At 58.9% G+C, this 115,343-nt stretch carries 121 protein-coding genes and 2 pseudogenes (1 of these 123 cut by a window edge); 35 read left to right on the forward strand and 88 right to left on the reverse strand.

Annotation, left to right across the window (positions count from 1 at the left end):
- Positions 1-125: 125 nt before the first annotated feature.
- Together NT179_05915 and NT179_05920 are read left to right on the forward strand one after the other, a co-directional pair.
- Positions 126-485: a hypothetical protein gene (locus tag NT179_05915; GenBank protein MCX5721550.1), complete on the forward strand. Its 360-nt coding sequence runs from the start codon at positions 126-128 to the stop codon at positions 483-485.
- A gap of 38 nt (positions 486-523) precedes the next feature.
- A complete protein-coding gene (locus NT179_05920; GenBank protein ID MCX5721551.1) occupies positions 524-718 on the forward strand; it encodes a hypothetical protein in 195 nt (64 codons plus the stop codon).
- Positions 719-724: 6 nt separating this feature from the next.
- On the opposite strand, the gene NT179_05925 is transcribed toward NT179_05920, so the two are convergent.
- Positions 725-1,936, reverse strand: coding sequence for a hypothetical protein (locus tag NT179_05925; protein ID MCX5721552.1), 1,212 nt, complete (start codon positions 1,934-1,936; stop codon positions 725-727).
- Positions 1,937-1,968: 32 nt separating this feature from the next.
- Between NT179_05925 and NT179_05930 the strand changes: the two genes are divergently transcribed.
- Positions 1,969-2,217, forward strand: a complete 249-nt coding sequence (locus NT179_05930) for a hypothetical protein (protein MCX5721553.1) — start codon at positions 1,969-1,971, stop codon at positions 2,215-2,217.
- Positions 2,218-2,316: 99 nt separating this feature from the next.
- Here the strand turns inward: NT179_05930 and NT179_05935 are convergent, their stop codons facing one another.
- Genes NT179_05935 through NT179_05955 form a run of 5 tightly spaced genes read right to left on the reverse strand, consistent with a single transcriptional unit; the run spans position 2,317 to position 6,473 of the window.
- On the reverse strand, positions 2,317-3,654 hold the full coding sequence (locus tag NT179_05935; protein MCX5721554.1) for a ferredoxin oxidoreductase: 1,338 nt from the start codon (positions 3,652-3,654) through the stop codon (positions 2,317-2,319).
- 43 nt (positions 3,655-3,697) lie between these two features.
- Complete coding sequence (locus NT179_05940; protein MCX5721555.1) at positions 3,698-4,462, reverse strand: 2-oxoglutarate:ferredoxin oxidoreductase; 765 nt, start codon at positions 4,460-4,462, stop codon at positions 3,698-3,700.
- Between the two features lie 12 nt (positions 4,463-4,474).
- Positions 4,475-4,807, reverse strand: coding sequence for a hypothetical protein (locus NT179_05945; GenBank protein ID MCX5721556.1), 333 nt, complete (start codon positions 4,805-4,807; stop codon positions 4,475-4,477).
- A gap of 26 nt (positions 4,808-4,833) precedes the next feature.
- A complete protein-coding gene (locus NT179_05950) occupies positions 4,834-5,547 on the reverse strand; it encodes a 2-oxoacid:acceptor oxidoreductase family protein (GenBank protein MCX5721557.1) in 714 nt (237 codons plus the stop codon).
- Between the two features lie 23 nt (positions 5,548-5,570).
- Positions 5,571-6,473, reverse strand: a complete 903-nt coding sequence (locus NT179_05955; GenBank protein ID MCX5721558.1) for a thiamine pyrophosphate-dependent enzyme — start codon at positions 6,471-6,473, stop codon at positions 5,571-5,573.
- A 415-nt stretch (positions 6,474-6,888) separates the two neighbouring features.
- On the opposite strand from NT179_05955, the gene NT179_05960 reads away from it, so the two are divergent.
- The 5 genes from NT179_05960 to NT179_05980 all read left to right on the forward strand — a co-directional run bounded on the left by NT179_05960 (position 6,889) and on the right by NT179_05980 (position 14,052).
- The gene (locus NT179_05960; GenBank protein ID MCX5721559.1) at positions 6,889-7,137 is read left to right on the forward strand and encodes a methylenetetrahydrofolate reductase C-terminal domain-containing protein; all 249 of its coding nucleotides are present in this window, start codon (positions 6,889-6,891) and stop codon (positions 7,135-7,137) included.
- Between the two features lie 20 nt (positions 7,138-7,157).
- Complete coding sequence (gene queF / locus NT179_05965; protein ID MCX5721560.1) at positions 7,158-7,574, forward strand: preQ(1) synthase; 417 nt, start codon at positions 7,158-7,160, stop codon at positions 7,572-7,574.
- A 253-nt stretch (positions 7,575-7,827) separates the two neighbouring features.
- Positions 7,828-11,931 (forward strand): PAS domain S-box protein, encoded by a 4,104-nt coding sequence (locus tag NT179_05970; GenBank protein ID MCX5721561.1) that lies wholly within the window; start codon positions 7,828-7,830, stop codon positions 11,929-11,931.
- Positions 11,921-13,135, forward strand: coding sequence for an ATP-binding protein (locus NT179_05975; GenBank protein MCX5721562.1), 1,215 nt, complete (start codon positions 11,921-11,923; stop codon positions 13,133-13,135). Before NT179_05970 ends, NT179_05975 begins: the two co-directional genes overlap by 11 nt.
- A gap of 95 nt (positions 13,136-13,230) precedes the next feature.
- Positions 13,231-14,052 (forward strand): symmetrical bis(5'-nucleosyl)-tetraphosphatase, encoded by an 822-nt coding sequence (locus tag NT179_05980; protein ID MCX5721563.1) that lies wholly within the window; start codon positions 13,231-13,233, stop codon positions 14,050-14,052.
- 54 nt (positions 14,053-14,106) lie between these two features.
- On the opposite strand, the gene panB is transcribed toward NT179_05980, so the two are convergent.
- The 3 genes from panB to folD form a co-directional block, all read right to left on the reverse strand.
- Positions 14,107-14,895, reverse strand: coding sequence for a 3-methyl-2-oxobutanoate hydroxymethyltransferase (gene panB, locus NT179_05985; GenBank protein ID MCX5721564.1), 789 nt, complete (start codon positions 14,893-14,895; stop codon positions 14,107-14,109).
- A complete protein-coding gene (locus NT179_05990; GenBank protein ID MCX5721565.1) occupies positions 14,895-15,785 on the reverse strand; it encodes a methylenetetrahydrofolate reductase in 891 nt (296 codons plus the stop codon). The genes panB and NT179_05990 overlap by 1 nt, the downstream gene beginning before the upstream one ends.
- Before the next feature lie 114 nt (positions 15,786-15,899).
- The gene (gene folD, locus NT179_05995) at positions 15,900-16,760 is read right to left on the reverse strand and encodes a bifunctional methylenetetrahydrofolate dehydrogenase/methenyltetrahydrofolate cyclohydrolase FolD (protein ID MCX5721566.1); all 861 of its coding nucleotides are present in this window, start codon (positions 16,758-16,760) and stop codon (positions 15,900-15,902) included.
- Between the two features lie 189 nt (positions 16,761-16,949).
- On the opposite strand from folD, the gene NT179_06000 reads away from it, so the two are divergent.
- The 3 genes from NT179_06000 to NT179_06010 all read left to right on the forward strand — a co-directional run bounded on the left by NT179_06000 (position 16,950) and on the right by NT179_06010 (position 19,128).
- Positions 16,950-17,963 (forward strand): hypothetical protein, encoded by a 1,014-nt coding sequence (locus tag NT179_06000; GenBank protein MCX5721567.1) that lies wholly within the window; start codon positions 16,950-16,952, stop codon positions 17,961-17,963.
- Positions 17,960-18,658, forward strand: a complete 699-nt coding sequence (locus tag NT179_06005) for a hypothetical protein (GenBank protein ID MCX5721568.1) — start codon at positions 17,960-17,962, stop codon at positions 18,656-18,658. Before NT179_06000 ends, NT179_06005 begins: the two co-directional genes overlap by 4 nt.
- Before the next feature lie 146 nt (positions 18,659-18,804).
- Positions 18,805-19,128, forward strand: a complete 324-nt coding sequence (locus tag NT179_06010) for a PilZ domain-containing protein (protein MCX5721569.1) — start codon at positions 18,805-18,807, stop codon at positions 19,126-19,128.
- Between the two features lie 22 nt (positions 19,129-19,150).
- Here the strand turns inward: NT179_06010 and NT179_06015 are convergent, their stop codons facing one another.
- The 22 genes from NT179_06015 to NT179_06120 all read right to left on the reverse strand — a co-directional run bounded on the left by NT179_06015 (position 19,151) and on the right by NT179_06120 (position 37,434).
- Complete coding sequence (locus NT179_06015) at positions 19,151-19,669, reverse strand: peptidylprolyl isomerase (protein MCX5721570.1); 519 nt, start codon at positions 19,667-19,669, stop codon at positions 19,151-19,153.
- Positions 19,670-19,792: 123 nt separating this feature from the next.
- A complete protein-coding gene (locus NT179_06020) occupies positions 19,793-20,383 on the reverse strand; it encodes a peptidylprolyl isomerase (GenBank protein ID MCX5721571.1) in 591 nt (196 codons plus the stop codon).
- Between the two features lie 77 nt (positions 20,384-20,460).
- Positions 20,461-21,168, reverse strand: a complete 708-nt coding sequence (gene rnc / locus NT179_06025; protein MCX5721572.1) for a ribonuclease III — start codon at positions 21,166-21,168, stop codon at positions 20,461-20,463.
- A 30-nt stretch (positions 21,169-21,198) separates the two neighbouring features.
- The gene (fabF, locus tag NT179_06030) at positions 21,199-22,449 is read right to left on the reverse strand and encodes a beta-ketoacyl-ACP synthase II (protein MCX5721573.1); all 1,251 of its coding nucleotides are present in this window, start codon (positions 22,447-22,449) and stop codon (positions 21,199-21,201) included.
- A 15-nt stretch (positions 22,450-22,464) separates the two neighbouring features.
- Positions 22,465-22,698, reverse strand: a complete 234-nt coding sequence (gene acpP, locus NT179_06035; GenBank protein ID MCX5721574.1) for an acyl carrier protein — start codon at positions 22,696-22,698, stop codon at positions 22,465-22,467.
- 91 nt (positions 22,699-22,789) lie between these two features.
- Positions 22,790-23,533: a 3-oxoacyl-[acyl-carrier-protein] reductase gene (fabG, locus tag NT179_06040; GenBank protein ID MCX5721575.1), complete on the reverse strand. Its 744-nt coding sequence runs from the start codon at positions 23,531-23,533 to the stop codon at positions 22,790-22,792.
- 21 nt (positions 23,534-23,554) lie between these two features.
- Positions 23,555-24,514: an ACP S-malonyltransferase gene (gene fabD / locus NT179_06045; GenBank protein MCX5721576.1), complete on the reverse strand. Its 960-nt coding sequence runs from the start codon at positions 24,512-24,514 to the stop codon at positions 23,555-23,557.
- A gap of 176 nt (positions 24,515-24,690) precedes the next feature.
- Positions 24,691-25,665 (reverse strand): ketoacyl-ACP synthase III, encoded by a 975-nt coding sequence (locus NT179_06050; protein MCX5721577.1) that lies wholly within the window; start codon positions 25,663-25,665, stop codon positions 24,691-24,693.
- Complete coding sequence (plsX, locus tag NT179_06055) at positions 25,662-26,687, reverse strand: phosphate acyltransferase PlsX (protein ID MCX5721578.1); 1,026 nt, start codon at positions 26,685-26,687, stop codon at positions 25,662-25,664. Before plsX ends, NT179_06050 begins: the two co-directional genes overlap by 4 nt.
- 184 nt (positions 26,688-26,871) lie before the next feature.
- Entirely contained in the window at positions 26,872-27,057 is a 186-nt protein-coding gene (gene rpmF / locus NT179_06060; GenBank protein ID MCX5721579.1) for a 50S ribosomal protein L32, read from the reverse strand.
- 38 nt (positions 27,058-27,095) lie between these two features.
- Positions 27,096-27,686 (reverse strand): DUF177 domain-containing protein, encoded by a 591-nt coding sequence (locus NT179_06065; GenBank protein MCX5721580.1) that lies wholly within the window; start codon positions 27,684-27,686, stop codon positions 27,096-27,098.
- Between the two features lie 43 nt (positions 27,687-27,729).
- Positions 27,730-27,987, reverse strand: coding sequence for a 30S ribosomal protein S18 (gene rpsR / locus NT179_06070; GenBank protein MCX5721581.1), 258 nt, complete (start codon positions 27,985-27,987; stop codon positions 27,730-27,732).
- A gap of 17 nt (positions 27,988-28,004) precedes the next feature.
- On the reverse strand, positions 28,005-28,403 hold the full coding sequence (locus NT179_06075) for a single-stranded DNA-binding protein (protein ID MCX5721582.1): 399 nt from the start codon (positions 28,401-28,403) through the stop codon (positions 28,005-28,007).
- Positions 28,390-28,737 (reverse strand): 30S ribosomal protein S6, encoded by a 348-nt coding sequence (rpsF, locus tag NT179_06080; GenBank protein ID MCX5721583.1) that lies wholly within the window; start codon positions 28,735-28,737, stop codon positions 28,390-28,392. The genes NT179_06075 and rpsF overlap by 14 nt, the downstream gene beginning before the upstream one ends.
- A 143-nt stretch (positions 28,738-28,880) precedes the next feature.
- Complete coding sequence (gene pth / locus NT179_06085) at positions 28,881-29,477, reverse strand: aminoacyl-tRNA hydrolase (protein MCX5721584.1); 597 nt, start codon at positions 29,475-29,477, stop codon at positions 28,881-28,883.
- A gap of 2 nt (positions 29,478-29,479) precedes the next feature.
- Positions 29,480-30,250, reverse strand: coding sequence for a 50S ribosomal protein L25 (locus NT179_06090; protein ID MCX5721585.1), 771 nt, complete (start codon positions 30,248-30,250; stop codon positions 29,480-29,482).
- Positions 30,251-30,300: 50 nt separating this feature from the next.
- On the reverse strand, positions 30,301-31,242 hold the full coding sequence (locus NT179_06095) for a ribose-phosphate pyrophosphokinase (GenBank protein ID MCX5721586.1): 942 nt from the start codon (positions 31,240-31,242) through the stop codon (positions 30,301-30,303).
- 188 nt (positions 31,243-31,430) lie between these two features.
- Positions 31,431-32,354 (reverse strand): 4-(cytidine 5'-diphospho)-2-C-methyl-D-erythritol kinase, encoded by a 924-nt coding sequence (gene ispE, locus NT179_06100; GenBank protein MCX5721587.1) that lies wholly within the window; start codon positions 32,352-32,354, stop codon positions 31,431-31,433.
- A complete protein-coding gene (locus NT179_06105) occupies positions 32,347-33,732 on the reverse strand; it encodes a sigma-54 dependent transcriptional regulator (GenBank protein MCX5721588.1) in 1,386 nt (461 codons plus the stop codon). Before NT179_06105 ends, ispE begins: the two co-directional genes overlap by 8 nt.
- Positions 33,717-35,381, reverse strand: a complete 1,665-nt coding sequence (locus NT179_06110) for an ATP-binding protein (protein ID MCX5721589.1) — start codon at positions 35,379-35,381, stop codon at positions 33,717-33,719. Before NT179_06110 ends, NT179_06105 begins: the two co-directional genes overlap by 16 nt.
- 145 nt (positions 35,382-35,526) lie before the next feature.
- A complete protein-coding gene (locus NT179_06115) occupies positions 35,527-36,744 on the reverse strand; it encodes a type II secretion system F family protein (GenBank protein MCX5721590.1) in 1,218 nt (405 codons plus the stop codon).
- 153 nt (positions 36,745-36,897) lie between these two features.
- Complete coding sequence (locus NT179_06120) at positions 36,898-37,434, reverse strand: CDP-alcohol phosphatidyltransferase family protein (GenBank protein ID MCX5721591.1); 537 nt, start codon at positions 37,432-37,434, stop codon at positions 36,898-36,900.
- 141 nt (positions 37,435-37,575) lie between these two features.
- Between NT179_06120 and NT179_06125 the strand changes: the two genes are divergently transcribed.
- Positions 37,576-37,893 (forward strand): hypothetical protein, encoded by a 318-nt coding sequence (locus NT179_06125; protein MCX5721592.1) that lies wholly within the window; start codon positions 37,576-37,578, stop codon positions 37,891-37,893.
- Between the two features lie 196 nt (positions 37,894-38,089).
- On the opposite strand, the gene NT179_06130 is transcribed toward NT179_06125, so the two are convergent.
- The 21 genes from NT179_06130 to rsmH all read right to left on the reverse strand — a co-directional run bounded on the left by NT179_06130 (position 38,090) and on the right by rsmH (position 60,182).
- Positions 38,090-39,214: a serine hydrolase gene (locus NT179_06130; GenBank protein MCX5721593.1), complete on the reverse strand. Its 1,125-nt coding sequence runs from the start codon at positions 39,212-39,214 to the stop codon at positions 38,090-38,092.
- A gap of 106 nt (positions 39,215-39,320) precedes the next feature.
- Complete coding sequence (locus NT179_06135) at positions 39,321-39,833, reverse strand: DivIVA domain-containing protein (protein ID MCX5721594.1); 513 nt, start codon at positions 39,831-39,833, stop codon at positions 39,321-39,323.
- A 19-nt stretch (positions 39,834-39,852) separates the two neighbouring features.
- Positions 39,853-40,149, reverse strand: a complete 297-nt coding sequence (locus tag NT179_06140) for a YggT family protein (protein MCX5721595.1) — start codon at positions 40,147-40,149, stop codon at positions 39,853-39,855.
- Positions 40,149-40,967: a pyrroline-5-carboxylate reductase gene (gene proC, locus NT179_06145; protein MCX5721596.1), complete on the reverse strand. Its 819-nt coding sequence runs from the start codon at positions 40,965-40,967 to the stop codon at positions 40,149-40,151. The genes NT179_06140 and proC overlap by 1 nt, the downstream gene beginning before the upstream one ends.
- Complete coding sequence (locus NT179_06150) at positions 40,960-41,670, reverse strand: YggS family pyridoxal phosphate-dependent enzyme (protein ID MCX5721597.1); 711 nt, start codon at positions 41,668-41,670, stop codon at positions 40,960-40,962. Before NT179_06150 ends, proC begins: the two co-directional genes overlap by 8 nt.
- 99 nt (positions 41,671-41,769) lie before the next feature.
- Positions 41,770-42,504: a peptidoglycan editing factor PgeF gene (gene pgeF, locus NT179_06155; GenBank protein ID MCX5721598.1), complete on the reverse strand. Its 735-nt coding sequence runs from the start codon at positions 42,502-42,504 to the stop codon at positions 41,770-41,772.
- 45 nt (positions 42,505-42,549) lie between these two features.
- Positions 42,550-43,743 (reverse strand): cell division protein FtsZ, encoded by a 1,194-nt coding sequence (ftsZ, locus tag NT179_06160; protein ID MCX5721599.1) that lies wholly within the window; start codon positions 43,741-43,743, stop codon positions 42,550-42,552.
- 54 nt (positions 43,744-43,797) lie between these two features.
- Positions 43,798-45,042 (reverse strand): cell division protein FtsA, encoded by a 1,245-nt coding sequence (ftsA, locus tag NT179_06165; protein ID MCX5721600.1) that lies wholly within the window; start codon positions 45,040-45,042, stop codon positions 43,798-43,800.
- Complete coding sequence (locus NT179_06170) at positions 45,039-45,908, reverse strand: FtsQ-type POTRA domain-containing protein (GenBank protein ID MCX5721601.1); 870 nt, start codon at positions 45,906-45,908, stop codon at positions 45,039-45,041. Before NT179_06170 ends, ftsA begins: the two co-directional genes overlap by 4 nt.
- Positions 45,905-46,906, reverse strand: a complete 1,002-nt coding sequence (locus tag NT179_06175) for a D-alanine--D-alanine ligase (GenBank protein ID MCX5721602.1) — start codon at positions 46,904-46,906, stop codon at positions 45,905-45,907. The genes NT179_06170 and NT179_06175 overlap by 4 nt, the downstream gene beginning before the upstream one ends.
- A 4-nt stretch (positions 46,907-46,910) precedes the next feature.
- Entirely contained in the window at positions 46,911-47,861 is a 951-nt protein-coding gene (murB, locus tag NT179_06180) for a UDP-N-acetylmuramate dehydrogenase (GenBank protein ID MCX5721603.1), read from the reverse strand.
- Between the two features lie 4 nt (positions 47,862-47,865).
- Positions 47,866-49,257 (reverse strand): UDP-N-acetylmuramate--L-alanine ligase, encoded by a 1,392-nt coding sequence (gene murC / locus NT179_06185; GenBank protein ID MCX5721604.1) that lies wholly within the window; start codon positions 49,255-49,257, stop codon positions 47,866-47,868.
- Between the two features lie 67 nt (positions 49,258-49,324).
- Positions 49,325-50,443: an undecaprenyldiphospho-muramoylpentapeptide beta-N-acetylglucosaminyltransferase gene (gene murG / locus NT179_06190; GenBank protein MCX5721605.1), complete on the reverse strand. Its 1,119-nt coding sequence runs from the start codon at positions 50,441-50,443 to the stop codon at positions 49,325-49,327.
- Positions 50,440-51,636 carry a putative lipid II flippase FtsW gene (gene ftsW, locus NT179_06195; protein MCX5721606.1) on the reverse strand — a complete coding sequence of 399 codons (1,197 nt, stop codon included), beginning with the start codon at positions 51,634-51,636 and terminating at the stop codon, positions 50,440-50,442. The genes murG and ftsW overlap by 4 nt, the downstream gene beginning before the upstream one ends.
- Before the next feature lie 32 nt (positions 51,637-51,668).
- Positions 51,669-53,060: a UDP-N-acetylmuramoyl-L-alanine--D-glutamate ligase gene (murD, locus tag NT179_06200; protein MCX5721607.1), complete on the reverse strand. Its 1,392-nt coding sequence runs from the start codon at positions 53,058-53,060 to the stop codon at positions 51,669-51,671.
- A gap of 22 nt (positions 53,061-53,082) precedes the next feature.
- Positions 53,083-54,159 (reverse strand): phospho-N-acetylmuramoyl-pentapeptide-transferase, encoded by a 1,077-nt coding sequence (mraY, locus tag NT179_06205; protein ID MCX5721608.1) that lies wholly within the window; start codon positions 54,157-54,159, stop codon positions 53,083-53,085.
- A 39-nt stretch (positions 54,160-54,198) separates the two neighbouring features.
- Positions 54,199-55,698, reverse strand: coding sequence for a UDP-N-acetylmuramoyl-tripeptide--D-alanyl-D-alanine ligase (locus NT179_06210; protein MCX5721609.1), 1,500 nt, complete (start codon positions 55,696-55,698; stop codon positions 54,199-54,201).
- Positions 55,695-57,212, reverse strand: coding sequence for a UDP-N-acetylmuramoyl-L-alanyl-D-glutamate--2,6-diaminopimelate ligase (locus NT179_06215; GenBank protein ID MCX5721610.1), 1,518 nt, complete (start codon positions 57,210-57,212; stop codon positions 55,695-55,697). Before NT179_06215 ends, NT179_06210 begins: the two co-directional genes overlap by 4 nt.
- A 5-nt stretch (positions 57,213-57,217) precedes the next feature.
- Entirely contained in the window at positions 57,218-58,936 is a 1,719-nt protein-coding gene (locus tag NT179_06220) for a penicillin-binding protein 2 (protein MCX5721611.1), read from the reverse strand.
- On the reverse strand, positions 58,933-59,268 hold the full coding sequence (locus NT179_06225; GenBank protein MCX5721612.1) for a cell division protein FtsL: 336 nt from the start codon (positions 59,266-59,268) through the stop codon (positions 58,933-58,935). The genes NT179_06220 and NT179_06225 overlap by 4 nt, the downstream gene beginning before the upstream one ends.
- Positions 59,265-60,182: a 16S rRNA (cytosine(1402)-N(4))-methyltransferase RsmH gene (gene rsmH / locus NT179_06230; GenBank protein ID MCX5721613.1), complete on the reverse strand. Its 918-nt coding sequence runs from the start codon at positions 60,180-60,182 to the stop codon at positions 59,265-59,267. The genes NT179_06225 and rsmH overlap by 4 nt, the downstream gene beginning before the upstream one ends.
- Before the next feature lie 330 nt (positions 60,183-60,512).
- Between rsmH and NT179_06235 the strand changes: the two genes are divergently transcribed.
- Positions 60,513-61,460, forward strand: coding sequence for a hypothetical protein (locus NT179_06235; GenBank protein ID MCX5721614.1), 948 nt, complete (start codon positions 60,513-60,515; stop codon positions 61,458-61,460).
- Between the two features lie 14 nt (positions 61,461-61,474).
- Here NT179_06235 and NT179_06240 read toward each other — a convergent pair whose 3' ends face one another.
- The 3 genes from NT179_06240 to NT179_06250 all read right to left on the reverse strand — a co-directional run bounded on the left by NT179_06240 (position 61,475) and on the right by NT179_06250 (position 65,189).
- Positions 61,475-62,503, reverse strand: a complete 1,029-nt coding sequence (locus NT179_06240) for a hypothetical protein (protein ID MCX5721615.1) — start codon at positions 62,501-62,503, stop codon at positions 61,475-61,477.
- A gap of 143 nt (positions 62,504-62,646) precedes the next feature.
- Positions 62,647-63,144, reverse strand: a complete 498-nt coding sequence (locus tag NT179_06245; GenBank protein ID MCX5721616.1) for a YajQ family cyclic di-GMP-binding protein — start codon at positions 63,142-63,144, stop codon at positions 62,647-62,649.
- Positions 63,145-63,182: 38 nt separating this feature from the next.
- Positions 63,183-65,189: a carbon starvation protein A gene (locus tag NT179_06250; GenBank protein ID MCX5721617.1), complete on the reverse strand. Its 2,007-nt coding sequence runs from the start codon at positions 65,187-65,189 to the stop codon at positions 63,183-63,185.
- 66 nt (positions 65,190-65,255) lie between these two features.
- Here NT179_06250 and NT179_06255 point away from each other — a divergent pair, with 66 nt between their 5' ends.
- The 3 genes from NT179_06255 (at position 65,256) to NT179_06265 (ending at position 67,013) form a co-directional block, all read left to right on the forward strand.
- Positions 65,256-65,477 carry a DUF433 domain-containing protein gene (locus NT179_06255; protein MCX5721618.1) on the forward strand — a complete coding sequence of 74 codons (222 nt, stop codon included), beginning with the start codon at positions 65,256-65,258 and terminating at the stop codon, positions 65,475-65,477.
- A complete protein-coding gene (locus NT179_06260) occupies positions 65,474-65,794 on the forward strand; it encodes a DUF5615 family PIN-like protein (protein ID MCX5721619.1) in 321 nt (106 codons plus the stop codon). The genes NT179_06255 and NT179_06260 overlap by 4 nt, the downstream gene beginning before the upstream one ends.
- A gap of 514 nt (positions 65,795-66,308) precedes the next feature.
- Entirely contained in the window at positions 66,309-67,013 is a 705-nt protein-coding gene (locus NT179_06265) for a hypothetical protein (GenBank protein MCX5721620.1), read from the forward strand.
- A 490-nt stretch (positions 67,014-67,503) separates the two neighbouring features.
- Here the strand turns inward: NT179_06265 and NT179_06270 are convergent, their stop codons facing one another.
- The 9 genes from NT179_06270 to NT179_06310 all read right to left on the reverse strand — a co-directional run bounded on the left by NT179_06270 (position 67,504) and on the right by NT179_06310 (position 74,637).
- On the reverse strand, positions 67,504-67,989 hold the full coding sequence (locus NT179_06270) for a nuclear transport factor 2 family protein (protein MCX5721621.1): 486 nt from the start codon (positions 67,987-67,989) through the stop codon (positions 67,504-67,506).
- A 302-nt stretch (positions 67,990-68,291) separates the two neighbouring features.
- A complete protein-coding gene (locus NT179_06275; protein ID MCX5721622.1) occupies positions 68,292-68,681 on the reverse strand; it encodes a type II toxin-antitoxin system death-on-curing family toxin in 390 nt (129 codons plus the stop codon).
- A gap of 3 nt (positions 68,682-68,684) precedes the next feature.
- Positions 68,685-68,909 (reverse strand): AbrB/MazE/SpoVT family DNA-binding domain-containing protein, encoded by a 225-nt coding sequence (locus NT179_06280; protein ID MCX5721623.1) that lies wholly within the window; start codon positions 68,907-68,909, stop codon positions 68,685-68,687.
- A gap of 127 nt (positions 68,910-69,036) precedes the next feature.
- Positions 69,037-70,056 (reverse strand): lysylphosphatidylglycerol synthase transmembrane domain-containing protein, encoded by a 1,020-nt coding sequence (locus NT179_06285; protein MCX5721624.1) that lies wholly within the window; start codon positions 70,054-70,056, stop codon positions 69,037-69,039.
- On the reverse strand, positions 70,049-71,476 hold the full coding sequence (locus NT179_06290; protein ID MCX5721625.1) for a CDP-alcohol phosphatidyltransferase family protein: 1,428 nt from the start codon (positions 71,474-71,476) through the stop codon (positions 70,049-70,051). Before NT179_06290 ends, NT179_06285 begins: the two co-directional genes overlap by 8 nt.
- 177 nt (positions 71,477-71,653) lie before the next feature.
- A complete protein-coding gene (locus NT179_06295) occupies positions 71,654-72,373 on the reverse strand; it encodes a phosphocholine cytidylyltransferase family protein (protein ID MCX5721626.1) in 720 nt (239 codons plus the stop codon).
- Positions 72,370-73,452 (reverse strand): aminotransferase class V-fold PLP-dependent enzyme, encoded by a 1,083-nt coding sequence (locus NT179_06300; GenBank protein ID MCX5721627.1) that lies wholly within the window; start codon positions 73,450-73,452, stop codon positions 72,370-72,372. The genes NT179_06295 and NT179_06300 overlap by 4 nt, the downstream gene beginning before the upstream one ends.
- A gap of 112 nt (positions 73,453-73,564) precedes the next feature.
- Complete coding sequence (locus NT179_06305) at positions 73,565-74,143, reverse strand: thiamine pyrophosphate-dependent enzyme (GenBank protein ID MCX5721628.1); 579 nt, start codon at positions 74,141-74,143, stop codon at positions 73,565-73,567.
- Entirely contained in the window at positions 74,140-74,637 is a 498-nt protein-coding gene (locus tag NT179_06310) for a thiamine pyrophosphate-binding protein (protein ID MCX5721629.1), read from the reverse strand. The genes NT179_06305 and NT179_06310 overlap by 4 nt, the downstream gene beginning before the upstream one ends.
- A gap of 120 nt (positions 74,638-74,757) precedes the next feature.
- Between NT179_06310 and NT179_06315 the strand changes: the two genes are divergently transcribed.
- The 10 genes from NT179_06315 (at position 74,758) to NT179_06360 (ending at position 86,237) form a co-directional block, all read left to right on the forward strand.
- Entirely contained in the window at positions 74,758-75,291 is a 534-nt protein-coding gene (locus tag NT179_06315; protein ID MCX5721630.1) for a hypothetical protein, read from the forward strand.
- 220 nt (positions 75,292-75,511) lie between these two features.
- On the forward strand, positions 75,512-76,015 hold the full coding sequence (locus NT179_06320; GenBank protein MCX5721631.1) for a hypothetical protein: 504 nt from the start codon (positions 75,512-75,514) through the stop codon (positions 76,013-76,015).
- 219 nt (positions 76,016-76,234) lie between these two features.
- Entirely contained in the window at positions 76,235-77,335 is a 1,101-nt protein-coding gene (locus tag NT179_06325; GenBank protein MCX5721632.1) for a tetratricopeptide repeat protein, read from the forward strand.
- Between the two features lie 75 nt (positions 77,336-77,410).
- Positions 77,411-78,724 (forward strand): tetratricopeptide repeat protein, encoded by a 1,314-nt coding sequence (locus tag NT179_06330; GenBank protein MCX5721633.1) that lies wholly within the window; start codon positions 77,411-77,413, stop codon positions 78,722-78,724.
- A 309-nt stretch (positions 78,725-79,033) separates the two neighbouring features.
- Positions 79,034-79,789, forward strand: coding sequence for a hypothetical protein (locus tag NT179_06335; protein MCX5721634.1), 756 nt, complete (start codon positions 79,034-79,036; stop codon positions 79,787-79,789).
- 11 nt (positions 79,790-79,800) lie between these two features.
- Positions 79,801-80,358 (forward strand): hypothetical protein, encoded by a 558-nt coding sequence (locus NT179_06340; GenBank protein ID MCX5721635.1) that lies wholly within the window; start codon positions 79,801-79,803, stop codon positions 80,356-80,358.
- An 83-nt stretch (positions 80,359-80,441) separates the two neighbouring features.
- Positions 80,442-80,933, forward strand: coding sequence for a M48 family metalloprotease (locus tag NT179_06345; protein ID MCX5721636.1), 492 nt, complete (start codon positions 80,442-80,444; stop codon positions 80,931-80,933).
- Between the two features lie 184 nt (positions 80,934-81,117).
- Entirely contained in the window at positions 81,118-81,765 is a 648-nt protein-coding gene (locus tag NT179_06350) for a TetR/AcrR family transcriptional regulator (GenBank protein MCX5721637.1), read from the forward strand.
- Positions 81,762-82,937, forward strand: coding sequence for an efflux RND transporter periplasmic adaptor subunit (locus NT179_06355; protein MCX5721638.1), 1,176 nt, complete (start codon positions 81,762-81,764; stop codon positions 82,935-82,937). The genes NT179_06350 and NT179_06355 overlap by 4 nt, the downstream gene beginning before the upstream one ends.
- 108 nt (positions 82,938-83,045) lie before the next feature.
- Positions 83,046-86,237 (forward strand): efflux RND transporter permease subunit, encoded by a 3,192-nt coding sequence (locus tag NT179_06360; GenBank protein MCX5721639.1) that lies wholly within the window; start codon positions 83,046-83,048, stop codon positions 86,235-86,237.
- Positions 86,238-86,412: 175 nt separating this feature from the next.
- Here the strand turns inward: NT179_06360 and NT179_06365 are convergent, their stop codons facing one another.
- Entirely contained in the window at positions 86,413-86,745 is a 333-nt protein-coding gene (locus NT179_06365) for an SCP2 sterol-binding domain-containing protein (protein ID MCX5721640.1), read from the reverse strand.
- Between the two features lie 65 nt (positions 86,746-86,810).
- Positions 86,811-87,155 (reverse strand): annotated as a pseudogene (locus tag NT179_06370) (S-adenosylmethionine decarboxylase).
- Between the two features lie 273 nt (positions 87,156-87,428).
- Between NT179_06370 and NT179_06375 the strand changes: the two are divergent.
- Positions 87,429-87,626, forward strand: a complete 198-nt coding sequence (locus NT179_06375) for a hypothetical protein (GenBank protein MCX5721641.1) — start codon at positions 87,429-87,431, stop codon at positions 87,624-87,626.
- Between the two features lie 14 nt (positions 87,627-87,640).
- Here NT179_06375 and NT179_06380 read toward each other — a convergent pair whose 3' ends face one another.
- From NT179_06380 to NT179_06420, 9 genes and pseudogenes are all read right to left on the reverse strand, one after another.
- The gene (locus NT179_06380) at positions 87,641-88,015 is read right to left on the reverse strand and encodes a DUF1499 domain-containing protein (GenBank protein MCX5721642.1); all 375 of its coding nucleotides are present in this window, start codon (positions 88,013-88,015) and stop codon (positions 87,641-87,643) included.
- Positions 88,012-88,269: pseudogene (locus NT179_06385) on the reverse strand (hypothetical protein). The gene NT179_06380 and the pseudogene NT179_06385 overlap by 4 nt, the downstream one beginning before the upstream one ends.
- Positions 88,266-88,466: a hypothetical protein gene (locus NT179_06390; protein MCX5721643.1), complete on the reverse strand. Its 201-nt coding sequence runs from the start codon at positions 88,464-88,466 to the stop codon at positions 88,266-88,268. The pseudogene NT179_06385 and the gene NT179_06390 overlap by 4 nt, the downstream one beginning before the upstream one ends.
- 294 nt (positions 88,467-88,760) lie before the next feature.
- Entirely contained in the window at positions 88,761-89,822 is a 1,062-nt protein-coding gene (locus NT179_06395; GenBank protein ID MCX5721644.1) for a hypothetical protein, read from the reverse strand.
- Positions 89,823-89,848: 26 nt separating this feature from the next.
- Positions 89,849-90,508 carry a hypothetical protein gene (locus tag NT179_06400; protein MCX5721645.1) on the reverse strand — a complete coding sequence of 220 codons (660 nt, stop codon included), beginning with the start codon at positions 90,506-90,508 and terminating at the stop codon, positions 89,849-89,851.
- 81 nt (positions 90,509-90,589) lie between these two features.
- Entirely contained in the window at positions 90,590-91,204 is a 615-nt protein-coding gene (locus NT179_06405) for a hypothetical protein (GenBank protein MCX5721646.1), read from the reverse strand.
- Positions 91,205-91,245: 41 nt separating this feature from the next.
- Positions 91,246-91,614 (reverse strand): hypothetical protein, encoded by a 369-nt coding sequence (locus NT179_06410; protein ID MCX5721647.1) that lies wholly within the window; start codon positions 91,612-91,614, stop codon positions 91,246-91,248.
- 108 nt (positions 91,615-91,722) lie between these two features.
- Positions 91,723-92,031 carry a hypothetical protein gene (locus NT179_06415; protein MCX5721648.1) on the reverse strand — a complete coding sequence of 103 codons (309 nt, stop codon included), beginning with the start codon at positions 92,029-92,031 and terminating at the stop codon, positions 91,723-91,725.
- Positions 92,032-92,054: 23 nt separating this feature from the next.
- Positions 92,055-92,342 (reverse strand): hypothetical protein, encoded by a 288-nt coding sequence (locus NT179_06420; protein MCX5721649.1) that lies wholly within the window; start codon positions 92,340-92,342, stop codon positions 92,055-92,057.
- A gap of 188 nt (positions 92,343-92,530) precedes the next feature.
- Here NT179_06420 and NT179_06425 point away from each other — a divergent pair, with 188 nt between their 5' ends.
- From NT179_06425 to NT179_06455, 7 genes are all read left to right on the forward strand, one after another.
- Positions 92,531-93,421, forward strand: a complete 891-nt coding sequence (locus NT179_06425) for a polyprenyl synthetase family protein (protein ID MCX5721650.1) — start codon at positions 92,531-92,533, stop codon at positions 93,419-93,421.
- A 129-nt stretch (positions 93,422-93,550) separates the two neighbouring features.
- Positions 93,551-94,534, forward strand: coding sequence for an NAD-dependent epimerase/dehydratase family protein (locus tag NT179_06430; protein MCX5721651.1), 984 nt, complete (start codon positions 93,551-93,553; stop codon positions 94,532-94,534).
- 78 nt (positions 94,535-94,612) lie between these two features.
- On the forward strand, positions 94,613-95,425 hold the full coding sequence (locus NT179_06435) for a carotenoid biosynthesis protein (protein MCX5721652.1): 813 nt from the start codon (positions 94,613-94,615) through the stop codon (positions 95,423-95,425).
- Positions 95,426-95,489: 64 nt separating this feature from the next.
- On the forward strand, positions 95,490-96,110 hold the full coding sequence (locus NT179_06440) for a cytochrome c (GenBank protein ID MCX5721653.1): 621 nt from the start codon (positions 95,490-95,492) through the stop codon (positions 96,108-96,110).
- A gap of 12 nt (positions 96,111-96,122) precedes the next feature.
- Complete coding sequence (locus NT179_06445) at positions 96,123-96,485, forward strand: DUF5666 domain-containing protein (GenBank protein MCX5721654.1); 363 nt, start codon at positions 96,123-96,125, stop codon at positions 96,483-96,485.
- 3 nt (positions 96,486-96,488) lie between these two features.
- Positions 96,489-96,950: a phage holin family protein gene (locus NT179_06450; GenBank protein ID MCX5721655.1), complete on the forward strand. Its 462-nt coding sequence runs from the start codon at positions 96,489-96,491 to the stop codon at positions 96,948-96,950.
- A 75-nt stretch (positions 96,951-97,025) separates the two neighbouring features.
- Positions 97,026-98,843: an ATP-binding protein gene (locus NT179_06455; protein ID MCX5721656.1), complete on the forward strand. Its 1,818-nt coding sequence runs from the start codon at positions 97,026-97,028 to the stop codon at positions 98,841-98,843.
- Positions 98,844-99,295: 452 nt separating this feature from the next.
- On the opposite strand, the gene NT179_06460 is transcribed toward NT179_06455, so the two are convergent.
- Together NT179_06460 and NT179_06465 are read right to left on the reverse strand one after the other, a co-directional pair.
- Positions 99,296-100,021: a hypothetical protein gene (locus tag NT179_06460; GenBank protein MCX5721657.1), complete on the reverse strand. Its 726-nt coding sequence runs from the start codon at positions 100,019-100,021 to the stop codon at positions 99,296-99,298.
- Between the two features lie 140 nt (positions 100,022-100,161).
- Complete coding sequence (locus NT179_06465) at positions 100,162-100,731, reverse strand: hypothetical protein (GenBank protein MCX5721658.1); 570 nt, start codon at positions 100,729-100,731, stop codon at positions 100,162-100,164.
- A 606-nt stretch (positions 100,732-101,337) separates the two neighbouring features.
- Between NT179_06465 and NT179_06470 the strand changes: the two genes are divergently transcribed.
- Positions 101,338-101,703 (forward strand): hypothetical protein, encoded by a 366-nt coding sequence (locus tag NT179_06470; GenBank protein ID MCX5721659.1) that lies wholly within the window; start codon positions 101,338-101,340, stop codon positions 101,701-101,703.
- Positions 101,704-102,064: 361 nt separating this feature from the next.
- On the opposite strand, the gene NT179_06475 is transcribed toward NT179_06470, so the two are convergent.
- The 11 genes from NT179_06475 to NT179_06525 form a co-directional block, all read right to left on the reverse strand.
- Complete coding sequence (locus NT179_06475) at positions 102,065-102,613, reverse strand: DNA-3-methyladenine glycosylase (GenBank protein MCX5721660.1); 549 nt, start codon at positions 102,611-102,613, stop codon at positions 102,065-102,067.
- 139 nt (positions 102,614-102,752) lie between these two features.
- Positions 102,753-104,690 carry a TonB-dependent receptor plug domain-containing protein gene (locus tag NT179_06480; GenBank protein MCX5721661.1) on the reverse strand — a complete coding sequence of 646 codons (1,938 nt, stop codon included), beginning with the start codon at positions 104,688-104,690 and terminating at the stop codon, positions 102,753-102,755.
- A 110-nt stretch (positions 104,691-104,800) separates the two neighbouring features.
- Positions 104,801-105,217, reverse strand: a complete 417-nt coding sequence (gene nikR / locus NT179_06485; GenBank protein MCX5721662.1) for a nickel-responsive transcriptional regulator NikR — start codon at positions 105,215-105,217, stop codon at positions 104,801-104,803.
- A 303-nt stretch (positions 105,218-105,520) separates the two neighbouring features.
- Positions 105,521-106,933 carry a Do family serine endopeptidase gene (locus tag NT179_06490; GenBank protein ID MCX5721663.1) on the reverse strand — a complete coding sequence of 471 codons (1,413 nt, stop codon included), beginning with the start codon at positions 106,931-106,933 and terminating at the stop codon, positions 105,521-105,523.
- A gap of 81 nt (positions 106,934-107,014) precedes the next feature.
- Complete coding sequence (locus NT179_06495) at positions 107,015-109,597, reverse strand: heavy metal translocating P-type ATPase (protein MCX5721664.1); 2,583 nt, start codon at positions 109,595-109,597, stop codon at positions 107,015-107,017.
- Between the two features lie 68 nt (positions 109,598-109,665).
- Positions 109,666-110,310, reverse strand: coding sequence for a thioredoxin domain-containing protein (locus NT179_06500; GenBank protein ID MCX5721665.1), 645 nt, complete (start codon positions 110,308-110,310; stop codon positions 109,666-109,668).
- Between the two features lie 185 nt (positions 110,311-110,495).
- Positions 110,496-111,560 carry a tetratricopeptide repeat protein gene (locus NT179_06505; protein ID MCX5721666.1) on the reverse strand — a complete coding sequence of 355 codons (1,065 nt, stop codon included), beginning with the start codon at positions 111,558-111,560 and terminating at the stop codon, positions 110,496-110,498.
- A 405-nt stretch (positions 111,561-111,965) separates the two neighbouring features.
- Complete coding sequence (locus NT179_06510) at positions 111,966-112,340, reverse strand: biopolymer transporter ExbD (GenBank protein ID MCX5721667.1); 375 nt, start codon at positions 112,338-112,340, stop codon at positions 111,966-111,968.
- Positions 112,330-112,755, reverse strand: coding sequence for a TonB-system energizer ExbB (exbB, locus tag NT179_06515; GenBank protein ID MCX5721668.1), 426 nt, complete (start codon positions 112,753-112,755; stop codon positions 112,330-112,332). The genes NT179_06510 and exbB overlap by 11 nt, the downstream gene beginning before the upstream one ends.
- Before the next feature lie 124 nt (positions 112,756-112,879).
- Positions 112,880-115,123: a TonB-dependent receptor gene (locus tag NT179_06520; protein ID MCX5721669.1), complete on the reverse strand. Its 2,244-nt coding sequence runs from the start codon at positions 115,121-115,123 to the stop codon at positions 112,880-112,882.
- Between the two features lie 139 nt (positions 115,124-115,262).
- Positions 115,263-115,343 carry the final stretch of a hypothetical protein gene (locus NT179_06525; protein ID MCX5721670.1) on the reverse strand. It continues 225 nt past the right edge of the window, so 81 of the gene's 306 nt are visible here — the last part of the coding sequence; the start codon falls outside the window, past its right edge; it ends in the stop codon at positions 115,263-115,265.

A 115,343-nucleotide genomic window follows, 5' to 3' on the forward strand; every position in this document is an offset into this window, starting at 1 on the left:
TCAGTATCGGCAGCACCTCTGCCAGTTCAAGAAGGAGTCCGAATCTTATCCCGTTGCGATCACTTCCGCATGAACGCTATACTGAACACATACCGTTGCAGAACCTTGCACAAGGAGCCGACTCAATGCCCAGCCTGACCGTTGAAGAAGTCGAAACCAGACTGAAAACCGTCCCCTGCGCCATTTGCAAGGAGTCGAACTTTGGAGTCGACCGGCGGTTCATGCAATCGGACGGTGAATGGCGCGGCGTCTGCAGGAAGTGCCATTACAGCTTCCCCATCTATACGGACATGGAGTTCTACCAGCGCACCCAGCCGGATATTCCCTACCGGCTCAAAGAAATGTCCTGCCCGACCTGCAACCAACGGGGCGTGAGCCTCAATTTCCGCATCACCATGTCCGTCCGGGAATCCATCTACTTCCTGACCTGTACGACTTGCCAGCAAACATTCCCGGAGCGCTCATCCCTGGAAGCTTTTGAGTAACTCCCCTTTTTACCCTCATCCTCGTGTATACTTTACTTATGACTGACACACCAAAAACTCCAGCCAAGACCCCAGAATCTCCCGCAGCCGAGAGCGCGCCGAAAACGAGAAAAGAAATCCCGCTCGTGTCGGTGCCCAACGACCGCGACATGATCGCCGCGGAGATGGCCGAGATGTTCGACGAAGACCGGGTCTCGCATCGGCACGGGAACTCAGAACCAGAAGCGGATTAGCCCCATTCAGGCTGGCCTGATCAGCTCCACTGTTCCCTCTGCCGGTATCCGTCCCAGCGTCGATCCTTCTTTCCGCGTTACCCCGTCGAGCCGAATAATCGCTCCGCGATGACAGACTTTCAATGCCGCATTGGTCGCGGAGGCTGCCCGATCAAGTCGCCCGATCTCCGATCGGCCCAGCTCGTTGCAGAGCCAGGCTCTGGTATCGCCCTTCAATTCCCGTAGTTCGCTCACAACCCGAAAAGTCTGAGGACTCCGCGGCACAATAGTACGGCCGTCTGTGCGTAACAACAGATAGGAAAACTTCAGCGCATCTTTAATAAACCCCACCTTCTGATCGATGGCGGCAATCGCAGGAGGCGGCTGCCAGGGTCGCTCCTCATGACACCAATCATCAGGATGGTCTAACGCAGGACAGGCCCCCTCATGCAGGCACGGACTGTAGACCGTGCAGAGGCCCTGTTTGAGCAGGTGATTGCGTACTTGGTGCAAGGCTCTGGCCGTCTGCCGCAACGCCGGTTCGATGATCATGATCGTGCCCTGTGGTGCGAGAAACGGCAGAAGCTGCCCAACAACCGCAGCCCGTTCTGCCGGGGGATCGGACGCGGCCGCAAACAATTCATTGAGGCAGTTTGCCATGATAATGAGGTCGTAGGGGCCCCCCTTCGCAATCTGCTTACCGAGATCGCCCTTGAGCGGATGTTCCAGATTGCCCCCGAGACACCGAAGACCTGCGCTGGCGATCCCAACCTCCTGGCAATAGGCCTCCCATAATTTCTTCGTCTCCTGCAATGGAGCCGGGGAGGAGTCGGACGCCAACACAGACAGAGACTTCGCCCGCTCCGGATTGCGATGCCACAACCAATCCAGCAGGGCCAAGCTTCCAGTCCCTGGGCCACAACCGAGGTCCAGCACCGCCATGGGGCGGTCCGACGCTCCCGCGGCATTGTCGCTCGGCAATTCATCCAATAGAACCTGGACCTTAGAGAGGTTTACGGGAAGAAAGTAAGCCCGATAGGCGGCGGCGTGAGCCGGATCATCCAGATAGCCTGGCGCCAAGGTGGCTCGCGCGGTCGTAAACAAACGTGACAGGTTCAGGACCGCCTGGGCCAAAGCCTCACCCTGAAGGTCCCGCTCAAGTGGTACCTTCGATAAGATCTTCACCACTAGCGGTGACAAACTCGAGGGCTTCTGCTCATTGAAGGGTTGCATGGGCATAGTGTAAGCTGATGATGATTAGGAGGACAACCATGACAGACGCAATTTTATTGGCCTACAAAGAAGTCGAGAACTCCATGGAGCGGTTTACCCTACTCCTCCAGAGCCACGTAGAGACGATGGGTACGGCTACAGCCCACAGTCCGGAGCAAGTCTTCCGTTTGTCGCAAGGCTCCAAGGCCATGAGAGACAGCGCGATGATCTATCTCTCCTACGCCAAATACGTGGCCTACGGGATGCCGGAAACCGAAGACCTGGTGCAGGACGAGCTGCAAGGCTAACCCGTCGTTCGCCGCTCGTGAAGCATATCTCGTTTTCGGAAACAAAAGAGCCCGTCAGGTTTTCAGGCCTGACGGGCTCTTTATTTCTTTCGCGACCGACTAGATGCTGCGCATAAAGTGCGCGACGTCATCCTGATTGACGGCTCCGCCCATGACCGAAGACTGGGCGACGTTGGTCGACTTCTTCCCGGTCAACCCGGACTCGACTTCGTCCACGATCAACTCCACAGGCATCGACTGACCGCCGTACACTCGCGGTCCACCGATGATCTTCGCCTTGGAGAATCCGTAAATCGCGGTGGCCACTTCCTTCGCCAACCAGCCGACATAGTTGAACTCAGGCACCACGATGAGCTTGGCATTTCCGCAGAGCGCCCGCAATTCCTGCGTCGGAAACGGGCGGAGCGACCGGATCTTGATCAAACCGATCTTGATGCCCTTTTCCGCGCAAATACGAACCGCTTCCCTCGACTGAGCCGCGGCGCTGCCTGAAGCGATGATCACCGCCTCGGCACCTTCCACATTCTCGGCCGTGAGCAATCCGCCCATATACTGATTGATATATTTGCGGGACCGTTCGACCGCCGCCCAGACTTCCTGCTGCCACACCGCATGGATGTTGTACGCCATGAAGTTCGACTTCTGCACCGGGGCGTCGCGGGACAAACGGGCGGGAGGATTCTCCGCATCGAGCACCGGGACCGCGCCGCGCCAGGCTTCGCGAGGAGGCAGCTTCATGCTGCGGTCCTGCATGCGGACATAGCCACGGGCGTGGGTCACGAAGAACCCGTCGCAGCAGACACCGACGGGCAGCGTCACATCGTTCTTTTCGCTGATCGTGAAGCCCGCCAAGGTGAAATCGTACATATCTTGTTGGTTCTCGGCATGGAACACGATCATGCCGCAGTTCAACAGGTAGGCCACTTCGATATTGTCCGGCTGAATGGCCAACGGGGCGTTGACGACGCGGCAGGTGAACATCGCGACCACCGGCAACCGGTGACCAGGCCAGGAGGCGATGCCTTCCAAGCCGCGCAACGTGCCGGGACCGGCCGTCGCCGTGTAGCAACGGACGCCGGCTCGTGATCCGCCGGCAATCGCCGCCATCACGCCGACCTCTTCTTCACCGCGGTAATATTCTTTCACATAGCCTTCGCCATAGAGCACGCCCACGAGCTGCATCGTTTCACTCTGCGGCGTGATCGGATAAGCGATGGCCAAATCGACGTTGGATCGCCGAATGGCTTCCTTCGCCGCTTCGCTGCCCGTAATGAACTCTTTCGTACGCGGGGCCTCGAGGAACAGATATTCCGGCGTCACCACCCGCTGCCGCTTGGCTTCGGCATGGGGATCTTTCCGGGCGGCCGGCTTGGCGGCGGCCACGGCTGAATCGGCCGGTTGGCTTGTCGTTTCTGGGGCTTTAACTGTTTCGCTCATTGTGACACCTCTCGGCTATATCGCCTGTGCTGTTCGACTGTCCTTAGCCTTCACGCTTCATCTGCTCGGCGGAATGGCCGAAGGCAGCCGCGCCGGCAACGCCCACCGTCACGGGCGCAAAAGTGAGGGGATTCGTGTGAGTTTTTCCGCCATGCACCCTCGATTGCGTACCGGTAAAGCGCACGTTCTCGCCGTTTTCCGGCAGCTTGATGCCCATTTCTTCGCGCACCCGCTTAAAGACCTGCGCGGTCTTTCTCAGCTTGATGATGTCCGAATCCCGGATCGTCAGCATCGCATCTTCATGGCCCTGCTCCGCGCAGATCGCCATCGTCAGGCAGTTCGTGCCCGCGCGAATCATTTTCAAGGTCAAGTTGGCGTAATGACAATGCACGCCGATGAAAATGCAGGCCTCAATCTTATTGCCCCAAATCGTGAGATTCGGGTGGTTCGGATTGATGACCTCTTCCGGATCGATCTTCGGATACTTCGGACGATAGTCCGGCATGGGGATGATCATGACGTTCGGAATCTGAGCGGCGATCTCCAGCACGGCTTTGGCTTTTTCGACGGCATGCTCGTTCCACGCCCAGAGGACCAAGGGGCCCGGGAAAATCGTGGCGTTGGGGCTGGTCAGCATTTTACGGGCCATCTCTTCGATGACCTTATCTTCGTTGGGCTCCAGCAATCCGTAGAAAAGCCCTTCGCCCGGGTCAGGCAGCGCGACTCCTAACTGAGCCGCCGACGGCGGATGGAATCCGGCTGGACCAGGAACAATGATGCGTTCTCGTGTATCAGGCGTCGTTGCCACTCCCGTACCTCCCTAATTACCTATAACAACCATCGGATTGGACAGGGTCACAATAGTCGACTTTTCTTCATACCGAATGTTGTCGGTGACGGCGGCCAGCGGCAATTGATCGATCATGATCATCTTGATGGCATTGTTTTTCGCCATATTGTCGCAAACCCACACGCACTGCGCGCAGCCCTTGCAGCGATCCACCGCCACATAGGCCGAGCCGTACTTAAAGCCCTTGGACTTGCCCAATTCTTCGCTGTACTGAATGGTGTTCGCTTCAGGACAATATTGCGTGCAGAGCTTGCAGCTCTTCTCGGCGCATATTGAAACATCGATATCGGCTACCAGATACATGGTGACTCCTTCGTGCTAAATCCTGGTTAGGCCCCTACGGTCGCACTGGCTTCCGACCGTTTCACTGTCGGCGCAGCCCAACCGTGATCGACCGCATAGTTCCAGCCGGCCTGAATCACCGCCACATTTTTATCGATCAATTCCTGCTTCTTTTTGAACTTCCGCTCGACGACGCTGTCCAAGGCCGCGGTTCCTCCGGAGACGACAAATCCCTTGCCCAGGAACCGGTCCTTCACCGACTGCTCCAGCGCTTCAACCGTGGTCAGCCCCGTGATGGCGCCAATGCAGCCCATCAGGGCCATATTCGTGCAGAGATCCATGCCCGAGACTTCGAGGGACAACTTGGTGGCAGGGAAGTAATAGAGCTTCGCGCGGCGTTCTTCCAATTCACGGGCCTGATCCTTATGCAGCGACATCGGGCCGTCGTTGTTGATCAGCGCAATCCCGTCTTCCTTCAATCCGAAGTAGAAGGGCATCGTATAGGACTTGCCGTGGGTAATGACCTGCGGATGGAAGATGATGATGATGTGCGGGAAGGTGATCTCCCCGATCTCATAGATCGGCTCATCCGACACGCGGACATAGCTCTCAACCGGGGCCATCCGCTTTTCCGACCCATAAAATGGGACGATCGTGCTTTCGCCGCCGGCCTGGATCACCGCGGTGCTCAGAATGTGTGACCCCGTCACGACACCTTGACCACCGACCCCCGCCATCCGAATGTTGAAGCGCTTTGCCATATCCGAGTCTCCCTCTGGGTCGCTTAAGCCTTGGTTGGAATTGCGGCGGCAGGAGCAGCCGGCTTCGGAAGAAATTCCTTGTAGCCATACCGCTCGGCCAGATACTGCTTGGCCTCTTCGCTCACATATTCCGTGAACTGATACCGGTCGTTCTCGACGTTCTTCGCGTCTTCCATGACCTTGTCGGTCGGAATCGCATACTCAATGTTACAGGAGGTGTAAGCCTGAATGTAGGTGGAGCCCACTTCGCGGGCGATCAACACGGCTTTCTTGATGACGCTCTCGACGCGGCGGGGATTGTTCGGGACGACCGTCGCCACGTAGGCACAGCCGGCCACCTTCGCCATCTGCAACATGTCCATCTTCTCGAACTTCTTGCCCAAGGGGGCCATCTTCAATACGGCGCCACGGTTGGTCATCCCGCTCTCCTGGCCGCCGGTGTTGCCGTACACTTCATTGTCCAACATGATCGTGGTGAACCGCTCCTTGCGGAACCAGGAATGGAGGACCTGCTGGAAACCGATGTCGGCCGTGCCACCGTCTCCCGCAATGACCACCACATCTTTCGGCTTGTCGCCGAACCGCAGCCGCAAGCCACGAGACAGTCCGCTCGCGACACCGTTCTGGTCGCCGTAGTTGCCGTACACAAAAGGGATCGCCGCCTGCGAAATCGCCAACCGTCCGCAGCCTGCCGTGCCGACGGTGATGGTGTCTTCCGGGTTGGGGAAGGCAATGATCGCCAGCCGGATGAACAGGGTCATCGCGCAACCGGCGCACATCGGATGCTCTTCAAGAATTTCCTTGAAGCTCCCCATTTGGGAGACAGAAATCTTCTTGCCAAAGGGGCCATGCTCGACCATGTCCCGATATTCTTTGGGCATGAACTTCTCAAAGCCACCGGAAAATTTTACATAATCAAGACTCATCGGAACACCTCCCTCTATCGTTGCAACGGAAATCCGTTGCCTGTCGGAAAGACGCGGTTATGTGCAACAAACCCGCAGGAAGTCGAGGTTGGAAAAACAGAACCGACCCGCGCATAGACAGTCAAACGAATTTGTATGGTAGCAAAGCCCAAAAAAGACTGTCAATGAGAAACGTCGGCACATCCTCGAACCACATGCGCACGGTAAAATTCTATAACTTCCTGATAATCAACACAACTTCACAGAAGGCCCACCGTGCCAAAAAGAAGGCCTAGCGCATCACCGGCCCGTAGGCCATTCGCCCTAACAACCGGCGTTTTGGCAATATTTCCGCATTAAATCAGAACCAGCAACCCGCGGCACAGCATGAGAGAGAGATTGCCGATTCCGCAAAATCTGTCTAGACTAACCTTCTATGCCAACACGCGTAATGATCCCAGGGGAAGACGACAGCGCGCAGCAGGCCGGCGGAGTCCATAAGCGCCCCCCGATTCCCGACGGGTCGCTCAAGGCCGAGTGCCCGAAGTTCATGAGCCACGGCCCCTGTGGAGGCGTGCGCAAGGGGGGCTTCTGCGAGGTGTACCCAGAGATGACCTGCCCCTGGGTCACCCTCTACATTCAATTGGAAAAAATCGGCCAGCTGGAATGGATGAAACAAGTCTAGAAAGACGTGAGGCGTAAAACGTGAAACGTAAAACAGTAAAAAGAAAATCCACGACGACCAAGCTTGGCTATGACGAGCGCCATGCCAAGAGCGGCATCACGGCCCCCCTGCCGGACATTGAGACCTTCCCGAACCAATACAAGGGCTACGAGATCACCATCGAGATTCCTGAGTATACCGCTATCTGCCCGAAAACGGGCCTCCCGGACTTCGGCACCATTACCCTGCATTACAAACCAGGCAAAAAATGCCTAGAGCTGAAGTCGCTGAAAATGTATCTCCATGCCTACAGAAATCTCGGCATCTTCTACGAAAACGCCGTCAACCGCATCCTGCACGATATCGTGAAGGCCTGTCGGCCGGTCCAGGCACGCGTCACAGGCGAATTTACGGCGCGCGGCGGGCTATCCAGTAAAATCGAAGCAACTTATCCCTAAGAATTCAACGCTGTCCACGGCAGCACCTTCCTCCGTTAGCATAACCATTCCACTCGCATCGAAAACAGTGGCGGCTCGGCCGAGCCCCAACGCTTAGAATCATTACCATGCGGCAGCCACCGGACGATGAGGAGCTGGCCTGCGAACTGGAGCCTGTGGATAGTGCAGATTCAGCTCCAGTGTCTCTCCTCCGATAAGGTATCTACTAAGCAATAAGCCAATCGCCTCTTTCTGTTCTCATTGAGGAAGCCGCATGAACTCACAGAACACGCTTGCCTCAAAGGCGGAGCCCCAATCATTCAAACACCGGCTTACAGTACTTGTCGGTGTCGCGGCCATCGCCACAGGGGGATTCACCCTCGCGGTGTACGATACGGTCACGACGGTGCAGATTGATGGACCGCTCTATACCCAAATTGTCCGGACCAAGGACCTGGCAGCCGATGCACTCCCGCCTCCACTGTACATCGTGGACTCTTACCTCGTGACGCTGGAACTGCTGAGTGCCCCAGCCGAGAAACAAGAAGCCCTCGTCGCACGATTCAAACAACTCGAGCAAGATTTCCTTGCCAAGCAAGCCGAATGGCGCGTCCGCCTGCCTCCTGGGCCGTTGCGGGATAATCTCACCGGGTCGTCCGGCCGGTTGGCACACGAATTCTACGAACAATGGAACCGCGAATTTCTCCCGGCCATAGAACGCGGGGATACCCGCACCGCGACGAATCTCGTGTACGGCCCCCTCACCAACCGCTTTGAGCAGCATCGCCTGGAAATTCTCACACTCGTCCAACTCGCTGACAAGGAGCGTCGCCAGATCGAAGGGCGAGCCGACTCCGTGCTCAAAAACCGGGCATACCTTCTCGGGAGCCTGGGTCTGGGCCTCCTCGGCACAATTTTTCTTGTGGGGTGGCTGATCAACCGTCGGGTCAGCGCACCACTTATCCGCAGCCTCCAAGACAGCGAAGAGCGAACCCGTTCAATCGTCAATACCGCCCTGGATGCCATCGTCGTCATGGACGAGCAGGGTCGGATTATCGAATGGAACCCTCAAGCCGAACAGATCCTGGGATGGACCAAACACGAAGTGATCGGGCGGAAGCTCTCGGACACCATCGTCCCCCCGCAATATCGCGAGGCCCACGACCAGGGATTACAGCACTACCTGGCAACCGGTGAAGGCTCGGCGCTAGGGAAGCGCCTGGAGCTTACTGCGCTGCGCTCCGATGGAACCGAATTTGTGATTGAACTGGCCATTACACCGCTCAAGCTGGCATCGGGAACAATCTTCAGCGGCTTTATCAGGGATATTTCCGAGAAAAGAAAGTGGGATGAAAGACTGCACGAGCAGATGCAACTGTCATTGCTGAACGCAGAGATCAACTCGGCCCTGGTCCAAGGCACCACGCTGCCGACCACGCTCCAGCAATGCGCAACCACGCTGATTCGGCAACTGGATGCCGCCTTCGTCCGCATCTGGCTACTCAACCCCAGCGATCTCTGCGACGACTGTCATAAGGCGGCCGCCTGCACCAATCGCACAGAGTGTTTACACCTGGCTGCCAGCGCCGGCCTCTCGGAGAATCTCAACGGCGAATTCCGCCGGGTTCCGCTGGGCGTGCTGAAGATCGGCAAGATCGCCCAGGGCGGGGGTGTGATGACGACCAACGACGTTCTGACAGAGGACCGCTTGCCCAACAAGCCATGGCTCACGGAAAATGGCCTGCAGGCGTTCGCCGGCTACCCCTTGATGATCGGCACTCGTGTGGTCGGCGTGCTGGCGCTGTTTTCTCGGCATCGACTGAGCGACCAGGCGCTGAAAGCGCTGGAGCGCGTCGCGCAGGTCATCTCCCTCGGCGTCGAGCAGAAGCGGAACGAAGAGGCGCTGCGCGCCAGTGAAGAACGGCTCGCGTTGACGGTGCAGGGCGCGAACGTCGGGATCTGGGATTGGAATCTCAACACCCAGGCCGTGTATTTTTCGCCGTTGTGGAAAAGCCAGCTCGGCTATGAAGACCACGAATTCGTCAACGAATTCTCGGAATGGGCATCCCATCTGCACCCCGACGATCGCGATCGCGCGCAACAGGCCGTCCGCGCAATCATCGGCAGCGCACAGAACCGGTTCAACATGGAATTCCGCTTGCGGCATAAAGACGGTTCGTACCGGTGGATACTCTCTCTCGGCGCCGTCACCCGCGACGGCAACGGTGTCGCATCGCGGATGACGGGGATCCATATCGACGCGACCGAGGACAAGCGTGCGGAAGAAGAGTTACGACGGGCTAAAGAAGCGGCCGAAACCGCGAGTAAAGCCAAAAGCGAGTTTCTCGCGAACATGAGCCACGAGATCCGGACGCCGATGAACGGCGTGCTCGGCATGACCGAGCTGCTCCTCACGACGGACCTCTCCAGCCGGCAACGGCACTTGACGGAAACCGCACATCAGGCCGGCGCGACGTTGCTCAACATTCTTAACGACATCCTGGACTTTTCCAAGATCGAGGCCGGGAAACTTGAGATGGAAACCATCCCCTTCACCCCCCGCCAAATCATCGAGGAAGTCGGAGACCTGTTCGCGGAGTCGGCGCAACGAAAGCACGTCGAGCTGGCCTGCCTCATCACGGAGACGGTGCCCCCTCTCCTGCAAGGCGACCCGTCCCGCCTCCGCCAAATTCTCGTGAATCTGCTCGGCAACGCCATCAAATTCACCGAGCAAGGAGAGGTCTTCCTCCATGTCACCACGGTCGAGAGCACGGCCACTGACGTGCTCCTCCGCTTCGAAGTGAGGGACACGGGCATCGGACTCTCACCCGATGCCCAAACTCGCATCTTTCAACCATTTATCCAGGCGGACGGATCGAGCACCAGAAAATACGGCGGGACCGGCCTGGGGCTGGCCATTGTGAACCAGCTCGTGCAGATGATGGGTGGCGCCATCGGTGTCGAAAGCGTAGAAGGCAACGGCGCAACATTCTGGTTTACTGCACGCTTCCACATCGCGGCCGAGGTGAAACAGGCTGCGCACACAACTGGGAACGGCTGCAGAGGGAAACGGATGTTAATCGTGGATGACAACGCGACGAACCGGATGATCCTGGAACACCACCTTCAATCCTGGGGGGCCACGTATAGCAGCGCAGAGTCAGGATTGCAGGCCCTAGACCTCCTGCGTGCGGCCATCCACGAAGGCCATCCCTACGATGTGGCGATCCTCGACTTGCAGATGCCGGGAATGGATGGATTCGAATTGGCACGGACCATCAAAGCCGATGCGGCCATTCGGGATGTGCGCTTGATCCTGCTCACCTCGTTAGGCCCACAAGGAACGGACAAAACCGAGCAAATCGGCATCCTCGACACCCTGTCCAAGCCGGTCAGACAGTCCCAGCTATACGATTGTCTCGTAACAATTCTCGCCGCCTCTTCGCACGAAGGCGCGCCTCGCGAACGCCAAGCCCGGCTGCACCCGCGCCCAAATCGAGGTAAGGGCCGCAGAATCCTGCTGGCCGAAGACAATGCGGTCAACCGGGAAGTCGCCCTCGGCATGCTGGAACTCGCCGGCTACGAAATACATGTGGCGAAAACCGGACGTGAAGCCGTCGAATTATCGGCGAAAACTTCGTACGATCTGATTCTGATGGACTGCCAAATGCCAGACATGGACGGGTTCGAGGCGACAGCCCTGATCCGGAAGCGGGAAGCGTCTCTCGTGAAACCTGACGAACACAACACGAGAGCGGCAGCACAGGACAAGCACGTGCCCATCATTGCCCTGACCGCTCACGCCATGGCGGGAGATCGGGAACGGTGTCTAGCCGCCGAGATGGATGATTATCTCGCCAAACCGTTCACCCAAGATCAACTGGATGACACATTGAGTCGTTGGCTTAGCCAGACGGACGATTCATCGGTCTACAGTGCTGAATCGGCTTCAACCGACGTCATGGCTGCATCTTCCATCCCGACGAGTCACACGGAGCAAGTCGACCCCGCAAACGTAGTCGACTTCACCGCATGGGAACCCATCAGAAAGCTGAAGCGGCCAGGACACCCCGATCCGCTAGGAAAGCTGCTGGCCAGATACTTGGAAGATTCCCGGCCACTCGTTGACCAATTGCGCCACGCCATCCAAGAGAACGACCCGACGACACTCCACGCTGTGGCACACCGCCTCAAATCGAGCAGCGCCACCATGGGGGCCTTGACCGTGGCGGCTCTCTGCAAAGAACTGGAGGCCCTGGGTCTCAGTCGTCAGATCGAAGATGCCCCACCACCCTTTCGGCAATTGGAACGGGACTTCGAAGCAGTGTGCTCCGTCTTTCAAGCCACGCTCACAAAGAAGGCGCACGATGAAGCCTGACCGGAAAGAGACTCTCCTAGCCTTAGTTGTGGACGACGATGCCGTGAACAGGCTGCTGGCGTGCGCAGCCCTGGAGAGCGCCGGATGGAATGTCGAAGAAGCTGAGAATGGGCGGGAAGGGCTGGAAGCCTTCCAGCGGCTCCAGCCTGATGTCGTGCTGCTTGATGTCATGATGCCGGAAATGGACGGCTATACGACCTGTGCATCCCTCCGAAAACTTCCAGAGGGAACACACACCCCCGTGCTCATCATGACCGGTCTGGACGATTACAACTCCGTCACACAGGCCTACGATGCCGGCGCCACCGACTTCCTGACAAAACCGCTGAACGGACTGCTGTTGACGCACCGCGTCCGCTACATCGTGCGGTCGAGCCGGATCGTACAGGAGTTGCGGGACAGCCAGGCGAGCCTGGTCCAGGCTCGCGATGCGGCGCTCGAAAGCACGCGACTCAAATCGGAATTTCTTGCCACCGTCAGCCACGAAATCAGGACGCCCATGAACGGCGTCCTCGGCATGACCGAATGGCTCATGGAGACACAGCTGACGCCTGAGCAACGTGACTGTGCGGAAGCGATTCGCACATCGGGTGATACCTTGCTCTCGATCATCAGTAACATCCTAGATTTCTCGAAAATCGAATCCGGCAAGCTGCAGCTGCAACAGATCGACTTCGACGTCAAAAAGCTGCTCGAAGACATCGTCAGCCCGTTTCGCCAACGGGCGCAACTCAAAGGGGTAGCATTGGCTTGCCAAATCCAGGAACAGGTGCCGCTATGGCTGCACGGTGACCCCGATCGACTGTGCCAGATAGTGAGCAATCTTCTGGGCAACGCCATCAAATTTACCGAGCATGGAGAGATCGTGCTCCGCGCGGAAGTAGATGAGAGGCAAGACCCGATCGATCCGGACAGGCCGGTCGCGTCAAGGCCCGTCAACGGGAACACCAGACGGCTTGTCACTGTGCGCTTTTCTGTCGCAGATACGGGGATTGGCATCGCCCCGGAGGCCTGCACAAGGATTTTCCAACCCTTCATGCAAGCCGATGGATCGACGACGAAAAAGTACGGTGGCACGGGATTGGGACTGGCGATCTGTCAACAGCTTGTCGATCTAATGGGTGGATCCATCGGCGTAGATAGCGAGCCGGGCCAGGGCAGCGTCTTTCACGTTACCGTCCCTCTTGAACACAAGGCGGAATAGGGCGCGCTCACATTTCCGCGCCGACGCGCATCAGGCTTCTGCTTGTGTTCTCACGGTGTGCAGGATAGGCTCACCCGTCGGAGAACTCTCCCCTCATGGCTACCTACGCAATCGGCGACGTCCAAGGCTGCTTCACTTCTCTCCAGCAACTGCTCTCACACATTCGCTTCGAGCCGACTCGGGATCGCCTGTGGTTTGTGGGCGATCTGGTCAATCGCGGCCCCGACTCGCTCGGCGTCCTGCGATACGTGAAAGAGCTTGGCCCAGCGGCCGTGACCGTGCTCGGCAACCATGATCTGTTTCTCTTGGCCGCCGCGTCCGGAATCGCCGCGCCCCGTGCCATGGATACGATCCAGCCGATCCTGGCCGCGCCAGACCGTGACGAGTTGCTGGCCTGGCTCCGATGCCAACCCCTGCTCTACCGTGAGGGCCCCTTCACGATGGTGCATGCAGGCCTGCTCCCGCAATGGACGATCGAGCAAGCCGAAGGGCTGGCGCGCGAAGTCGAGACGGTCCTGGCCGGCCCGGACTATCAAGAAGTGCTGCGAGCCTCCGTTGCATCTCCCTCCGTCCAATGGTCGGATGACCTGACCGGTCTGCCACGGCTCGCCTCCCTGGCCCACGTCTTCACCAGACTCAGAACCTGCACGGTGGATGGTATGATGAGTACGTCCTACAACGGCCCGCCGGATCATGCCCCATCGGGCTTCTTACCCTGGCTTCACATTCCCACTCGCCGCAGTTCCGAAGCCACGATTGTCTGCGGACATTGGGCCGCGTTAGGTCTGTATCTAAGTGATAACGTCTTGGCCTTGGATAGCGGATGCGTGTGGGGCAGAGAGTTGACGGCTGTCAGACTCGAAAACCGTCAGGTGTTCCAAGTGCCCTGCAACAGCGAGGACTGTCCCGGCTATTAAGCCGTCACAGTTTAGCCCAACCAAACATTACTAACGGGAGATTCAACAGGAGGGTCAGTGGTAGCTCTCAGAATCGCTCGGAAAGATGCCTTCTTCAACTTCTGTTTTGTAGCGCCGTAGCGCTTGCAGTGCATCGGTCTTGAGGTGGGCATAGGGCTTCACGAACTTCGGCACGAAGTCGTCGAACAGACCGAGCAGATCGTAGAGGACGAGGACTTGGCCGTCGCAGTGAGGACCTGCGCCAATTCCAATGGTCGGAATGGTTAATTGTTCCGTCACGCGCTTGGCCAACTCAGCGGGAATCGCTTCAAGGACGATGGCGAAAACACCGGCTGCTTCCAACGCCTTGGCATCCTTCAATAGAGCCGCGGCATGATCCGATTCTTTCCCCTGCACCTTGTACCCGCCATAGCGATGGACCGATTGAGGCGTCATGCCGAGATGTCCCATCACCGGAATGCCGATACTGGTCATCGCCGCCACCCGATCGACGACGGCTGCGCCGCCTTCCACCTTGACCGCCTGGGCTCCGGCCTGTAGAAACCGGCCCGCATTGCGGAGCGCATCCTCGCTGCTGGCTTGATAGGACATGAAGGGCATATCGCCGATCACGAGCGCCCGTTGCGCCGCCCCTGCCACCAGCTTCGTGTGGTAGAGCATGTCCTCCATCGTCACGGAGAGGGTATCGGCCTTCCCCTGCACGACCACGCCCAGCGAATCCCCGACCAGGATCGCTTCAATGCCGGCCTGCTCGACAATGCGCGTGAAGAGCGCGTCGTAGGCCGTCACGACGATAAGTTTTTTCTTGTCGCGCTTGTGCCGCTGAAACTCGGGGATTGTCATCAACCCACTTCTGCTTTGGTGAGAATCTCTGACAGCCGATGGGTGGCCTTGATGGCCATAATATGGACCCCGTCGCAGTAGGGCCGCACCGCCTTGATCGTCCGCACCGCGATGTCCACCCCCACATCCTCCGCGCGCCCGGGACCGGCAGCCCTGAGCTCGTCGATCATCTCCTGGGGGACCGACACGCCGGGGATATTGGCGTTCATGAATTCCGCCATCTTGGCGTTGCGCAGCACGAGAATGCCAGCCAGCACCTTGACCTTGAAGGGGCGAACCGCTTTCATGAAGGACGCAAACTGCTCCGGATGGTAAATCGCCTGCGTCTGGAAAAACTGGGCGCCCGCTTTCACCTTCACTTCGAACTTGGCCAGCATCGGTCCCAACGGGTCCGCTTCCGGCGTCACGGCAGCCCCGATCGTAAAGTCCGTCGAGCCATCCAGCTTGTTACCGGACATGTCCAGCCCGTTATTGAGACCCTGCACAAGCTGCATGACTTGGACTGAGTCCAGATCGTACACCGGCTTGGCTTCTTTATGGTCTCCGACGGTCGGATAGTCGCCAGTGAGGCAGAGAATATTGCGGATACCGAGCATGGAGGCACCCATGAGGTCCGACTGGATCGCAATCCGATTCCGGTCACGACAGGTCATCTGCATCACGGGATCATGGCCGAGTTCATAGAGGAGCCGGCAGACAGAGAGAGACCCGGCCCGCACCACGGCTGCCGTGTTGTCCGTCACGTTGACCCCGTGCACGCGCCCCACCAGCTGCTTAGCATTCTCCAGCACGCCGGAGATGTTGGTGCCTTTGGGAGGATTGTACTCAATCGTGACAGCGAACTGTCCCTGAGCAAGCACATCCTTCAGCCGTTTCGGTTCTCGACTCATGTCCCCTGCCCTCTCTCCAACCAAGAAGGTGGCTGGGATGCTCCATCGTGCGCGCGTCCAACGAGGGTCTGCTGAGACCGCGCGTTGCGCGAGCACAGGAGCGTTCCAGCTGCCTTACTTCATCCCTGCTTGTCGCTTCGCCGACTCCACCGTATTGTCCAGCAACATCGCAATCGTCATTGGTCCCACACCGCCCGGCACAGGACTGATCCAGCCGGCCTTCTGACTGACCGGCTCAAAATCGACGTCACCGCACAATTTGCCGTCCGGCAACTTATTGGTGCCCACATCGATGACCACCGCTCCTTCGCGCACCATATCGGCCGTCACGAACTTGGCCCTTCCGATCGCCACCAGCAGCAACTCGGCCTCCCGGCAGACCGAGGCCAAATCCTTGGTCTTGGAATGGCAAATCGTCACGGTGGCGTTGCGTTGCAGCAACATGAGCGCCAACGGCTTGCCGACGATATTGCTCCGGCCAAGCACGACCGCGCGTTTGCCCTCGATCGTGATCCCCGCCGACTCGATCATCTTGATGACACCCTTGGGGGTGCAGGCCTCGAACACCGGATTGCCTTCGACCAACCGGCCCAAATTATAGGGATGAAATCCATCGGCGTCCTTGTTCGGCGATACCGCCTCAAGGACGACCCGGCTCTCGATATGTTTCGGCAAGGGGAGCTGCACCAGAATGCCGTGAATCTTCGGATCGGCGTTTTTCTTCTCGATCAAAGCCAATAACTCTGCCTGAGTCGTGCTGGCAGGCAGCTTGTGGTCATCCACATAAATGCCGGCCAACTCGCAGGCCTTCTGCTTATTTCGCACATAGACCTGGGAGGCAGGATCGTCTCCCACTAAAATGGTCGCCAGGCCAGGCTTAATCCCGGTCTTGGCCAAGACTGCCGCCGATTCGACGGCCAACCGCTCCCGTACTTGCAGTGCCAATGCTTTGCCATCAATCAATCGTGCCGCCACAACACCCTCCTCAGTGAGAGACTACCAGGGAAAACCAAGGCACCATAGCAGGGCATTTTTGAGCAAGTCAACGACAGGAAGGCGTGAGGTTCGCGGCTGTTTCTTGACAGGCTCTCCGCCTGGCAGCTACGATGGATTCATCAAGCACGATCAATAGCCATCTACTTTGTGAGCAGAACCTCCCCCGTGATGTCCCTTCTAACACGCAGCATCAATCATCCAGCCTCTTGGCTGATCTGGACCCTCTCCCTTGTGACCGTCAGCCCGCTGGGTGCCCAGATCACCGTGACGGAGCTGCAATCCCCCTATAGCTTCGTCAACGATCCGGTCGGAAAAGGCTATTTCATCTCCAGCGTCAACGGCGAGGCGGAGACCGCCGACAACAACGGGTTCATCACCAAACTCGATCCGAACGGCAAGCTCCTCAATCTGAAATTCATCCAAGGCGGAAAAGGCGATGTCACCCTCCATGCCCCCAAAGGCATGGCCCTGGTGGAACATGTGCTCTACGTCGCTGACCTTGATACCTTACGGGGCTTTGACACGACCACCGGCAAGCCGGTCCTGGCTCTGACCATCCGGACACCAGCGACCTCGCACGCAACAGTGCCACAAGCCTCCTTGATCGACGTGACCTTCGATGGCAAGGGCCACTTGTATTGCTCCGACCAAAAGGCCAACACGATTTACCGGGTCGATCTGGCCACCAAGACCTTTTCTGTGCTGGTCACGGACCAAGCCCTGGCAGGCCCCTCCGGCCTGGTCGTCCATCCCAGGTCCGGCCAGATCATCGCCGTGAGTTGGGACAAGGGCAAGATTTCCGAGATCTCTCCGGAGGGCCAGGTCACGGAGCTCGTCTCCAACGGGTTCTTTTCCAACCGCTTCCAAAATCTTCGCGGCGTGGATTTCGACCGTTGGGGCAACATGTACGTATCGGACTTCACGACGGGAAAAGTGTGGCGTATGAGCTGGGACAAGCGGTTCCAAGTCATTGCCGAATTCCTCCCCTCGCCGGGAGACCTGAGTATCGACCGGGCCAACAACCTGATTCTCGTGCCCTATGAATATGCCGATGCCGCAGAGATGAACGGGCTCGAAACCCCCAGCGATGGAAAACCCAAACAAGAAAAACGGACGTTGGCGGACTACGGGTTCATCCCTCCCCCGCCGAAACCGGCGCCGGAAGGATCCATAAGAAAATGAGCCAATGCGCCTATTGCACACAACGGAAAGGCAAGCGGCCTTGCCCCGCCTTGTCCGGCCTGATCTGCAGCCAATGTTGCGGTGAGCATCGAATCGTGCGGGTTGCCTGCCCGCAAGACTGCGTCTACCTCGAATCGGGGAGCGACTATCAGCAGAAGCGGCTGGCGGTGCAGTTCATGCCGTTGCGGCGGGACTTCTATCGCGAGCTGTCGGAGCTCGGCGGCGAGAAGGCCGTGGCTCTGTTCAACCTCGTCGAAGTGGTGATCTTCGGCTATTTCCAGTCGCGCCGCGATGGGCAGGATGCGGAAATCGTGGCGGCACTCCAGGGCCTGCGACGGACGCTGAGTCCGCTCCATGTGCCGGCGGCCCCGGCGCCGGTCTTTGCGGAGCATCTCATGAAGGAGTATGACGCGTTCAAGAAGCAAAACCCGCAGCAAATCGCTGATACGTCCTCCGCGCCGGAGATCCTGGACCGTGCGATTGCCTTCGTCTCAAACTTTTCCGGTACGGATTTTCAATCACACAGGTTTCTGGACGGGCTCGTCGGCTATGTGCGCGCCTACCATCCGGATATTGCAACGCACCTGACCAAACAACGGGAGCCGGGCCACATCATCTTGCCAGGGCAACAATTCATGCCACCTCCGGCTCCAGAGCAACACACTCACGATCCTGGGTGCCAGCACCACCATTAATCAGGATGCTGAAAAATGCCGCCAGCGTCGTTCTCGCATCGTTCAGACCCTCAACGTACCCTGAAGGGTACGCCTCGGCCCTTCACTCGCTGCGGCCTTGCTGTCGACATTTTTGAGCATCCTGCTAGACGGGGTAGGCACAGCCTATGAGCGCAGGAAGCGAACGAACCATCAGAAAAGCGCGCCGAGTGGAGTTACGCTGCACCGTCAGCTTATCGTCGGGGGAGATCAAAGGGGACGCCACGGTCACAAACATCTCGATCGCCGGATGCCGAGCCGAGTCTGGTGTCACCTTGACGGAAGGGCTCAACGTTCAAGTCCTGCTGCACCTGCCGAACCAATCGCCTCCGGTGAAAGTCGAACGGGCTTCCGTTCGTTGGGTCTCGGGCAACGCCTTCGGCCTCAGCTTCATCCTCTTCTTCCCGTCAGAACGAGCCCGCCTCCGCACCTTCCTCGAAAACATCACATAGCCCTGGCTCTTCTACGCGCCCGCTACTCAACAATCGTCACGGTCATCTCAATTCGCTCGTTCGGCAGGTCGTGATCGTTTCTCGGCAAACTCACGATCTTATCGGCAATCCCAAGGCCTTTGATCACCTCGCCGAACGCCGTGTATTTCCGATCGAGGAAGGGGGACGTCTCGACAACGATGAAGAACTGCGATCCCGCCGTGTCCGGCTCGGTCGCCCGCGCCATCGACACGATGCCCCGCTTGTGCTGCACCTCGCTGAATTCCGCCTTGAGATAGATCGGGTTCCCCTTCTCATCCTTCGGCCCGCCCGCCCCATAGGTCTCCTTACGCAGCGAGTTCTTGGTGTTGGGATCACCGCCTTGAATCATAAAGCCTGGAATGACACGGTGAAAAATCGTCCCGTTGTAAAATCCCGCCTTGGCCAAGGCGATAAAATTCTCAACATGCTTCGGGGCCACATCCGGGTAAAACTTGAAGTGAATCTCCCCGAACTTCGTCTTGATAATGGCTTTGGGACGAGGGTCCGGCGCAGCCACCACCGGCTTCACGTCCGGCTTCCCTCCGCAGGCTGTAACCAAACTGAGCGCCACGAGCAACGTACAGAGCCGACCCAGTCTCACGGCAGCAGCATGGCCTGTCATGGTCCAACAAGGTTGCATCAGTTACTCGACTACCGTGACCGTCAGCTCCACCCGATCCGCCGGGAGGTCCCGGCTGTTTCTCGGCGCGCTAACAATCTTATCCACCACGTCCATCCCCTTCACCACCTCGCCGAAGACCGTGTACTGGCCATCCAGGAAATTCGAATCCTTCACGACAATAAAGAACTGCGATCCGGCGCTGTTGGGGTCGCTCGTGCGCGCCATGGAAAGAATGCCGCGCCGGTGAGGGATATCGTTGAATTCCGCCTTCAACCGCTGGCTCGGCCCTCCCTGGCCATAGGTCTCCTGCTTGTTCGGATCTTTGGTGTTGGGATCGCCGCCCTGGATCATGAACCCGGGAATCACCCGATGAAAAATCGTCCCGTTGTAGAAGCCGGACTTCGCCAGCGCCATGAAATTTTCGACGTGTTTGGGGGCCTTGTCCGGGAAAAACACGATTTCCATCTCTCCGAACTTCGTCTTGATAATCGCCTTGGGACCTTTGGCCGTCTCCACTTTCCCTGCCGGGGCCTTGTCGGCTGCCTGAAGCAGGTCCATTCCCAACAACAGAGTCCCACCCAGCGCAAGCACCATCGCCACCCTACGTACCATGATTCGCCTCTGCATCGTCTGCCTCCCTGAAATGAGAATTGGTCTCGTGGTGAAGTGATCCCACCCTGCCGACAGGATCAGCGCCCTAACTGCTGGAGGGCCTGCTTCGCCGCCTGTTGTTCCGCTTCTTTCTTGCTGCGCCCGGCCCCAGTCCCTACAACCTTGCCCTGAACGGATAGCTCGACTTCGAAAAGCTTTTGATGGTCCGGTCCTGTTTCTCGAATGGTGACATAGCATGGCAAGGTGTCATGTGTCTTTTGACACCACTCCTGAAACTGGGTCTTATAGTCTCCCGCTCCCGGCTGCTCCTGCTGCGCGGCAATATTGGCCAGCTCCTCGGCGAAAATGTGGCGCGTCACCACCCGGCTCGCCTCGAATCCTCCGTCCAGATGCACCGCCGCGAGCACCGCCTCCAGCGCATCGGCCAACAGCGAGTCTTTCTCGCGCCCCTTCGAACGGTCTTCCCCGCGCCCGAGTTTGAGATGCTCCCCCAGCCCAAGCCGGCGAGCCACCTGCGCCAACGATCCCTCACTCACCACCTTCGCCTTCAGCTTCGAGAGAGTCCCCTCGGACGACTGCGGCAAGGCGGAGGCCAGGTACTCGCTCATCACCAGAGACAGCACGGCATCGCCGAGAAATTCGAGCCGCTCGTTATGGGGCAGAGGGACCGTTTTCTGTTCGTTGACGTGAGAAGAATGGGTCAGCGCCTCTTCGAGTAAGGCGAGCGCCTTGAATCGATAGCCCAACAGAGACTGGAGGGAATCGGAAGAAGAAACCGAAGTCATAGTGGCGAGTCTATCCCTCGCACAGGCCTGTTAGGCGTCCGGTTTTCTAAAGAGCAGACAGGCATTGACCCCGCCGAATCCGAAGGAGTTCGACAGCGCAACCGTCACCGCCGCAGGCCTGGCCTTATGCGGAATGTAGTCCAGGTCGCAAGCTGGGTCCGGATGGTCCAGGTTGATCGTCGGGGGCAGGATTCCGTGATGAAGCGCCAGCACACTGAATACCGCTTCGATCCCGCCTGCGGCTCCGAGTAAGTGTCCGGTCATCGACTTGGTCGAACTCACCGGAATCTGATAGGCCCGCTGGCCGAACACCTGCTTGATGGCCTTGGTCTCGATGGCATCTGCCATCGTCGAGGTGCCGTGGGCGTTGATGTACCCGACCTGGTCCTTGCCGATCCCGGCATCCTTGAGCGCCAGTTCCATACAGCGGACCGCTCCCTCGCCCTCTTCGGACGGGGCCGTAATATGATAGGCATCGCTGTTCATGCCGTAGCCGATGAGTTCGGCATAGATCCGAACCCCGCGACGGCGCGCATGCTCCAGCTCCTCCAGGACCACGACGCCGGCGCCTTCGCCGAGCACGAACCCGTCGCGATCCTTGTCGAAGGGCCGGCTCGCTTTCGTCGGCTCATCGTTGCGGAACGAGAGGGCCTTCGAGGCTGCAAACCCTGCGACCCCCAACGGCGTAATGGCGGCCTCCGCCCCACCGGCGATCATGACATCGGCATCGCCCGCCTGAATCAGCCGGAACGCGTCGCCGATGCAATGATTGCCCGTTGCGCAAGCTGTCACGGCACAGGAATTCGGCCCCTTGGCGCCCAGTCTGATCGCCACCTGCCCCGACGCCAGGTTGATGATGGTCATCGGGATGAAAAATGGCGAGACACGCCCCGGTCCTTTTTCCTGCAAAATCTTATGGTAATGTTCGATCGACCCCAGCCCGCCGATGCCGGACCCGATATAGACCCCGACCCTCGTGGCCTCTTCCGGCGCCACGGTGAACCCCGCATCATCTACCGCCAGCTGGGCGGCGCCCACGGCGTAATGGATGAACGTATCCATCTTTTTGATGTCTTTTTTCTCGATAAACTGGGCCGGGTCGAAGTCTTTCACTTCACCGGCAATGCGGGCATCGTAGGCCGCGGGATCGAACTTCGTGATCGGACCGATGCCGGATTCACCAGCACAGATGGCCTTCCACGTTTTGTCGATACCGGTGCCCAGAGGTGTCACCACCCCCAAGCCGGTCACGACGATCCGTCTGGTTGAACGAACACTCATAGCGTCTTGCGGCCTCTAGGCCTTTTCCTTGATATAGTCCAAGGCTTTCCCGACCGTCAGAATCTTTTCTGCGTCTTCGTCGGGAATTTCGATCCCGAACTCTTCTTCGAGGGCCATCACCAGCTCGACCGTATCGAGCGAGTCGGCGCCAAGGTCTTCCACGAAGCTGGCTTCGAGCGTGACCTCATCCTCCTCGACTCCGAGCTGCTCACCGATAATTTTCTTCACCCGTTCTTCTACAGTACCCATTGATTTTCCTGCCTCCTTCCCCATCGTAGATCCTCCTTGTCGCTGCGAATCTGTCGCCGCAGCATCGTACAAAATTCCGTCTGCACCGTCGTCACGGCATCAGCATGCCCCCGTTCACGTGCAACACGTGCCCCGTGATGTAGGCCGCCTCGTCCGACACGAGAAAACGCACCGCTGCCGCAATATCGGCCGGCGTACCCAACCGTCCCAATGGGATTTGCTTTTGAAGCGTGTCTTTCACCTCGGGCGACAACCCCTGCGTCATGGCGGTGTCGATGAATCCCGGCGCGACTGCGTTCACCGTCACGGACCGGCTCGCATATTCCCGCGCGACCGTCTTGGTCAAACCGATCACCGCCGCCTTGGAGGCCGCGTAATTGGCCTGGCCCACATTGCCCATCACCCCGACGATCGACGCAATGTTGACGATGCGACCATACCGCTGCTTGGTCATCGGGAGCAAGACCGCTTTGATGCAATTGAACGTCCCGGTCAAATTCACTTGCAGCACCAGGTTCCAGTCGTCTTCCTTCATCCGCAACAGCAGCCCGTCGCGCGTGATCCCGGCATTGTTCACCAGGATATCGACCTTCCCCCACTCCTTAATCACCTGATCGACCATGGCTTTGGTGTCGGTACCGTCCGCCACATTGACCTTGACGTTCAGCGCCTTGCGGCCCAACTGCTCCACCGCCGCAACCGTGTCCTTCGACCGGCTCGGATCGAGGTCGGCGACAACGATATCAGCCCCGGCCTGCGCCAACGCTTCCGCGATCGCCCGGCCGATCCCTTGCGCCGCCCCTGTGACAATTGCAACCTTACCATGTAGTGACATTCGTTCGCTCCTCACATCCCTTCACGCGCTCAATGCGGCGCGAGTCGCCTCAAGCGACTTTGGATCATTCACGTTCAAGGTCACCGCGTCCGGCACGATTCGTTTGATCAAACCGCTCAAGACCGCTCCCGGCCCGACTTCGACGAACGTCGTCACGCCCATCGCAGCCATCGCCTTCACCGAATCTTCCCAGAGCACCGACGAAGGCAACTGCCGCACTAACGAGGCCTGGATATCGCCGGCCTTGCTGATCGCCCTGGCTTCCGCATTATTCACCAAAGGCATCTTTAGATCGGACCAAGTGATCCCGGCTAAATCGCCCGCCAGCCTATCGGCCGCCTTCTGCATCAGCGGCGTATGGACCGGCACACTGACAGGGAGCGGAATCGCCTTCTTACAGCCCCTGGCCTTCGCCAGTTCAATGGCTCGCTCGACGGCAGCCTTTTCTCCGGCAATGACCACCTGTCCAGGCGAATTGAAATTCGCCGCAGCCACAACTCCGACAGCCGAGGCTTCCCGGCAGAGCTCTTTCACAACATCGGCCGTCAGGCCGAGCAGCGCGGCAACCAACCCGGTCCCGGGCGGCACAGCTTCGGCCATATAACGGCCCCGCTTCTGCACGATCGCCACCGCCTCACGATAGGTCAGGCCCCCGGCTGCCACAAGAGCCGAGTATTCTCCCAAACTATGGCCTGCGACCGCAACCGGTCTAATGCCTAACGGCTCGAACGCACGGAGCGCGGCCAGACTGCTCACCAACAGAGCCGGCTGAGTATATTCCGTGAGGTTCAACCGTTCTGCCGGCCCCTCGAAACACAACGCAGCAATATCATACCCCAGCACCGACGAGGCCTCCTCGTAGAGACTCCTAATGCCGGGATTGGACTCGGCCAAGGCTCGGCCCATCCCGACCGACTGGGACCCCTGGCCAGGAAAGACCAATCCAACGTTGGAAGACCTTGTTGATTGGAGAATCGTCATACTACCGGAGTGATTGCACGGGGCTGCTGGTTACTCTCATCATCGTAATACTCGAAATTGGAGCGGGCGCCATGCGCCGCTTCCGTGGTTAGATATCGTCGAATTTCCCTTGAATGTCAACGGGAAAAGTTTCTTGAGCCCGTAAGCTGCACGCTGGTGGCTGATCGTTTTAGGTCCTACCACCTGATGAGCGCCGAGGCCCAGGTCAAGCCGGCCCCGAAGGCCCCCAACATGACCAAGCTGCCCTCTTTAATCCGGCCCTGACGCACCGCTTCATCCAGGGCAATGGGAATCGAAGCAGCCGAGGTATTCCCATACCGATCGAGATTCAGCATCACTTTTTCAGGAGGAAGTCCGAGACGGCTGGCCACTGCCTTCAGAATGCGGATATTGGCTTGATGCGGCACATAGAGATCGAGATCCTCCACACCAAGATTATTCGCAGCTAGAGTCTCGCGCGCCACTTCCTCCAGGGTTCGCACCGCCACCTTGAAGGTCTCGTTCCCCTTCATCTTGATGTACTGCATCCGCTCCGCCACAACTTTTTCAGAGGGAGGCAAACGCGACCCGCCGCCTGGCACCGTGATCAAATCGCAGAGACTCCCATCGGAACGGAGGTGCGTCGAGAGAATACCCCGCTCATTCTCACTGGCACTGATCACGGCGGCTCCGGCCCCATCGCCGAACAGGATGCAGGTGTTGCGATCGGTCCAGTCGGTAATCCCCGACATCACTTCCGACCCGATGATCAACACATGGCGCATGCCGGTTTTGATATAGGCATCCGCCATCGACAGGGCATAGACAAACCCGCAACAAGCGGCCGACAGGTCGCAGGCCGCCGCTTTCGTCGCCCCCAGTCGATGCTGGATCACACAGGCCGTGGCAGGAAGCGGATAATCGCCCGTGCAGGTCGCCAGGAGAATCAGATCGAGTTCGGCCGCACTCACCCCCGCAGCAACCAAGGCCCGCTCCGCCGCTTTCACTGCCAGATCGGAACAGGCTTCACCGGGACCGGCCACATGCCGTTCGCGGATACCGGTCCGCTCGACGATCCATTCGTCCGAGGTGGCCACCATCCCTTCAAGGTCGGCATTGGTCAATACTTTGACCGGTACGTACGATCCGGTCCCTGCAATGCGGGATCTCATGCCGACGATTCCTCAGTGGGCTTGGGTTGAGAGAGGCTCTCTTGAATATCGCGTTGAATCAACTCATCGACGCGACTCTCTGCCAAGCCCTTCGCACGGCGAATGGCATTCTTAATCGCCTTGGCGGACGAACGGCCATGGCAGATCATCGTAATGCCATTGACGCCCAGCAGCGGCGCCCCGCCGAATTCTGCGTAGTCGATTCGTTTTTTCAAGTTCAGCAGCGGCTTGGCAATGAGCGGGTAGGCCAAGCGACCGAAGAAGGACCCGGAAATTTCTTTGAGCAGCAATTTCTTGATCGTATCGGCCACGCCCTCGGAAATCTTCAGCGCGACGTTGCCGATAAACCCGTCGCACACCACCACATCCGCGCTCCCGCTGTACACATCGCGGCCCTCGACATTACCGATGAAGTTGAGCGGGCTGGCCTTCAAAAGCTTGAACGCTTCCTTCGTCACCTCATTGCCCTTGCTGTCCTCTTCCCCGATGCTTAACAGTCCGACGCGCGGATTGGGCTTCCCGAAGAGATGTTTGCCGTATTCATTCCCCATGATGGCGAATTGCGCCAGATGCTGGGCGCTACAATCCACATTGGCCCCGACATCCAGCATGATGGCCATGCCGGTCAGCGTCGGCAGACAGGTCGCAATCGCCGGGCGCTCAACGCCTTTGGTCAGCCCGAGCACAAAGAAGGAGGCCACCATGCTGGCGCCGGTGTTCCCGGGACTGACAACGGCACTGGCCTCGCCACTCTTGACCAGCTCGGTCGCAATCCAAATAGAGGAATTTCTCTTTTTGCGGGCGACCGTCGCGGGCGATTCGTGCATCTCGACGACTTGCGAGGCATGGCGAATCGACAGACGAGGATCGGTGCAGCCAAGGCGGCGGCATTCGGCGGTGAGCAGGGCCTCATCGCCGACGAGGATGACCTCGACATCACATTCCTGGGCAGCCTGGAGCGCCCCCTCAATGGCCGGGGCCGGTCCATGGTCACCGCCCATGGCATCAAGCGCAATTTTCATAGCGACCAGGTACTCATCGAATGATGATGTGTCACGCGGTCACGGTCGACGACCGGCCGTCACCACGCGACATGCGGGAGGAGTGTAAAGCAGTGAAATGATTGACGCAACAGGCGAGAGGCATCATCCCGTCGTGATCCTTGAGCCATCGAACCCTGCGGGCATCGCCCACAGGCACGGTGACCTAGGACTCTTCGACCTGGATGACCGCCTTGCCCTTATACGTTCCGCACTTCAAGCAGGTGTAATGCGGCAGCTTGATCTCATGGCACTGCGGACAGACGGACATGCCCGGAGGGGTCATGCGCAATTTCTGGGTGCGTCGCGTATCGCGGCGTTCCCGTGAATGTTTATGTTTCGGATTTGGCATGGCAACTCCTTCTCACTCTTCGTAGCAGGCGGTCAGGCCTAGGAGGCTGATGATCCGCCGGTCTTGCGTTTCATGCTCTGGACCACCCGAAACGTCGGGATCGGTGGTTCCGCGGCACACTGACAGGGCCCCTCATTCAAATTCTTCCCACATCGCGCGCACAGCCCCAAACACTCGTCGCTGCAGATCGGCTGCATCGGCGCGGCCAGGATCACGTGTTCGCGTAACATGGGAGCGAGATCGAGACGGTTACCCTGATATTGATACTGATCGTCCAGGTCCTCTTCTTCTTCGGCCGCTGCGGCCTCCTCGCGCGCCTTTCTGGGATCGACACGCTTCGGATGCTTCGACGCGGGTTTGGGCTCCGGGATAAAGGCCGCCCGCACAGAGAAAGCCAAGGGATCTTCATACTGTTTCAAACACCGCACGCACTCGCGCACGATCGTGCCTTCCAGCACACCGGTCACGGCAACCAGCCCTTCGACGTTGGTCAGGTCCAGACTGACAGCCAACGGGCCACGGGCTGCGGCATCATCCTCGGTCAAGCCGAGCTCCTCGGCCGTGACCTCGCCAACCAGCGAAAGCCCGTCGTCCGTGATGTCCGCCAGCAGCGGCGTCAGCAAATCCATCGTGGCACCTACCTGCATTCCCATCCCCAACGTCACCGGTTATCTATCGCTCTTCCGCAAAGCTGATGAGGGCGATGTGCCGGGCCCGCTTGACGGCTGCCGTCAATTCGCGCTGGTGCCTCATGCAATTGCCGGAGATACGCCGCGGAACAATCCGACCCCGCTCCGTCAAAAAGTTTCTCAGCAAGCCGACATCTTTGAAATCAATCGCCCCTTTTTCGATGCAAAACCGACAAGGCCTGCGGCGTTGAAAAAACCGTCCGCCGCCACCGTCACGATCTCCGCCCTGTTCACGCTCCATAACCGTCTCCCTCTCTGTTAGACGTGCTCTTCGGGTTCATAGCCGACATCATCATGCGCCGGCGCCTCAGCCCCACCGCCGCCATCCTGGCGCTTCGGCATGAACGTTACCGTTTGGGCCACCACCTCGTGCTTGCTGCGCTTCTGGCCGTCTTCCGTTTCCCACCGGCGCTGCTGCAGCCGCCCGTCGACGATGACCCCGCTCCCCTTACTAAGATACTGTCCGCAATGTTCCGCTTGCTTGCCAAACACCACAATGTCGACAAAACAGACTTCCTCTTTCAATTCCTCGCCCTGCTTATAGCGCCGGCTGACCGCCAGGCCCAGACTGGCCACCGGCGTCCCGTTCGGCGTATACCGCAACTCGGGATTCCTCGTGAGGTTCCCGATGAGGATGACTTTGTTAAACCCGGCCACCGGCGAACTCCTCCGATGACGCCTCGAGCGGACGTGGCGCCACCAGTTCTTTTTTCAGATGGACGGTCAAAAACTTGATGATGGGGTCTTCCAACCGATAGGACCGCTCCAATTCACCAACCGTGATACTGGGGGCTCTGAAGTAGAAGTAGGCGTACGTGCCCTTCCGCTCCCGCTTCACCTCGTAGGCGAGCTTTTTCTTGCCCAAGTTTTCAGATTTGATGAACTGTGCGCCGGTCTTTTCCGCCACTGCCTTCATCTTGGCGATCAGGGCAGCGGTCTCCTCATCGGAGATAGACGTACGAATAATGAACAGAGACTCGTAGAGCTCCATGCGGCAATCCTCCTGGACAAAGGCCCCCGAACAAGTCGGGAGCAAGGTGTAGGCGCGCTGGTTCAGCCAGCGCGAAAGGGTGAAACTACCATAGCCTTGAAGAAACTGTCAAATCAAAGGGGGAAGCGCTCCTACCCATGCGCTCAGCCGGGATGCGCCCCCGCATCGTCCCCCGGCTTCTCCCGTATATTAAACTGGTTCATCGCCACAGCCGTCCCCCGGTGGATCAGACATTCCAAGGCGTCGACGGCGCGCTCCAGACAGGGGTTTAAGACCTCGACCTCTTCTTTCGTGAAGGCCTGCAGCACGTAATCCGCTGAATCCTGACGCGGGGCCGGTCGGCCGATTCCAACCTTGATCCGCACAAACTCCGGCGTCCCGATCGCCTCAATGACCGACTTGATTCCGTTATGCCCCCCATGCCCGCCGCCCTGCTTGATCCGGAGACGTCCCAGGTCAAGGTCCAGATCGTCGTGGATGAGGATGAGGTCGTCGGCGGTGAGTGAATACTCGCGAAGGAGACCTTTGAGCTGAGGACCGGTAAGATTCATCCAGTCGAGCGTGCCGGCGAGTTCGAGGAGTTCCGACCCGAGCCGTCCCGAGCCGCGCTGGGCCATCCCGCGCCTGGAGAGACGGATGGACCACCGAGCGGCTGCCCGCTCGATGACCCACATGCCTGCGTTGTGGCGGGTCTGGGCATAGGAAGCGCCCGGATTGCCCAGCCCAACAATGAGACGCAATGTTACTTCTTCTTTTCGGTTTCTTTCTTCTCAGCTTTTGGTGCAGCAGCGCCCTTTTTGTCGCCGCCCTTGGCATCGGCAGCCGCGCCAGCCTTCGCCGCATCGCCACCAGCCGCGCCTTCAACTTTGCCCTTCGCGGCCACTTCAGGCTCTTTCCCGCCCTCCGCACCGGCTACGCCGCTCGCAAGGAGCGACTCCAGCTTGGCTTCCGTGATCGGCGCCGCCACGCTCACCACCATCTGCTCAGGATCGTCGAGATAGCGGATCCCTTCGTGCACGACCACATCTTTCAGGTGGAGACCCTGAGAAATGTTGAGACCCGACGCATCGACTTCGATGAAGTCCGGCAACACATCCGGCAGACATTCAATATGCAACTCACGCATATTGTGGTGCAGGATACCGCCTTCCTTGACGCCGGCCGGCACGCCGCCGGTCAAATGCAGGGGTACCTTGACGCGAATCGGCTTATTCATCGAAATTTCGAACAAATCCGCATGCAGGACGTTGCCCTCGACCGGATCGACCTGAAAATCGCGCAAGAGCGCGGTCCGTTTCGGTTTGGACTTCGCGCCGGTCAACGTGAGCGACACGAGCGCGGACCCTCCAGACTGGGCCTTCAAAATCTTGACCAAGCTATCCGGCTCAATCGTCAACATCAGGCATTCGCCCTGCCCGTACAACACGCCGGGGATCTTGCCTTCCCGCCGAAGCTGGCGCGCCGCACCTTTGCCCGTTGTTTCTCTTACTGTGACTGCTAGTTCAAATTTCATGGTACTCCTCCGTCCCCTTCTCGCTAATCTTCAGATGCTGTGATCTCGAGCTAGGCAAACAATGAACTGACCGACTCATCTTCATGGATACGCCGGATCGCTTCACCCAAGAGTGGCGCGACCGATAATTGATGCAACTTCGGACAGATCTTTTCCTTGCCCCGCAATGGAATCGAATTGGTGACGATCACCTGCTTCAGGCAGGACTGCTGAATCCGGTCCAACGCCGGCCCGGTCAGCACGGCATGGGTGCACGCGGTCCAGACTTCCCGCGCCCCTTTATCGAGACAGGCCTGCGCCCCCTTCACGATGGTGCCGGCCGTGTCGATCATGTCGTCCAACAAAAGCGCGCTCTTGCCCGCGACGTCGCCGATGATATTCATCACCTGCGTCTGGTTGGGTCCTTCACGCCGCTTGTCGATAATGGCCAAATTCGCTTGAAGCCGTTTCGCAAATGCTCTGGCTCGTTCCACGCCACCGGCATCCGGAGACACCACCACCAGATCACTGACCTTTTGCTTGGTAATGTAATCCAGCAAGACCGGAAGCGCGTAGAGATGGTCCACCGGGATATTGAAGAATCCCTGAATCTGCCCCGCATGGAGGTCCATCGTGAGGACACGGTCCGTGCCAGCCGTGCTGATCAGATCAGCCACGAGCTTCGCTGAAATAGGCACCCGCGGCTGGTCCTTGCGATCCTGCCGGGCATAGCCGAAATAGGGGATGACTGCGGTGATGCGGTTCGCGGAAGACCGTTTGAGCGCGTCAATGATGATCAACAACTCCATCAGGGAGTCATTGACCGGCTGACAGCTGGACTGCACGACGAAGACGTCGGCGCCGCGCACGTTTTCCTCGATCTTGACGCGAATCTCACCGTCACTAAATGACGCAACCGTGGCCTCGCCGAGCTTTATCCCGAGATAGGCGCAAATCTCATGGGCCAGGGCCGGATTCGCATTACCGGAGAATATCTTGATCTCTCGACTCATTGATTTCCCAGATGGTCCTTTGGATGCAACTGCTAAGATTCTGATTTCGTTGCGTGGTTCGTCTCGACGGCGGACATTCGGCAGGCGCAACAGCACTGCTCGCCTACCCCTCTGAACTGCGCGCTATTGAGGAAGCCAACTAAGGGGTCAGACTGTAACGGAATGCACGGAAGGTTGTCAACCGAGGCCTATCGCGGAGGCCCCTCCTGCACGAGGAGTGGACCGGAACAGGTCGGGACGACAAACAAGGCCATTCCCTGCTCACCCGCAAACGTGGCGTGAGCCAGACGCGCGGCCGCTTCATCCGCAAAGACCCCGAACACCGTCGCCCCGCTTCCGGATAACAACGCAATCTCAGCCCCTTGCGCCTGCAGGTGCTGCTTAATCTCCCTGAGCTTCCCATGCGCAGCAAAGACCGGGGACTCGAAGTCATTCGCGGCTGCGGCAGCCAATTGCGGCCAACTCACCCGTGCCTGCCGGTCGAGCTCGTGCTGGATCTGGGATAAAGACGTGACTCCGGTCCTGGCAGCCGCCAATTCCTGGTAGGCCCACTTGGTATTGACCCCGAACCCTGGGTTGACCAACAGGACCCAGCGAACCCCTTCAACCACGACTGGACGAACCGTTTCGCCCCGACCGGCCACAAATGCCGAGGGAGCAAAGAGAAAGAAGGGCACATCGCTCCCCAGCGCTTGCCCGACATCAGCCATCTCCAGCGACGACCAGCCCAACCGCAACAGGCGGTTCAATCCGATAATCGTCGCGGCGGCATCGCTACTCCCCCCACCCAGACCCGCGCCCATGGGAATGCGCTTCCGCAGTGCAATGTCGAGACCGATCGATTGCCGGGCTCGCGCCAAGACCGCGGCGGCGGCGCGATAGACGAGATTGCTCTGATCCGCCGCCAACTGCACGGCATCGCAGCTCAAATGGATGCCAGGCCGGTCGGGACAGAGCCTGATCCGCACCTCGTCTTCGAGCCCGACCGTCTGCATGATCGACCAGAGATTGTGGAACCCGTCGGGACGGCGGTCGAGAACACGGAGGATGACATTGATTTTGGCCGGAGCGAAAACGGTGAGCTCCGAGGAACGCAGTGGCGGATTAATCACGGCCTCCCTTGATCGCATACTTCTCTAATCGATAGCGGAGCGATCGCGTATTGAGCTTGAGGAGCCTGGCGGCCTTTTTCTTGACCCAGCTGGTCCGCTCGAGCGCCTGCAAGAGCAAATCTTTTTCAATGCCGTTAATCAGCCCTTCCAAATCCACCCCAGCCTCCGGCAGATCCGTCGGGACCCCATGCGGCTGTGGCGCAACCACCGGCGGATGGAGCCAGCCGCGAATATCGGCATCCGACACGGGCGCCCCGGCGGAAAACGCGACCACCCGCTCGATCAAGTTTTCGAGCTCCCGCACGTTGCCGCGCCACTCATGGCCCAAGAGCACGTGCATCGCCTCCGGCGTCAAGACCGGGGCCGGCTTGCCGCTTTCCTGAGAAAACTTCTCCAGGAAATGTTTGGCCAGCAACGGGATATCTCCGGTTCGAAGCCGCAAGGGCGGAAGCCTGATCGGGATGACATCCAGCCGGTAGTATAAATCCTCACGGAAGGAGCCATCGGCCACCGCCTTCTCAAGATCCTTATTGGTCGCAGCCACGATACGCACATCCACCTTCACGTCCTGTGTTCCTCCCACACGACGGAACTCCCGCTCCTGAATGACGCGCAACAGCTTCACTTGAATCGTCGGGGTGGTATCGCCGATTTCATCCAGGAACACGGTGCCGCCATTGGCGACCTCGAACAAGCCGGCTTTATTGGCCATCGCGCCGGTAAAGGAGCCCTTCATATGGCCGAAAAGCTCGCTTTCGAGCAGGGTCTCCGGCACCGCGCTGCAATTCACCGCCACAAACGGCATGGGGCTCCTGGCGCTGTTGTAGTGAATCGCCCGCGCCACCAGCTCCTTGCCGGTCCCGCTCTCCCCGCAAATCAGCACATTGCTCTTGGCGTCTGCGACCTTGCGCACCACGTCGAACACCTTCTGGATCGCCTCGCTCTGGCCGATGATTTGCGCAAACGACGATTGGCTCGCCATTTCGCGCTTCAAAAGAATATTTTCCGTCGAGAGCCGTCGCTTCTCCAGCGCGTTGCGAATGATCAACTGCACTTCATCGATCTGAAACGGCTTGGTCAGGTAGTCGTAGGCGCCCTGCTTCATTGCATCGACCGCCGAATCCGCGCTCGCATACGCCGTGATGACGAGCACCACGGTTTCAGGAGACGACGACTTCACCGCCTTCAGCACCGCCATGCCGTCGGCTTTCGGCATACGGAGGTCGGTGATCACGAGATCGAAAATCTCCCGGCTCACATACCCGATGGCCTCTTCGCCGTCCGAGGCTTCGGTCACGGCATAGCCCGCGCGCGTGAGCATGATGTTCAAGACCTCGCGCAGACCTTTTTCGTCGTCGACGACTAGGATCTTTTCCACGGCGTTCGTCCCTCATGCCACAACCGCACCCCGGCAGCGCCGGACCGCGGCATACATACCACAAACCGCGAGCCATGCCCCGCCCGGCTATCGACCTTGATCCAGCCCCCATGCAGATCGACGATGCGATGCACGGCGGCGAGACCCAGCCCCGAGCCTTCTTTCTTCGTCGTAAAAAACGGAAGAAAGATTTTATCGAGATTCTGTTTGGGAATACCTTCCCCGGTGTCGTGAAACGCAATTTCGATGACGTCGCTCTTGCGGCCCGCGATATCAATGTGGCGGCAGCTCGTCGAGATCGTCAACTGCCCGCCTTCCGGCATCGCCTCAAAGGCGTTCGTGGCCATATTCCAGAAGACCTGGCGGAGCTGATTCTGATCAACCTGCGCCGCCAGCGCCTCGGCAGCCAATGTCGTCACAATTTTGATGTTCGAACGGGCGCGCGCTTCATGTTGAACGAGATCGAGTGTCTCAGCAAGCACTTTATTGAGGTCATGCTCGGCGAGATTGAGCGCCGGCGGGCGCGCGTACTGGAGGAATTCGGCAATGATGTTGTCGAGTCTGGTCGCCTCCCGAATGGCGATGTCCATCAGCCGGCCATTGGTTTCGTCTCCCGTGGCATCCCGCCGGAGCATTTGCATCGCACCAGCCAGCGCGCCAAGAGGATTCCTGATTTCATGGGCCATCCCGGCCGACATCTCGCCTAAACTCGCCAGCCAATCCTTGCGCCGCATCTCCTCTTCCAAATCCCGAATCTGCGTCAAGTCTTTGAATACGCCGACCAACCCGGTCTGCGCCCCCTGCCCATGCAAAGGGGACAGGGTCAGACCGAGGATCAGGCGATTGCCGTCCGCCCTCGTACATTCCACTTCAAACCGTGTCGTCGTCAGCAAGGCGTCGCCGAGCGACTCGTCTGATTCCTGATCCGGGTGCCAGTTGAAGATCTCGCGCCAGGGACGGCCTGCCACTTGCGCAATCGTGTAGCCGGTGGCTTCCTCTGCCGCCGGATTGAACGAGGTAATGCAGCCCGTGGCATCTGCCGTAAACACGCCGCTGCTGATGCTGCGAACGATATTTTCGTGAAAGACTTGGAGCCGGCTCAGCCCCTGCTCCTTCTCCCGCAACGATTGGTCCGCCTGCTGCAGCTGGTCCGCCAAGGTGCCGCCAAGAATCCCGACGACCAGAAGGGCGAGTGCATAGATGCCGAAGGTTTGAAAGGTTTCAGGCGCCGCCAGCCGGCTCGGCATCATCCACCCCCACCCCTCCACCAGACCATAGAGCTGAACGTTCGTTAAGAGCCCGAACAGAATGATGCCGAAACAGGCGGCCAGCAGCCCCACCCGCCGGCGGGGGACTAGGCTGGCCACCGCCACAGTCATGACATAGAGCACCGCAAAGGGACTCTCGACTCCTCCGGTCCTGGCCACCAGCACCGTCTCAAGGAGAAAATCGATCCCGACCTGCACCCAGAAAAATATCGTCAGGACGAGTGGGGCGGTCAGGGCACGGAGCAGAAAGACGGAGGGGATCGTCAGCAGATAGGTCGCAATGATCAGGGCGTAGAACGTGTCGATCCGCCCGCCCTTCACAACCTGGAAAGCGAGGGACAGGCCGAGCATCAGGGTCACCAGGGCCATCCGAAGCCCCATGAGCCAATACAGCCTTATGCGCAAATCATTCATGAGTGGAAGACCGCGGTGGAAGAAGGAAGAGCCCTGAAGCGAGACAGGCCCCCTCGCTCCCCGAAGACAAGGGATCGGGCCTTTCAGGCAGGGAGCGAAACCGCACGCCGACCTAGCCGATGGCAGAAGCCATTTTGAAGATCGGGAGATACATCGCGATCACGATAAATCCAATGACAATTCCCAAGAACACCATCATCGCCGGCTCCAGCAATGAGGTCAGAGAAGCCACAGCCTGATCCACTTCGTCTTCGTAAAAATCTGCGATTTTCCCCAACATGCTGTCCAACGCGCCGGTCGACTCGCCGACGGCGATCATATGCGTCACCATCTTCGGGAAGACCCCGCTGGCGGCCAAGGGATCGGCGATCGTCTTACCCCCGCTGATACTGATGCGGGCGCTGAACAGGGTCTCTTCAATCACCTTATTCCCCGCGGTCTTGGCACAGATAGTCAAGCCATCCAGCAACGGCACACCGCTACCAAGGAGGGTTCCCAGGGTCCTGGTGAACTTGGCGACCGAAGCTTTCCGGATTAAATCTCCAACCACCGGCAGCTTGAGCAGCAACGTATCGATGACCTTCCGCCCTTGAGCGGTCGCATAGTATTTCTTCACCCCCACAACCGTCCCCACAATGGCCCCAAGAATGACGTACCAGTACGCGATGAAAAAATTGCTGGTATCGATGACCACTTGCGTCGGACCGGGCAGAGCCATTTTCCCATTCGACAGCTCCAGGAACATCTTGGCAAAGATGGGAATGACGAACAACATGAGCACCGTGATCACAATCACCGCCACGCCCATAATCGACGCGGGATAAATCATGGCAGACTTGATCTGCCCTTTCAGCTTCATCGCCTTTTCAATGTATTTGGCGAGACGCGTCAAGATCGTGTCGAGTAGACCTCCGACTTCGCCCGCATGCACCAAGTTGACGTAGAGATCGTCGAAGACTTTCGGGTGGCGCCGCAAGGCGTCAGAAAAGGTCGAACCGGCTTCCACCTGATTCTTCACTTCCCCGATCGTCTCTCGCAGCACTTTATTCTCAGATTGGGTCGAGAGGATTTCGAGACACTGCACCAAAGGCAGACCGGCGTTGATCATCGTGCCGAATTGTCGCGTAAAGACGACCAGATCTTTATCGGTAAGGCCGGACCCGAAACTGATCTTGAATCCGCCGGCGCCGCCTTTCTTCTCTTCGAGGCTAGTAACGACGACACTTTGCTTGCGAAGCTGGTCCACCGCCTCATCGCGGGTTTTTGCGCTCAGCTCGCCCTTTTTGGAAGCGCCTGACCTGGTTCGCCCGACATACGCAAAGGTCGCCATATGCAACACTCGCCCTTCGATGCAGCCGCCCCGGCCGGTTGTAGAGAGGGAAATACCTGTCAGGCGAGTCTACGGGCCACCAGAAAACCTGTCAAACAAATGCAGAATTTTTGCGCAGGGAGCCAGACACGCGGGCTCACACACGGCAACACCTTAGCTAGTGGTCGCACTCGTGTGCCGATAGCCCCGGTAGAGGTAATGCAGCCCGGACATGAGAGTAAAGGAGACCATGCAGAACAACAGCGGCGGCATGACGGCGGGATTGACGTGATGGGAACTCAGGAATATCACCATCACGATATAGGATAGCTGGAGCAGCGTCGTGCCCTTGCCCAGGAACGTGGGGGTAATATCCACATGAGAATCCGTGACGTGCGCCACCGCCGTTCCCAGCATCAAGATCACATCCCGGCTGACCACGAGGATGGTGACCCACGAGGGGATCAAATGAATCAACGAGAGCGTGATAAATCCGGACGTGAGGAGCAGCTTGTCGGCCAAGGGATCCAACACAGCCCCCAGCTTCGTATGCTGATTCGTGATGCGGGCGATCGCCCCATCGAGCGCATCGGTGATGCCCGCCACAATCAGCACGATCAACGCCTGATCGAACCGGCCGTAGACCAACAACCCGACGTAGCAGGGAATCAGGAGGATCCGGAGGATGGTCAAACTGTTGGGGATATTCATATTTTCCGGAACATATCCTCTGCCGTAGCGGGGGGGAATGATAGGAGGGCGCTACACGGATGTCAACGGCTTGCAGTCGGCAGGGCCTCTCCCTATAATCGGAGCCCTGGGCCATTCCACTTGCCTGTCATGGAGGTCGTGATGAGTTCGCTGCCCCTGCTCTTCAAAAAAGAAGGTCTCGTCGAAAAGCACCAGGTTGAAGGAGTCGATCCGAGCGACCGGTATTTCAATCGCGCCGTCCTCGTCAATCGAACCCCCTCCGGCTACGCCGCCAAGACGATGTATGAAGCCCTGACGGTCGAAGGGCACTCGCATCCGACCATCGGCGCTGCCGTACAGGAACTCATCGGAGCGATGCAGGGATTCGGCTTTAGCAAACTGAGAACCCGCGCCAACTTCAAAGGCACGAAGTATCTCGCCGAAAAAGAAACCTGGGTCGATTATCAAGACCTGGCGTAACCCCTGATTATCCCGGCAAGCCCAGGCATACCAGCGCTTCACTGGCCCACACGCCTCACACAACAGAACAACCGCTCGCAGGACGCTCAAAAAGGCCGTCAGCAAGGCCGCAGGCGAGTCGAAACCGGAGGCGTACCCTCAGGGTACGTTGAGGATTTCGATGAGCCGAGAACGAGGCTGACGGATTTTTTCAGCGTCATGCCCTCGCCACAAACTCCCTGTACACGAGATCGTGAATGAGCGGGCGGAAAATCTTAATCTTCTCGTTCTTCCGGCTGGGGTGGACCCGGTTGGAGAGCAGCACCACTTCCAATTCTGACAGTGGATCGATCCACAGCGACGTCCCGGTATAGCCGAGATGCCCGAACGACTGCTCGGAAAAATAGGCTCCAGAAGAGGACGGAGCAGACGGAGTATCCCATCCCAAGGCCCAACTGGATTGGAAGGCCGATGTTTGACGCGCTGTAAACTGCCTGACCAACGCGCCATCCAGCATCGACTCTTTCCCGTGATAGGCGCTGAGCCAGGCCCCTGACACAGCCAGCACAGACTCGGCGGTCCCGAATAGTCCTGCATGGCCCGCAACCCCGCCCATCGCCCCAGCATTTTCGTCATGCACCTCGCCGCGCAATAGCCGCTGGCGCCTCTCGTCCCGCTCAGTCGGAGCAATTCTTGCCACATCGATGGGAACTTGCCCGTTCCTTGTTACGGGGAAAAATAACAATGGATCGGCTCCCAGCGGCCTTGCGATCGTTTCTTCACACCAGCGGTCCAAGGCCATTCCACTGAGACGCTCCACCAACAAGCCCAGCAGGATAAACCCAAGGTCGCTGTAGAGACTTCGCTCGCCCCGTTCGTAGATCAACGGTTCGTCACGAATCAGCTCCAGCATTGCCGACTTGATGGACTGATTGCCGCCAACCTCTCCAGGAACCAGACCCCGCGCTTCAAGCCTCTCATACAACGGCCGCCAGCCCGGCAAGCCTGAGCGATGGGCCAGAAGATCCCGCACCGTCGCCTGCCCGATCGGCGCCCCTTCCAACTCTGCAAAGATCTGTTGCAGGGAGTCATCGAGCGCAATCTTTCCGCGCTGAGTCAGGAGCAAGAGCGAGGTGACCGTCACCAGCGGCTTCGTGAGAGAGGCCAAGTCATAGATCGTGGACGCTTGCACGGGAAGGCCGGGAGGCTCCGACGACAATCGTCCTGCCACCAGCAGACATTGCAGCTTGCCACGCAGACGCACCGCCAATTGGGCGCCGGGAAAGACCCCCTCATCGATGGCCGATTGCAAGGCCGCTGCAATATGTTGTGGAGTAGCCATAGGCACGACAACCAGTTATCGGTGGGGAAATCTGCTGGCGGCGGGCGGCGCGAAGCGCACAGGGGAACGCATCAGCGAAGGGGGAGCGGCGGCCGGGTCGAACCCATCACAAGGCCGGTCGAGACTCTCCCGCCAACTTGTTCTCCGATGCGGTCGCGGCGTCATGAAACGCTTCCTGCTCTTCCACTTCCAACATCCGCTCGAACATCCGCAGCGACGCGCGCAACCGTTCGACCATGAGCAACCGCTGTTTCTGGAGCGCCGACAGATCCCGCTGTGTATCAGTCAGATCGACTCTGGCCTGACGGATCAATTCGCCGGCCTTCAGCTCGGCCTCCTTGACGACCAGGTCCGCCTCGCGCTGCGCATTCCGCTTCAAATCCTCCGCCAGCGACTGCGCCGACAAGAGCGTGCTCGACAGGGTCGATTCCGTCCGCTTCAGCTCGGCAAGCTGCTGCTCCAGCGACAGGATCCGTTCTCGCTGGACCGTACAGTCCAGGTTCAACGATTCGACCGTCTGCGCCAGCTCTTCAAGAAAGCGATTGACCTCGTCCTTGTCGTACCCGCGAAAGCCGACCCTGAAGACCATTTGCTGAATATCGAGCGGTGTAATTCTCATGGCATCCCCCCTGGTCATCTCAGTTCATCCTCAGGGCCAATTCCTTGAGTGATTGCACAACTGCGATCTGCAAAAACGTAATGATCAGAATCACGATGATCGGCGATAGATCGATCCCCATGCGCCAGCCGACCCATCCACGAATCGGCGCCAAGACCGGCTCGGTCGCGCGATCGAGAAATTGCACGATGGGATTCCAGGGGTCCGGGTTGACCCAGGAGATCAGGGCTCGCGCGATGATCACCCACATATAGAGCCACAACACATAATCGAGAATCGTCGCAATCGCCGTGATGACATTCCCTGCAACAAACATCAGTATCCCAGCTCCTTCGATCGTATCGTCGCCGCTTCGACGGCCGCCATCAACGTCGCCCGGAAGCTCCCCTGTTCAAGTTGATACAGCCCGGCAATGGTGGTGCCTCCTGGTGAGGCCACCCGATCTTTGAGTTGCGCGGGATGCACTCCCGACTCTAACACCAGCCGGGCCGCGCCGAGCACGGTTTGGGCGGCAAGCAGTTCGGCCGTCTGCCGCGGGAGCCCCATCTGGACGCCCCCGTCAGCCAGGGCCTCAATGGCAAGAAACACATAGGCCGGGCCGCTGCCGCTCAATCCTGTCACAGCATCCATCAATCGTTCTTCGACCAACACTACCCGTCCGACCGCTTCGAATACCGTCCGAGCCAATCGACTGTCCTCTTCAGAGACCGCGCTGCCCAAGGCCAGGGCGGTCATCCCCTCCCGAACCAAGGCCGGAGTATTCGGCATGGCCCGCACGACCCTCATCGCCCCGCCCATCTGTTCCGCGATGGTCTTGATCGTCACGCCCGCCACAATCGAAATCACCAGGGACTGGGCCAGGGCCGGGCCCAGCTCGCTCAACACAGCAGGAAGCGTCTGGGGCTTCACCGCCAAGACCACCACATCGGCCCAGGCGATCGCCTCACGGTTGGCAGAGCCGACCCGAACGCCGAACTGGCTTTTCAAGTGATCGCAACGCGCAGTAACCGGATCGGTCGCCCAGATCGACTCGGCAGGGCAGAGCTGGCCCGCAAGCAGACCGCCGATCAAGGCCTCGGCCATCTGGCCGCCCCCGATAAATGCAATCTTGTTGGTGATCGTTGAATTAGACATGCCTTGCTCCAAATATCGCCGTACCGACCCGAACCATCGTGGCTCCCTCTTCGACTGCCACGGGATAATCGCTCGACATGCCCATCGACAATTCCTTCAATGAGACTGTGCTGATCCCTTGGCGCGAGAGACGCTCGGCCAACTCCCGTAAACGACGGAAGGAGGAACGGGCCTGCTCCGGCTCGCTGACCGGAGGAGGAATCGCCATAAGTCCCCTGACTTCCACGTGGGACAGAGCCCCCACTTGCGGCAACAGACGCACAAGTTCGTCTGGCTGAAAGCCCGACTTCGTCGGCTCCCCTTCAAGATTCACTTCCAGCAACACCGCTTGCCTGATCCCTGCTTCCTGCGCCCGTTTATCGATCTCCTCCGCCAGTTCGAGACTATCGACCGAATGGATCAAGTCGAAGACCCCCACGACCGACCGGACCTTGCGCCGCTGCAAATGACCGATAAAATGCCACTGGATCGGCAGTCCCCGCAACGCCTCGATTTTGGGAAGCGCCTCCTGGAGGCGGTTCTCACCGAGGATCGTCAATCCCGCCGCGATGCCCTCGCGGATCTGCTCCAGCCCCACCGATTTCGTCGCCGCGACGAGGCGCACGCTCCCTTCGGGCCGTCCGGATCGCTGCGTCGCATGCCGGATCTGCTCGAACACGTCCCGAACATTCTCGCTGATTGCGCCGCCAGCCCGTAAATCCATTGCATCTGATCAGCCACAGCTGAATTCCCGTTTTGCAAAAAGTCCTCGGGCATTCTACCGAAACCGCCCGTCAAATGTCAGGGCAGACGCGGCTGGCGGCTATTTGCCGGAGACCAGCGTAATGCCGCTGACCATCGTCCCCTTCACCGCACCTTCCCGCCGATAGGAATAGAAGAGTTCCCCATGGCAGATCGTGCAGAGATTCACTGACGAGACCGAGGGGGCAGACACGCCCTCTTCCTCCACTTGCCGGCGGATCAGAGCCTTGAGATCCAACCGCGCCTGATGCCCCTGATAGTCCCGCAGCACCGATTCCCACTTCGGCAATCCCGCTCGCAGTTGTTCAAGCACCGGCTCGTCCACTTCATAACAACAGGGACCGGCGGAGGGGCCGATACTGATGCGCAGATCCGAACTCGTCGAGCCGAACCGAGCCGCCATCAACGCGATCGTCTTCGGAACAATTCCAGCGACGGCGCCACGCCAGCCTGCATGAATCGCCGCCACCACACGCCGGCGCGGGTCATGCACGAGCACTGGGACGCAATCGGCGGTCCGCACCGCCACCGTCACGCCTGGCTGGTCGGTCACCAACGCATCCCACCCGCCGGGGAACTGGTCGGAGTCGGTCAGCGGCCGATCCACCACCAGGGCATCGGTCCCATGCACCTGCTTGACGGACAACAGCCAGCCGCGCCCCTTCGCCCCGGACTGACGGGCGGGCACTCCAACCGCGAGAGCCAACGAGTCGGCATGGCGGCGCGTGCCGAAAAAATGCCGGATTCCGTCCCGCGCGGACGCAAAGGCAGGAACCGTAATGACCGCTGCACTCATGGCCATACTCCGTTCACAGGACTCACCCGTGGGAAACCGGCCGGCTTAGTCGACCTGCTTGCGCAAAAATGTCGGGACGTCCCACTCATCGTCCGCCACCACGGCCACTCGCTCCATCGATTCCCGCGAATCGCTCATCCGCCGCAAAAATGTCGGGCGGTCGAGATCTTTGCTCGTCCGGTCAGAAACCCGCTCTCCCGTCTGGGCGCCGGTACCGGCCATGACTTGCTGTCCGGTGCGTGCCGTCCGCGGCATGATCACGGGCATCGGCGCGGGCAGCTCTTCCCGCTCAAATCCTGTGGCAATCACTGTCACAACCAGGTCGTCGCCCATATCGGGATTGATCACCTGTCCGACGATGATGTTGGCTTCCGGATCGGCTGTCTGCTGGACGATCATGGCCGCTTCCTCGATCTCGTGCAGCGACATGTTCGGTCCGCCGGTGATGTTCAGCAACACCCCGCGCGCTCCCTCGACACTGCCTTCCTCCAGCAAGGGACTGCAGATCGCTTTCTGCGCCGCCTCAATCGCCCGGTTCGTCCCGCGCGCGACGCCCATGCCCATCACAGCCCGGCCCGTATGGGACATCACGGTGCGCACATCGGCAAAGTCCACGTTCACATGGCCGGTCGTCGTGATCACGTCCGCAATTCCCTGGATCGCCTGGCGAAGGACGTCATCGGCCACCTTAAAGGCTTCGAGCAGCGGCGTGGATTTATCCACGATGCCCAGCAAGCGCTGATTCGGAATCACGAGCAGGGTATCCACATGGCGGCGAAGATCGCGAATCCCTTCATCCGCATGCAGCATCCGGCGATGGCCTTCGTAGGAAAACGGCTTGGTCACGACCCCGACCGTCAGGATCCCGAGTTCGCGCGCGATGCTCGCCACGATCGGCGCCGCGCCGGTCCCGGTCCCGCCGCCCATGCCCGCCGTCACGAACACCATGTCGGCGCCTTCGAGACATTCCCGGATCTGATCTTTGCTTTCCAGCGCCGAATCTTTCCCGACTTCCGGCTTCGCCCCGGCCCCGAGCCCCCTGGTCCGATCAGGACCCAATTGCACCTTATAAGAAGCCCGCGACCGATCCAACGCCTGCAGATCGGTATTCGCCGCAATGAAATCGACCCGCGCCAATCCGGACAGGATCATCGTATTGATGGCGTTACAGCCGGCGCCACCGACACCGATCACTTTGATCCGGACAGGGGAGACCACATCCTCTTCGAATGAAAACATTGGGACACCTCCCTTGATAAAATACGCGGAACGGCCTGCCGTCTCGCCTCACGGTTAAAAGAACTCGAACATCCAAGACTTCATACGATCAAACGCCTTACTCAACGGCCGCCTGCCGCGCAGCCCCGCCGTGGCCATCTCCTGGGCATGGTGCCTGGCATGGAGCAGCAGACCGACTCCCGTGGCATGCATGGGATTACTGGCGATCTCGCGCAGGCCGCCGATCCCGGATGGCGCGCCGCGGCGGGCGGGAAGATTCAAGACCTTCTCTGCCGCATCGGGCATCCCTTCCAGCAACGACGTGCCCCCGGTAATCACCACCCCGGCCCCCAACATGCCCTCGTAGCCGGCGCGCGCGATTTCCCGGCGGACCAGCTCGAATATTTCTTCGACCCGCGGCTCAAGAATCTCGGCCACGTCACGGCGCGAAAAGGTCCTGACAGGGCGATCCCCGACCGACGGCACTTCCACCGTCTCATGGCCCTGCACCAATTCTGTCCGGGCAATCCCGTACTGCAACTTGATCTTCTCCGCCTCGGTCTGCGTGGTCAGCAACCCGATCGCGAGATCCTTCGTCAAATTCTGCCCGCCGATCGGCAACACCGCGGAATGTCTGATGCTCCCATCGAGGAAAATCGCGAGATCGGTCGTCCCGCCGCCGAGATCGACCATCACGACGCCCAGATCCCGCTCTTCCAGGCTCAACACCGCTTCACTGGAGGCCAAGGGCTGCAGCACGATATCCACGACATCCAACCCCGCGCGATTGACGCACTTGATGATGTTCTGCGCAGAGGTCACGGCGCCGGTAATCACATGCACGTTGACCTCAAGGCGGTTGCCGGACAGCCCCAAGGGCTCCCGCACCCCCTCTTGCCCGTCCACCGTGAATTCGCGCGGCAGGACATGGAGGATCCGCCGCTCGTGAGGGATGACCGCCAGCGTCCGCGCGCTCTCGATGGCCCGCTGGATATCCTCCCGCGTCACCTCCGACTTTTTAAGCGCCACCACGCCCTTGCAGTTCTCCGCGGAGATGTGACTGCCCGCAATCCCGGTATAGACGGAGTTGATCTGAACCGCCGCCATGAGTTCCGCTTCCTCGACCGCTTTCTTGATCGATTCGACGGTGCTCTCGATATCAACCACGACACCTTTACGGAGACCGCGAGACGGACTGGTTCCGACCCCGATGATGTTGAGGGTCCCCTCATCGGTCACCTCCGAAACTATGGCGCAGATCTTCGTGGTCCCGATATCCAACCCCACAAGAATCTGATCACGCTTCGGCACAGCCCTCACCCCCTTTCACGCACAATGACACGGTTGTCGTAACGCAAATCGATCTCGCTTGCCTCCCGCTTCCGCCCGTCGAATGCCACAGCCCTGAACGATGGCTTCACTTTCTGGAACCGCTCCCACTGCCCGACCAAGGAGTCGTTGCCGAACTGGAAGCGCACCCCGTCGGTCGACGCCACCACATTCGACGGATTCGCGAGATCCACTTCGACCCGCCCCTCGATCGTATTGGCGATCAGCTTAGCCAGCACGACCCCGGACTGCACCGCATTGCGAGCGCGTGGATCGCCCAGCAGCAGGGCCTTCGATTCCAGTCCGACCAATAGGGGCAGTGTAGGATCATCCTGGCTGCCCAGCTTGGCCAGGAGGTGCCCGTTCTCATCGCTCAGCCAATGATCGACGCCTGTGCGAATGATCGCAGTCGGCGTGCGCTCTAAGATGGTCACATGCAGCACATGCGGCAGCCTGCGTTCAACCGCCGCGTCTTTGATCCAGGAATGCGTCCTCACTCGCTCAGCCAGAAAGGTGACGCTGACCTGATGGAGCCCCATGCCAGGCTTCAAGGCCAGCAACTCCTCCACTTCCGGCTTCGTCACATGGTGGATCCCCTCCACCTCGACCGACTGGATTTCCAGCCACTCCTGGAGCACCGGCCCCATCTCTCTAGTCACAAAGGTCAATCCCCAGGCCAGCGCTGCCAGACCGATAATCCATTGTCCTATCCGCAGCGCCCGGCGGCCCCGCGAGAATAATTTTTCCCGACGCGCCTGTTGCCGTTGATCGGCGGCCTGACTGGCGCGCGCGCCCTTCCATTGATTCAGCCGCGGGCCAGCGTTGCGCGCCGACCGCTTCCGCATGAACAGCTTCATGACGTGGCTCCTTCCCCCGACGAACGGTCCAGACGCGCGAGCGCCGACTCCAGAATCCGTTCGGTCAGTTCGTCGTACTCGATCGTGGCCTTCGCCGCCGCCATCGGCAGCAAACTCGTCTCCGTCATGCCAGGCGCCGTATTGATCTCCAAGACGAACGGACGGCCGCGCGGCGTGATGCGGAAATCGACCCGGGCCGCCCCTTCACAGCCCAGCACCTCATAGGTGCGCAAGGCCAGCGCCCGAATCTGCTTGGTCACCGCCGCAGACAAGGGCGCGGGACAGAGATACTGGGTTTTTCCCTTTTCATACTTCGCCGCAAAATCGTAGAACCCGCCAGGCGCCACGATCTCCACAGCTGGTAGCACCAAGGGGGCCGCATGGCGCCGTCCGATGATCGAGACCGTGACCTCATGCCCGGGAATATAGGCTTCGACCATCGCATCCGTATCGTACCGATGGGCCAAGGCCAGCGCCTCGCGCCATTGCGACGGCTTCCGCACAATCGTGACGCCAATGGTGGATCCTTGCGAGGCAGGCTTCACGACCACGGGCCAGCGCAACTTCGCCGGCCGCAAGAGGGCGGCGCTGGAGACGGTCTTCCCTCGCTTCACGACCGTGCCGGCCGGCACAGGAATATGCGCCACAGCCAGGAGCGTTTTCGTCGTCACTTTATGCATGCCGATCGCGCTGGCCTGGACGCCGGAGCCGGTGTAGGGAATGCCCAGCGTTTCCAGGAATCCTTGAATCGCGCCATCTTCCCCGCCCGGTCCATGCAAGGCGAGAAAGGCCACCGCAATCTTCTGTTCGCGCAAATCCTGAAAGAGCGTCGGGCCGACATCGATGGCCACCGCATCGTAACCGCGACGCACCAGCGACCGATGCACGGCGGCGCCGGTCCGGAGCGAGACTTCGCGCTCCGCCGATTGCCCGCCCATCAGCACCCCGATGCGGGCGCGGGTCAGCAGGGGTCGCGTTGTCGAACGAAGGTCGCTCATAGCGCTACGTCTCTCCTACGATTTTCAGTTCAAGGTCCAACCGCACGCCGGCCCGCCGGCGAATGGCGCTGCGGACCTTTCCGATCAGGGCAATCACGTCCGCGGCGCGCGCCTGCCCCCGGTTCACCATGAAGTTGGCATGTTTCGTCGAGACTTCCGCATCGCCCACGCGAGCGCCCTTGAGGCCCACAGTCTCGATCAGTCGGCCAGCAGAATCGTTCGGAGGATTCTTGAACACACAGCCGGCGCTTGGCATCGCGAGCGGCTGCGTATCCCGCCGATAATGGAGATAGTCCTTGACCACTTTTTCAATCTCCGACCGGACTCCCTGCTTCAATTGAAGCCAGACCCCCACGACGATGCCGCGCGGCAACCGCGCCCGGCGATACTCGAACGGAATCTGGCCCGCCTCCAGGTCCACGATCTGGCCTTTCAGATTCACCATGCGAACCGCCTTGACGGCATCCTTCATCTCCCCGAGCTTCGTGCCGGCATTCATCACCACACAACCGGCCACCGTTCCGGGAATGCCCGCCGCCCATTCCAACCCCGCAAGGGAATGTTTGATGGCGTAGCCGATCAACGTCGGCATCCCCACTCCCCCTTCGGCATAGAGAACGTGGCCCGGTTCTTCCTTGATGGCCCGCAGCCGCACCAGGCTGACCACGATGCCGCGGATGCCCCCGTCCCGGATGAGCAGATTCGTTCCGCCCACGACGAACAGAGGGACCTTACGTGCGCGCGCCTGCTGGACCACCAGACAGACATCCTCAATATCAAGCGGTTCCACCACAACATCTGCAGGCCCTCCGATCTTGAATGAGGTATACTCTCGCAACGGAGCCTGGAAGAACACAGGGCCCCGGAGACCTGCCACAGCGGCCCGCACATCCGCCTGCGTGAATCGCGCAGACTGTCTCGCTGCTGTCGTGGCACGCGTCCCACCTCGTTTCATGGCATCATGCGGGAGGGGTCAAACGGGCCAAGAGTCCTGGCCCCGTCTTCCAAATATCCCCAGCCCCCAAGGTAATGACGAGATCCCCCGATTTCAGATGGGGCAAGACCTGCTCCACCAGCTGGTCTTTCTGTTCCACAAAGGTCACGGAGGGATGACCTGCCGCACGAACGATCTCGGCCAGCTTGGCTCCGGACACCCCCGGAATCGGCTGCTCGCCTGCCGCATAAATTTCCGTCAGAAACAGCACGTCCGATTGCGCGAAGGCCTTGGCAAAATCCTCCAGCAGATCGCGCGTCCTGGTATAGCGATGGGGCTGGAACACCACCACCAACCGCCGGTCTCCCCAGCCTTGTTTCGCAGCGGACAGGGTCGCCTTGATCTCCGTCGGATGGTGCCCGTAATCGTCCACGACCATGATCCCGTTGACTTCCCCTCGCAGATGGAAGCGCCGCTCCACTCCCGTGTAGGCCGCCAGCGCCTTTCGAATCAGGTCCACCGGCACATCCAACTCGACCCCGATCGCAATCGCCACGAGCGCATTGGAAACATTGTGTCGGCCCGGCACCGCCAGGCGGAACGGGCCCAGGTTGCGCCCGCGGAACTGCGCCCGGAACTCCGCGCCCCATTGGTTCAAGCTGATGTCCGTCGCAAAGAAATCCGGCGTGACTCCATCTGGTTCACTGAGCCCATAGGTCTGATAGCGTTTCACGATCTTCGGAAACAACGCCCTCAGCCGATCGTCGTCCGCGCACAATACGGATAATCCGTAGAAGGGCACCTTATTGATGAATTCGAGGAAACATTCGTTGATGCGCTCCATGCTGCCGTAATGTTCGAGATGTTCCCGGTCGAGATTCGTAACGGCGGCGATGGTCGGAGACAGACGGAGGAACGACCCGTCGCTCTCGTCCGCTTCCGCCACGAGAAGATCGCCCCGGCCAAGACGGGCATGACTCCCCAGCGCATTCACCTTGCCCCCGATCACCATGGTGGGATCCAAGCCCCCCTGCGCCAGCACATTGGCCACCATCGACGTCGTCGTGGTCTTCCCGTGGGCGCCGGCAATGGCAACGCCGAATTTCAACCGCATCAGCTCCGCCAGCATTTCGGCCCGCGGAATCACGGGAATCTGTTTGGCCTTGGCCGCCACCACCTCGGGGTTCTGGGCCGACACGGCGGAGGAGATGACCACCACTTGCGCTTCCCCCACATTCGACTCCTGATGGCCGACAAAGATGCGACCGCCAAGCTCTTCCAATCGCCGCGTCGTATCGGACGCCTGCAAATCTGAGCCCGTCACTTTATAACCCAGGGTCAGCAGCACCTCGGCGATGCCACTCATCCCCGAGCCCCCGATGCCAACTAGATGAATCTGTTGCGTCTTGCGAAACATGGTCGCGCGCCTTACTCCACCGACCGGTGGATATGAAGATTGCCCCTGACGACGTTGCTCTGCACCATTAGACTCCCGCCTCTCTACCAGACCGGTCGACATCATGATGGCCCTCCATGAGTGCGTAGCATTCGCGGACGATGACCTCCGCCGCGTCGGTTCGTCTCATCGCTAGACTGGCAGCGCCCATCGCCTGCACTCGCGCTGGATCCCCGAGAATATCCGCCACCGCGCGAGCCAACGTAGAACCAGTGAGCGCCGCTTGCGGAAGCACGACGGCGGCCCCTGCCGCCTCCATCACCTTGGCATTCTGCATCTGATGGTTATAGATGGCGGACGGCAGCGGGATCAGGATGGCTGGCTTGCCACATGTCGTCAGTTCCGCCACTGTCATGGCTCCGGCTCGCGCCACCACGAGGTCCGCCTGCCGTAACTCGGCAGGCATGTCATAAAGGAATGGGGTCACCTGAGCGGAGATGCCGGCGCGACGATAGGCCTCAGCCACCCGCGCCTGGTCGGACTCGCCGGTCTGATGGGTTACGGTAAACTGTGGCAACTGCGTCATCAATTCTGGCAATCCTTCTATCACCGCCGTATTAATCGCCTTCGCCCCCTGGCTCCCGCCGAAAATCAACAGATGGAACGGCTTCCGGTTTTCCTGGCTCTGCTGCGCGAAGTCCAGAAAGGTCTTGCGAATCGGAATCCCCGTCACCCGCACCTTGGACCGCGTGAACGACGCGGCCGCTGACTCGAATCCGAGAAACACCAATTGCGCGAAGGGGCCCACCGCTTTATTCGCCATACCGGGCCGTGCATTCGGCTCAAGAATCACGCGTGGCACCCCCGTCAAGGCTGCGGCTAACAGCACCATTGGACTGGTATAGCCGCCGATCCCGATCACCAGATCCGCCCGTCTCGTTCGCAGAATCTTCAAACACTGCCACAAACTTTTCGGCAGGACGCACAGTCCCCTCACCGCCCCGAATAGCCCCTTGCCCATCACCGGCTGGGCACTGATCAGAGCCAGCTCGAATCCCTCATGGGCCAGCACCTTCGATTCGAGTCCCCGCGAGGTCCCCACGAAGAGCACCTGGGTTGCGGGGTCGCGCCGGAGAAACTCTCGCGCCAACGCCACAGCCGGATAGAGATGACCACCGGTTCCCCCTGCTGCAATGACGATCGTCATTCGTGATCCGATCCACCCCGTCCACCTCGCGAGCCGCCCGCATGCCGGTCGCGAGAAATGCTGAGCAAGATCCCCACACCGATCAAACTGACCACAAGCGACGACCCCCCGTAACTGACGAACGGCAAGGTCAGCCCCTTCGTCGGCAAGAGCCCTGTCACCACCGCCGCATTCACCAAGGCCTGACCGCCGATCAAGAGGGTAATGCCCATGCCCAGATGCCGGCCGAACGGCACCCGCGCGCGCGCGGCGATCTGAAAGCCCCGCCAGACGAACACCGCAAAGAGCAGGATCACGGTGACGGTCCCCACGAGCCCCAGTTCTTCTCCCACCAACGACAACACAAAATCCGTATGAGCCTCCGGGAGGAAGTAGAGCTTCTGCTTGCCCTCGCCCAACCCCACTCCGAAGGACCCGCCGCTGCCGAACGCCAGAAAGGACTGAGTAATTTGAAACCCGGCAGCCGACGCTTCCTTCCAGGGAGCCAGAAAAGTCATAAGCCGTTGCCGCCGGTAACTGGACCCGAGGACCAGCACCATGACGACCGGAATAGCGCAGAGAGCCAGCGTCAACAGATGGGAAAGACGCGCCCCGGCGAGGAAACAAAGCCCGATCGTCACCAGCCCGATCACCACGACCGTCCCAAGATCCGGTTCGAGCAAGACCAGCCCGCTCAGCACGCCCAACACGATCAAGGCCGGCAGCAGACCCTCGCGAAACGACGCGATCTTGTCCCCTTTTCTGGTCAGATAGGCCGCCATATAAATGACCACCACCAGCTTGATCATTTCCGCCGGCTGCATCGAGATCGGCCCCAACCGCAACCAGCGCCGCGCCCCCTTGGCCGCCACACCCAGCCCCGGCACCAGCACCATGATCAGCAGCAGCAGCATGCAGAGCAACATCGGAATGGAGAGCTTCTTCCACAGCGTGTAATCGATGCGCGACGTGAGATGCATCAAGAGAAAGCCGAAGGCGAGCCAGGCGATCTGCCGCTTCAGGAAAAACCCTGAATCGTGAAACCGGTTGCCCGCCACAATGGCGCTCGCGCTGAACACCATGACCAGGCCCACCAGGGCCAGGGTCATGGTAACCGCCAACAGCGTGTGGTCCGCCGCCACCCGCTGCTTGCCCGATCGTTGGCTGGTCTGGGACCATGGAAGCGCCAGGGTCCCTGCTGATCGATGCGCCATTGCTCAGAACCGCCCCTCCCTTGCCTGGCACGTCACGCCGGTAACGCATGAACCAATGTCTTAAATTGACGACCACGGTCTTGATAGTCCGCGAACATATCGAAGCTGGCGCAGCAAGGAGACAACAACACGACATCGCCGGACGCAGCCCCCTGCGCCGCGCAATCCACGGCCTCCTGCAAGCTGGCCGCGTCGGTCATCGTGGCGACCCCCTCCCAGGCCCGTCGCAACAAAGGCGCCGCTTCTCCGATCAGAATCACGCGCTTGACCCTCCGGCCGACCGCCTGAGCCAGCCGCGAAAAGTCGCCGCCCTTATCCCGTCCGCCGGCAATGAGCCAAATCGGTTGATCGATACTCTCCAGCGCCTTGAGCGTGGCATCGACATTCGTGCCCTTCGAATCGTTCACGAATCGGACCCCCCGCCGCTCACGGACAATCTCCAACGCATGTTCGAGTCCGGGAAAGGTCGCGAGGACTCGCCGAATCACCTCAAGGGGACAGCCGCACAACACCGCATAGGTCACGGCCGCCATGACGTTCTGCACATTGTGATTGCCGATGATGCGGATCTCGCTCCTGCGACAAATCTCCTGCCGAACTCCTGTGACCGTTGTCACGATCCGGTCTCCTTCGAGATAGGTTCCCCCGGACAGATCGGCCCCGATCGTAGACCCACTCGTAAATCCCAGCCGCTGTGCGGACACACGATGCCGCAACGGGGCCACACGGTCATCGTCGAGGTTGAACAGGGCGAAATCCGACGAGGTTTGATTCTCGAAGATCCGCTGTTTCGCCGCGACATAATCGTCCAGCGACTCATACCGGTCCTGATGATCCACCGTCACATTGAGCAGGGCAGCGACCCAGGGATGGAATCGGTCGATCGTTTCCAGCTGGAAACTGGAGACCTCCACGACCAGATAATCGTAGGGACTTGGCTTCTCCTCTTGCTGGGCGCGAAAATCTTCCAGCGCCGCCTCGCTCAAGGCCGTGCCGAGATTGCCGCCGACAAATGCCCGCTTGCTGCTCTCGGCCAGAAACTTACCGATCAAGGTCACAGTCGTGCTCTTGCCGTTGGTGCCGGTGATGGCCAGAATCGGACTTCGAATAAATTGCGAGGCCAACTCCAATTCGCCGATCACCTTCACCCCACGCCGACGCGCTGCTTCGAGCGAGGCCAAGCGATAGGGCACTCCCGGGCTGATCACCACCAGCTCCGCCTCATCCAGCGACGATTCGTACCGAGCCCCGACGGTCACGCCGACGTGATCGCGATCGATGGAACCGAGGATCGACGTCAGTTCCGCCGGTTCCTTCCGGTCTGCCACCGTGACCTGGGCCCCCGCAGCCTGGAGCAGGCGGCAAGCAGCCACGCCACTTCTGGCCAGTCCCATCACTGTGACTTTGGCTCCCGCAAGTTTCACTGTGGCGACTCCCACCATGCCATCACCGGAGCTTTAAGGTACTCAAACTCAACAAGGCCAACAGAATGGCGATGATCCACAAACGCACCACGACCTTCGGCTCCTCCCATCCCTTCATCTCAAAGTGATGATGGATCGGCGCCATGAGGAAAATCCGCTTCCCGCGCGACTTGAACGACACGACCTGGAAAATGACCGAGACCGCTTCGATCACAAATACCCCGCCGACCATGAGGAGCAGCAGCTCGTGTTTGCTGATCACCGCGACTGTCCCCAGCGCCGCCCCCAGCGGAAGCGACCCGACGTCTCCCATGAACACGGTCGCCGGATAGGAATTGAACCAGAGGAATCCCAGACTCGCCCCCAGGATGGAGGCGGTGAAGACCGCCAGTTCGCCCGCTCCCTCGATGTGTTGAATGAGCAGATAGTCAGACATCACGCGATGGCCGACGATATAGGCTACGATCGTATAGGCCAGGGCCGCGATCATGACCGGTCCGATCGCCAATCCATCGAGGCCGTCGGTCAGATTGACGGCGTTGGAGCTCCCGACAATGACCAGGACGGCAAAGGCGATATAAAACCAGCCGAGATCCGGAACGAAATTCTTGAAGAAGGGAATGCTGAGCTTGGTCGTATAGCCAGGCAGGAAATAGAGAGCGACCGCGATCGCCAAGGCCAGCACGATTTGCGCCGTAAATTTCTGCCCCGCGGTGAGCCCCTTCGACTGCGCCTTGACGAACTTGAGATAGTCGTCCACAAATCCGATCGCCCCGAACCCCACCGTGGCGGCGAGCACCAGCCAGACATAGGCCCGCGAGATATCGGCCCAGAGAAGCGTCGAGATGACCACCGCAAAAATGATGAGCACACCTCCCATGGTGGGCGTGCCGCTCTTGGCCAGATGGCTCTTGGGACCGTCATCGCGGATCTGCTGGCCCAGCTTAATTTCCTGCAACTTCCGGATCACCCAGGGCGCCAGGACGAAGGCAATCAAAAATGCCGTCACGGCCGCATAGATGATGCGGAAGCTCAAATACCGAAAGACGTTCAGGAACGAATATTCGGTATGAAACGGATAGAGCCAGTTATAAAACATGCCGTCTATACCTCAACCAAAATGAACCACACCGATGCCTTACGATGCCTGCTTGATGACCGCCCTCATCCCCGTCAGAACCTGGACCACCTGCTCCATCTTCATGCCGCGAGAAGCCTTCACCAGCACCACGTCACCCTGCCGCACCATCTTCTTGAGCCGATCGGCCGCGGCCACCGCATCCGCCGCTTCCTCGATCTGCGCATCGGCCATCCCGCCGCGCCTGGCTCCCTCTGCGATGTCCCGACCCAATGTTCCACAGGCGATCAGCCGCGACAGACCCTGCGTGGCCAGGAACTGCCCGACCTCCCGGTGCATCGGGCGGCTCTCAGGGCCGAGCTCCAGCATATCTCCCAGGACGGCAATCCGTTCGCGCGCCGGGCTCCACTGCGCCAACAGCTGAAGCGCCGCTTTCATCGACGCCGGGTTGGCGTTGTAGCAATCGTTGATGATATGGACGCCATGATGGGTCACCACCTGCGACCGCATCGCGGCGGGGCGGAATCGGCCCAGCCCCTGAACAATCATCGAACCGGACAGGTTCAACGCCGCACCGACTGCCGCAGCGGCAAGCGCATTGGTCACGTTGTGGGCTCCATGCACCTTGATTCGCACGGCGATGGGACGGCTCTTTCCGGGAAGGTGCAGGCGGAAGGTCGTGCCCTGGCGGGCGTCGGACGTGACCTCGCTCGCGCGGACATCGGCCATCTCTGAAAATCCGAACGACATGACGCGGCATTGCGCGCGCGAGGCGAGATAGTCGAAGTAGGGATCGTCGGCGTTCAAGATCGCCGTGCCATCGGCCGGAAGCATGTCCAACAGTTCCGCCTTGGCCTGCGCCGAGCCTTCCATGCTCCCGAAGAACTCCAGATGATCGGGGCCGATATTGGTGATCAACCCGACCGTGGGCCGGACAATCTCACAGAGCCTGGTCGTCTGCCCCTGATGATCCACTCCCATCTCGATGACCGCCGCTTGATGGCGAGCTGTGAGCCGGAACAGGGTATGGGGCACGCCGATCCGATTATTGAAATTCCCCTCGGTCTTCAACGTGCGCCACCGCTGCGCCAACACCGCCGCCACCATATCTTTCGTCGTCGTCTTGCCGTTGCTGCCGGTCACCGCCACCACGGGGATCGAGAATCGGCTGCGATGATGGGTCGCCAACTGCTGATAGGCGAACAGGGGATCCTGCACGCCGAACAGAAAGGGGGCCGACCGTCCCTCAAAAAGCCGCGCCGACGCGGAGCCGGACGGCAGGCGGTATTCATCGTGCACGATCGCGCCAGCCGCGCCTTTCGCGAGCACGGCCGGCACGAACTCATGGCCATCGAACTGCTCGCCTCGCAACGCGACAAAAAGATCCCCGCGGCGAATCGATCGCGAATCCGTGCTGACCTGTCTGATCCGGCGCTTCCCCGATACCGAATCCCGGCCAGCGAGGATCTTCACGCTGATGACTTCCCGCAATTCTTCAACCGTAAAGAGTCCCATCGATTCCTCGCCCTGTCCGACCTTGGCTATGCCCTGAATCGTCACGCGCAACCCTGCAGCTGCTGGATCGCTTCGCGCGCGACCTCCCGGTCGTCAAAATGAAATTTCTTCGTCCCGATGATTTGATAGTCTTCATGCCCCTTGCCGGCAATGAGCACCATGTCGCCGCGGTGCGCCTCGCGGATCGCCGCGCCGATCGCCTCACGCCGGTCCGGCACCAGGCGATACTGCACATGGCTCCGGTGCGCCAGCGCCTCGCGCACGCCGACCTCGACTTCACGAAGGATCGCCATCGGGTCCTCGGTGCGCGGATTGTCGGAGGTCAGCACCACCACATCACTGTACTCCACGGCGGCGCGGCCCATCTTAGGCCGCTTCCCTCGATCCCGATCACCGCCGCAGCCGAACACCGTAATGATCCGATCGGTCTTTAAGACCTGGGCGGCCGTGAGCAGCCGGACGAGGGCATCTTCCGTATGGGCATAATCGACGACCACGGTAAAGTCCTGCCCCGACGAGACCCGTTCGAACCGGCCTGGGACATTCGTAATATGGGCAGCCGCTTCGCAGATCTGATCCGCCGTTGCCCCATCATGCAGCGCCACTCCGATCGCCCCCAGCAAGTTGTAGACGTTATGTTCCCCCACCAGCCGGCTCTCGACCGTGAACGAACCGGCAGGAGTCGCAGCGGTAAAGGTCGTCCCCGACAGAGAGAGACGCACAGCTTCCGCCTTGAGCTCAGCCTTGTTCTGCAGGGCATAACCCCAGACCGGCACAGGACAGGCGGCCCGGATCGCAGTCCCTCTCGGATCATCCATATTGACGATGGCGCGTTTCCCCGTCTTCTGCCCCCCGGCCAATCCGGTAAATAATTTCAGCTTCTCTGCAAAGTACTCATCCATCGTGTGATGAAAATCGAGGTGATCCTGCGTGAGGTTCGTAAAGACCGCCACGTCATACTCGCAGCCGGACGTCCGGTCTAACGCGAGGGCATGGGACGACACTTCCATCACGGTGGCATCGAGTCCATGTTCAACCATCTTCGCCAACAATTGCTGAAGATCGAGCGCGCCGGGCGTCGTGTGCGAGGCGGGAAAGGTCTCCTGCCCGATCTGATACCCCACCGTGCCGATCAACCCCACCTTCCGACCGATTCCTTCCAGCAACGATTTACAGAGGCACGTGGTCGTAGTCTTTCCGTTCGTGCCGGTCACGCCGATCATCTTGAGACGGGAAGAAGGATCTCCATGGAACCGGCTTCCGAGCAGCCCGAGCGCCTTGCGCGAATCAGCCACCAGCACGAGGGGCAACGGCCCTGAAGCCACAGGAACCTGCGCAACAATCGCGCCGGCTCCGGCCTTGATGGCCTGCTCGATAAAATTGTGGCCGTCGACTCGCTCGCCCTTGACGGCCACGAAAAGACTCCCGGCCGTGACCGCCCGTGAATCGTCCGTAATCCCCTGCACCGGACGAGTCATCTCGCCGCGCTGCTCCAGAATCGCGACCTGCCCACGGAGCGCCGTGAGCAATTGCGTAAGGGTGAGAGGATCGCGCGTCATAGCTATTAGTAGTCCCTCGTCGCTAATGCGATTTTCACTGTGTCCTCCCTGGACACTCCGAGATAGTTCAACACCTGCTCCCCGACCCGCCGAAAGACTGGCGCCGCCACGGTCCCGCCCCAGGCTTCGCCTTGCGGCTCATCGATGACCACGATCATGGCCAAGCGGGGCGATTCAGCCGGCACATAGCCGACGAACGACCCGACAAACAGAGTGGAGGAATAGCCGCCGGTTCGCGGATCGATCTTTTGCGCCGTCCCCGTTTTGCCCGCCACACGGAACCCGGGAATCGCCGCCTTCGTGCCCGTACCGTTCGTCACAACCCCTTCCAACATCGTCGTCACCGTCTTGGCCGTCTCCTCCGACACAACACGCCGCTTGGCGTGCGGCAGCACTTCCTTCAGGAGGAGCCCCTTCTGATCACGCACTTCGGACACCACATAGGGCTTCATCATCACGCCCCCGTTGGCGAGGGTCGCCACAGCCGACACCATCTGGAGAGGCGTCACCCCGATCTCCTGTCCCATCGAAATCGACGCCAGCGTGCGGCGGCCCCAGTCCTTGGGCGCCTTCAAGAGCCCGTTGACTTCGCCCGGCAGATCGATCTCCGTCCGTTGACCGAATCCGAACGCCTGGAGATAGCGGTAGAGCCGCTGGTCGCCGAGCGCCATCCCGGTTTTCGCGGCGCCGATGTTGCTGGACTTTTGAATCATCTCGGAAAACGTCATCCAGCCGAGCTTTTCATGGTCGTGAATCGTCGTACTCGCAATCGTCATCTTGCCGTTTTCACCGAAGATCATGGAGCCGGGCGTCATCACCTTTTCTTCCAGCGCCGCCGCCGCCACCATCGCCTTCATGGTCGATCCAGGCTCGTAGGTATCGGTCAGCGCGCGGTTACGCCACCGGTCCGGCGTCAACGAGCTGACGGCATTCGGATCGAACCGCGGACTGACCGCCATCGCGAGAATCGCGCCTGATTGCGGCTCCATAACAATGATCGTCCCGGACTTGGCATGGGTGCGAACGACCGTCTCGTCGAGTTCTTTTTCTGCAATGTATTGAATGACCTCGTCCACGGTCAGCGTCAGGGCCTGACCCGGCGTCGGCACTTGCTCTTTTACGCCCTTGGGGAAAATCGTGCGGCCCAGCGCATCGCGCTGCAGCACGGTCACACGTTTTTCTCCATGCAGTTGCGCATCGTATCGACGCTCAAGCCCCTCCAGCCCCTGCCCATCCATCCCGGAAAATCCAAGGACATGAGACAGCAACGGCCCATTGGGATAGAAGCGCTGGCCCTCCATCACCACCCCGATGCCGCCCAACGACAACTGTTCCAACCGCCGCCCCTGCTCAGGCTCGACCTTTCGCGCCAGCCAGACGAAACTCTTATTCTGCCGGAGCTTCTTCTCCAGCTCGCCGCTTCGAATATGGAGCACCGGGGAAAGATGGCGGGCCACGGCCGAGGGGTTCTCCAGCGACGTGGGCACGCCGAACACGGAGGGCACCTCCACATTCATCGCGAGCACCTTGCCGTGACGATCCGACACCATGCCCCTGGCACCCTCGAACGACACAGTTTTTTGATGTTGGCGATCGGCCTTGGCCGTGAGCTCTGCCGCTTGAAGCACTTGGAGCGTGACTAACCGAAACAGAATGATGCTGAACCCGCAGAAAAACAGGAACAGCATCACATAGCGACGACCGCGTGAGGGGCCGACTGTCACTCGTTTACTCTCCCGGTTACCACATGCCTCGCCAAACGAACCTGCTCCACGGGCGGAGACGACAAGCCAGGCGCGTCCATCGGCTGATGCACCATCATGACTTGTCCCTGCTGCGGCGGAAGCATCCCCAGCTTCTCCGTCGCCACCTTCGCGATCCGCTCAGGCGCCGCCAGCGAAGAAAACTTCACTTGCAGCTGATCCCGCTCCCGCTCCAGCAATATCTTCTGACTCTTCGATCGCTCGATCTGATACCCCAGCCGAACGACATCCACCCGTTCCCACACAAACACGAAGACCAACATCACACCGGCTAGAATCGTTAGCGTCTTCATGAATGACCCTCCATGGCTACCCGTTGAGCGGCGCGCAGCTTGGCGCTGCGCGACCGGGGATTCCTATCTGACTCTTCGCTGCTGGCGACCTGCGGTCTCTTCGTGAGCACCGTCAACAGGGGGTCCTCCTTGCCGGAGAGCGCCCGAAACGTGTGCTTCACAATCCGATCTTCGAGCGAATGAAACGAGATCGCACAGAGACGTCCGCCGGGAGACAACACATCCACCGCATCGCGCAACGCCGGCTCCAGACAATCGAGCTCCTGATTGACGGCAATGCGAAGGGCCTGGAACGTGCGGGTCGCGCAATGGAGCCGACCATGCCGGTACTTGGCAGGCACCGACCCTTCGATCACGGAAACCAGCTCCTTCGTCGTCGCCAGCGGATGACGCTCCCGCGCGCTCACGATGGCGCGCGCAATGCGCCGGGAAAACCGTTCCTCGCCGAATTGAAAAATCACGTCGGCCAACTGCGTCTCCGGCCATTGATTGACCAGATCGGCTGCAGTCCCGCCCGTCGATTGATCCATACGCATGTCCAACGGACCATCTCCCTGAAAACTGAAACCCCGAGCCGCTTCATCCAACTGCGGAGACGAGACTCCCAGATCGAACAAAATCCCATCGACTCGACTAATGCCATTCGCAGCAAGATGCTGCTTCAGATCCACAAAATGCCCATGTATAAGGAGTGCGCGGTCGCCGAATCGCGCGAGTCGTTCGCGACTCGCCGCAATAGCCATGGCATCGCGATCCAGCCCGATAAGCCTGCTACCAGACCCACTTGCCTCGAGAATTCTTTCAGCATGCCCACTGTACCCCACCGTGCAATCAAGATAGGTTCGGCTCTCTTCTTGAATAAGCCAAAACAGGACCTCTGCCGACATGACCGGTAAATGTCTAGAATCCTCCATAAATATCAGCGACCAAAGCCACCCACTTTCTCCCACATGCTGGCGAGTATACACCCACCAAAAGACTTGTCAATAAGAAATTCATGTACTTACGAGGCCTGGAGCCCCCTTCCGTTTAGCCCTAATGGTCCCCGCACCTGTGGATAAGAAATGACTGCACTTTTTTGTCCATCCAGATCCTGCCAGCTAAAGCTGGCTGCGGATCCGGAAGAAAAATGGTCGTTCTGGCCGATGAATAAGAACGCTGCCTCGCCAATTGAAAAATCTGCCGCCTACACGCAGTTGGAGGGTTTCGTTGACAAGAATTCCGGTCGGGTTGAGAATGATTTTATGTCTTTACTGAGCACAGCCAACGCCTTCCGCCTCATCCTCCTCATGGGAACCGTTATCCTGACGTGCAGCGGGACCAGCATCGCCACAGCGTCAGCCGCATCACCGCTTTACTGGTGTCCTGATCGAAAAGCGGATCAACAATATTCCGCCACCAAAGGCCCTGGATGCGTGCCGCTCGTTGAGAAAAAGAAAACAGAGACGACAGAGCAAACAGGCGAAGCTGCTGCGCGCGACCAACAGCCCCGCGATTTTAAAATTGAGAATCTGCAGCGCGAGGTCTCGACATTTCTGAACAGGTATCGCCTCTTTCTCGCTTGCTGCAAAACCGATCCGGACGAGCTTCAGCAGATTGAAGAGCTGGGAGAAGAAGTGGGAGAGCTGTTGTCTGCAACGCAAGCCAACCTCTCCAACTACGCCCTGGCAGCACGAGGCATCATGCTTCGCGAACTAATTACTCCTGTGGCCAAGGCCAGAGCCGACCTCAAAATCTTGCGCACGAGATTGGAACAAATCGGCGAATCGTCAGGCCGGCTCAGGCAGGCAGATGTTGAAGGGGCGGGGCGTGAGATCCGCAAGATACAAGAGCTTGAAGAGTCCATCGACCAAGACATTCGTGCGCCACAGCTACCAGGGAGCGCCAAAACTGGAGCGGATATCGGCGTCGCGCCAGCCGTGGGACCGAACATTGGGAAAACACCTAGGGCCGGATCAGCGATAGGCAGCGAGGGCCGGACCGGTCAGGATATCGGAGTCTCACCGAGAAGCAGCAGGGACATTGGCACCAGCGGCCCGAGCGGATTTGATATTGGCGCTACCGGACGAGCAGGCCCCGCGATCGGAGAATCGACGCTCAACAACGAGACCTCGTCAGGCGTGAACTCATCGCTCCAACGTTCAACTGTCGGCTCCAGCCTACAAGAACGCCCAACTGGCCCACAGCAGTAACGTCTCCCCGACCATCAGCCTCGCGGCGAATCTGCCACCACCGGCGGCATCGGCTCCCACGTCTCGCCCGCATCCTTGCTGCGATACAATCCGCTCCCGTTCGTCCCGAGATAAAACAGTTTCGGATCGATGGAACTCTGCGCCAGAGACCGCACGTTCGACGTCGCCAAACCTTTATTCATCATGGTCCAGGTGTTGCCGCCGTCTTCGCTCCGGTGGACGCCTTCCCTGCCGCTCAGATACAGCACGCCTTTTCTCGTCCGATCCAAGATCATCGAAAACACCATTTGGTCCTGCAGGGACTGGCCGATGCGCGCCCACGAGGCCGCCCCATCCGTCGTCTTATAGAGCCCTGCGAGCGTCGCGGCATAGACCGTATCCGGCTCATAGGGATCGACTAGAATCGCCGTGACATTCAAGGCGCGCGACGACTTGATGATGGCCGGATCCACCAGTCCGTTATTCACCTTCTCCCAATGGCCCGCTTGATCGATCGATTTATAGACGCCGCCGCTCGTGCCCGCATAAAGGATCTCAGGCCTCGTCGGGTCCAGGCCAAGCGTCACCACCATCAGCACCTCCTTCATGCCCTCCATCCGCTTCGTCCAACTGTCGCCAGCATCCTTCGTTTCAAACACGCCCATCGTTGTCGCGGCGAAGAGATGGTTATTGTCAGCCGGATCGAAGACGAACTGATTGACCACGGAGGAGACCGTCACATCGTCCAGGCCGGCTCGTTGCGAGACCCACCGCTGGCCTCCGTCGTAACTCTTGTACACCGCATCGCCCTTCGTGCCGGCATAGACCGTGGCAGGATAGACCGGATCGAGCGTCATCGAAATCACGCGTGAGTGGCTCATGCCCCGAGACAGATTCGTCCAGGTCAGGCCCCCATCACGCGTCTTATAGATGTAGTCGTTCGTCGCGACGTAGATGATGTCGGGATTCTTCGGATGAAGCTGGATCACAACAATCGCATCGCTGCGATTGCAGCCAGCGAGGGAGGCGACGAGGAGAAACGCGAGGAGAAGAATTCTAGCCATGCACAAGACCAGACTTTACAGGATGCTCAAACAGGTCATCCAGCAAGGCCGCAGGGAGATCAAGCGCCGAGGCGTGCTATCGTGCACGTTGAGGCGCTTGATCGACCGAGAACGAAGCTGGTGACCTGTTTCAGCATCCTGTCTTAGCGGTAGTTGGTGAACTGTAGATCAATCCCAAAATCCTGCCCCTTGAGAAAGGCCATGGCAGCCTGGAGATCGTCCTTGCTCTTGCTCAGCACGCGCACCTGCTCGCCCTGGATCTGCGCCTGCACTTTCAGCTTGGACTCCTTGATAGCCTTCGTCACTTCCTTCGCCTTGTCCGCTGCGATCCCGCTTTGAATCTTCGCCACCTGGCGCACCGTTCCGCCCAGCGCCGCTTCGATGGTCCCATAGTCAAAGGCCTTCAATGAGACCCCGCGCTTCACGCACTTGGCTTTGATAATGTCGATCACCGCATTGAGCTTGTACTCGTCGTCGGAGACCAGAGACAGCTCCTTCTCTTTCTCCTTCAAGGTGATTTCCGTCTTCGAGTCCTTGAAGTCGAAACGCTGCTTCACTTCCTTCGACGCTTGATCGACGACATTCTTCATCTCTTGCATATCCACTTCCGACACCACATCGAATGAAAATTGCTCAGCCATAGCTCCCCTCCGCTTCTCGCGCTTTTCCTGCTACCTATTTAACAGCAGCCGCCACCAGGCAACTGCAATCGCTTTGCTTCATCCTGACGAACTGTCGTCTGCAATCGTCCCGGCGTTCCCCCGCCTGCCATCACCACGACTTCGCTGCTGGTGAAGGGCCGCTTCAAGATCACATAGCCATACCACTGCCTGATACTATCGCCCAAGACGATCACCGCGAGCAAGGCCACCACCGCCACCAGCCCCGCATCCAGATAGAGGGCAAAGGCCTGCCCACCGTCGGCAGTAGCGGAGGCCTTGGCCACGAACAGGCCGAACATCTCATAGGACCCGACCAGGGTGACAGCCCCGACGAACAGCATCGGCAGCGCCGTAATCCAGAGATATTGCGCCTTCCGCATCTTGATGAGCACCGTCGTCCCGATGCAGAGAGCCAGGGTGCCGAGCAACTGATTCGCCGCCCCGAACATCGGCCAGAGCGTCGAGATGCTGCCAGTGCCGATGAGATAGGCCCAGGCCCCCACGATCAGCCCGCTGCTCACCGCCACACCGGGCCACCAATTCATCCGCCGCAAGGGAGCATAGAACCGCCCGCCCATCTCCTGAATGAGATAGCGCCCCACGCGCGTGCCGGTATCGATCGTCGTGAGAATGAACAGGGCCTCGAACACCAGTGCAAACTGATACCAATAGGCCATCAAACCTGCCATGCCGGGCAAGGCGGCAAAGATCGAGGCCATGCCGACCGCCAGGGACACGGCCCCGCCAGGCCTGCCAGCCACATCCGCCTCGACCAATTGCGAAAGCTCCTGAATCCGCGAGACAGGAAAGCCCATCGCAGCCAGCGCCTCAGGCGAGAGCATCGTATTGATCGCCAGATAATCGCCGGGGACCAACACGGATGCCGCAATGAGCGCCATCACCCCGACAAAACTCTCCAGCAACATCGCCCCATAGCCGACCGTGGCCTGGGATTCCCGCTCGATCATCTTCGGCGTGGTCCCGGACGAGACCAACGAATGAAAACCCGACACGGCCCCGCAGGCGATGGTGATAAAGAGAAAGGGAAAGAGCGTACCGGGAATAATCGGGCCGCCTCCGCTCGCGAAGATCGTGACGCGCGGCATCTCGATCGTCGGCGCCATCAGAATCACGCCCACTCCCAGCAAGGCCACCACGCCCAGCTTCATAAATGTGGAGAGGTAGCCGCGCGGCACCAACAACATCCAGCCAGGCAAAACTGACGCGAGAAACCCGTAGCCTGCCAGGCCCCACACCAGCGTCGTCCGCTCGAACTCGAACCAGCCGGCCACAGAAGATTGAGCGACCACCCGCCCGAAGATCACAGCCGCCACCAACAGCACCACGCCGATCAAGGAGACTTCCGCCACCCGGCCTGGCCGGAACTTTTGCAGATAGAAGCCCATGAGGAAGCCGATGGGAATCGTCATCACAATCGTGAAGGTGCCCCAGGCATTGCGATAGAGCGCGTTCACCACGGCAAAGCCCAGCCCAGCCAGCGCCACCACCACGATAAAGAGCACCGCCACCGCCGTGGCCGTCCCAGTGACAAGACCCAGTTCATCATGCGCAATTTCAGGAAGGGAGCGGCCATTCCGTCTCATCGACGCCACCAGGATAATAAAGTCCTGCACCGCCCCGCCCAGCACAGCTCCTATCACTAACCAGAGAAAGCCCGGCAAGAATCCGAACTGCGCCGCCAGCACCGGCCCCAGCAAAGGTCCTGCTCCGGCAATCGCCGCAAAGTGATGGCCGAACAGGACATACTTATTGGTGGGATGAAAATTGACGCCGTCATTCAACCGCACAGCCGGCGTGACCCGCTGATCGTTGAGTTCAACGACCCGTTGCGAAATCCAGCGGCCATAGAAGCGAAAGGCCAGCACATAGATACAGGCAGCCGCCACGACCAGCCAGAGCCCATTCACCTTTTCCTGTGGATGGGCGAGCCCTGTCACAAAGGCAAGCGCAACGGCACCGAGAATGGCGACCAGGCCCCAGATGAAGACTAAAAGGTGTTTCACGCGCGGCATACTAACAACCCGCTGGATGCTTGTAAATCAAGCCGAGTCTGGCTATCCTGATAGGCAATGGCACCCTCCAAAACACCTCTCATCGCCTCGTCACCAGATGTGCTCGGCGGTACGCCCGTCTTTGCTGGCACCCGGGTGCCAGTCCAGACCCTGATCGAATATCTGGAAGGCGGCGAAACAATCGACGATTTCCTTCAAGGGTTCCCGACCGTGACGCGCGACCAAGTGATCGCCTTCCTTGAAGAAGCTAAGACCCGCATGCTCGCCAAGGCTTCGTGAACATTCTTCTCGACGAGTGTATCGACCGACGATTCGCAAAAGAGATCGAGGGACATGAGGTGGTAACCGTCCCTCAGGCCGGATGGGCAGGGATCAAGAACGGCGAGTTACTGACACGAGCCCAAATGCAATTCGACGCCTTCGTCACCGTTGACTGCAATCTAGCCTTTCAACAGAATATCCCGCAGTTCACCATTGCGGTCATTGTTCTGCAGGCTCCAACCAATCGATTGAAAGACCTTCGCCCGCTCCTGCCAAAACTCCAGCAGATTCTTCCAATTGCTCCCAAAGGTGAAGTCAGCCGAGTGAGCCTGTAACAGGCACCTTCGAAGCACCAGCATTCACGGCGACATGCTCGGCACCCTAGGATAAATAAGAAGAGGGCAGCCTGGTCAATCTCTTGTGCTCGCGCAACGCGCGGCCTGAGAAGGATGGGAAGGGAGCCGCCGGACCATCCTTCTTGCTCGCAGAACGCGCACGATCAGAATGTGCTCGTCCGATGCGCGCAGTGAAGGACAGGCCGGCGACTCCCTTGGGAGAGAAGATGTGTCGTGTTTCTGAAAAGACCGCAAGAGGCCCTCGTTGGACGCGCGCAGTGAGAGATCAACCAGGCCGCCCCCTAGAGAGACAACGAGCGAGCTTGGAAGGAGCATCTGTAACCTCGCTCGACGCCCACAGTCGGACCGGCCGGCGCACCCCCTCTAAAATAACAATGAGCAAGCTTAAAAGAATCGCATGTAAACTGACTTGACCCGCGGTTTACAAAGCCGCAGGTCACTCTGTTGGTCTTTTGTCTGGTTGCTGCTATATTCATTGGCAATGATCAGACCTATGAAATCGAAAATCGACAAGAATTATCTCCTATGGCTCACTGGTACAGTTGTCATTGCCATTTTTTCAAATGCGATCTGGGAATTCTTAGTTAAGCCAGCTTTATTATCTGTCCAAAACGGCATTCTTAATCTTACGACCCTCGGTATTCGGAGTTTCAAAGATGCTATTTATGCCGAAATTGCGAAGGGCCACCATGATCGAGCAAGCGACGAATTGCTTTTCCTATTTGTTGCTCTGATGATTGGTGTAGTGGCGTTTATTAACTCTACCCACTTTGAGCGTCTTGGTCGAATAAGAAAGAAGCATAAGGAACTTGCCAAAAGCTTAGATCGCTTACAGCAAACTAGTGGCACCGACGAACCGCTTCACACAATTGAATCCATCAAGACTACTCTCGTATCGACTGAACGAAACCAGGTGATACTCCGGAGGCTGGCTCTTCTTTTTGCTGGACTTGCTCTGTTCTTCGCTATTAGCACCATAACTATGGCGGCAAAAATCAAGTACATTTCATCAGCTGTTACTTATTATGATCAGCTAATAAAGATCGCAACTCCGTACATAACTGATAGCCAGAGAAAACTTATCGATTCACAATTTTCGCAAATCAAAAAAGAAGAAGATTTTGACCGTATAGTGACTCATCTCAATTCCATCGCCATATCGAACAGCCAGACGGTTCCCGCGTTCAAAGTTTGGTAACGTCAAATCATTTCCATTTCCTGCTACCTCACTGCTACCAGGCCAGAACAAAACAGGCCACCTACGCCCGTTTCAGAGTTATCCTGGATCGTAGTTTCTTGTGGGGTTAGGTTGTCGGTGTGTGGATCGGGTGAAATTCGCAAACCGCAGGTCGATTGACGAATCCCTCTACCTCGGTATCGAGCGATGAGCCGTTCTTCTGCTTTTCCTTTGAGGGTGGGCTAGAGGGTCTCCCGCTGCGCGTGTCCAACGAGGGCCTTCTGAGGCCGCGCGTTGCACGAGCACAGGAGACCGTCTAGCCCGCCCTCCCATCCCCTGAGTCGCGAGTGAGACTTCCGGAATCGCCACCGATCGCCCGCCGACAAAGGTCAGACAGAGCAGGCCCAGCCCAATCCAGACCAGTTCACGGAATCGCCTAAGCGAGGTCCCTCTACCACCAAAAACCTCTTTTACCTGAAATGGCCGAAGCAGTCCCCCGGCCCGCTACCGATCACTTCTGCAAGAAGGGGAGTAGATCCGTGTGGTGGCCAATCATTTTCCACTTGCCCTGCTCTTTACGGAAAAGATTGGTGGCACGGATTTCAACTTTCTGAGGTTGGCCATCAGGCCCGACATTTTCCCCGACCTCGTAGTTACTGACGATGGCCAGATCGCGCCCCACAGTCATATGCATGTCCTTGGGTTCGACTTTGCCGCCGAGCTTCAAGCCCGCCTGCGCTTTCCATTCGGCCTGGACCTGGTTCCACCCGAAACGAAGGCCGCCTGAAGGGCCCATATAGGTAATATCGGCCGCGTGAGACCACACGTCCTCCATGGGCGCGGAACTCCCAGTAAAGAGGACGTTCAAAGCAGAATAGAACTGTTGCGTGGCCTTGGAAACTGCTTCCGTATCCGGCTTCGCGGCCTGTGCGGAAACAGTGAAGAGTCCGAGAACCGCACCGATCGTGATGGCAATACCGACAACCAGCGTCTTCATCTTCTGCTCTCCTCTTTATTGACGTCCAAGAATAAATGTCGCGCGGCAATTTCATCTCAGTGGCGGCGACTCTACAGGGGATCACAACATGACACAAGGTATCTCAGCGGCTGACTGACCCGATGCAACATACGTCTGCGGCCGCCCTACTACCGAAACAGGCCAAGCTAAGCCGATTGACGAGTCACTTTAACTGCCCCAGCGCTCTCACCCCCCACCCACTGACACGCCGCAGAGTACGCCTCTTCAATCCAGACGAGTTCGCGGAATCGCCGGAGCAACGCAAAGGCAATGTTGGCGGGTTATGGCTTGGCGTTTTCTCGGAAGAAGTCTGCAATGGCGTCTTTTCCAACTTGGCCCTGGGCGGCCTGTAAAACGAGCGTTTCAAAAGCCAATTCGTCCGCCTCAAGCGTGAGGCCGTTTAGCTTCAAGAATACGAACGCCGCCATTGTTCCCGCTCGCTTATTGCCATCAATGAAGGGGTGATTTTGAACGATATGATAAAAATACGCGGCGGCCATTTCGAACAAATCGGCATGAAGATATTGATCGCCAAACCCGGCTTCCGGCATTCCGAGTGCAGAATGCAACAGCTCAACATCGCGGACACCAAGACTCCCACCATACCGCCGAATTTGGTCGGCATGAATCTCAATGACATCCTCGATTGAGAGAAATATCGGGCCAGGCATTCGCTACGCCAACCTTTTTAGCATCTTCCCATATCGACGATTACCTTCCTCCAACGCCGCTTGGAACTTTTTCTCCCGCGCGGGAGTCTGAGCCGGTGTCACGATGAGACATTTCCCGTCTGTCTTGATGTTGAGGGGCGTGTCTGCATCGATCTCCAGGAGATCGAGCACGCCGCGATCAATCACCAGGGCCAGACTATTGCCGTGCTTCGTCAACTTCTTCACCATACGCACACCTCCATACTGGTACTACAATGTGGTACCAGTATAGCATCGGCGCTTCGCATGGTAAAGCATTCCGCTCTTACGCTTAGCCAGGGAGGGCACCGCTGTGTTTCTGGAGAAAGGGAAAATGTCAGGAATCGTCTCTTGAGTCGCGAGTGAGGTCCTCTTCAATAGCCACCGATCGCCCGCCGACAAAAGTCAGACAGAGTAGCCCCAGTCCAATCCAGACCAGTTCGCGGAACCGCCGCAGCAGCGCGAAGGTGATGCCGGTGACTTCGCTATAGCCGAAAGCTGTGAGCAGTAACAAATTGCCTCCGTCTTGGGCGCCAAGGCTGCCGGGAATGAAGAAGGTACCGCCTTTGATAAAGACGGAGAGGGCGCCGATGGAGATAGCGGAGAGGGCCATGGCAGGACCGCCGAGATAATAGATGATGACGTACACCTCCAAGGCCTCAGACAGCCAGCCCAACAAGAAGAGCCCGGTGGAGGCATAAAAGGCCGGACGTTTGTGGCGGTAGAAGTCCAAGATCGTGCGATCCAGCGACCGTAGCTTTTCCTCTCGCGCTTCGAGATAAGCAATCTTCAGCCCGACCTTCCGCAGAAATTCCAAAAGCCAGGTAAAGAGCCCTTGCCGCTGCACGAACACGAAGGCCGCTGTCCCGAAAGCCAATAGGCCCACGCTTAAGAGCGCCGCTGCCACGGTCTGACCGGATGAATCGTTCCCGCCCAACAGCCACACGCCCAACGCAATGCCGAGCAGAATGAACAGGACTTCGGCAATCGTCATCGTCGTTTTCGCAATGATGACCGAGGCGAGCCCCTCCACCATCGGCACATCGTGTTTCTTGAGCAGATAGGCCTTGAGCGGTTCGCCCCCGACATAAGCGGTCGGTGTGGTCATGTTCACCACTTCCCCTGCCGTCCTGATCGCAAGGATGCGCCAGAAGGGAATCGCCTTGGCCGAGGGCCCCAGCGTCACTTTCCACCCGTAGGCTTCGATCGCATACATGATGACGGAGGGAATCAACATGACGAGGAGCGCGACCGGCCCGAGCTGCGCCGCCGCGTCATAGATATTCCCAGGACCGATATGCCAGACGATAAGGCCGAGAGTGAGGAGACCGACGATGAGTAGGAAGAGTCTAAACACTGGTAGTAGCGGAAGGTCTGATTACCCAGAGCATCAAACAGGAAAACACCATGGAACCGATTGAGGCCATCCAGAGGAACCAGTCCAGCTTGCCCAGGATCGCGAAGAGCAGCACGACAACGGAAAAATCGCGGCTCGCAACGTTCTTGAGCATGAAGTCGGCCCAGGCAGCCTGCACCGGGGTCTTCCAGCAGTTTGCGGATTTAATCTTCTGCGCGAGGGTGACGAACCAGAACGACAGTCCATTGCCCAGGATCGCCGCAGCCCCAAGAGCCAGGGGAATCCAGGCGCCCTCGCTCCCGGCCAGACGCAGGTAGGAGCCCACTGCGATGCCGGCGAAAATCGCCATATGCACCACGTTGTCCATCGCGATATCGAGCCAGGCCCCGAAGGGCGACTCGGTGAAGGTCAACCGCGCCACTTCTCCATCGCAACAGTCGATGACCGCCGCGAGCTGGAACAGGAGCGCGGCCACGATGCCGGAGCTGTAGGTTCCGAGGCCGAAGCCCGCGGCTGAGACCAGCCCGACCACCGTCGCAATCATCGTAATGGCGTTCGGCGAGAGGCCTGAGGCGAGAAAGAGACGGGTGAACCAGCGGGAAACCTTCCGATTGAAAAACCGGTCGACGAATCCTTCGAGGTCGCCCTTGAGGGAATTGAAGAGCTTCTTCTCGGCAGCCTTCACATCGGCTGCCTCGCGCACGATCTGATACCAATGGAAGCGGTTCGTTTCGGTGGATAGAACCCGCACCTGCCCCTCCACCGCGGCCAATTCGAGCCATCGGCGCACCGGCACGATACCTGTTTCCAAACCGGCTTGCCCGGCCGCCTTCATGAAGCTGCTCGGCAGCACGACGAGATCCGTGGCGATCAGCGAGGCCTCGTCCTGTCTCGATGTCATGGAGAGGAGTCGTCCCTCCTGCACCTTCACGCGCAGGCTCGACCGGCGGGGCTGTCGATCCCGTTCGTGATGGGCCTGTGCGACGACGATCGCCTGACCCTCCTGCACCTCCCGGCGCAGACTCTCGATCAAGGGGCAGGAAAAGATTCCTTGCACCCCGGACAAGAGACAGAAGCCACGCACTTCGGCTGCGAGGGCTTCCCAGGTGCGGGCATCGTCCAGAGGAAATTCGCGAATCGGCATCCAGCGCACGGGGATCGTCACGCGGGGCCCTTTGCCCAAGGCCTGTTTGAGTTGATCCTCTTCCGGACCGACCAGAACCATGAGTTGCCGAATGCCGGCTCGCTGCAGCGTCAAGACCGTCCGATGGAAGAGGCCGATGCCCACTACGCTCGTAAGCGGACCGGCATCATCGGCATACAATTCGGCCGGCTCGCCGAACAGACTGACCGAAGGCAAGAGAATCGCCGTGCTCAATCCCTGCACGTCTGTCTGTTTCTGAACTGCGCTTTCGTTCATAGTTCTCGTCGCTCGTATCTCGTCAGAAGAAAAGAGCATATGGCGTATGGCTTATGGCTGGAATTCAGAGCTGGAACTGCCGAGCCAATGTCGGCTCCTCTTCCTGAGAAACGGTGCGTTTCCAAGCCATCAGCTATAAGCCATTAGCTATCAGCTCCGCCCTCCCGCTACCCCAGGTTACAGTTTCGGCAACACGTCCCGTTCCGCTTTTTCTATGTCTTCCAGGAAATCGATTTCGGTCCAGGGGAGCCCGCCGATCTTCTCATGCCCGACTTTGACGTCGGCGAAGAACCCGACCAGCGCATCCTCATATTCCATCTGCCAAGCCTCACGGTCCACATGGGTCTTGAGCGAGGCCACCACGTGGGGCGCATCGGCATGACGGACCTTGAGGAAGCCCACACCTTCTCCGGCGTAGTCGTAGCGCGAGGGCATTTTCTTGGTCAGGGCGATCACGCGCCCTCCCTCGACCACGACCATACATTCTTCTCCGGTCTGCTTGACGGTTTCGTCCATGAGCAGCGCGTTCGCGCAGGGGGATTGCACCAGGCGGCGCAAAATCTCTTGATGGAACAGGACATCCGCATCCATGACGATCGCATCGTCGTCCAGCGCGTGGCGCGCAATCCAGAGCGAGGAGATACTGCCACGATGGAACTCCTCGTTGACGAGGAAGTTCACGCGCACGTCACAGGAGTTCGCCTCCACCGCCGCGCGAATCATCTCCTGTTTGTAGCCCACGACGATGTCGGCGCGCTGGATCCCAACGCTCCGGAGCGACGTGAGGTAGCGATGCAGGAGCGTCTTCCCGCCGATCTCGATGAGACATTTGGGCCGGTGCTGCGTGACCTGCCACAAACGTTTCCCGACCCCGGCCGCGAGGATGATGGCTTTCATGCTTTCGTACAGATCCGTTCAAACGCGTCGAGGAATCCGACGATCTGCGGCTCCGTCAGGACGCCCATGTTGGCCACGCGGAAGATCTGGCTCTCGAATTGGCCTTGGCCCGCGTAGATCACGTAACCCTGCTCTTTCAGCTTGTCGTGCAGCGACTGATAAGTGATGCCTTCTGGGAGATGATAGGCCGTGATCGTGTTGGACTGTTTGTCGGGAGTCAGGACCGGCTTCACGCCCAGCTTCGCCATACGATCACGGATCAGCGTCGCGATCTTCTTGTAGCGCTGAATCCGCTTGGCGACCCCTTCCTCCATCAATTCGTTCAAGGCTTCGTCGAAGGCATAATAGATCTGCACGGCCGGCGTGAAGGGAGTCGTCCCGGCTCCCTGGTTATCCACATACTGCGTGAGGTGGAGATAGACCGACCGTCTGGGATAGCTGCGCATCTTCTCCAGGAATCCCTTGCGGATGAGCACGAAGCCCAGGCCCGGGAATCCCTGGATGCACTTGCCGGATGTGCCGGCCACCATATAGATGTGGGGACCTGCGATATCCAACGACTCTCCTGCCAAGGCGCTGACCGCGTCCAGAATGAAGACCCGGTTCTGACTGTCGACCACGTCCGCGATTTCCTTGACCGGATTGATGAGGCCGGTGGTCGTCTCATGATGGACCATCGCCACGGCCTGCACTTCCGGATGTTGCCGGAGCGCCAGCCTGAGCCGTTCAGGATCGGGCTTCGTCGTCCAGTCGTATTTGAGTTCGGACACGCCCAGCCGATAGAGGCCGATCATCTGGGAGATGCGCTCGCCATAGACGCCGTTGTTCAGCACCAGCATCCGCTTGCCTTGCGGGAGCGACGACATGACAGCAGACTCGACCGCCGCAGTCCCCGATCCGGTCAGCACCACGGCGGCATAATCCGCCTCCGCGCCCGGCACAAAGAGCTTCAGCAGCTTCGCCTGAATCCCGTGGAGGAGCTCCGTGAACTCCGATTCCCGATGGCAGATATCAGGACGCAACAAGGCCTGCCGCACCCGCTCCGACACATTGACCGGTCCTGGATTCAATAAGATCATCTTGTTCCTTCCCACTACCCTAATTAAGTGATCGAGACCGCTCCGACTGCGCGCGTCCAACGAGGGTCTTCCGAGACCGCGCGTTGCGCGAGCAAGGAGGCGGCTCGATCGCTTATTCGATCGCTTTCATGAACCGCTTTGTTATGTCCGGCGGATCCAGCATCACGCGTCCGGCATCTTCCACCATCTCGTTGACTTTCACCAGCAACATGCTCGGCCCGTCCTTCTTCAGCATGTCCTTGAACTCGTAGACGAGGTCTTCGCGTTCCCGCACCCGCTCGACGTTCACATAGCCTGCCGCCTTCGCCACCTTCTCCAGCGGCACCACATTGGAAATCGTCGGCTGATTGCCGGTCGTCCCGTAGACTTCGTTATCGAAGACCACATGGATGAAATTTTTCGGCTTGAGCGCGCCGACCGTAGCCAGGGTGCCCATCCCCATCAGCACGTTCCCGTCGCCGTCGAAGATCACCACTTGCTTCTTCGGCTTGGCCAGCGCCACGCCCAGCCCGATCGCCGCAGCCGATCCCATAGACCCGATCATGTAGAAATGGGTCGGTCGGTCGGCAATTTTCTGAGCTTCCCGCGAAGGGAAGCCGTTGCAAATGATCACCGGCTGGTCGGTGAGCAGCTCCATCAAGGCCGCCATAGCCATCGCCCGACTCTGCATGGTTCCTTGCTCCGGCCTCATGGGTGCAACCCTTTCACGACACCTTTGGTAATCAAGAGGGCGACGGGGACCCGCTGCTTCATGAAAGTCTCCGCCAGCCATTTCAGATCCTCGACCGCCGTCTTTTCCGTCAGGGTGCGGTGGGGGATCTTCATGATATCGAGAAAGGGCTCCATCACCTCGCCCATCACCAGATGCTCCGGCGCATCCTTGCCATGCTGGCCGCGCCAGGACACGATCAGGATGCAGGGCTGGCGGTAAATCGCGTTCAACGAAATAATCGTATTGAGGGACGTGCCCAGCCCGGAGTTCTGCATGAGCACGGCCGGGATCTTGCCGGCCATATAGGCCCCGGCTGCCATGGCCACCGCTTCATCTTCTCGCACGGCCGGGACATAGATCCGCCGTTCCATCAACTCGGCAATGATGCCGCCCAGGATCGAGTCAGGGACCCCCGTAAAGAAATCCACCCCGATATCTTGCAGGGCTTGAACGAATGCGTCGCTTTCAATCATCGTGTCGGTTCCTCGCCGCTAAGCACATGGAAAAACGCGCCATTATAAGCTATGCCTCGCGACATTCTCAACAAAACTGAGGGAGTTGCGCCATCAAATCGACCGTGGTAGCGTTCTGCCATGATTGAACGGCAACGGAATCGCACAGGCCTGTACTTACTCCTCTTGGGACTCCTCCTCTCAGTAGGCCATCCCCTGTCCGCCCAGGCAGTCCCGATGGTCAACGATCCGAACGGGTTCCAGAACCTGACCTGGGGCGCCACCCTGACTGAACGGCAGGATCTGGAAGTCGCCCGAGCAGGCCCCCATGTGAACGAATTCCAATTGCGGAGCGGCGCGCCGTCCTATGCAGGGATCCCGGTCGAAAGCGTCCGCTTCTTAGCGGTCGACGATCAATTTGCCCGTGTGACCATCCGCTACCAGGGCGACGATCGCCACAAACAGATCCTGACCTATCTTGAACAACAGTTCGGCTCTCTGGATCGTATCCCGGGCCAGATGCTGCGGGGCCTCAATCAACAATATACCTGGCGCGGCATCGATACGGAGATCAGCCTGACCTATCATGCCAACACGGAGCGGGGATTTATCTTTATCGATAGCCGGACCCTGGCTCCCCGGTTCAACGACCGCATCACCGATTCAGCGGAGTAACAGGATGCTGAAACAGACCGCCAGCACAACGACCGTATCTCGTGAAGCATATCTCGTCCGGGATAAGAGCGTATGGCGAATGGCGTATAGCTGGGAGCAAAGATCCTCCCTTTCTTCATTCCGGACCATAACGCTATGGGCTATAGGCCATATGCTCTTCTCAGGAACGAGATACGCTTCACGCTTCACGAACGACGGACACACCATAAGGACGGCCTTTTTGAGCATCCTGGTCCAAGCGCTCAGTGTGCTCGCCCTCTCCGCCAGCCTGGCCTTTGCCGTGCCGATGCAGAACGACCCCAACGGCTTCGAAGGTATTCCCTGGGGCGCCGCCTTCTCGGAAACCGACACCTTCGTCAAAGTCGAGGATGCCGGCCGCGCGCAAACCTATGAACTGAAGACTGGAGCTCCCTCACTCGGCCCTGCGAAGGTCGATTCCATGCGGTTCCTGACCGTCGACGGGAAGTTCGCGCGCGTCACGGTCCGCTACCAAGGCAAGACCACCCACGAACAGGTCCTGGCCTATCTCCAATCCCGCTATGGTTCGCTCGACCGCACACCGGGACAATTCACCGGAGGGCCCGTCAAGTTTTACAGTTGGACCGGCTTCGAGAGCGACATCAACCTCCGTTACGAAACCGCCACGGACCGCGGCATCATTTTCTTCGAGAGCCAGGAACTCCGCCTCAAAATCACCGAGGGCAATTCCGCCACCGTGTTTTAACCGGCCGCCTCTCGCACATTTTCCACTCGCCTCGCATCAGACCAGCTCCACTCCCCATCGCGCCCCCCAGCCAAACCGCATCAATTACTTACAATACAAGAACAACCTGCTACTGTAGCCAACCTTTCACGCACATGAACGGAATGTCCTGGCCCTGCAAGACAAAATCTCCGAGTGAAAACTACCCACAAGATATGTAAAGCCGATAACGGAGGGACAATGAAACGCCATCTAATTTCTTTAACCGGCACAATCCTTATTATGCTTGCAGGCATGGCGACGTCAGGGTGCTTATCAATGATGGCCCCGTCACCCCACATAGGCAACTCACTGAACTATGTCCGCCAACACAAGGGTGAAGGTACGAGGCGTGCCCTGCTGGGCAACGAAACAGAACTGATGGGCCAAGCGGCAAAGAGCTTGGAGGAGGCAAGTTTCACCGTCATTCGGGAACCTCACGCGATCTTGGGCAAGATCGCGTTTGGCGACCTTGATGACGATCTCCAATCCTACGCCTTCTATTTCTATCCATCCCAGGCCAACGGCCACACCGATGTCGAAGCCCTCACCGCAAGCCGTTGGCTGAAGGATCAACAGCAACAGGAACAGCAGAAACAGGCATTACCACACTTTTTTCCCTTAGCCTATATACACACGAGACTTCAGGAGGACGGATATGACCCTAACGTAAAGGAAGGGCACATGTTCGCGTTAAGCAGGGCTGCATTTTATGGTTATCGGGGGACCGCAAAGAAATTAATAAGCAAAGGTGCGAATGTGGATGTATCGATCAGTGAACTAGAAGCATTTGCATCGAATGCTTCGGCCGGCGCCAGGCTCAATTCCCAATATTTGGACAGGCCTGCTAACAAAAGAGCATATGATATATCCCAAATTAACTATGGCAAAGCCAATGCAGGCGTTGAGTTGCTCACTGGACTAAAAAAATACGCCAAGCGAAATGGAACCGAGAGAGAAAGCGAAACCCGTTTTCAGGAAGCGTTGCGAACCTACCAAGCGGCGGCGGTGAAACCTCAACTGCCTGAAACCGCCAGGCAACTCATGGTTCAGGCCAATGGCGCCGTCCGCGACAAGGATTACCAGGAAGCGACCGACCTTTACGAGCAGACACTGGTGCTCGCCCCCTGGTGGCCGGAGGGGCACTTCAACCTCGCATTGGTATTAGCTGAAACCGATGATCCAGACCGGGCGATCGTCGAGATGAAACGCTACCTCGCCCTCGCGCCCACTGCGCCGGATGCACGCGCCGCCCAGGACAAAATCTATGATTGGCAACGCAAAGCAGCGAAGCTCCAATAACATGCTTATAACGCGGACAGGAACTGCAAGTAGGAACTGGCTGCACGAACAACGAACAAGTAAGGAGACGGCCTGATGAGCGGTACACGGAACGCTATTACATCCGCAAGAATGGCAGTCATCCTCTTGCTATGGACAATCGCAGGAACAGGATGTGAGACCACCCGCCATACGATCGACTACGAGAAACAATACCCCTCGGCTCAACAACGGATCGCAGACAGGCCAGCCGTCCTGCTGCAGGTTGAGGATGCAATCCCGGAGGAAGAGTTCAGGAAAGCTCAGAACTTTCTCGGCGAAGACATGACCATGTTCGCGACCAACGTGTTCATCATCCCAATGAACAAATATTCAATTTATTCCGCAGATCAGCCACGAAGCCAGCTTGTCGGCTCTGTGCTGCAGGAACATTTCTCCACAGCCGGACTACCGACACTCGCTCTCTCCGGGCAGAAGCCTGGCCCATTCGACGAAGGGGCGCGCGAGGCGCTATCCGTGTCGGTCCGGGTCAAGAAACTGGCAGTCACGACGTCCTTCTCGGGTACGATCCTGCCGTTACTCTTCACGACCATCATAACCTTTCACGATAAACAGGTTGATACAGTCCTCGACTGCCAGATCACTCAGCCGGGCAGTCAAGCCGTGCTCTGGAAGGGGACCCTGTCTGGCAAGGCGGAAAGCAAAGAACTTGAAAAGATGGACGAGACCGCCAGAGCGAAGGTCAAGAACTTGGATGCGTGGATGGTGCATGAAGCGATCGACCGGGCAGTCTCGGCCTTTCTCACCCAATCACAGGCGATACAAATAGCCGTACGACTGCGAAACGAGACCTTCGCGAAAGCGATGAAAACAGCTCAGGACACAGAGGCCGGTGGCAATCTGCGAGCGGCACTCAATCAATACGGCCGCGCCTACCGCGCAGCCGGCGACAGCGAGCAATCGCTGGCCGTCATTAAGACCGTGGCCGAGGTGGTGCGTAAGTTACCGAACAGACCGGAGCTGCCGGAGGACGCGCGACGATACGGTGTGCAGGCCAACACGGCAACGGAGCGTAAAGGCTATGACGAGGCGATTACGTTGCTCTCTCAAGGCCTGGAGGCGGCCCCTTGGTGGGCGGAAGGCCACTTTAACCGTGCGCTGCTTCTCGCCAATCAGAATCGCTATCAAGAGGCCGTGACCAGCATGAAACAGTTCCTGATACTGACGCCGAATGCCCCGGACGCACGGGCCTCGCAGGACAAGATCTATGAATGGGAGCTAAAGGCCGGACCCGTAACGGCAAGCGGCCTCTCTGCCAATCCTGGCGCATCGTCATCTCCATCTTCTACCTCTGGACCAAGGGGTCTATCACTTGACGATACGATCCGTGGAGTAGTCGAGAAAAGATAACGTCTCAACATAGGGCTGTTCTACTTACGTGGAGCACGATCGTACGTAGCAGCGAAGGAGGAGAGGGCGATGCATGCACTTTATCGATCAGTTGGGACCGGGTTCGTCATCGCCCTATCACTGACGACCTTCCTTGCCTCCTCGGCCCATGCCTGCTGTAGCAATTACGCAGAATTCGCTGCGCAGTGTCGTGCACAGGGCGGCATCCCCGGCTTTGGCGCGACGTGCAAGCCTCAGAGTAGTGGAGGGTCAAGCGGTGGCTCCGGCTACTCTGGCGGAAGATCAAGTTCGAACCAGCAGATGCTCGGCATGGCCAACGCCTTGGGAGCCGCATTCGGGGAGGCGCTTAAGCAACAAGAAGCGGACCGGGCTCAAGCACGCCAGCAAGAAATGGAACGGGCGGCAATAGAGATGGCCCGGTTCCAAGCCGAAGAACAGGAACGCATGAAACAATTGGAAGCGCGGCACCAGAAATTGCTAGGCAGCCTGAAGGGAGGGCTCGGCAACACGGAGCTAGGGCTGAAGCGCATGGAATCAGGAACGCTGGAACTAAAGAGCGGGACCGCGATGTTTGGACAATCGAACGTGACCGGAACGTTGAAGTACGGCGAGGACACTACAGGCCTGACACTCAAGATGCCAGAGGCACCTCCAACACCGACGGGCAAGGTCGTGGACATGGCCACCATGGATAAAGTTTGGCAGGACTATTATCAGGCCGCTGACAAGGCAGCTCAAGCGGACCTGCGGCGTCAGCAACTGGAAGAAGAGAAGCAGCTGGCCGAACAAATCAAGAAGGAAGCGGAGAAGAAGTATCAGGAACAACAGCAGCGATCGGCATTGATCCAGAAGGATCAACCGTCCAAGCAGGAGGCAGACGACAAGCTGGCTGAAGCAGAGAAGCTCCTGAACCAAGCGACAGACCTGGACCGGAAGGCAACTCAAGATCTGAACAGCGCAAAACAAGATCTCAAACAGGCCAAGCTCGATCTCGACCGAACCGAGAAGGAACGCGCCAAAGCGGAGAAGAGCTTAGTCCAAGCCGAGCAGGGACAATCCAAATAGCGAGGACGTGCATGAAACGCTTTACAGCCAGCATTCAGACCCGCCCCCCACTATGCTACTGGCCGCTGCTGATTACCCTCGCCGTGATTCTCTGCGCTAGTGGAAGCTGGGCGGCCCCCTCGACACCGGCCTCATCCATGACCCCTCGCGCCAAGCTGGACCGGATACTCGCCTGCCAACAGACGGAAAAGGATGCCGCGCTGGCGGAGAAGCGTAAGACACAAGATACAATGGCCGCGGTCGAATCGTTTATCGGCTCCCTCAGCGACCAGCCCAAACATTACGCGGCCCATGAGCGAGCCAATCGGGCATTGACCCTGGCGCGCGAGGCGCTCGCCAAGATCGACGAACGGCTGCAGCTTGCCGACCGAAAAATCGGCATGACCGTTCGCGCGCTACAGTATCTCGCGCCTGCACAAAGCGGCGTCACGAGGGCTCTCTTCTTGCCGACGTGCCACGACAATACACAGATTGGCTCGCGGACGGCGAAAACGAAAGTCGCTACCTCGATGGTTTATTCGGAGAGGAATACGGCTTTGTCACAGATCCTGCCCTGCTGCAACGGATGACCGCCCTGGTCACTCGTCTGCAGATGCTGTCATCCAGACCCGATGTACCGATCCAGGTGAGGGTGCTCGCGACAGAAAGCGGAATGGGAGCCTCTGCCACAGCAACGGCAATCTATTTCGACAAGGCCTATCTTGACCTCATGCCCTCCGAATCCGAACTGTTGTTCGTTGCCGGCCATGAACTCGCACATGTGCAACTGGGACATTTCAGCGAAGCCATCATCGGACGCGAACGCGACACACAGAGGATCCGCAAAGACCTAGGCCCTGGAGGAACGGCTATCCTTGGCTTGAGAACCCAGGAGGTGCTGCTCAAGATGCGAACGGGCCCCTGGGAACAACGACAGGAAGAAGCCGGTGCGGCCCCCAAAGGCATTCAGGAAGCGATGCTGCGGATGAACGAGGATGAGAAAACCGGGGTGAAGAAAGTTCCCCCGGACATTCAACGCTATCGAGACTCATTGCGGGATCACGCCAAACCCCTAGATCGCCTCAAGGCCCTCGAAACGGCCCTGGGCAGCAAATTCTGGGAACGGACCGATCTGACGTTCGGAGCCCTCTGCCCTCACCCCTGACTTCGTTTTTTCGCTTGCCCTCCGCACCTCTGGTTCTGAAACTCCCACGAGAACCGCTCACCCCAGACAGGGACAGGCCCCCTTCTGCCCCCTCCAACCACAAACAGCATCGTTTCTTGTCATGAAACATCTCGCCATGTTATCGTGCAATGGTGAGTAATGACTCACTCACTATTGGAGCTCGATGCGACAGACCACTCGAACCGTGCGCCCCTCCAGCAGAGAACGGCAGGCCGGCTTGATCGCCGCGGCTGCGTCGCTCTTTGCCGCCAAGGGGTTCAACGGCACCACCACAAAAGAAATCGCCAAATCGGCGGGCGTGAGCGAGGCCCTGGTCTTCAAGTATTTCCCGACGAAACGGGCGCTCTATGCCGCGATCCTGGCGGAGAAAGTGACCGTCAACGAACTGCTCGAAGCGGTGGAGGAAGCCTCCAAGAAACGGGACGACCATCGCGTCTTCACCATGATCGCGAGCTCGCGCATTCGCCCCGACGTCGATTCGACCCTTTTGCGGCTCCTCTTGTTCAGCGCCCTGGAGGGGCATGAACTCTCCGAGATGTTCTTCGGCAAGCACCATAAAGTGTTCTACGACCACCTGGCTTCCTACATTCGAACCAGGATCGACGACGGGGCCTTTCGTCCGGTCGATCCCCTCCTGGCGGCCCGCGCCTTCATCGGCATGGTCGTCCATCACCGTTTGCTCCATGAAATTTTCGAAGTCCCGATGCATCAATCCCACGAGGACACGGTCTCGACCTACGTCGATCTGTTCCTCACCGGTCTGATCAAGCAACCAGCCAGCCGTACGACGCCGGGGAGGCGTGCGCGATGAATTCCTTGAAGCAACATCCGATTGTCACGCTCGGCGTGATCATTTTCTTTGCGGTCACGGCCCTCGTCGTGTTTCGCCTCAGCAGCGGCGCCAAGAGCGATGTCCGAAAAACCCGCGTCATCACCGTCGCCACCGCGACGCCGCTGAAGCAGGACCTGGACATTCGGCTTACCTATACCGCCGACATCATCCCCAACCAGGCGGTCAATCTGTTCTCGCGGGTGGACGGCTATATCGGCAAGATCTACGTCGATAAGGGCGACCTGGTGAAAGCCAACCAGCTCCTGGTCGAGATCGACCATACGGATTACCAACATGCCGTCAACCAGGCCAAAGCCAACCTGGCGGCAGCCAGAGCGAGGGTCGCGCAGCAGGATGCGAGCGTCCGCAATGCCACCCTCACCCTCCATCGGATGCGGGCGCTGATCAAAGACCAGTTCGTCTCGCAGCAGGATCTGGATAACGCCCAGGTCTCGTACGACGCAGCGGTAGCGGCGCTCGACTCGCTCCGCGCGCAGGTCCAGCAAATGGAGGTCGCCCAGGCCCAAGCCGAAACGAACCTGGCCTACTCCTATATCCGCGCGCCCTTCGCCGGCTATGTGGCTGAACGCAACCTCGATCTCGGCGCCTATGTCAGCGGCGCCACCGCCGGCACCTCCACCACCTCGCGCGGGATCCTCACCCTCCATGAAATCCAGACGGTCCGCATTCTGATCGAGGTGGTGGAGAAAGACGTCCCGCTCATCCAGGTGGGTCAAAAGGCGGACGTGCGAGCCGAGGCCTATCCCGAGCGAATCTTCGAGGGCACGGTCACCAGAATCGTCCAGGCGCTGAACCGGGCCACCCGCACCATGACGGTCGAAGTGGACCTCCCGAACAAGGACCATGTCTTGAAGGGCGGCATGTTCGCCCGCGTCGAGGTCCTGGTCGGCAGCCATCGCAACGCGATTCAGATCCCCATCGACGCGGTCAGCCGTTTGGAAGATGCCCAATATGTCTATATTGTGCGCGAGGGCAAGGCCCAGCGCGTGCCGGTGGAAATCGGCGTCCGCGAGGACAACCGGGTCGAGATCACCAAGGGCCTGGATGGGTCCGAGCAGGTGATCGTCTCAGGAAAAGATCTCGTACATGACGGAACAGCTGTGCAGACGCAGCCGAGCCCTCAGTCCTGAGTGCTGAGTGCTGAGTGGAAATTGCCGATGTAGGCTGGCGAGGAAGAATATTGCAGGTACAACCAAAATGATCTCAGCACCCAGCACCCAGCACTCAGCACTTCCATCATGTGGCTAACCCTTCTCGCACTTCGCAATCGCATCGGCATCTTGATGCTGTCCCTGGCCATGGTGCTGCTGGGCGCCACCTCGCTGCAGCGGCTGCCGGTCGATCTCTTTCCCCAGATTCAAGTGCCGGTGGCCTTCGTCGGCGTCATCTATAAAGGCGCGCCGCCCCTCGACATCGAACAAAGCGTCGTCTATCCCATCGAAAAGGCCGTGAGCTCCGCCTCGAACGTCGAACATGTCGAGTCCTTCGCCAAGCAGGGCATCGGCGCGGTGCAGATCTGGTTCAACTGGGGCGCGGACATCAACGTCGGCCAGATGGAGGTGATGCAGCGGGTCACGCAGATCCTGAACAGCCTGCCGCCCGGCATCTTGCAGCCCTTCATCGTCAAATTCGACGTCTCCAATATCCCCGTCTCCTTCGTGACGGTCTCCAGCGACGATCTCGACGAACGGGCCCTCTACGACCTGGCCTACAACACGATTGCGCCGCAAATCGAGCAGATCGCCGACGTCGCCGCCGCCACCGTGGAAGGCGGGAAGATCCGCCAGATCAACATCAACCTCGACCCGGCCCTCTTGAACGCCCGGAGCCTCTCGATTCTCGACGTCGTCAAATCCGTGAAGGCCGCGAACCTGATTCTTCCCTCCGGCGACATCAAGGCCGGCAATCTGGACTACAACGTCTTCACCAATAATCAGTTCCGCACGGTCGACCCGATCCAGGACGTGATCGTGAAGGTGAACCCACAGGGCAGCCCCGTGCGGGTGCGGGACGTCGGGACCGTCACCGATTCGTCGGACATTCAGACCAACATCGTCCGGACGGACGGGGCCAGAGCCGTCTATCTACGCGTCAATAAACAGCCCATCGCCAACACCGTGGCGGTGGTGGATGCGCTGCGCAAGGCCCTGCCGAAGATGGTCGGCATCCCCTCCAGCGTGAAGCTCGGCATTTCCTTCGACCAATCGGTCTACATCCGCCAGTCGATCAACAACCTCGTCGAGCAGGCGCTGCACGGATCGCTGCTGGCTGCGGCCGTCATCCTGATCTTCCTCCGTAATTTCACGAGCACCCTGATCATTTCCGTCTCCATTCCCCTCTCGATCATGGTGACCTTCATCGTGCTCTATTTCTCCGGGCAAACCCTGAACGTGTTCACCCTGGGAGGCCTGGCCCTGGGCATCGGCCGGCTGGTCGACGACTCCATCGTGGAGCTGGAGAATATTCAGCGCCATCTCAACGACACGCCCCGCCGATGGGACGCGATCCTGGAAGCGGCGCGCGAAGTGGCGATGCCGATTCTGGCCTCGACCATCACCACGGTCGTCGTGTTCCTCCCGATTTTCTTCGTCGCAGGCATTGCCCGGTTGCTCCTGATTCCCCTGACCATCACAATCGCGATCTCGCTCTTCACCTCCTTCTTCGTCTCCCGCACGGTGACCCCGGCGCTCTGTTACAAATTCCTCAAGCCGGAGCAGGAAGCCCACAAGTCGATGCCGCGCTGGTTCGTACGGATGATGGGTTGGAGCCGCGAACGGTATGAGTCTCTGGACCGGGGCTATGAAGACTCGCTCCGCTGGGTCCTGGCCCATCGCCGACTCTTTATCGGCGGCATCCTGCTCCTCTTCGCCGCCTCGCTCGCGCTGGTGCCCAAGATCGGCACGGAATTTTTGCCTGTGTCGGACGAAAGCCAGTTCCGCATCGTTCTGCGAGGGCCGGTCGGTCAGCGCGTGGAGAAAACCGAGCAGCAAGTGGCGGAGGTCGAACGGGTGCTGCGGGCCCAGATCCCGGCAGAGGAACTGGAAACCATCATTTCCAGCACCGGCGTCTTGGCCCAGGGCCGCTCCTCCCTCTTCAATCCGAACACCGGCCCCCATACGTCGGTCATCTCCGTCTATCTGGTCTCGCCGGACAAACGGACCAGAAACCAAGTCCAAATCATGAACGACGTGAGACCCAAAGTGCTCAAACTCTTTCCGGGCGTCGCGATGTTCTTCGATCCGGGCGGGCTCGTGAAACGGGTCACCAGCTTCGGGGCTCAGAAATCCGTCGACGTGGAGATCTACGGCTACGATTTTGAAAAGGCCCGGGGAGTCATCCGCGAAGTCGAGACCATGATGCACCATATCCCTGGCCTGGCCGATATCGAAGTCAGCCGCGAGGAGAACTATCCAGAGGTCAACGTGGTGGTGGACCGCGAGAAGGCAGCCCTGCTTGGCATCAGCGAAACGGACGTGGCCAACGCGGTGCTCTTCTCACTCAACGGCAACGGCCAAACCGATCCCATCATCTATACCGACCCGCAAAACGGGAACGAGTACTACATCAGCGCATGGCTCGCGGAAGAACACCGGCAGGACCTCACGGACATCGAGAACATCGTGCTGACCGCCAAGACCGGTGAGCCGGTCCTCCTCAAGAACGTGGCTTCGCTCAAGCTGAATGCCGGCCCGGTGAAGATCGAGCGCAAATACTTCCAGCGGGTCGTCCATCTGACCGCCAACCCTGTGAACCGGGATCTCGGCGCCATCGGGGCCGATCTGGAGGCAGGCTTTGCCAAGATCCAGCTCCCCACCGGCTTCAGTCTCAAGCTGGCCGGCCAGATCCAACAACAGCGAGAGACCTTCGAGGGACTGATGTTTGCCACAGTCCTGGCGCTCATCCTCGTCTATATGGTGATGGCGGCCCAGTTCAAATCGCTGATCGACCCCTTCGTCATCATGTTTGCGGTCCCGATGGGCTTCCCTGGCGTCATCCTGATCCTCTTCCTGACCGACACGACCCTCTCCACCACCTCGATGATGGGCATCATCATGATGCTGGGCATCGTGGTCTCGAACGGTGTCCTCTTGGTGGATTACACGAACGTCCTGCGGCGGAAAGGACGGGAGTTACACGATGCGGCCATCACGGCGGCGCGGACGAGACTCCGCCCCATCCTGATGACCTCCCTCGCCACCGTCGCAGGGCTGCTGCCCATGGCGATCGGCTGGGGCACGGGCGGCGAAACGAACGCCCCCCTGGCCCGCACGGTCGTCGGAGGACTCAGCGTCTCGACGATCCTCACGCTCTTTCTCGTCCCCACGATCTATGTGATGTTAGAAGAACGGCTCCCCCGTCATAAGGACGAGGCTCCGCAAGAAGCCGATTGGATACCGGCAGAACCGGGGCAAACACCGACCAATCAATAGCCAGCATATGTGCACGACGGATACACACTCCAGCAGGATGCTCAAAAAGTCATCCAACTAGGCCGCAGGCGAGTCAAAACCGGAGGCGTACCCTTCGGGGGTACGTTGAGGATTTTGACGAACCGAGAACGACGTTGGAGGGCTTTTTCAGCATCCTGCCAGAGAAGCAGGCTGGTTAGCCGAGGGTGGGAAAGAGTGCTTTCAGTTGCATCGCGAGACCGATGTCCCCGCTGATCTTGAGCCGGCCCGACATGGCGACGGCCGGCCCGCTCAACTGCCCCTTCAGAATCTTGATGCAATCCTCTCCAGTCATCGAGAGCGAAACTTGCGGGTCCTCATGCAACCCCTCTGTGACCTGACAGGCCCCCTCACGAATTGTGAGAATGTACTGCCCGCCCTGCGCGCCGCTCAAATCGAATTGATAGACCGCATCAAGGTCTTCGGCCGCCTCTGCGTCGAGTTTGCCGGGAAGAAGCTGGAAAAAGTCTTTAACAGTGTTGGGGTTCATCGGTACATGGGATGGGAGACGCGAATCGATACGGGGGCCGCGTTGCCGCGGCCCCCGATCCAGAGCTAGTACCGGAGCGTCACCGTCGCGGTGCTGCGACGCGCGCCGAAAAAGTCTTTGGAGAACGTCTCGACAACGGCAGGGTCATAGCCCTTGCAACTGAAAATGTCGAGGTAGGCGTTGTTCGTATCGTTCGCAAAATGGCCGCTGATCAACGACGTCGAGATCAGCTGCACCATGGAATAGCCGGCGACCCGACCTGAGCCGAAATCGACGACCTGGCACTCGCCGAAACGCTTCATGCCGATCAGCTCACAGAGCTCCACGACATAGCGGCGAATATGGTCGGCGTTGCGAATAAGATCGGGATTACAATCTTGAAGGTCGACGGAGGTGCACAGTCCCCACGCTTTCCCCTCTCCCACCATCTCTTGGGGGGCAATCGGGGCAGCTGCTGGGGACTCAGGTGGAAAGATCGCGGACTCGGAACCGGCCGAGCTACTCATAAAGGGTGACACCTTTCTGTTAGGAGGGTGAAAAAACTGTGACGACAAACCGTCATGCCAAACTATACCACGATTTTTTTCGCATCAGGGAGGCTGACGAAACTTTTTTTCACACGAGGCGCTCCCGGGTCCCCCGGTCGGTTGACAAGGTTCTCAGCGGTCGGAGAGAATGCGCTCATGACCACGAGCACTCCATCGAATCCGACCTCGACCCAGTCGTCAGCCGACCTCCCGGACCGCCTCTGCACCTGGTGCAAGGTCGCCATGCGGAAACGGCTGGTCGCCAGCGGGCAATTCGTCCATTACACCTGCCCCATCTGCGTCTTCCAACATACGACCAGACGGGGCCCCAAACCGGCTGCCCCAGCCCATTGATCTCCGGTTGACGGTTAGAGTTTCCCCTCGACAAGCTTCCGGATCGCTTCCATCCTCTGACGGTTGACCCCGAAATCACGGTAGCCAGTCCGGGACGCAGACCGGAAATGGACCGTCTTCGCCTCGTCGTCGAACAGAAACTCCACATCGTCCACGAATCGCAGCAACAGGCTGGTGAACTCATAATGGAGATAGGTCTCGTCTTCCTCCACCAGCTTGGTGCGGGGAAGGGATTGGACAATCGCCTTCAGCGCCTCTTTCGCGTCAGCCCTGGCTTTCCGGTAGCGAAAGGGCGCAATGGCATGGCCCTCGTCTTGCGCCTGCGTCGACACACAGTTAGGACTTGCGGGACAGGGACGGAGCCGTTGAAAAGTTTCGGCAGGCATCATGGAACAATCAGCTTGTCATAGTGAGCGTGAGTGCCAATCCAGAACCAGTGGATTCCATCTGGGACATCGAAACCAAGCGCTCGATAGTGATCACCGACTCGTACCGACCACAATTATCCGATACGCTTGAGGTGAAGGGACGGGTGATGCGGGTTGGATTTCAAAAGCTGAAAATTCTTATCAGCCAACGCGCGAACATCTTCCGGGAGAGCCTGATACGCGGTCCAAAACCGTGACGAAGCGGTATGTTTCACAGAGGTCTAGCGTTGCCTTGCCCAAATTCGGCCCGCGCCTCAGCGATCGACTGATCCAGTTTCCCGGCCTTGAGATCCGCCTCAATCTGCGCGTCCCAGACGCGTCCCTCGAACTCAAGAAACCATGCCCGAAACTGCGCGAAGTCCTCGTGAGAGAGATTCAAGACCGTTTGCTCAAGCTGTTCAATCTTGCTCATAGATTACCTCCCACCAGGCTGCACTGAGTTGCCGACGTCCATGGAAGAGTCTAGCGAATTTGCCGTTTTCACGCAATCCGCTTCCCATTCGATGCGGTCGGCGAACCGGCGCAGCCGCGCAGACGGCTCAAAACGATCATCCAACGAGGCCGCAGCGAGAGCACATGCGCAGGATGCTCAAACAGTCCGTCCAGCAAGGCTGCAGCCGATGAACGCACCGGAGGCGTAGCCTTGGGCTACGTTGAGGATGCGTTCGAGGCGAGAACGACGCTGGCGAACTGTTTCAGCATCCTGCTAGATGAAGGGGGGCAGCGGCGCATACACCACCGAATGCCCGATCAACTGCCCTAAACAGACAGTCATCAGCTCTTCACTCAGCGGAGCCCGGTTCAGGCGGACCTCGATATGAAATCCCGCCTCGTTGCCGACGATCCCGATAATGGCGGACGCATCCTCTTCACCGGGAAACAGTTCCTGCGTTTGGAACTCGCAGAGGGTGCTATAGAGGCGGCCGTCTGGTTCGATCACGGATCGGAGCTCCGGCAGATCGTCGAGCACGCAATGCACCGAACAACGGTAGACGAAGCGGGCGGTGGGATCGATCGATTGGAAGTCCACCAGCGCGTCCTCGGAAAAGCCCGTCAGATAGGCCCGGACGCTGGCTGGTTCTGTGGCAGAGGTCGCAGCCAACTTACTGGCCGGCACCAGAAACTCATAGGCGTCTGCCGTGTTGTACTCGAACTGACAGGGCCCGAAGGCATCGGGCCAGGAGCAGAAGAAATGCGCAGAGGGATCGACCGGACGCAAGATCAGCTGCTGCTTTTCCACCGATGTCTCGACGGGAAGCTCCAGCAGCGTGATCGCTTCGAGAAACGCCGTGCGCCGCTCTTCCAGCCATTGGCCCCGCTCGGCATCGCCGCGCGTTTCACCGGGGGTGATCACCTCATGCGTCTGGAGCCTCACGCGGATAAACGAATGGGCATGGCGAAACCCCAGCCAGAACATGCTGCGGGGATCGTGCAGCCGCAACGGATCGCGAATGCGCCAGGGATGGCTGATCGAACAGTAGGTGCCGACGTCCTGATAGCGCTGGTAGACGGTGTGATAGGCCCCGGCCAGAAGGAAGAAGTCGCCGCGCCACCCCTCCCGGACATGGATCAGCGTCGCATCCTCCGTGGACCAGGCGTCCAACTGGTCGAAATCCTCCGGCGCCTCGACCGTCCATTCTTCGATGTAACAGATGACGTCCTTCGAGGGCGCCGCCGGCTTGAATCCTAACGCAGCCAGCCGTTCGCCCACGGCGAGCACCTGCCCGAAGGTCAGGGGAGTCGTCGTTTCCCAACGACGTTCACGCACGGTGGATCATCGCTCCCCCCGACCCATTAACGGGCCGTCCGCACAGCCTTCTGCTCGATCGTCGTATCGGCGAGATAGCGGTCGAAGTCGTCTTTCAGGGTTGCCGCCAATAAGTGCTGAACATCCTCGTCGCAAAACCAGAACAGGGTGTCGCGCTGTGAGCCCTCGACATTCCTGGTCGTCGTGCCCTGATCGCCAAGATTCTTCGCCGTGATGACCAGCTTGCTGCTGGTGTTCACCACCGTCGAAAAGACCCGGCTCTTGGCGTTGGCTGAAAAATCGAGCAGCTGCCCGCTGATGACGATATCGGCATCCTGCGATGTAGTCGCCCCCGCGCTGGAGGCCACCCGCACCGTCCAAGCCCGATCCTTCCACCCGCGCGTGCTCAAGCGATCTGCGAGGGCCTGGGCCAGCACCACCCCTGGCCGCTCCCCTGCCAAATCGAAGTAGGTGACCCCGCCCCATAAGTGGGTCCGCAAACCAAGGCGGGTCTTCTCAGCCCGCCGGTCGTCAAAAGGCTCAATGACGATGCGGACCGGTTCCGGAGCCAGGGATAGGGCTGCCACCTGTTTCTGCGGCACATCCAAATGCACCGTCTGCCCGGTTCCGGCGCAACCGGCGCCGATCAACAGACTTGCCGCGAACAGAATACCAACACTCAGTCGTCCCATTTTTGCACTTTTCATATTCTTCTCCTTGCGATTGGCCGCCCCACCATTGACGCAGTCCAGTCTACCCAAGTTACTAATCAGAGACAAATGCTGTTGCTAGCGGGTCACAACCGGGAGGATGGCGCGAAAGGTCTCGCGGCTAAACTCCGGCGCCTGACCGGCTTGAATCCTTGGATCGGTGAACGGCAGGAAACGAACAATCTTCAGAAATGACCGTTCGGCCAGGACCGCAGCAATCTGCGCCTTGCGATCATGGGTGATCGGCAGAGTATAGCCCTCGCCTCGCTTCCATTCCCACAGAGTCGGCGCCAGCGACAGTTCCAGCCCCTGCCCGGCGAGCTGATGAAACCGGTCCACGATCCGGGCCTTATGCTGCTTGATCCCCTCCCCCTCCAACATCAGGGCGCAAACGACATGGTGCCCCCACCAAAAGAGCGTCCGGAAGGCAAAGACGTTCGAGGCATGAAAATGTTTCGGAAAATCCAGATATTGATAGGGAAAGAGCTCGAGATGTTCACCCTTCACGAAATGGCAGTTGGCGGGATTGAAATCCGGCGGGGTCAGGAGAGAAACCGCCGAGACCTCCTCTTTCAACGCCGCATGGGTGGCCGTGAGATCATGCCGCACCTTGGCCATGATCTTCGCCTTGGCGCGAAAGAACTGCTGATCAGCCAGCAAGGCCGCTTCTTCTGCTGTGAAGGGTAATGACATAGCTATGAGTAGGCTGGATGAACGGATCGAAGTATGCTGCGCTATTTCTGCTGCGTTTCGAACTGGGAGACCGTCAAGTCGTACTGCGCCCGACATTCCGCACAACGGACCCACAGGGCATCCTGAAACACGTCCATCTCACGGACCGACAGGGCCGACATATGAGTCCCCATGCAGGTCTTGAGCGCCGCGAGCGCATCTTGTTCCGCAGACCCAGCCTCAGACAAGGCGGACTCGGCTGCCGATGCCTGCCTGGTAATCGCGCCGGTAGTTACCCGATGGACCATGCGGCAAGAACTGCACGTGAGCACCACAATGCGCTCCGGCTCGACGCGTTTGACCGTCAGACAAAGCGGATGCACCGACCAACATTGCTGGAGAAAGGCTCCGCCGCGAATTGTCTCTGCCATTACCTGTCCTCGCGCCCAAGCAGGTTAGTCTGGTTGATCTGGTTCATTTGGTTAGTTTCGTTCAAGCAAAAACCAGACAAACCAGATAGACCAAATGAACAAAACGGGCTACAGAGCCCAAAGGATCAGCATCACCAGCAGGCCAAGCCCATAGGGGAGCACGCAAGAATAGAGCAATGCCGACCTGGCTCGGTCCGTCGACCCGTTGCGCGACAGTTGCTCCTTGTAGACGAATTCACGGGAGAGAATCAGCACGGTGAGAGTCAGCGCCAAGGTCCGGCTTGTTCGCGGCCAGGTGTAGGCGCCGCTGGCAATGAAGTTCGCCGTGAAAAATCCACTGAAGAAGAGAATCAACGGCGCCAGAACGAAGCGGACTGAGTCGGAAAAAAAGGCATGCCAGCCCGGACGGGTTTCCACTGGACTGGACTGTGAGCTGGGAGTCACGACCCGACGGCCACGGGAGTCTCTTCCTTCGGCGAAAGAGAGGGACTGCCCTCTTGGGCGGCGCGGCAGGCCTTGCATACGCGGGGACGAACTTTCAGGAATGTCACTTTGCCGCTGGCCAGGCAGCTGTAATGGACGAACTCGTCACACAGGGTGCAGCGAGACCACCCGCCGGAGAAAAACGTTTTGTTGCGGTAGAGCCCTTCCTTGCAGACCTTGCAGTTGCGGGGCTCAATCCCCAACAACATCGGCTCCCAATCTCCACCCGCTTTCCTGATACTCATGGTGCGGAGTATAGCGAAGGCAAGCAGCGAGAGGCAAGGGGCGCAGAAGCCGTGACACTTCTTGCTTCTGACCTTTCACGTTTCACCTTTTACGTCTCACGCCTCACGGTTTGACAGCCCCCAGCCTGTTTGTTACTCTCCCCAGCCGACTCTCATTACCAGACACCACAACCTCCATCTTCACGCTCATGAACATCAAAGACTACCTTGAACAGAAGCGAAACGACGTGGATCGGTTCCTCGATTCCGTCATGCCCAGCGCCACCACGCCGCCCGCCACGCTCCACGAGAGCATGAGATACAGTCTCATGGCGGGAGGAAAGCGCGTCCGCCCGATCCTGGCCATGGCCGCGGCAGAAGCGGTGGGGCAGCCGGCGCCTGGATTGATGCCGGTCGCCTGCTCGCTGGAGCTGATCCATACCTACTCCCTGATTCACGACGACCTGCCCGCGATGGACAACGACGACTTCCGCCGCGGGAAACCGACGAACCACAAGGTCTATGGCGACGCCATGGCGATCCTGGCCGGCGATGCCCTGCTGACGATGGCCTTCGATCTCTGCAGCCGTCCTGATCTCATGAAAGGCTGCGACCCGGCTCGCCAAGTGCGGCTGATTCAAGAGCTGGCCTATGGATCGGGAAACGTGGGGATGGTGGGAGGGCAGGTCTTCGATATCCAAGCCGAGAACAAAGACATCGATCTCGCAACGCTCCAGAACATTCATAAACATAAAACCGGCATGTTGATCCGCGCCGCGGTGCGGATGGGCGCCATTGCCGCCGGCGCAACCGACCGCCAACTGGACGACCTCACGAGCTATGCCGAGGATGTCGGACTGGCCTTTCAAATTGCGGACGATGTGCTCAACGTGACGGGGACGCGCGAGGAACTGGGCAAGAATCCCAACACCGACGCGGAACGGGGCAAGAAAACCTACCCGACGTTCTACGGAGCCGAGGGAGCCAGGAAACTGGCGGACGACTGTGTGGCCCGCGCCATCGCGCGCCTTTCCTCGTTCGGCCCAGCCGCCGAGCCGCTCAGTGAAATCGCGCGCTATATCACGTCACGGAAAAATTAGTGCTGAGTGCTGAGACATGGGTGCTGAGTCAATGACAAGACCACTTATGTTTATGGACTACTCCTATCCGCTTCAACGCATCTCGCCTCTCCCCATTCAACTCTCAGCACTCAGCACTCAGCACTTCTTATGAAGGCGCTCGTTACAGGGGCAACTGGCTTTATCGGAGGCGCGGTCACACGCGCGCTGGTGAGCCGAGGCATCGACGTCCGGGTCCTGACCCGCGGAGAATCCGACCTCCAAAATCTTCAAGATTTGACCGTCGAACGGGTCGAGGGCGACCTGCGCGATCAGGCTTCGTTGCGCAAGGCCCTCACCGGCTGCCAGCAGCTCTACCATGTGGCAGCGCACTATGCGCTCTGGGCCAAAGATCCCTCGATCTTCTACGACGTCAACGTCACCGGCACAAAAAATCTCATGGAAGCGGCCCGTGCCATCGGCACAGACAGGATCGTCTACTGCAGCACCATCGGCGCCATCGGCCTCCCACCAGGCGGAGGGCTCGGGACGGAAGAGACGCCCGTCTCGCTCGATCAGATGGCGGGCCACTACAAACGGTCGAAGTACCTGGCCGAGCAAGAGGTCTTGACGCTCGCGAAGGCGGGGCTGCCGGTCGTCATCGTAAACCCCAGCGCCCCGGTCGGCGCAGGCGATGTGAAGCCGACCCCGACCGGGCAGATCATCGTGGATTTCATGAAGGGCCGCATGCCCGCCTATATCGAAACCGGGATGAACATTGTGGACGTCGATGACGTGGCAGCCGGCCATCTGCTAGCGATGGAGAAGGGCCGGATCGGCGAGCGCTACATTCTGGGCAACAAAAACTTGATGTTGCGCGAGGTATTCGAGATTTTGAGCCGCCTGACCGGCGTCAAGGCGCCCACGATCAAAGTGCCGCGCCTGGCGATTCTCCCCCTGGCCTACCTCAATCAATGGATCGCCAACCTCACAGGCCAGCCACCCCGCATTCCGCTCGAAGGGGTGAAGATGGCCAAGTACAAGATGCACTACGATTGCAGCAAGGCGATCAGAGAGCTCGGCATCCCGCAGACGCCGCCGGAAGTCGCGCTTGGGAAAGCCGTCCAATGGTTCCGAGATCATAAATATGTGTAACAAAAGCAGTGAGCCATCAGCTCTCAGCTTTCAGGTCTGAGCTGACGGCTGATTGCTGAAAGCTGAAGGCTCTTCTCTATGGACCTCCTGGCTCTCTTTTTCAAAACCGTCCTCCTCCGCCCCTACGTCTTCGTCTTTCTGGCGGCGTTCCTCTTCGCCGCGATCAAGCTGATCGGCTGGCCCAGGACCTGGCGGTTCTGGCTGATTAGCTGGGCCACGGCCTTCGTCTGCGAATTTTCATCCACGCGCAATGGAATTCCCTTCGGCTGGTACCATTACAACGGGTCAACCGTGGGGCAGGAGCTCTACTTCTCCAACATCCCCTTCATGGACTCGATCTCGTTCAGCTTTCTTCTCTACGCGGCCTACTGCCTGACACTCTGCTTTCTGCTCCCGGTCCGTCCTTCCTCTGACCGCTCCAGAAGCTGGCTCACCCAGCTCCGCTTCGATCGCGCCACCCGCACCGGCTGGGCAGCCCTCCTCGTCACAGCGTTGTTTTATGCCTTCATCGACATGGCCATCGATCCGGTCGCCTTGCGAGGCGACCGCTGGTTCCTGGGCAAGATCTACTATTACCCGGACCCCGGCACCCACTTCGGCGTGCCCCTCGCGAACTATGTCGGCTGGGCCGTGGTCGGACTGATTTCCCTTTCCATCTACTTTCGATTCGACCGGCGGCTCCCGAAACCAGCCTTCCCTGCCAGCGACTCCGTCACCGCCAGGCTCCTCCTCGGCGTCGGTCTGTACTATGGAGTGCTGGCCTTTAACCTCGGCGTGACCTTCTGGATCGGCGAATCGCTGCTCGGCATGACAGGCCTGCTGATGTACGTTCCCGTAACCGTCTTGCTCCTGCTCCGGCTTCTCAAACCGCTCGAACCCGGCAATCCCTAGCCATTGGGCCTGCTGGTGGCAATAACTCGGAATAATTTTGTATAGTGCAGTCCGAGGCGATACGATGCGAACCAAGCTCCTGATAGTCATCCTTCTTGTAGTACTGGCCGGCGCGACGACGTTCGGCTGGCTGGGCTATCGATTGTTCACCACCGGCTTTAGCGCGAAGACGGAACCCCAGGCGATCGAGATATTTATGGCGCGCCAGATTCGGCATCTCGCCATCCCGCTCGAGCAACGGAACAGCCCCAACCCTGTCCCGCTCAGCCCGGATCTCTTGCAGGAAGGATTGGCCCACTTCGCCGACCATTGCGCGGTCTGCCATGCCAACGACGGGAGCGGCCAGACGCCTATCGGCAAGAATGTGTACCCCAAGGCGCCGGACCTCCGGTTGCCCGAGACACAATCGATGTCCGACGGGGAACTCTTCTGGGTCATTCACAACGGCATTCGCTTCACCGCCATGCCGGCCTGGGGCGGAGGCGACCCGGCCCAGGACCTGGGCAGCTGGAAGCTGGTCCACTTCCTTCGCCACCTCCCGCAACTGACAACAGAAGAGCTCGACCAGATGAAGGCCCTCAATCCCAAAACGAAGAAAGACCTGGAAGAGGAAGCCGCGTTCGACCAATTCCTCCAGGGCAACGACTCTGCGGCGATACAGCCGGAGAGCGGCCATCAGCATTAAGCGACCGCTTGTATGAAAAAGGACCGATTCAACATGATGTACCGGAGTCTTCTCGCTTGCGCCCTGTGCCTCATCTCCGCCACCGCCTTTGCCCACGGCAGCGGGCAACATGTACTCGGCACGGTGACGGCCATTGACGCAACGCACCTCGAAATCAAAACGCCCAAAGGCCAGACCGTTGACGTGCACGTCAACAAACAAACCCGGTTCAGAGAGAAGGGCAATCCGAAAGGCGCCAATATGCCTTCGGTGGGAGATCGCGTCGTCATCGAAGCGACCAAGACCAACAAGATCCTGACCGCAACCGAAGTCCATTACGCATCAGGCAAACGTATGCCAAGCCCGGCACAACCGGCGCCCACTCAAGCAAGGTGATTTATGCCAACCGTTCGTGTGACGCGAGAAATTCATAACTACCTCTTTCACGGCGGGCTTCAGGCCGTCACCACCCGCGTGCTGGTCACGGGAATCGCGGTCTTCCTGGCCGTCATGACCGTGCCAGGCATTGAGGTCGACTCGATCCCTGCCGGAATCGCCGCCATCCTCGTGCTCATGTTTCTCAATCTCCTGGTCCGGCCCATTCTCTTTGTGCTGACCCTCCCCTTGATCGTCCTCTCGTTGGGACTCTTTCTCATTGTGGTCAACGCCCTGCTACTGGAATTCACCGCCTATCTCGTCAAGGGATTCACCGTCACGGGATTCTGGCCGGCCGTCGGCGGCGCGGTGGTGATCAGTCTGGTCACCACGATCCTCAATGCCTGGACCGCTGAACCGCGCCAACCGGAGCCGCAGTCCTTCCCCCAACAACGTCCACCTAAAATCATCAACCCAGACGAATAACAAGCCCATTCCTTTTCATTGAATTGCTCGGCGCACGTTGTTACAATGTGTGCGCTAGTCCACCCAAACTCACGAATGACACCCACAGCCCCACACAGCAAACCAATTCCCGAGACGCAGCTTCAGCGGACCTTGACGGCCGTGCTGAACGATTTGCCGGTCGACGCCGCGCTGGCCGCCGTATTCCACCGGGAACAAGGCCCGCTGGTCGGCCATGCGGCACGGGGCTTCACCCCGCGCGACACGCAAGCGATCCTCCGGACACTCTCAGCTCCCGCCGTCGCGGCCGCAGCGGCCTCGAACAATCAGGAGGATGGACGCACCATTCGCCTCCGCCTGATTACGCCGGGCGCGAAATCGATGCTCGCTGTGCCCCTCCGGTATCGCAATAAAACCTACGGCTTCCTCGTCATCGGGCGCAAAGAGAGCGCCACGTTCGCGAAAAAAGAGAAGAGCTTGATGGAGCAGGCCAGCGACGAGGTCACGAAAGCGCTGGAGCGCGACGGCCTGTTCGATATGAACGTCGTGCTCAGCCGACCCTTCGTCGCGCACGAGCCGGTCCCTCCGCCACCCTCTCCCGCAGAGCTGTTTGCGGCGCCGGTGTCGCAGCTCACGCCGGAACTCCAGGATAAAATTATCGCCGCCTTGACGGATGCCAACCAATACGTCGCCTACGATCGCATCTGGGCCTGCCACTACGACCCCCTCGCGGGCAACGTCGAAGTCCTGGGCATGGCCGGCGATCTGAAGAGCGAACAGAAAGACGGGAAGAAAGATCTGAAGCCGGGCCACCGCCTCACGCTCGACAGCTCCGCCTCCGGCTGGGCGGTTCGCCATCGCAAGCCGCGCGTGGATCACGACCTCGCCTCCACACAAGGGCGATTCCTCGATCACAAATATCTGTTCAAGGACCGGCTGCTCTCCTCGCTCGTCGTGCCCTTCTTCGTCCGGGGACAAGTGGGCGGCACCATCACCCTGGCCTCGAAAGAAGCCGGACGGTACCAACAGACGGATGCCCGTACGCTCGAACCGATCATCGTCAAGATTGCAGAAATCCTCCAGGCCCCGGTATCAGTACCGGCCAGCCAGGCCCAGGCCACTGGCCAAGAAGGCGCGCCAGGAGAGGCCACAGCTCCGGACTCTTCTGAGCCCATCATCAGAAAGCAGGAGCGACAGGCCGCCATCGGCGAGTTCAGCATGTTCCTCGCGACAGAAGTGCGGGAGCCCCTCGCCTCGATCCGCGCGCAACTGGAAGAAGTCACGGGTGAAGGCATCCTCGACTTCGACCCCCAGACACGCGTCGAGAACGCGATGCGCGACTTGATCCGCGTCGAAGCCATCCTGAACGAGATTTTGGACTTTGCGAAACCGCTCGAACTGAATCGACGGCTCCTCCGCATCCCCGAAGTCATCGAAAGCGCGCTCACGGTGGTCGCAACCGACCTCGAAGTTACAAGAATCCAGGTGACCAAGGACTATGCGACGATGATCGCGCCGGTCCGCGGCGACGAATCCAAACTCCAGCAAGTCTTTTTGAGTATTTTCAAGAACGCCGGCGAGGCGATGAGCCCGGGGGGCCATCTCCATATCCAGATCACCCAGCATCGCGCGGGGCGCGGCGTGGAGGATCAGATCCTCATCAAGAACGACGGAGCGCCCATTCCGGCAGAAATCGTCGACAAGGTTTTTGAACCGTTCTTCACCACGAAGCGGGCTGGCACAGGCCTGGGTCTCGCCACGGTCAAGAAGATCGTCGAAGAACATGGCGGCTCGATTGCCATCGGCAGCGCGCCAGGCGAAGGCACCACCGTCACCATCCGTCTCCCAGGTCTCAGCCGCGGACCGTCCTACCGAGGACGAGGACGCAGACCGCCCACACGCCGCCCGGCCTAACCGGGCAGGACGCTGAAAAATCCCGCCAACATCGTTCTCGTCTCGAACGCATCCTCAACGTAGCCCAAGGCTACGCCTCCGGTGCGCTCATCGACTGCGGCCTTGATGGACAGGCTTTTTGAGCGTCCTGCGGGAATACTCGCCTGCTACACCACTCGTGCGATCCATCGAAGCCTTAACCCGCATCGCTCCGTATCCGGCTCCAAAGCTGCCAGTTCCGATGGTTATGTACGTTTCGTTGAGTAGCTCAGGAAGGAGAAAGCCTCACTCGGCTTCAGCGTGAACGATCGCATACAGACCACGAGACGTAGATCTGTGGGAAGTGAATCCGTTGGTCTTTTCCAAATAATATGACTGATGCCAGCTAACGTTATGGTCATCGGCAGGTGCGCGGGGCAGTTGCGAAGACGCTCAAGACTGCTTTCGCCTGTCCGCTGCGCCTAAAGTTAGAACTACTTGTTTCCGAACAAGCCCCGTTTGACTTCCGCATGAACTGCATAGCGTTTGGTAATTGAATTTACGACGTCCACAAACCAATCAGAACTATCGGGATGAACATAGATAGACTCTACTAAGACGTTTATTAGAGCTGGCAAACCATAGCCGTAAGGAGTGCCCTTGGTGGGGTTCGTGCGTGAATAAGTATCAAGAGAAATCCTCACCTCTTCCTCGAATGCAAAGTGTGGACGCTTCCTGAAGAAGCACTCTTCGTAGTTTAATACTCCCTGCACATCTTCGGATTTTTCGTAGACCACAGGCTTGAGAAGAAGGGAATGACCACTAAGCCTGGACGAGTCGATACTGTCGTTTATGCGACCTACGGTCGTTTGAACCGCAATTGCATTGGTGTCTCGTCCGTAGATTTCCCACATCACCATGTTCTCGTCGATGTTTTTGTGCCAACAGCTAACGAAAGTATTTTTGAGTAAATAGTCTTGGAAGTCGTCAGCATCCTTGACTGGAGAAGGATCGTCAGCTGAAAAGCTTTCGTAAGCCTTTTCTGTCCACCTTCGCATCTCATCAGGAAAGCGGCCTTCATGGCGGTCCTTAAACGTATCCGCCCTTGCGAGCCAAATCTCTTCCGTTTCGAGTAACGAGATCAATTTGGCCAAGTCCATATAACGCCAAAGCCTTAGGCTTTCTTTCAGGGCGTCATCGATTTCGAGGTAAACGTTCACGATGCCTGTTGTGGTTCTAGCGTTTGAGTTGAGGGGTCTCGCAAAAGCGCAGCTTTTGACCAGTCCCCCTCGAACGATAAGTTAGCGCCATCATTGTATAAACGTAGCGAAATTTGGCGCTGTCTTTAGTAGCGTGGCCGTTAGCACTCACAGAACCTCGCGGGGTTAACCACAATGTCACGGAGCACGCCTGTAATTTCGTAATTAAACGACAGAAACGAGAATATAACGTCAATCGCCTCGTCGCCATCGATTGCTTCTATTGCGCTGACTTGTGCGTCTATATCGCTATCGTAATGACCAGTCGACTTATTTCGCAATGTGGTAAACGACTCGATAGCTTTGAGCTTTTTGCTCCATTCTTTCGAAATCTTGCTGATCTCACCCTTGACATGCGAAACACCTCGCATCGCGGCATAGTCGAGTATTTTCTTTATATGGCTGCCTCGCAATGTTCGATCATACTCAACTATTTTGTGAAGGATATCTTTCAGGGCTACTTGAGCAGCGAAACCGCTCGGTGGGCGACGAATGACCTGCTCGAATTCAGAGGCGACTTCAAATTGCAGGATGGTTATTTGCAGTTTGAGTGCATGGAACCGCAACTCATCCTCTGTCTTTGATTCGCGAAAATGTTGGTAAGAATCATTGAGAAGTCGTTCCGACGCAATCACAGCCTTTTCAATTTTCTCCAGTGTTTCCATCTGCATCGCTAACTATGTTTAGGCGGATCCGCGTAACAGTACCTCCGTACAGGGGTCCAAAATCCGTCCAGCGGACTGCAAACACTACCAGAGCCGCAGTTGAGGCCATGACTGTACATCATTGCTGTCGTAACGTCACTAGGGAGCTCTCCATGTCTTTCTTTAGGGGAATGGCCGAGGCTGCCTTTTACTGCGCACGGCGAACGGAGGTTGGTTCATCTGGTCTATCTCGTCTATCAGGTTTGTCTGGTTGGTCGGACCGAAAATTCATCCAGAAGAACCAGATAGACCAGAAAGACCATCCAACCAGACAGACGAGCCCCTGCGCGTTGCGCGAGCACAGGAGGCCAACAGGCCACCCTCCCCTCCCATCCTTCTCATTTCCCCAACCTTACCCTAGGGGGGCGCAGTCAGATGGTCCTTCACTGCGCGCATCGGACGAGCACAGCTTCATCGTGCGCGTTCTGCGAGCAAGAAGGACCGCCTGACTACGCCCCCCTTCTTCGCCCTTGACAGACCCACCCCCCCCTGGCTATGATTCCCGCCACTTGATTTGAACTTGTAGTCTAAAACGCATTTTCTCCGGCCACCATTATTCAAAGGAGTAGGCTCATGAAGATCGTAATCGGTACTGTTGCGACCGTCTCCGGCGTCCTGTTTGCCTTGTCGATGGCCTCTGCGAATCCTTCGCTCCTCCCCAAGCACGAAGGCTATCCGATGAAGAACAGCGGAAGCCCTGTGACGGGACAGCCAACCGCCAACGATCCCGGCCAATCCGATGCGCGTGGCGAATCCACGTTGCTCAAGTCCACGGACTCCATCAAGCACAGCGAACAGCACCTGAACAAGTCTGATAATGCTCGGATCACGGAAGGACAGGGCGCAGGCCGTCTTCCGAACGTCCAGGGTCCGCAGATCAAGATCGCTCCCCCGGTCACGTCTGCCACGAAGATCACCGGCGATCGCAAGATCAACTAGTCAAGTCGTTCCGCAAAAGACAGACAGGGGGGTGCCGGGTCTATCCGGCGCCCCCCTGTTTTTTTGTGCGGCGGGCTCACGTCTGGCAGGCTGCGGAAAAACTCGGTGGATACGGAAAACATGGCGAAAATATTCCGTACGGTGCTGGGGCCAGAATCACCTCAGGATGCTCAAAAAGGCCGTCCAGCAAGGCCGCAGCGAGCGAAGAGGCGAGGAGGTACAAACCGCACTTCGTGTGAGCCGTTCGCCTTTATCATGAATCTTGGCGAACGGAAAGTCCCCTCCAGTATTTCCGACCTCCGACAGCGTTGAGCCTCTTCGTGAAGCGAGAACGCCGCTGGCAGACTTTTTCAGCATCCTGCTAGGCTGAAACGCTCCGCAGCCGGAATCGCCAGGGTTTCTTCGCCCACTCGCCCGCGTAATCGACCCCGACTCGTGGATGGGCCTCTATCGATCCACGCCTCACCGATTCGCCTCGATCCTCGAACCAGAGAGATTCGCCGGACGTGAGGTTTGCGCGGTTGAGACTACGATCGATCTGCAGCGCGCGGCAAAGCTTCCCTGGTCCATCGATCAATTCTCCATCAAGTTCAATCGCCCTGATCAAGACGGCTGAAGGAAACCCCTCCCGCTCCGTCACCACGTTCAAACAATGGTACATCCCGTAAATGAGATAGATGTAGGCGATCCCTCCGCCGCCGAACATCACGTCCGTCCGTAACGTTCTCCCTTTCGACGCATGGCAGGCCTTGTCCTCCGGCCCGACATAGGCCTCGACTTCGACGATCTTCCCCTCAAGACGACGCCCATCGTTGACCCGCACGAGATACTTGCCGATGAGCGAGCGCGCCACCGTGACCGTTGGGCGGTTGAAATAGGTACGTGAAAGGATCTTGTGCTTAGACTTCATGGAGGCCTCACTATAGACCGCTCAAAACGATCTTCCAACAAGGCCGCAGGCGAAGAAAGCACCGGAAGCGTACCCTCAGGGGTACGTTGAGGATGCTTTCGAGACGAGAACGAAGTTGGAAGTCGTTTTCAGCGGTCGACTAGAAATACCATGCCACGCCACCCATAAAAAACCGCGGACTCCCTGGCACGAAATGGATATCCCTGGCCCCGCTGGCCGGCTCACCGGCCAAACGGGAACGGAACCCAAAAGTCGCTTGCTCCCACTTCGTATCGAGGAGGTTCTGCACAAACAGGAAGGCTTCCATCCTGCCATGCGGGAGCGTGATCGGAAGCCGGTATCGTTCGGACAGATCGATATCCACCCATGCAGGAGCCTTCAGATTCTCGTCCAACGACCGGCCCCCCAAATAGGTCGCCTGGATTTGCGACGTCAGCCCTTCCGGCCAACGGAGCAACAGGGCTCCATAGGCTGTCAGCTCCGGCGCATTAGGCACAGACGCTCCATCCTCAAACCTGGCGCGGCTCCAGGTCAGGCTGCCGTTGAATGACAGGGGACCCCAGACTTGCCCTCGCGCGGCAACCTCCAGGCCCCGACGTGTCGTCGCGCCACGGATTCTGGTCGTTCCATCGTCGCCGGCAAACACCAGCTCGGATTGCAGATCAATCGCCCACAAGGTCGCAGTCAGTTCAACTCCATCCGGCCCCCAAGGCCTCGAACGGACTCCCACCTCATAGGTTCTCGCGCGGGCTAATGGAACCGAACCAGGGGCGACTGCCGAGCGGGCATCGTTGCTATGGTACCCCTCGCCATAATTCGCAAAGAGCTCTGTCCCCAGCCAGGGTCCGAAAATCATGTTGGCCTTTGGCAGGACCAACCCTGACGTGGTACGGCCGGCCGCCTGCTCCGCACAGGTCGGGCAACGATTGCGCACGTCGAACGTGAAAAATTCCCCCCGCACCCCTCCGACCAGTCGCATCCAGGAGACCGGCTGGATCTCCGCTTTCACGAAAGGCGAATAGGACGCCTCCATCACATCGCTATCGGTCGTCGTGCCGAGCGGATTCCGTTTCACCTGCGTCCCCAATCGCGCATGGATGTCATCCACCCTCGTTTGGACGCCAACCGTCACGGCGCTCTCAGCATCCATGAAGGTTCCCGTTTGGCGATAGCCGACATCCCCGCCATAGACGACGCGCCGGTCGGACTGTTGAATACCGTCTCCCTTGGCCGGGTCGTTGAGCAGGAAGGTGAAATTCGTATAGAGATCGAACCTGTAATATTGTCCGTAGGCATCGGCGAAGAAGCGGCCGCCGGATGGCGTATCGTAATGATAGTTCAGGCGAGCAGTCGAACGAGTCGTGTTGCCGCCTTCCGATGGATCAAGCGACCCGAAACGGTCCAGGGTTCCGTCCGTCACCGCTCGCAGAGGAACTTCTCCCGATGCATTCCACTGGGCCTTGTGAAAGGTCCCCGTCACGCCGAGCTCGGAGCGGCCTGTCGGATTCATCGTCATCTTGCCTAGCAGATTCGCGCGGAAGTACCGGTTGTCGTTCTGGAACGGCCCGTTCGTGTAATAGCCTTCCGCCGCGATCAGGCTTCGAACCTTGTCTGTGGTGGGAGAGAACATCAAGAGATGGCGCTGGGTATCGAACTGACCGCTCGACAGCTGCATGACGCCTTCCTTCACCACCTCCCGGGTACGAAAATTCACCGCCCCGGCTGTGGCGAAGTCTCCGAACTCTGGGAGATAGGCCCCCTTGGAGACATCGAGTCCCTCGATGGTTTCAGGAATGATGAAGTTGAGATCCGTATAGCCCTGTCCGTGTGCATGGGAACGAAGGTTGATCGGCATGCCATCGGCAAAGAAGGCCACATCGGTGCCGTGATCGGCATCGAACCCGCGCAGGAAATATTGATCGGCCTTACCTGCTCCGCCGGAATGCTCCATCGTAATCATCCCTGGGATCAGCCGCAACACCTGGGCTGGCCGGCCCTGGGGCTGGAGAAGATATTCCTTATCGGGAATGAACTGTTGCGAGGACGCGGCCACCGGGCGAGCGCCGACGATAGACACCTCTGACACCTCCACGATCTCAGCGTCAGGATCGTGGGCGAGAGCAGAGGAGACAAGGAACAACAATGCAGTGAGATGGAGGAAGAGGCTACGAAGACTCACAAGGACGCTCAGCTCAAATCTTTTCCCGTGGTGGTCGTTGCCAGCTTCCCGTGCTTAACTCCCTTGGTCCCGATGAGAGTATCGGCAACCTTCCTGATGGCAGAGCCCTTGCCTTTCACGACCAACACTTCCAAGCAATGGTCATGATCGAGATGCACATGCATCCCGGACACAATAAGGGGCTGGTAGCGGTGCTGAATGTCGGTGAGCTTCCTGCTCAAGTCGCGCACATGATGGTCGTAGACGAACGTGATCGTCCCGATCGTCTCTTTGTCGTCATCCCACTCCTGCCCGACCAGATTGTCCCGAATCAGGTCCCGCAACGCCTCCGAGCGATTCGTATATTTTCGCTTCTTGATGTGCCGATCAAAACTGTCGAGCAGATGCTGGTCCAGCGACACGCCGAATCGAATCAGTTTCTTCATGGTACCCCCCCCCGCAAGTAGCACGTCTTTTAAAAACGTAGCATCATGTGAGGCGCAAATCAACGACGAATCGCCACAGTCAAGCGGAGCGCAGTTGGCGGAAATCTATTTCTTCAACAGGGGGCTGTTAACTTGGGCTGAGGGTGTCTAGCGGGCAGAACTTCATCGTGCGCCTTCGCTTTGGATTTTTTCTCTCCCAAAGCGGGGCGGCCAGGCCGCCTCAGACTGCGCGCGTCCAACGAGCACCTTCTGAGCGTGCGCGTTGCGCGAGCACGTGAGGCGGCCTGGCCGCCCCGCGCACGCTTATTCTGATTGAATCGGGATGTAGAGAACGCTCCCCTGCCGGTTGACCAGCAGGAGCGCAAGATCGGAGGGTTTCATCGGATCGGCTAGCCGCTGAAATACAGCGAAGCTGGAAATATGCTGACGATTAAGCTCCAGCACCACATCGCCGGGCTGAAGGCCTGACGATTCGGCCAGACTGCCTTCCTCAATATCAGTCACCACTACTCCGCTGGTGACGGCCAGATCCATCTGCCGGGCCAGCGGCACGGTCACATCGTCGAAGACCACGCCGGCGAGAGGATGCACCGTGGAGACTGCGGCCGATGGGGTCTGGCTCTTCTTGGTCCGTTCACGCGGCGCCTCCTGCACCACCAGGTCAGCCTGGTACGGTTTGCTCTCGCGCAGGAGATCCAACCGGTGCTTACTCCCGATCGTCGAGGCGGCCACGAGGTTCCGGAGATGTCCGCTGTCCATCACGTCATGCCCGTCGAATCGCACCACCACATCACCGCGTTTGAGGCCGGCTTTTTCGGCCGACCCCTTGGCCTGCACATCGGTCACGATTGCGCCCTTCACATCGGGTAGGCGAAAAATCTTGCCGAGCAGAGGCGTGACATCCTGCGTCGAAGCGCCGAGAAATCCTCGGACCACACGCCCGGTCTTGAGCAGGCTCTGCATGGCAGCCCTGGCCATATTGCTCGGAATGGCAAAGCCCACGCCGACGCTCCCGCCGGTCGGACTGGCGATGGCCGTATTGATCCCCACCAACTCTCCGTTGATGGTCACCAAGGCTCCGCCAGAGTTGCCGGGATTGATCGGCGCATCGGTCTGAATGAAATCTTCGAAGTCGGCGACTCCGACATCGGCGCGGCCGACGGCGCTGACAATGCCGAACGTCACACTGCGACTCAACCCCAATGGATTGCCGATCGCGAGCACAAATTCTCCGACGGCAAGCGTGCTCGAATCCCCCCAGGTCACGGTCGGGAGATTCGTCGCCTGAATTTTCACGACAGCCACGTCGGTCTTCGGATCGGTGGCCACCACTCGTCCTTTATATTGCCGCCGGTCTGCGAGAATCACTTCCACATCGACCGCATCGGCAATGACATGGTTATTCGTCAGAATGTACCCGTCCGGCGACACAATCACGCCGGAACCCTGGCCATATTGACGGCGCGGCGGGGCGTCCTTGAACAGGCCGAACGGGAGCCCTTCGTCGCTGAAAGCTTGATCCCGCACCATCACCGTTGACCCGATGCTGACGACAGCGGGAGTCACTTTGGTTGCGGTCGCCTTGACCTGCGCCTGGAGATCGCCTCCGCCCGCCACAGGGATCGCACGGGCGCCGGCCAGAACAGTCCCGGTCACGATCGAGCTCCCCAGACAGAGTCCGATCACGAGTCGCAAAAGAAAATTTACTCGAAACATGCCACGATCCTTCATGAAATTTGTCTCCGCTCGATCACCGACAAACGACCGTAGCCTAGCATGCATGCGTCGAAGGCGCACTTACAATTCCACATGGCGCAGCCGGAGTGCGTTGGAGATAACGGACACGGAGCTAAACGTCATCGCAGCACTGGCGATCATGGGGCTCAAGAGGATGCCCCAGACCGGATAGAGCGCGCCTGCCGCAACCGGCACCCCGATCACATTATAGAGAAAGGCGAACAGGAGATTTTGCCGGATGTTCCGCATCGTGGCCTGGCTCAGCCTCCGCGCACGGAGCAGTCCGCGCAGATCCCCCTTTACCAGCGTCATCCCCGCGCTCTCGATGGCCGTGTCCGCCCCGGTTCCCATCGCAATCCCGACATCGGCCAACGCCAAGGCCGGCGCATCGTTAACGCCGTCTCCCGCCATCGCCACCACACGGCCTTGCGACTTGAGACGGGCGATGATTTGGCCCTTTTGCTCCGGCAGGACATCCGCCAGAACCTCCTCAATGCCGAGTTGCCTGGCCACTGCCTCAGCCGTATCGTGATGATCACCCGTCAGCATGACGATGCGGATACCTTCGGCCTTGAGTTCCTGCACAGCGGCATGAGTAGAAGCCTTGATCGGATCTGCCACGCCCAGAATGCCGGCAGCCTGCCCATCGACAGCCACAAACAGGACCGTCTGCCCTTCATGACGAAGCGCAGCCGCGTCGTCGTCCAACTGCGTGAGGCTCTGGCCGGACAGGCCGATGTCATCGCGTAAAAATGCCACCGTCCCGATGGCCACGCGACGACCGGCCACAGTCCCGGTCACGCCCTTCCCCGTCACAGAGCGAAAGTCTTCGACCGGGACAACAGCGATCCCTCGCCCTTCCGCCCCCGCCACCACCGCCGCTGCCAACGGATGCTCACTGCTTCGTTCAAGGCTCGCGGCGAGACGCAACAGCTCAGCCTCGGACCAGGGCGTCACGACATGCACTGACAGCAATTTCGGTTTCCCCTCCGTGAGGGTCCCGGTCTTATCGATTACGAGCGTATCCACCTTGCCGAAAATCTCCAGCGCCTCCGCCTTCTTCACCAAGACGCCGACCGTCGCGCCGCGCCCGGTCCCCACCATGATCGACATCGGCGTCGCCAATCCCAACGCGCAGGGACAGGCGATAATCAAAACCGCCACGGCATTGACCAGCGCATAGGCCAGCTTCGGCTCAGGCCCCCAGATCGCCCAAGCCACTGCCGTGATCAACGAAGCAGCCACAACCAGCGGGACAAAATAGGCCGCGGTCACATCCGCAATGCGCTGGATCGGCGCCCGGCTCCGCTGCGCCTCGCTGACCATCTGCACAATCCTGGCGAGCATCGTATCTCGCCCGACCCGTTCCGCCACCATCACTATTCCGCCAGTTCCGTTAATGGTCCCGCCGGTCACCGAATCTCCAACGGTTTTCTCGATAGGAATCGATTCCCCCGTGATCATGGATTCATCTACAGACGTCGAACCTTCCTGGACCATCCCATCGACCGGCACTCGTTCTCCCGGCCTGACGCGCAATCGATAGCCCACCTGGATCTGTTCGAGCGGCACGTCTTCTTCCTGCCCGTCCGATTTGATGAGCCTGGCGGTTTTTGGCGCCAGCCGGAGCAGGGCGCGAATCGCGGAGCTCGTCTGGCTCCTAGCCTTCAGCTCAAGCACCTGGCCGAGCAAGACGAGCACCGTAATAATGGCCGCCGCCTCGAAATAGACCGCGATCGACCCGTCATGCAGCCGGAAGGAAGCGGGAAGCAGCGCCGGAGCCACAGTGGCCACCGTGCTGTAGCCATAGGCAGCGCCAGTTCCAATGGCAATGAGCGTGAACATATTGGAGGCCCGATTCACCACCGAGATCCAGCCTCGCTGGAAAAACGGCCAGCCGCCCCAGAGCACCACCGGCGTCGCCAGCAGCCATTGCACCCAGTTCTTCGAGGAGCCGGTGAAGGCCTGTGGTAGCGACAGGCCAGGAATCATCTCGGCCATGGCTAAGAACATAACGACGAGGGCAGGCCCGAGGCAGATCCAAAACCGCCGGCTCATCTCTTCAAGCTCCGGATTCCCTTCCTCTTCGAGCGAGACGACTTTGGGCTCCAGCGCCATCCCGCAAATCCGGCAGGCCCCCGGCTTGTTCTCAAGCACCTCCGGGTCCATCGGACAGATGTACTCGACCACCCCACCGGATGGAATCGGCATCGAGCGAAGCACGCGCTGCTCAGGAGGAGTCAGATAATGGATCGGGTCCGCCCGAAACTTGGCAAGGCAACTCGTGGCACAGAAGTAGTAGGTCTTCCCCTGATACTCAGAGGAGCCGGCAGCCGTGGCCTGCTGGACCCTCATCCCGCAGACGGGATCGATGGCTCCTGTCAGGATCGGAGCTTGCTGCATCATCGGAAGGGGTTTTCTTGTGGTTGGCTTCGCAGCACTGACCGGCTGTGGCTGCAACGCCAACTCCGGATCGGCCTTGAATCGTTCCAGGCAGGACAGACCACAAAAGTAATAGCGCTGACCGCGATGGTCATGATGGCCGGCCGCCCTAGCCGGATCGACCGTCATCCCGCAAATTGGATCGATTTCCACACCAACCCCCAACCGTGGCCACAGACAGATGATCTCGACTGCGCCCATCGAGCGAGCACAGTTTCATCGTGTGCGCTCTGGGAGCAAAGAGATCGTCTGCCTGCGGCCGCTCTTCATCACTTCTTCTTATCTCCATCCAGAATGCTCTGGATGATCAACCTGATATTCTCCGGATCGATCGTCTCCGTCTTGATATTTCCATCGAGGAGCACGGTCGGGGTCTGCTGCACCTTGATGCGCTCGCCCCACTTGCGTCCGTCCTCGAATAACTTAGCCGGCTTCCCGCTGGCCATCCCCTCTTCAAAGGCTTTCGGGTCGAGCCCGACTTCCTTGATCAAGACTTCCCGCAACGAACGGTCCAGCACGCCGGTGATCTTGTCTTTATGGATGGTGCGAAAGAGGACCGCTTTGATTTCTTTCCCCTTGCCCATCATCTTCGCCTGCTCATACATGTCGAAGGGGGTCGGTAATTTCCCATGAATCACCGGGAACCCCACCATCGTCGCCTCAAGCTTGCTCCCGAACTCTTTTTCCAGCAGGGCCAAACCTTCCCCGTCGAACCGGTGACAATGGGGACAGTAGAAATCGGCGAACTCAATTAACTTCACCTTGCCAGGCGTATGGGTAGACACTTCGCCCTGGAGGATTTCGAACTTCCCCTTCAACTCGGGGGATGCGGCTGCGGCAACTGTGCCCCACAAGACCACGACCCCTACCATCGCCCATACCGCGGCCCATTGCGCACCCTGTCTCTTCACCATACGCGACTCCTTTCCTGAATCAACCTGCTCGTTCATGATAGCCAATGTGCCGAGAAAACACTCTCTGCTGTATCGATGTACGCCCGCCGGAAATAACAACGCCTCGGGCACCGGCCAGGCTCCGAGGCGATCACGCTGTCGTCCATGATCACTGCGACCATCCGCCCGTCACAACATCGAACGGGTCATCGACTCCCCAGCCCGACGATACGCTCCACGCGATCGTCGCGCCCGCCGAGGTTCCGGTATTTGTGATATTGCGCCAGCGCTTTCGCCAAGTCTTTCCGATGCAACTCATAGAAGACCCCCAAGTTGTAATGGGCCTCCGCATAGTCCGGCTTCAACTCGACAGCTCGCTCGTAGGACTGTTCCGCCTCTTCAAGCCTGTTCAGCCCGGTATAGATCACGCCTAAGTTCATGTGGGCTTCGGCATACTCGGGGCGGTACCGCAGGACCTCCAGAAATTCCCGCTCCGCATCGGCCGGCTTGCCCTGGCTTCGCAGGATGAATCCCAGATTATAGTGGGCATCGACCAGATCCGGCTTGGCCGCGACAGCTTGCTTATAGGCGTAGGCTGCTTCCAGCAAATCGTTCCCCCGCTCCGCTAAGCGCCCAATGTGATACCAGGCATCGGCATGTTTGGGATTCGCCTTCGTCAACCGCATCAACAAATCGTGAGCCGACTTGTTCTCCCCCTGGCCCTCATGCAACATCGCCAGCCCGAAGAGCGCGTCGGGATGGGCGGGACGAAACGCCAGCAGACTCTGATAGGTTTTTGCCGCGGCAGCCACATCACGCCGGCCCTCATAGAGCTTCGCCAAATCCACATAGGAATCATCGTGCCTGGGGTCGATCTCGATGGCCCGCCTGAGCGCCTGTTCCGCCTCCGCAGACTTCCCCTGTGCCAGATACACTTCCGCCAGATCGTTCAACGCTTCGGGATAGGCAGGCTTCAGCTTGAGCGCATGCAAGAACGCGTCAGTGGCCTCGTGTGGCTTTTTCTTACCGTGAAAATACACCCGCCCGAGGAGGTGGTAGGCCTCGGCAGAGGAGGGATTGAGCTCCGTGGCCTTCGTCAACAGGGCAATCGCGCCATCGGTATCGCCGGACTTGAACAGCTCAGCGGCCCGTTCGACCGGACGTTTATTGGAATCGCTAGGAGGAGAAGCGTGAATCGGACCGACGATGGGATAACCCCAAACACATATTCCGAAAACGATGAGGAGGCGGTATCGTGCAAAAGAAATCAACGTCGCGCTCCTGGCAAATCGGGCAGACCGTTCAACTATACGGTGGACCACCCGCGAAATCAACGAGCGGAGCGCGGAACGGAGGCCCAGGTGACCCGAGCCTCCGCCTGTCGAGCGATCGAGGGGACGGGCCGGCGCTAGACTTTCCCGCCCAGCTGAAAATACTTCGTCACGCCGAACGTATAGCTCGTCCGACAAGAACGAAGAAAACCGTCGGAAACGCACGAGAACGCGTTTCTGGGCTCTCCATGTTGTCACTTCTATGCGCGACAGCCGTCCGCCTATCTATTGACGCCTGCTCACGGATGCTACAAGTCTCACGATGGGACGAGCTGTCGTGATCTCTGAGGTCGGTGAAAATCTTGATCACAAATCCGTCGAGTCTCCAGGCGAGAATAATCGGGATCACATGCGAATGACCTCCAGACTGACCTGTCGGAAGCCGAGCCCACGAACGCGATCGACGATAGTAACAAACCGCTCAAGTCGCGTAGCTTTGTCGGCACGAACCAGAACCAGCGACTCGCGGGGATGGGTGAGGAGCGTGGCGTCGAGTTGCTCGTCGGTGACCGAGCGATCGTTCACGAACAATTCACCCTCCGCCGTGACGGTCATAATGAGCGGGGTATCCTGCCGGTCTCCGGCCGTGGCAACTTTGGCCAGATTGACTGGAATCTGGCCGGCTGTAATGAATGTGGCTGTCGTCAAGACGATGACAAGAAGGACGAGCATCACATCCACGAGTGGAATAACATTGATTTGATTCAGCTCACGATCCATGCTGCACCTTGTACTGCGCGAGGAGTTCGCTGACGCGGCGCCGGAGGACGTTGTTCATGACCACGCAAGGAATGGCGACCAGCAGTCCCGCCGCTGTGGCCTTGAGCGCAAGGCTCAGGCCGATCATGATCGTCGTCACCGCCAACGCACCTGACGTACCCATCGTGTGAAACGTCAGCATAATGCCGAGGACCGTCCCGAGCAAACCGATGTAGGGCGCATTGGCCGCCACGGTGCCGATCACCACCAGCCGCCTGGTCAACGCGACCTCGCACAGGTCCAGCGTGGGAAACTGACGGACATCCACCCGCCGGTAGAACAGCCAGCGCTCCACCGCCACCCCGATAGCCCAGACACTCAGCCCCAGCAAGAGCCCGATGACACCGTACTCGACGAGTTCCTTCAGAAACTCCATAAGTCCATCCTCCGTCTGTCAGCCAGTCTGTCCCCAGCCGCCTCATGAACCCGCAAGAGTGTCTTTTCCATGATTGACTCCCCTTCAACGTGAGAGACTCGTTTCCCCTCACGCAGAACGACCATTAGAACCCTAACGTAACCCCGGCATAGGCGGATCGCCCATAGCCGGCGAAGTAGAGCTGCGTCGAATTGGAAACCATACTATTTGCCGATGTCACCTGACCCGACGCCGCATATTTCGTATCAGCAATGTTATTCACCTCGACATACATCTTCGCGAAGCGGAACCAGGCATTATTGGCCAAGGGCTGCTCATAGTGAATATTCGCATTCCCGATGAGATAGGCCGGAATGCCGATCGTGTTGGCATTGTTCAGCAGGTAGCTGTTCATCCAACTCCCTTGTATCCACGCGCCCCACCCGGCTGGCTTGTGCCCATAGGCCACTTGGTCATATTCGACTTTGGCGTTCAGATAATCGACCGGCACATTCGGCACCTTCTTGCCATCCCGTGACGTGGGAACACTGGCCGATACATCCTGAAAATTGACGTAGTTGGCAATGGTATGGGTATAGGCCCCTGCGAACCTCCAGGCCTCGATGGGCCGCCAATCATAGGCCAGCTCCACCCCTCGATACTGCGACAGATCGGCATTGACTGTCGCCGTATTGCTCGCGGTGCCAATCGACTGGCTGATGAACTCGTTGTGGACGAAGACCCAAAACCCCACCAACTCGATAGACAGCGTCTTGCTCAACTGTGACGCGGTCCCGATTTCCATGTTGTAATTCTTCTGGGGCTTCAGCTGGAAGTTTTCCCCAGGAAGTCCCGTGGTGGGATTTCTCGTGAGTTGAGAGATCTGTGGGATGGCGTAGCCCGTCGAGGCGCGAATCCAATGCCGATAGCCTTCCGCCGGCTTCCAGGTCAGCGACATCTCCGGCGCCCAATTGTCAAAATCGCGCGTCACGGCTTGATTGGAATTACTAGCGCCGCTATTGAGCACGACGGCATGGACATTCAGATGCGACCGCTCATACCCCAGCCCTGCTGCCAAGGTCCATTTGGGCACAAATTCCAGCTCTTCACGAAAACGGATCCCCATGTTTTGGATCCATCCTTGATTGTCCTGAATCTTGAGCCCTTTGGTGCCGATACCATCGGCCATATTCTGGAAGGTCTCTCCGTCCTGTTTCATGCGGTTGAAAAAGACTCCCGCATAGCTCTTGAGCGGCATGTCCCCGATGCGGCCATTGTGCCGCAAATCCGTGTAGTGATAAAAATTCTGGTTGATGTTGTCCGTGACCTGAGAGAAGTACTGGTTGATGTCTTTTTCGTCGTAGGCCCCATGCACCGTCAACACGGTGCTTGCGTCGATCTCTCGTTCATAGATAGCCCCTACATTGGTTCGTCGATCGGTCCGTTTTTGGCCCAACATATTCGCGTCAGCGCAATTGGCATTATAGGTATTCCTCGTGCACGAAGTTTGAGAGCCTCCCGCCTGGCGATCATTGGCATTGAACTGCGCTTCGGTGAGACGGGTGGGGACTTTCGCGTCCAGCCAGTTGCTGATGGCTTTAAAATAGAGCGTCTGGCGATCATCGATACTGTACCGAGCGTTAAAATTGACTGTTTGCGTCTCATAGTTACTGTGCCGGACATACCCATCTTCTCGAACATTACTGCCAAAGAACGAAAGATCCAGCTTGTCCGTATGCTGCCCGAAGGCTATGCCCTGCTTGTTATACCCATAGGACCCTCCGGCCAGGAGCGTTTCCACTCCATTGATATCGCTTCCACGACGGGTCCGAAACTGCACCATCCCACCGAGTGCATAATTCCCGTACAAGGAAGAGGAGGCCCCGCGTGTGACATCGACGCTCCGCATAAACCAGGGATCGTGCATGTCCAATCGGGACAAACCATCGGATTGGGTTTGCATGAATCCATCTTCGTACACCATGAAGTCTCGAATGGCGAACGACGTCTTCACCCCGGACCCTCGAACGCTGAGGGAGAAGTCGCGTGGGCCGTTCGCTTGCCGCAAGATCACCCCTGGCATCGAATCGAAGGACTCTTTCATGTGACGACCGGGACGCAACTCTATCTCCTGAGAAGTCACAGTGGACAGGGTCACCCCTTCCGGCCGTTTCTGAACGCGCTGGCTCACAATGCTCACATCGGCCAGATCGATCTCCGGCACAGGTAAATCGCCGGCCGGCTGCAGAGGTTCCATCGGTTGTCCCCCCACAGCAGCTCCCTGTTCTCCTGATTGGTCTGGAGTTTGAGCCTCAACCTGTCCTCCCCCGATCGTTCCAAGAACGACGATCATCACACACCCCATCACCATCCCTTTACACATCATCATCGTCGCGCACCTTTCTCATCAATACGAAGTCATGAATCGGTTATCACGCAGTTTAGGGCGTAGGCCTCCAGCCAAGTCGTCACGCGACTCGTGCTGGGGCATTCCCTGAAAAATGGAGTCTTGCTAAAAGAAGATTGGATCAGTGGAGGGGAGGACCACGGGATGAGAATCCATCCGATACAGAACGTGCCGGACGTTCCACATTGACCGCCACACCCAT

This window comes from Nitrospirota bacterium (genome assembly GCA_026387665.1).
Taxonomy (GTDB): Bacteria; Nitrospirota; Nitrospiria; order Nitrospirales; family Nitrospiraceae; genus Palsa-1315.

Coding starts and splice junctions, on each gene's coding strand:
- NT179_05915 (MCX5721550.1), top strand. CDS start 126: ATGCCCAGCCTGACCGTTGAAGAAGTCGAAACCAGACTGAAAACCGTC.
- NT179_05920 (MCX5721551.1), top strand. CDS start 524: ATGACTGACACACCAAAAACTCCAGCCAAGACCCCAGAATCTCCCGCA.
- NT179_05925 (MCX5721552.1), bottom strand. CDS start 1,936: ATGCCCATGCAACCCTTCAATGAGCAGAAGCCCTCGAGTTTGTCACCG.
- NT179_05930 (MCX5721553.1), top strand. CDS start 1,969: ATGACAGACGCAATTTTATTGGCCTACAAAGAAGTCGAGAACTCCATG.
- NT179_05935 (MCX5721554.1), bottom strand. CDS start 3,654: ATGAGCGAAACAGTTAAAGCCCCAGAAACGACAAGCCAACCGGCCGAT.
- NT179_05945 (MCX5721556.1), bottom strand. CDS start 4,807: ATGTATCTGGTAGCCGATATCGATGTTTCAATATGCGCCGAGAAGAGC.
- NT179_05950 (MCX5721557.1), bottom strand. CDS start 5,547: ATGGCAAAGCGCTTCAACATTCGGATGGCGGGGGTCGGTGGTCAAGGT.
- NT179_05955 (MCX5721558.1), bottom strand. CDS start 6,473: ATGAGTCTTGATTATGTAAAATTTTCCGGTGGCTTTGAGAAGTTCATG.
- NT179_05960 (MCX5721559.1), top strand. CDS start 6,889: ATGCCAACACGCGTAATGATCCCAGGGGAAGACGACAGCGCGCAGCAG.
- NT179_05970 (MCX5721561.1), top strand. CDS start 7,828: ATGAACTCACAGAACACGCTTGCCTCAAAGGCGGAGCCCCAATCATTC.
- NT179_05975 (MCX5721562.1), top strand. CDS start 11,921: ATGAAGCCTGACCGGAAAGAGACTCTCCTAGCCTTAGTTGTGGACGAC.
- NT179_05980 (MCX5721563.1), top strand. CDS start 13,231: ATGGCTACCTACGCAATCGGCGACGTCCAAGGCTGCTTCACTTCTCTC.
- panB (MCX5721564.1), bottom strand. CDS start 14,895: ATGACAATCCCCGAGTTTCAGCGGCACAAGCGCGACAAGAAAAAACTT.
- NT179_05990 (MCX5721565.1), bottom strand. CDS start 15,785: ATGAGTCGAGAACCGAAACGGCTGAAGGATGTGCTTGCTCAGGGACAG.
- NT179_06000 (MCX5721567.1), top strand. CDS start 16,950: ATGTCCCTTCTAACACGCAGCATCAATCATCCAGCCTCTTGGCTGATC.
- NT179_06005 (MCX5721568.1), top strand. CDS start 17,960: ATGAGCCAATGCGCCTATTGCACACAACGGAAAGGCAAGCGGCCTTGC.
- NT179_06010 (MCX5721569.1), top strand. CDS start 18,805: ATGAGCGCAGGAAGCGAACGAACCATCAGAAAAGCGCGCCGAGTGGAG.
- NT179_06020 (MCX5721571.1), bottom strand. CDS start 20,383: ATGGTACGTAGGGTGGCGATGGTGCTTGCGCTGGGTGGGACTCTGTTG.
- rnc (MCX5721572.1), bottom strand. CDS start 21,168: ATGACTTCGGTTTCTTCTTCCGATTCCCTCCAGTCTCTGTTGGGCTAT.
- fabF (MCX5721573.1), bottom strand. CDS start 22,449: ATGAGTGTTCGTTCAACCAGACGGATCGTCGTGACCGGCTTGGGGGTG.
- acpP (MCX5721574.1), bottom strand. CDS start 22,698: ATGGGTACTGTAGAAGAACGGGTGAAGAAAATTATCGGTGAGCAGCTC.
- fabG (MCX5721575.1), bottom strand. CDS start 23,533: ATGTCACTACATGGTAAGGTTGCAATTGTCACAGGGGCGGCGCAAGGG.
- fabD (MCX5721576.1), bottom strand. CDS start 24,514: ATGACGATTCTCCAATCAACAAGGTCTTCCAACGTTGGATTGGTCTTT.
- NT179_06050 (MCX5721577.1), bottom strand. CDS start 25,665: ATGAGATCCCGCATTGCAGGGACCGGATCGTACGTACCGGTCAAAGTA.
- plsX (MCX5721578.1), bottom strand. CDS start 26,687: ATGAAAATTGCGCTTGATGCCATGGGCGGTGACCATGGACCGGCCCCG.
- rpmF (MCX5721579.1), bottom strand. CDS start 27,057: ATGCCAAATCCGAAACATAAACATTCACGGGAACGCCGCGATACGCGA.
- NT179_06065 (MCX5721580.1), bottom strand. CDS start 27,686: ATGGATTTGCTGACGCCGCTGCTGGCGGACATCACGGACGACGGGCTT.
- rpsR (MCX5721581.1), bottom strand. CDS start 27,987: ATGGAGCGTGAACAGGGCGGAGATCGTGACGGTGGCGGCGGACGGTTT.
- rpsF (MCX5721583.1), bottom strand. CDS start 28,737: ATGGAGCTCTACGAGTCTCTGTTCATTATTCGTACGTCTATCTCCGAT.
- NT179_06090 (MCX5721585.1), bottom strand. CDS start 30,250: ATGAAATTTGAACTAGCAGTCACAGTAAGAGAAACAACGGGCAAAGGT.
- NT179_06095 (MCX5721586.1), bottom strand. CDS start 31,242: ATGAGTCGAGAGATCAAGATATTCTCCGGTAATGCGAATCCGGCCCTG.
- NT179_06110 (MCX5721589.1), bottom strand. CDS start 35,381: ATGGGGCTTCGGATGGCCCTGGTGACCCTGATGCTCGGCCTGTCCCTC.
- NT179_06115 (MCX5721590.1), bottom strand. CDS start 36,744: ATGGCGACCTTTGCGTATGTCGGGCGAACCAGGTCAGGCGCTTCCAAA.
- NT179_06120 (MCX5721591.1), bottom strand. CDS start 37,434: ATGAATATCCCCAACAGTTTGACCATCCTCCGGATCCTCCTGATTCCC.
- NT179_06125 (MCX5721592.1), top strand. CDS start 37,576: ATGAGTTCGCTGCCCCTGCTCTTCAAAAAAGAAGGTCTCGTCGAAAAG.
- NT179_06130 (MCX5721593.1), bottom strand. CDS start 39,214: ATGGCTACTCCACAACATATTGCAGCGGCCTTGCAATCGGCCATCGAT.
- NT179_06135 (MCX5721594.1), bottom strand. CDS start 39,833: ATGAGAATTACACCGCTCGATATTCAGCAAATGGTCTTCAGGGTCGGC.
- NT179_06140 (MCX5721595.1), bottom strand. CDS start 40,149: ATGTTTGTTGCAGGGAATGTCATCACGGCGATTGCGACGATTCTCGAT.
- proC (MCX5721596.1), bottom strand. CDS start 40,967: ATGTCTAATTCAACGATCACCAACAAGATTGCATTTATCGGGGGCGGC.
- NT179_06150 (MCX5721597.1), bottom strand. CDS start 41,670: ATGGATTTACGGGCTGGCGGCGCAATCAGCGAGAATGTTCGGGACGTG.
- pgeF (MCX5721598.1), bottom strand. CDS start 42,504: ATGAGTGCAGCGGTCATTACGGTTCCTGCCTTTGCGTCCGCGCGGGAC.
- ftsZ (MCX5721599.1), bottom strand. CDS start 43,743: ATGTTTTCATTCGAAGAGGATGTGGTCTCCCCTGTCCGGATCAAAGTG.
- NT179_06170 (MCX5721601.1), bottom strand. CDS start 45,908: ATGAAGCTGTTCATGCGGAAGCGGTCGGCGCGCAACGCTGGCCCGCGG.
- NT179_06175 (MCX5721602.1), bottom strand. CDS start 46,906: ATGAGCGACCTTCGTTCGACAACGCGACCCCTGCTGACCCGCGCCCGC.
- murB (MCX5721603.1), bottom strand. CDS start 47,861: ATGAAACGAGGTGGGACGCGTGCCACGACAGCAGCGAGACAGTCTGCG.
- murC (MCX5721604.1), bottom strand. CDS start 49,257: ATGTTTCGCAAGACGCAACAGATTCATCTAGTTGGCATCGGGGGCTCG.
- murG (MCX5721605.1), bottom strand. CDS start 50,443: ATGACGATCGTCATTGCAGCAGGGGGAACCGGTGGTCATCTCTATCCG.
- ftsW (MCX5721606.1), bottom strand. CDS start 51,636: ATGGCGCATCGATCAGCAGGGACCCTGGCGCTTCCATGGTCCCAGACC.
- mraY (MCX5721608.1), bottom strand. CDS start 54,159: ATGTTTTATAACTGGCTCTATCCGTTTCATACCGAATATTCGTTCCTG.
- NT179_06215 (MCX5721610.1), bottom strand. CDS start 57,212: ATGACGCGCGATCCTCTCACCCTTACGCAATTGCTCACGGCGCTCCGT.
- NT179_06225 (MCX5721612.1), bottom strand. CDS start 59,268: ATGAAGACGCTAACGATTCTAGCCGGTGTGATGTTGGTCTTCGTGTTT.
- rsmH (MCX5721613.1), bottom strand. CDS start 60,182: ATGGAGGATTCTAGACATTTACCGGTCATGTCGGCAGAGGTCCTGTTT.
- NT179_06235 (MCX5721614.1), top strand. CDS start 60,513: ATGTCTTTACTGAGCACAGCCAACGCCTTCCGCCTCATCCTCCTCATG.
- NT179_06240 (MCX5721615.1), bottom strand. CDS start 62,503: ATGGCTAGAATTCTTCTCCTCGCGTTTCTCCTCGTCGCCTCCCTCGCT.
- NT179_06245 (MCX5721616.1), bottom strand. CDS start 63,144: ATGGCTGAGCAATTTTCATTCGATGTGGTGTCGGAAGTGGATATGCAA.
- NT179_06255 (MCX5721618.1), top strand. CDS start 65,256: ATGGCACCCTCCAAAACACCTCTCATCGCCTCGTCACCAGATGTGCTC.
- NT179_06265 (MCX5721620.1), top strand. CDS start 66,309: ATGAAATCGAAAATCGACAAGAATTATCTCCTATGGCTCACTGGTACA.
- NT179_06270 (MCX5721621.1), bottom strand. CDS start 67,989: ATGAAGACGCTGGTTGTCGGTATTGCCATCACGATCGGTGCGGTTCTC.
- NT179_06275 (MCX5721622.1), bottom strand. CDS start 68,681: ATGCCTGGCCCGATATTTCTCTCAATCGAGGATGTCATTGAGATTCAT.
- NT179_06280 (MCX5721623.1), bottom strand. CDS start 68,909: ATGGTGAAGAAGTTGACGAAGCACGGCAATAGTCTGGCCCTGGTGATT.
- NT179_06290 (MCX5721625.1), bottom strand. CDS start 71,476: ATGAACGAAAGCGCAGTTCAGAAACAGACAGACGTGCAGGGATTGAGC.
- NT179_06295 (MCX5721626.1), bottom strand. CDS start 72,373: ATGAAAGCCATCATCCTCGCGGCCGGGGTCGGGAAACGTTTGTGGCAG.
- NT179_06300 (MCX5721627.1), bottom strand. CDS start 73,452: ATGATCTTATTGAATCCAGGACCGGTCAATGTGTCGGAGCGGGTGCGG.
- NT179_06305 (MCX5721628.1), bottom strand. CDS start 74,143: ATGAGGCCGGAGCAAGGAACCATGCAGAGTCGGGCGATGGCTATGGCG.
- NT179_06310 (MCX5721629.1), bottom strand. CDS start 74,637: ATGATTGAAAGCGACGCATTCGTTCAAGCCCTGCAAGATATCGGGGTG.
- NT179_06315 (MCX5721630.1), top strand. CDS start 74,758: ATGATTGAACGGCAACGGAATCGCACAGGCCTGTACTTACTCCTCTTG.
- NT179_06325 (MCX5721632.1), top strand. CDS start 76,235: ATGAAACGCCATCTAATTTCTTTAACCGGCACAATCCTTATTATGCTT.
- NT179_06330 (MCX5721633.1), top strand. CDS start 77,411: ATGAGCGGTACACGGAACGCTATTACATCCGCAAGAATGGCAGTCATC.
- NT179_06335 (MCX5721634.1), top strand. CDS start 79,034: ATGGCCAACGCCTTGGGAGCCGCATTCGGGGAGGCGCTTAAGCAACAA.
- NT179_06340 (MCX5721635.1), top strand. CDS start 79,801: ATGAAACGCTTTACAGCCAGCATTCAGACCCGCCCCCCACTATGCTAC.
- NT179_06345 (MCX5721636.1), top strand. CDS start 80,442: ATGGGAGCCTCTGCCACAGCAACGGCAATCTATTTCGACAAGGCCTAT.
- NT179_06350 (MCX5721637.1), top strand. CDS start 81,118: ATGCGACAGACCACTCGAACCGTGCGCCCCTCCAGCAGAGAACGGCAG.
- NT179_06355 (MCX5721638.1), top strand. CDS start 81,762: ATGAATTCCTTGAAGCAACATCCGATTGTCACGCTCGGCGTGATCATT.
- NT179_06360 (MCX5721639.1), top strand. CDS start 83,046: ATGTGGCTAACCCTTCTCGCACTTCGCAATCGCATCGGCATCTTGATG.
- NT179_06365 (MCX5721640.1), bottom strand. CDS start 86,745: ATGAACCCCAACACTGTTAAAGACTTTTTCCAGCTTCTTCCCGGCAAA.
- NT179_06375 (MCX5721641.1), top strand. CDS start 87,429: ATGACCACGAGCACTCCATCGAATCCGACCTCGACCCAGTCGTCAGCC.
- NT179_06380 (MCX5721642.1), bottom strand. CDS start 88,015: ATGATGCCTGCCGAAACTTTTCAACGGCTCCGTCCCTGTCCCGCAAGT.
- NT179_06390 (MCX5721643.1), bottom strand. CDS start 88,466: ATGAGCAAGATTGAACAGCTTGAGCAAACGGTCTTGAATCTCTCTCAC.
- NT179_06400 (MCX5721645.1), bottom strand. CDS start 90,508: ATGAAAAGTGCAAAAATGGGACGACTGAGTGTTGGTATTCTGTTCGCG.
- NT179_06405 (MCX5721646.1), bottom strand. CDS start 91,204: ATGTCATTACCCTTCACAGCAGAAGAAGCGGCCTTGCTGGCTGATCAG.
- NT179_06410 (MCX5721647.1), bottom strand. CDS start 91,614: ATGGCAGAGACAATTCGCGGCGGAGCCTTTCTCCAGCAATGTTGGTCG.
- NT179_06420 (MCX5721649.1), bottom strand. CDS start 92,342: ATGAGTATCAGGAAAGCGGGTGGAGATTGGGAGCCGATGTTGTTGGGG.
- NT179_06425 (MCX5721650.1), top strand. CDS start 92,531: ATGAACATCAAAGACTACCTTGAACAGAAGCGAAACGACGTGGATCGG.
- NT179_06430 (MCX5721651.1), top strand. CDS start 93,551: ATGAAGGCGCTCGTTACAGGGGCAACTGGCTTTATCGGAGGCGCGGTC.
- NT179_06435 (MCX5721652.1), top strand. CDS start 94,613: ATGGACCTCCTGGCTCTCTTTTTCAAAACCGTCCTCCTCCGCCCCTAC.
- NT179_06440 (MCX5721653.1), top strand. CDS start 95,490: ATGCGAACCAAGCTCCTGATAGTCATCCTTCTTGTAGTACTGGCCGGC.
- NT179_06445 (MCX5721654.1), top strand. CDS start 96,123: ATGAAAAAGGACCGATTCAACATGATGTACCGGAGTCTTCTCGCTTGC.
- NT179_06450 (MCX5721655.1), top strand. CDS start 96,489: ATGCCAACCGTTCGTGTGACGCGAGAAATTCATAACTACCTCTTTCAC.
- NT179_06455 (MCX5721656.1), top strand. CDS start 97,026: ATGACACCCACAGCCCCACACAGCAAACCAATTCCCGAGACGCAGCTT.
- NT179_06465 (MCX5721658.1), bottom strand. CDS start 100,731: ATGCAGATGGAAACACTGGAGAAAATTGAAAAGGCTGTGATTGCGTCG.
- NT179_06470 (MCX5721659.1), top strand. CDS start 101,338: ATGAAGATCGTAATCGGTACTGTTGCGACCGTCTCCGGCGTCCTGTTT.
- NT179_06475 (MCX5721660.1), bottom strand. CDS start 102,613: ATGAAGTCTAAGCACAAGATCCTTTCACGTACCTATTTCAACCGCCCA.
- nikR (MCX5721662.1), bottom strand. CDS start 105,217: ATGAAGAAACTGATTCGATTCGGCGTGTCGCTGGACCAGCATCTGCTC.
- NT179_06490 (MCX5721663.1), bottom strand. CDS start 106,933: ATGTTTCGAGTAAATTTTCTTTTGCGACTCGTGATCGGACTCTGTCTG.
- NT179_06495 (MCX5721664.1), bottom strand. CDS start 109,597: ATGGGCGCAGTCGAGATCATCTGTCTGTGGCCACGGTTGGGGGTTGGT.
- NT179_06500 (MCX5721665.1), bottom strand. CDS start 110,310: ATGGTGAAGAGACAGGGTGCGCAATGGGCCGCGGTATGGGCGATGGTA.
- NT179_06510 (MCX5721667.1), bottom strand. CDS start 112,340: ATGGATCGTGAGCTGAATCAAATCAATGTTATTCCACTCGTGGATGTG.
- exbB (MCX5721668.1), bottom strand. CDS start 112,755: ATGGAGTTTCTGAAGGAACTCGTCGAGTACGGTGTCATCGGGCTCTTG.
- NT179_06520 (MCX5721669.1), bottom strand. CDS start 115,123: ATGATGATGTGTAAAGGGATGGTGATGGGGTGTGTGATGATCGTCGTT.